This is a genomic window from Cronbergia sp. UHCC 0137 (assembly GCF_034932285.1).
In the GTDB taxonomy this organism is placed as follows: Bacteria; Cyanobacteriota; Cyanobacteriia; order Cyanobacteriales; family Nostocaceae; genus Cronbergia.
The window spans coordinates 12,324-127,666 of sequence record NZ_JAYGHC010000008.1; the positions used below are offsets into that span (position 1 = coordinate 12,324).

Here is a 115,343-nt window from a genome sequence, read left to right on the forward strand (position 1 = left end):
GATTACAGACTCCTGCTATATATTTTACTCAGCCACAGCGATAGAAACCTCCTCCAGTGATTGTGGTGCGCTGGGTAACTCTAGACAATATCCCGCACCATATACCGTTTTGATATAACGGGGATGTCGGGGGTCTGGTTCGAGTTTGGTTCGCAAGTGGCGAATATGCACACGAATTGTTTCAATGTCATCATCAGGATCGTAGCCCCAAACTTCTCTGAGGATTTCGCTGGGGGAAACTGTCTGACCGTGACGTTGAAGCAAACAATGAAGTAACTCAAATTCTAAGTGAGTAAGTTTCACAGTTTCGTTAAACCAAATGGCCTCAAATCTTTCTGGAACGAGGGTTAGAGGTCCATAGTTGAGAATTTCGCTGTGCTTTGCTGCTTGGGGAATGCGGTCTGTGCGCCGCAACAATGCCCGGACTCTGGCTAACAGTTCTTCAACCTCAAAAGGTTTGGTCAGGTAGTCATCAGCACCAGAATTGAACCCTTCTACCTTATCCTGAGTTTGGCTTAAAGCGGTCAACATTAATACGGGAATTTCGGCGGTGCGTTCATCCCGGCGTAAGCGTTGGCAAACTGTAAATCCATCTACTCTGGGTAACATGAGATCGAGCATGATTAAGTCTGGTTGTAGCTGGAGGGCCAGCGCCTGACCTTTAATACCGTCTTCGGCTTGACTGACATCGTAGCCAGCCATTTCTAAGTTGACAGCAACGAGTTCTGAAATCGCTGGGTCATCATCTATGACAAGAATCCTTGGCATTCTTAAAAAATTATGACTACTTATTTAATGATAAATTAAGAACCTTTGATATATGCAAATATTTTTTGATTGAGATAGAAAAGATTTGCAATCTAAAATTATGTCATTGTGAGATTTAGCCTAGTTTACACCAAATTTTATCTATGAACATTGATTTTGCCTACAATCCACCTGTTTTTTTGCGAAATGGTTTTGCTATGACGGCTTACACCGCTTTATGGGCAGGAAGGGATTGGGAGTTTAGTACCCTACATCCAGAACCAGAATATCACGAAGTTAGATTTAAGGGGGGGCAAGATGTACCAATTTTTGGTTTGGTGGCTATACCCCAAAATGCTCACAGCACAATTGTCGCTACCTATGGGATTACAGGGGATTTGACTCAACAATGGTTTTTGCGTTTGTTGGGACGGAAAGCTTACGCTCAAGGATATGCGGTGGTGTTATTTGATTGGCGGGGGCATGGAAAAACGGCGGAATTATCGCCAAATTTGACTTCTGATGGGTTGTATGAGGGGGAGGATTTTGTGAGAATTGCAGCGAGCGCTGTGGAAATGGGTTGTCCGAATAGATGTTGGTTTGTGGGGTATTCGTTGGGGGGACAGTTGGCGTTGTGGGGGCTGAAAGCGGCTGGGGATTTGGGTTTGAGGGATGTTGATGTGGCTGGGGGGGCGGTGATTTGTCCGAGTTTGGATTCATGGCGATCGCTCACTTATTTAGTTAAACATCCTTTTGGTCGATATGTCGAATCGCGCATTGCTGGGGAGTTGAAAAAACTAGCTTGGAAAATATATCATGCTCATCCTGGTTATCTTGATTCTGCTGCGATTGAACGCGCAAATAGTATTTGGGGTTTTGATCAAGAATTGGTGATTGGGAAGTTGGGTTTTGATTCTGTGGAGGCGTATTATCAAGCCAGTAATGGTTTAAATATATTACCTGAGCTATCTAAACCAACTTTCATTCTTTATGCAGCAGATGACCCTTTATTTGATCCAACAATTATTCCTGATTTAGTGGCGGCTAGTGCTAGTAATCCGGCGATAGATTTATTACTTACTCCCTACGGTGGTCATGTTGGCTATGTGAGTAGTAAAAAATGTCAGCGTCAAGCTGAAGATCCTGATGAGTGGTGGGCTTGGAATCGGATTTTACAATGGATTTCAGATATTAGGAGTAATTGAACGCGGATAAACGCTGATAAACACAGATAAGGATTTTTATGTGCGGTTTCAGATAAAATTGGTATAGGTTTATTAATTTTGAATTTTCTAGGTTAATTGTGTTTTATTATCCTTGGCTACCTGCACCCCAAAATTTAGTTTTATCATCAGATGATGTGCATATCTGGCGTATTAATTTAAATCAGTCTGAGTCCCAATTACAATTCTTTCGAGATACCTTATCAAGTGATGAAATTGCCCGTGCAGAAAGGTTTTATTTTCCTGAACACCGTCGGCGTTTTATTGTTGGGCGTGGTAGTTTGCGGACAATTTTAGGGCGTTATTTGGGTGTGGAGGCATCAGAAATAAAGTTTATATATCAAAAGCGTGGAAAGCCTTTATTAGCTAATAGTGGATTGTTTTTTAATTTGTCTCATTCTCAAGATTTGGCTTTATTGGGCGTAAGTTATAAAGGATTAATTGGTGTAGATTTAGAGTATATCCGTTTGATGTCGGATTTAGAAGGTCTGGCCAAGCGGTTCTTTTTACCAAAAGAATATGAGTTAATTAAATTGCTATCTTTTGAAGAACAGCAACAGGTATTTTTTCGCTATTGGACTTGTAAAGAGGCTTATTTAAAAGCTACTGGAGATGGTTTGGTTGAGTTGGAGCAGATTGAGGTATTTCTTAAAGTCAATGAACCTGCTAAATTGTTGGTATCAGGAGATTGGTGTTTGAGGGAGTTGATACCATCTGAAAATTTTGCATCTGCGGTTGTGGTTCAGGGGAATATTGAAAATTGGCAATGTTGGGAGTATTAAATAGGAAGAGGGAAAACTAATGAATACGCTTTACAATTCTGACTTTTATGCTTGGACAAAAGAACAAGTAAAATTACTTCAAGAAGAAAAATGGGAAAAGTGCGATCGCTTGTACCAATAAACGGTATACCAAATGAGGAAAAAATTTATGCACAACATTAACCATGAATCTAAGAATCTGATAGATGAAGATATGCTGCCAGAATACGATTTTATAGGTGGTGTTCGCGGTCAGCACTATCAAGATTATCGTCAAGGACATACTGTTAAAATTCATCAAGAAGATGGTACAACAATTGTCCAGCATTATGATTTAACAGAAGGTTCAATTATACTTGATCCAGATATTAGGGAGTATTTTCCTAATGCTGAATCTGTCAATCATGCCTTACGTACTTTGATCAATTTAGTTCCTAGAACAATACCTTCACCAAAATCCTGAAATTGCCCACCCTTACTATAATAATAACTGAAATTACTTATCTTCCTGCATATTTCTGACAAATTTCGTCACTAAACTTCTAGGAAAAAACTTCACGCTTTTGGCTAAAAGTCTATTTATCAAACCAGGAATAATAATGATTTTGCCTTGCATTAAGCCACGATAACCAAGCTGGGCTACGGTTTGGGCATCCATCATTTTCTCACGTTTAACGCGCTTAGAGTCTGATGTTCCAGTTCTTTCATGAAATGCGGATACCGTTGCACCTGGACAAAGGACTGTGACGGTTACACCTGTGCCTTGTAATTCGTTAGCGATCGCTTCCGAAAATGATAACACATAAGCCTTAGTTGCAAAATAAACCGCCATCAAAGGGCCTGGTTGAAAAGCTGCCGCAGAAGCAACATTTAAGATTTTTCCCCTACCTTGTTTTACCATTTCCTTGAGAAATAATTTGGTTAAATGGGTGAGACAAACCAAATTTACCTGCAACATTTCCAGTTCACTACTCAGACTGGTTTCGTTGAATAAGCCATAAGTCCCAAATCCGGCATTATTTACGAGTACATCAATTGTTATTTCAGCTTGTTGTACTTCTGCAAAAATTTCTTCAGGTGATGTTGATATGGATAAATCTTTGATAATCGTTTGAATGATAATTCCAAATTTTTCTTCAAACTCGATCTCAATTTCTGCCAGTTTTAATTGATTTCTATCTACCAACACAAGATTATAGTTTTCAGCAGCAAAAATACAGGCCAATTCGTAACCAATGCCACTAGCTGCTCCAGTAATAAGAGCAGTTTGTTTGGATTGCACCTGATTTTTGATATTCATGTTCAAGGGTTGGCAAGATTAGCCAAATTAAAAGTGCTGAAAATTTATAGGGAGACAATAATACTCTCCCCCTAAATTATATTGAATCAAACTGTTGGACGTAAGTTGCTAGTTAGATCAGGTAAGGTGCGTCAGAAACTTACAATTAGTTATTTTAGCCTAAGTTATTCTGTCTGACGCACCCTACAGACGACTGTCCCCCTAAATTATATTTATTAAATCAAACTATTGGGTAAGAGTCAAGAAACCAGTCTGAATCAAATAAGAAGTGTAAGTCATCAATAATTGGGAATCAATTGGTGGACAAACAATGGAACTACCAGCGAGGGCATCTAAGGTTTCTTCACAACTAATAATGGGTCTTCTGGCTTGCAAATACAAATCAGGAATTGTGATTTGTTCATCAGACCAACGCTCTAATAAAAATGGACGCAAAGTATATAATGGATTATCTTGTGATGTCACATTATTAATTAACTCTGCTTGCCATTCTTCATAGGGAATCATTTTTAAAGAGAACCCAAAGGAGCGTACCCATTCAACTAAAGATTTTAAAGAAGCAGGTTGGGGATGTTGTAAATGGAAAGCTTTACCAATAGATGTTTCTTGCCGTGATAGATACACAACTGCTTTGCTGACATAATCTACAGGAGACATATCCAACATATAATCTACATCAGGGAAAGCTCCCATTTGTAAACAGCCTTTAATCATTAAATTGATGAAATCATGGGTGTTACAAATACCTGTTTGGCTATCTCCAGAAATTAATGGTGGTCTGTAAATGGTTACAGGTAATCCCCGACTGGAAGCGAGTTTAACTAACTTTTCTGCTACCCATTTGGTTTGAGAATAGCCTAAGAAAATACCTTGCCAATCATTAAAATCTTGTTGTTCTGTAACTACCTGTCCAGCATAGGCAGTTGATTCAAAAACAGCAACGCTAGAAACGTAATGTACAGGTTTAACTTTGGTTTGACAAGCTAAACGCAAAACTTCTTGAGTTCCTAATACGTTGGCTGCTTTTAATGCTGAATAAGGATAAACATAATTCAGTAAAGCAGCACTGTGATAGATGACATCAATGTTGGTAGCTAAGTTTTGAAATTGTTCTGCACCAATTCCTAAAAGTGGTTGAGCTAAATCACCGACAATGGGGATAAGTCGGGAACTATATTGATCATCCCAAAGTGCATATTGTTCGAGATTTTTTTCTAATTTGCTCTTGGCTTCTACTAAATCATTAGCACGCACTAAGCAATAGATATTAGCTTTGGTTTCTTCTAGGAGTCCTTTGATAATAAAAGCTCCTAAATAACCTGTACCTCCAGTTAAAAAGATGTTTTTGGGGTCATTGACGGAAACTCCAGATACATCACCCAGTTGGATAGTTGGGTCAAGTACAACTTCAGCCGCTAAGTCTAAGAAAGGAGGAGCAAAAACTGTTGTATTTTGTGATTCTGATGGTGATTCTTCAGCTAACCGGGCAGAAAGTGAGGCAATGGTTGGGTAATGCCATAGCAAGACGGGAGCGGGTTTAAATCCTAGTAAATGCTCTAATTTACTAATAATAATCATGGCTTGAGCAGAGTCTAAACCATAATTTTCTAAGTTTTCTTCTACGTCAATTTCTTCTGGTGTGGTATTGATCACTTCAGCTAGGTTTGAAACTAGGAAGGCTTGAATATCTTCGGCAGAAAAAGACTGTTTTAAATTCATTTTTTACATCTCCAATTTAGGGAAGGTGGTAGTTTTATTTGGCTGGATATTTGTTGGGTTTCGCTTGCGCTCTACCCAACCTACAATCATGATTAGTTACAGCGAATCGGTTGATATTGACTATAAACATTAGCCATTTGCAAACCCTGAATTTTTAAACTTTGAATCCGGTATAAATAGGCTGTACCCTGCATAATTTGGTTGGCGACATCGACGACATGACGATTATTTGGTTCAGCTAGGTAAGAACCGCGTACCCAGTCGTTAAAGCTCCCCATTGCGGGTCCGCACCAAATTTGATAATCAACTTCTCGACCTTTTTCACCGGAAGTAGACCAGCGTGAAGATAATCCTAAATACCAACGGAAAATCAAGGCCATTTTCAGTTTAGGATTGTTAACCGCTTTGCCCAATTTTTCAGGATTCTTTTGGGATAAATAGGCGGCTGTTCCTTCCCAAACTTCGGCAATGGTTTTGCGGAAAACTTGTTTTTCTAATTTCTCTCTTTCTGCTAGGGGAATGCTTTCAATGGAGTCATAAGTGCGATACAATTCGTATAGTTTTTGCGCCCGCATGGGGAACATTGTCCCGCGTTTGAGAACTTGTAATTTGACTCCCATTTCAAACATATCGGCGGCTGGAGCCATGATCATATCTGCCATTTCTGCTTGAGCTAGGAGTTTTTTGGTATGTTCACAAGCTCCAGATTCTACGCAAGATTGATTGATTGAACCAGTCATTATGTAAGCAGCACCCATCATAAAACTAGCTAGGGCTGATTCTGGTGTGGCAATTCCTCCAGCTACTCCGATTCTAATGGGTGTTTGATAATTATATTGTGTTTGAATTTCGTCGCGTAAAGTAATAATTGAAGGTAACAAACATACTAGAGGACGATTATCTGTATGTCCCCCAGAATCGGCTTCGACGGTAATATCATCAGCCATGGGAACTTGGCTGGCTAAATTTGCTTGTAGTTCTGTAATTAGTCCTTGTTGAAGTAATTCTTGGAGGATTCTTGCGGGTGCAGGTTGTAAGAATTTGGTCGCAACTTCACGACGAGAAATTTTGGCAATGACTTTATTTTTGATTTCGATTTGATTGGCTGAATTTAAACTTAGCCCTGCTACACGATAATAAACGATGTTGGGGGTTAGGTCTAAAAATGCTGAGGCTTCTACGGCTTTTACTTCATATTTGAGGTATAAGTCTACTGCACGCCTTTCAATGGCAAGATCGTTAGGGCTGTGAATTAAATTAAAGGCGTAGGGTCCTTGAGGTAGGGCTTGTTGAATACGGTTAATGGCTATTTCTAAGCGTTCTGGTGTTAACCCACCTGCACCAAAGGAGCTTAAAATCTTCTCTTTTCCTAGCGCAATTACCATTTCTTCGGAAGCTATTGCTCCAGCCATTGCGCCGGTCATGTAGGCGTATTTTACACCATAGGTGGTGAGAAAGTTGGTGTCTCCCAATTGTTGCAAATGGACAGGTGGGGCTGTGATTAACAGTTCTGTTGTGCTGTTATCGGCTGGGGCTAAGTAACCGTCGTTGGTAACGCCAATTTGCCCGGATATTCTAATTATATGGCAGGGTTTATCTAATGATAAAAGTTTATTTTTGATCTCTTTTTGTTCAAATGCCACACAATCTAATGAACCTTTCCATACTTGGTTTTGATTGTTTGACCAGGTGGAAAGTTTTAGACCGTTATTAGGTTTATTTAGTACCGTATCTACGGTTTTCACGGCAGTTATTCCTTTAGTAAAAAGTTAAATTCAACAAATATGATTCCTTTGGTAGCCCTGGAAACTGCAAACCAGAAGTGGTTGATAAATATAGTCCTCTGATTTGCTCATTGGACTATATTTGTGAGTAAACCGTTATCCCACAATCGTTTGACCCCACCCCTAGCCCCTCCCCGCAAGCGAGGAGGGGGACAATTAGTAAATGTACCTACAATTTTCTTTTAGTTTTCGTTGAGGAGGTTTTGAGCGCAGGTTAGTTGTAGCTGGATGATTTCGCTCATTTGTTGGCTGAATTGTTGTCTGGCTTGTAAGAAATTGGTGTGGGTTTTGGTCAATTGTGAGTTGTTGGCACTCAGTTTTTGATATTGGGCAATTTTTAAATCATTCATGCTAATTCTGTTTCCAGATTTTTGAATGGTTGGGGTTTGAGTGTTAGTTAACTCAGAAAATTGTAGTTGTTCTCTGGGTTGGGAAAGGTGTTCAATGATCGTTTTTGGGGGTATTGTTGGATAAATTTCTTGGGGGGGAATTTGGTTATACTGGAGGGTGTTGATAATTTTATACTCTTGATTTTTGTTGATGGTTTGTTCCGGTTTTTGGGAAGTGTGTTCTGCAAAGATTTTCCGGTTTTCTTCACTCAAAATAGTGGCGGTTATGGACTCACTACCTAGAGTTATTTTTCTCAGGGCGGCTTTGTTTAATTGGGCGTTTTCTGAGGATAAATTGTAAAGTGGAGATAGGTCTAGTTTGACTCGATGACTGAGTAGTTTGGCTAGTCCTTTAACAAGGGATGTATGGTCGTCTATGCCGCGACGATTTAGGGATACTGTGATGTGTTCTTGGTTGCCGAGAATTTTATCAATCCAGCGAGAACAAACGCTACCAGCACCAGCTTCTATGAAGATTTTTGTTCCGTCTGCATAAACACGATTAACTAAGCGTGGAAAGTCTAATTGTTGAGTTAATCCTTTGGCAATATTATGAGCAATTTGTTGGCTATCTAGTGTGGTTGGTTCATATTCGGCTGCTGAATAAAATGTAATGTCGGGGATTTGTTGTGCTGGTATGGTGTAAAGTTTTTCTAACTCTGGTGCTTCTGATTGCATTGCTTGACAATGAATCACATGATCGAAAGGAGCAGGAAAGGCGTTACAACCAAGTTTTTTAATGATTCGTTCACAAGCTGCTGGTTCACCGGCAATTAATACTTCTTCTGGGGTATTTATTTGGGTGAGGTAAACGCGATTTTCTGTTTTTAAACATTCTCTGACTTGTTCGGGACTGGCCATGAGAACGTAATTACTCCAGAAATTATTGTCTGAAGTTGGGGAGGTTTTCGGTAGTCCCCAATACTCACGCACGGCATTTTTTGGCCCGGATAATCTGTCACCAAATAAAGCTGAAGAGTTGAAGGTGTTGCTTACTTGATAAAAATCACTCCATACTCCTTGAGCAACCATCATACTTGTTTCACCTAAGCTATAGCCAAAGATGTATTTGGGTTTAACTTGAAAGTCGTTGGTGATGATTGTACTAATGAGTCTGGTAAAAAGCACTTCTGCTTCAAACATTGCTAGGGAATCATCAAACAATTTCTTTTCTAAGGTTTCTAGTTGTCTGGTGGAAAATTTGCTCAAGTTTCTGGGGAATACGAGAAGTTCAACGTCAGCAGCACGTTTGTAAAGACTTTTGATGATTACGTCGTCGAAGGCTTTGGGGAAAAGTCGGAAGAGGTTACGACCGATACCAACATAGGAGTTGACTGCTGCGGGATATATGTAAGCGATCGCTCCTTCTTTTCCTAGTGGTTTTGGTGTAAAATAACTACCGATGGGAGTTTGCCAATCTGTACCTTTTTCAATGGCTAAATTCACTCCTTTGCGTGCAGAGTCAATTTCTTTGAGTAGTTCTTTTTTGTTCCTTCCAGTAATCGCTAAGGCATATTTGGCTTCTGGTTGTTGTTGAAATTTCTCAAAGGTCTGTGTAGCAGAATTTTTAAGTATGTCGGCATTTTCGATGGTCTGTTGGAGTTTATCCAGGGACTCGAATAGGGTTGAATGTTCATTAGCAGCAAGGGGAAACAGATAAAATGGTCTGTCTTGCAAATAGCGGCTACTCGGTTCTGGTTGATTGCTTTCTTCTGATAAGATGACATGGGCAAAGGAGCCGTCACAACCAATACTATTAATGGCGGAAATTCTGCATCTGCCTTCTTTGGGAGAAAACCACGGTCTTGATTCTGTGGAGACGTAGAAGGGGCTTCCCGACCAAGTTTGGGGATTTTTGACGCTAGACCAATTGGGGGTGGCAGGAATGTATTTGTGATACATTGCCAAGGCTGTTTTTATTAAGCTGGCAATTCCTGACGCGACGTAAGTATGTCCAATGTTGGCTTTAACGCTGCCGATGGCACAGTGTAAACCATCACCGACTGGGGGATAAGCTTGGAGGATACCGTTAATTTCTGCTTCGTCTTGTTGGGGAATACCACTAGCGCAGACTTCTAAATAGTTGACTTCTTGGGGTTGAATACCTGCTTGTTGGAAGGCTTGATTGCAGACTTCGGTAATGGTGGCTACATCTACGGCCATGGAAGATGATTGACCAATGCTGATACCATCAATTACCGCGTAAATACGTTGCTGACTTTCCACTGCGGTATCATGGCGTTTGAGGACTACTGCCCCTGCACCTTCCCCAACTATCCAACCGTCGGCTTTTTCGTCAAAACTGAGGGTGTTGATTCCTGTGTTGATTTTACCCCATTGATTACGAAGTAAGACGTTTTCTATACCACCAGCTAAATCAACCGCACCAACCACAACTGCGTCTACTTCTTTGGTAGCGAGGAGCATTTGGGCTAATTCTACAGCTTTGAAACTGGCTGTTTCTACTGCACTGAGGGTAAATGCGGGGCCTGAGAAGTTCCACAGAGAAGACACTCGACTGGCCATGATGTTGGCAACGTAGCTGAGGTATTCACCAATGTCTACTTGATGGTGAACACTATCTTTAACAATGGTTTCTAAGTGGGAAATTTTTTCTGGGGGTAAGGAAATCTCGGCGGCGTTTAAACCGTCTTTGATTTGCCAAGATGTGTTCCAGCGTTGTTGTAGTTGGTGTACGGAGAGTTCGGTATCACAGGCAATGATTACGGCGACGTTACTACCTGGATTAATTTTCGCATCTTTGAGAGCGCGATCGCACACTTTTAAAAGTAATAGTTGTTGGGGGTTGAGTTTTTCTACTTCATTGGGGGGGATTTTGTACCCTAAAGTATCAATTTCAAAATCCGTAATGTATGCCCCCTGTGGTGCTTTACCGGCAATTATTCCATACTCTCGCAGTAGGTTTTCTTGCGCGTCTATGCCATGCCATCTTTTCTCAGGTAAAGGAATAAAATGCTGTTTTCCATCGTAAATACTGCGCTCAAAAACATCTAAATCATCGCATTGACCAAAAAAGGCATCCATGCCGACAATCGCCATTTTATCTAAATTCATTTGCTTATTTCCCCTGTTCCAAAATTAAATGAGAGTTTGTTCCACCAAAACCAAAAGCACTTAAAGCTGCGTATTTATTTGTCGTATTGCTAGGCCAATTTGTGGGTGTTCTGACAATGTTTTTGGCAGAAATTACGTGATTTTCTGAACCCACAGGATCAGTTACATTAATAGTTGGAGGAATAACGCCATGAGACATACTTAAAACTGTCTTTGTTATTCCCACCATGCCAGCAGCAACAAGTAAATGGCCAACATTTGATTTGGTTGAACCCACTAAAGGCGTTGGTTGGTGTTGACCAAAAAAGCCTTCAATTGAGTTACATTCGGTGGTATCTCCTAAGAGTGTGCCTGTAGCGTGACACTCTAAATAATTGATTGTTTGGGGGGAAATTTGAGCTTCTTCATAAGCCCTTTGGTATGCGGTGGTTTGTCCTTGAGCGTTGGGACTGAGGAAATGTTTACCTTTACCATCATTAGATAAGCCATTACCACAGATAGTTGCTAATATTTTATCCCCATCTCTAACCGCATCACTGTGGCGTTTCAGCATTACCATGCCAATACCTTCGGAGGTAATTAGTCCTCTAGATAATTTATCTAAAGGGCGACTAATTCCGTTTTCTGGATACCCTTGAATACCAGAAAATAGCATTCTTACAAATAAAGGATCGGCACAACTAATTGCCCCAGCTAACATTAAATCGGCTTTACCTGACCAAAGATAATGGGATGCCATTTTTATGGCGTAAAATGAGGAGGAGCAAGCAGCATCTATACAGGAATGAATCCCAGAAAGTGCGAAGGCTTTGGCAATAATGGCAGCAGGTAAACCGGAAATCATCGCATTGTAGGGTGATGCTTTGATTTCGTTTTTTGCACCAGCTAAACGGAAGTTTTGATTTTCTAAAAGTTCGCCAATTGCTGGTTCAATTGTTTGTTGATAAATTGGGGCAAAGATTTGATTGGAGAATTTGGTGGGGAAGGCTAGGTTTCCTAGTATTACACCACATTTGGCAAGGGCTGTTTGATTTCCTAAATAGCCACTATTAATGATTGCTTGTTTGGCTGCATAAAGTGACCATTTAAAGGTGTTATCTAGGTTTTCTAGAAATTCTGCTGGTAGGTTGTATTCACTAGCCTCAAATTTGAAGTCGCGGATAAATCCACCTTTTAAAAAGTAGATTTTTTCCGGTTTCCCTTTTTGGGAATCGTAAAATATGGAGGGTTCTACTCCTAAGTCGGTACTGTTAATTGCAGAGGTTGAGTCTTTTTGTTCGCTGAGATTCTGCCAAAATTCTTCGGGGTTTTTGGCATCGGGAAAGAGGCAGGATATCCCGATTATGGCTATTTTTTCCACTTTTGAAATCCTCGTTGGGGCATGAGCTTTGGTTAGGATTTACGCTGTTCCCCCAATCGAGTTTTTTTGCACGCAGAGACGCAGAGGCGCAGAGAGAGAGAAGAGTTAGTTGTTTATTGCTTTCATTGGCCAAATTACTGCTTTTGCGGCGGTGATTCGGGAGTAGATTTGTCCTTGGCGGTTGTGAATGATGAAGTTGGCAGTTGCACCTGTGTCGGTTTTATTTTTGATTTCGCAGGAAACGTAAAATGGGATGTTGAATGGTACGGCTAAATATTGTTCGGAAAATGTTAGTTGTCCTGGTAAGCATACTTCTTGATGGAAGTGGTTTAGCCATAACCATAGGGTTTGGGTGCTAAGATCAATTATGTAGGGATTGTGCCATTTTACTGGGAATTGTCCTTGTTGTTGGGCTGATATTTCTTGCCAGCAACATTCGGCTGTGAGTTTTTCTGGGGTTGCATTTAAAACTTTGGTGAACCCTTGGAATGATACTCCATGAAATAGGCTTAATCCACCGTTTTGATAAAATTCTTTACCTGTTTTTGTGATGAGGTGATCTTCTGTGAGATCCATTTCTTGGTAAATGGGTGCTTCTGGCATTTGTCGTACCAGTCTAATTAAGGAACTGAAATGATAATGAGTTTTTCCTTGGGCGTTTTTACTCAAGATTTTGGTTTGAAATTCAACGAAGTCTCCATCACTTTTAGCAACTTCTTGGAGTTCGAGTATATGTTCTTGGGCTAGGGTTTCGTTAAAGGTTATTCCCTTTAATACTTTAAATTCTTTACAACTTAGATATCTATACCCTGGATAAATTTCTTCACAGCCGTTAACCATCCATGATTTAGCACAGGTGGCTGGTAATACTGGTGTCCCAGCAATGGTATGATCGTGCAGAAAGGGGTTTTCTACTAATGTCATCCGGCGACGAATCCGATAGCTGCGGAGTTCTGTACCTAAAGAACTAGCTGGTGGTTTCATGGGGCTACCAATTACCACTTGAGTATCATTTTTATAGGCTGGATGTAGTTCATTAACTAACATTTGTGCGCCAATTTCTACAGGAATTATGCCAATTCCTCTTTCTACAAATGCCTTTTTTAATTCTGTTGTCATCATGCCGCTATCCCAACCACCCCAGTTAATTGCCACTACATGACATTGAGGATGTTGTTGTTTAATTAGGTGGGCTGATTTGTTAAGAATTTCGTTAGCGATCGCATAATCGGTCTGTCCTATGTTACCATAAAATCCTGTTACAGAAGAGAACAATACTAGATGTTCCAATTGTTCCGGTTTAATGCAGGATAATAGGTTTTCTAATCCCTGTACTTTAGCGGTGTAAACTTTCTCAAAATCCTGTTCTGTTTTCTTTTCAATTAATTTATCAGCTAAGTTACCCGCACCGTGAATAATTCCGGTAACTGCACCTGTTTTTTGAATGACGTTGTTGAGTTTTTCTTTTAATTTTACTGTGTCTGTAACATCGACACTGATATATTCTGCTTTTGCTCCTGTGGCTTCAATTGCTGCTAGGGTGTTTTTAATTTCTCGGCTGGAGGTAATTTGATTAAATATCTTTTGTACCATCATGGGTGTAGGTTTTTCACCCTGAGAAATTAAGTTTTCCATAATGCGTTTTTTCAATGCTGCATCTTCCAAACAATCACGAGCAAATTCTGGTTCTGCTATTAATTCAGAGCGACCTAATAGAATAAATTTACAAGGTTGTTGTTGAGCCAATTTTATTGTACATTGAGCAGTGATTCCCTTAGCTCCACCACTGACAACAAAGACAGATGATGGATTAATTTGAACGGTTGCTGTCATAAATCCTCACTTAAAAAATTTAAACTTATTACTCTCTGCGTCTCTGCGTCTCTGCGTGAATTAAATTCCTATATCTCACGCAAAGGCGCAAAGAAAAAAGGTTATTCTGCTTGAGCTATAAGTGTGACTCGTCCTTGGGAACTATAGCCAACTTCCCCAATATATCTGTTAGAATCGTGCAATTCTGCAACAATATATTCTGCTGATTGATCAGGTTCTAAGTTTGGATTTAGGTCGATTGCTCTAGTGAATACCTTCGGCCATTCCCATCTTAAACTCTTAGTTAAACCGAATAATCCAGCGCCAATAACTGAGATGTTTTCTTTGTGTCCTAATCCAAATGCACCATCAAGATGTACTACTGTGCAGAAACTTACTTTTCCTTCTAAATTAGCAGCGTTATTCAAAGATATTTTGAGGTGTTTTGCTAGTAAGAAGATGTATTTAGTAATCGCTTTTTCTGTTTCTCTGTTTTCTCCAAGTTGTGGGTGTAAATGAATAAATGTCCCAATCTTCCCGCAGTGTGTACTAATTGCTTCTAGTTGTTGTTGTAAGTGTTCTTCGCTCATGTTGGCTAGGGTGACACGGGTAACACCTGCGGGTAAGGGTAATTGCTCAGGAATCACCGTTTGAGGAAAGCTCAAAACCACTACTTTCCAGCCTTGTTCAATTAGTCCGTGAGCTAGTTTGCTGGTAATCAATGAACCATCATCGGTAATTAAACCAATGTGTCCTTCCGGTAGTTTTGTTTCCCAAAAATCAGGTCTGGGTAGGATTTTGAGCTTAACTGGACGACGGGGAAGATTGGGATCTACTATAGGAGGGGGAGTTAAATCAACTACATTCTCCCGCTCAGACTGAGACTTTTTTTTTTCACCCCCAGCCAGCTTCTGGAGATAATCAACTATTTGGCCAATGGTACGAAGATCACCTAGTTCCTCTATGTTGGGTTTCGGTAAGTTGGGATATGTTTCTTGCATCGCACCCAGTATTTCTACTCGTTTAATGGAGTCAATCCCTAAATCGGCTTCCATGTCCATATCTAGTTCCAGCATTTCGACGGGATAACCTGTTTTTTCGCTGGTGATGTTTAACAGGGTTTGTCCTAAGTCTGCGTACTCGTTACTAGCTTCTGGTTCGGGAGTAAATGTGATTACTTCTTCAACTTTCGGCGCTACAATTTGCATTTGAGCGGCTTGTTGTACTTCGTTTATCGCAATTTCTACGGAAAGATTTCTCGCTGTATGTGATTGCAGATATTCGACAACTTGACCAATGGTGCGTTTTTCTGAAAGTTCTTCTAAGTTAGGTTTTGGTAAATTGGGGTACAATTCTTGCAATCCTCCCAGAATTTCTACCCGTTTAATTGAGTCAATTCCTAAATCAGCTTCCATATCCATATCAAATTCTAACATTTCGATAGGATAACCAGTTTTTTCGCTGGTGATAGCTAAGAGATTTTGACCTAAATCAGCTAAGTTAAGTTCGGTTTTTGCTTCGACGGTTTGGGGTACAGGAATTGGTGTTTCAATTACAGGTTCTGGAGTTTTTACAACTTGCTGAATTACGGGTTCGGGAACTTTTACAACTTGCTCAATTACAGGTTCGGGAACTTTTACAACTTGCTCAATTACAGGTTCGGGAACTTTTACAACTTGCTCAATTACAGGTTCAGGAATTTTTACAACTTGCTCAATTACAGATTCAGATTGAGTTTCAACAATTTTAACCGTGGGAGTAACAACTACTTCTGTGCTTAATTCCCGTAAAATTGTAGTTGGTGCTTCTGTAAATTGAGGTGGAACTATGGATGAAACTGTATCTTCACCTGTAATCAACAAAGAATATTCTTGTTGTATTAGTTCTAAGATGTGTTTGGTGTGTTCTATCTGCTCGCGTAAATATTGTTCATGAATGCGTAAAGTTTCACTTTGTTGGGCGTGAAATTGCATCATACTACGTTCTACACTTTCCATCACAACTTGTTTTAGTTGGGCGGATTCTTCAGGAGATTTATTAGTAAATAAGGTGTTTTGCTGTTGCATTAGTTGATAGAATGTTTTAGCGTACTCTATTTGATGATTGAGATATTGTGCGTGAACTTCTAAATTATCACTTTGGTTATTTTGAAATTGGCTTAGAAGTTGTTCTAAACTTTCTAAAACCTGTTGGAAGTTCACAAGTTGATTTGATGTTTCCATCTTCCCTGCAAATAATTCTGAGACTGATGGATCCAAAAGAGTTGCAGAAATCATTTCCGATGCTTGTGTTGTAGTAATTTCCGTTGCTTTTTTATGTCCGTTACTATTGATTGCATGAGATTCTTGAAGGACTTTGTTTTGTTCTTGCAAGATTGTATTTTGTTCTTGAAGGATTGTAATTTGTTCTTGAAGTGTTGAATCTTGATGCAATCCTATTGCTGATACTTGATGTCCATCTTGCAAAGCTTCAATAAAGCCATTTTTGGTTTTTTCGGAAACATAATTAACTCCTTTTAACTTAACGCTAAGAGTCTTTTTAGTTTCAATAGGTGGTAAAACCGCAGGTAATTGATAAGGATCAAGATGATTAAGATCCATTCCTATAACACGTAATTGCACTGCTGCTTCTTTGAGAGAGCGATCGCTATTTTTTTGTGTGCTAGGATTCAAAGATACGGTAAGATGAGGACGCTCGCCCAAAATCTCTTTCACCAAGTTAGATAAAATCCGTTTTGGTCCAAATTCTACAAAGCAGTAACCACCAGCAGCATAGATATTTTCAATCTCTTGCTTAAACAACACGGAACTAGAAAGATGACTTTCTAATACTTTTTGCATAGCAGAGGCTTCGTGAGGATAATGCTTACCAGTAACGTTACTAAAAACTGGAATTTTGGGAGAGTTGAAAGTTACCGACTTGGTAGCAATAGCAAAGGACTTTTGCGCGAAAGCAATTAAAGGAGTGTGGAACGCAGCAGAAACCGGTAACGGTACCGCACTGTAACCCAAATCTTGGAAAGATTGATGGATTTTGTTAATTTGGACAGTGGGACCAGCCAACACTACCTGATTAGGAGAATTATAGTTAGCGATCGCTACCTGGGGAAAGTGTCTCAACACCGCTTCCACCTTGGACATCTCTTCCTTCACCGCCAACATACTACCAGCATCATGATCTGGGTCTTTCGGTGCAGCCATCGCCTGTCCTCTAGCTTTCACTAAGAACAAATAATCCTCCTCATTCAACACTCCAGCCGCCCATAAAGCCGTCAATTCGCCAAAACTATGTCCGACGGCAAAATCTGACTTAAACCCAGCTTGTTGGAGAATAGAATACAAACCTGCACTGAACACCCCTATTGCCGGTTGTGCAAATTCGGTTCTTTGCAAAGTTTTAATTTGAGCGTTTTTCTCCTCTTCTTCAAATGCTGGATGAGGGAAAACAATATTAGAAATTGGTCGTAAATTATCCTTAATTAACAGACTATCCATCTGTCCATAAAGCCGTCGCAATTCTGGAAAATTCATTACCGCTTCTCTACCCATTTCCAGGTATTGAGAACCTTGTCCAGAGAAAAGTGCGACAACTTTTCCACCCAAATCTATCCCCGAAGAACGGTAATAAACACCTTGAGGATGTTCCCAAGCAATAGCAGATTGTTTATTTTTTAATAAATCAATCCCAACTCGCAATAACTTACAAGCCTCTAGCAAATTCTCAGCTACAAACCCAATTCTCGCCGCAGATTGAGGAATGGTTAAAGATTGACAATCTAGAATTAATTGAGAGTAGAATCTTTTTCCTTCCTCACCTTGCAAATTAGCTAAAGTTTCCTCTAACTTCGTGACCAATTCTTGGTGATTAGCACCAAATAACAGCACTTCACTCGTGGAATTATGTAAACGATAGGGGCGTTTTTGTTCCGCTTCGTATTCTTCCAAAACAACGTGATAATTAGTTCCACCAAAACCGAAAGAACTCACACCAGCACGTCTTGGTGCTTCACCTTCGGCTTTAATCCAAGGTCTAGTTTGAGTATTGAGATAAAAGGAGGAATTTTCAATATTTAACTTAGGATTTGGCTCAGTAATATTGATAGTTGGGGGTAAAACCTTATGGTGTAAAGCCAGAGCAGTTTTAATTAAACTAGCTGCACCTGCGGCTGCTTTAGTATGTCCAATTTGAGATTTAACACTACCTAAAGCAATGTGTTGTTTTTTGGTGTCATGGACATCAAAGAAATCTCTCAAAGAGCCGAATTCTGTAGGATCTCCAGCCATTGTCCCCGTACCATGTGCTTCCATTAAACCCACCGTAGCAGGAGAAAATCCAGCATCATCATAAGCACGTTCTAAAGCTTTCAGTTGTCCTTCTTTTCGAGGTGCATAAATACTCTTGTAGCGTCCATCACTAGAAGTACCAATACCCTTAATTACGGCATAGATTTTATCACCATCTCTTTCTGCATCTTCTAGCCGTTTGATGAGAATCATCCCAATACCTTCACCTAACATCATCCCATCTGATTTAGCATCAAAAGGTTTGACAGTTTCACTAGGAGTAACAGCCGGAGTTTTGCTAAAAGAAATGTAAGCCATAATGCTGTTATCGGTATCCACACCACCAGTCAACATCATATCGCTACGATGTTCAACTAACTCACTAATGGCCATTTTTAAAGCACCGAAGGAACTAGCACAAGCCGCGTCAACTACACAATTTGTTCCGCCAAAGTTGAGACGGTTAGCAATTCTTCCCGCGACAACATTAGCCAACATTCCAGGGAATGCATTTTCATCCCATTTAATATAGGCACTTTTGATTTTTTCAACAATCTTTTGTGTATCTTCGTCAGATAAACCACTGCTTTTAAGAACTTTTTCCCAAACAGGATATTCTAACCTGGCAGATAATGGTATTCCTAACTGTTTAGCCTGTGCTACACCTAAAATCACCCCTACATTTTCCCGACTAAATTCCCGGCTTTCACCATAACCAGCATCTTCCATTGCTTCTTTTGCAACGACTAAACTTAATAGTTGCGATACATCAGTTACTTCTAAAATGCTGGGAGGAATACCAAATTCCATCGGATTAAAATCAACTTCAGGAATAAACCCACCACGTTTACAATAAGTTTTATCTTCTGGTGTTCTGGGGTTAGGATCATAATAATCTTGAATACTCCAATGGCTTTCAGGAACATCAGTAATACAATCAATTTTATTAACGATATTCTGCCAATATTCCCGTAAATTTCTCGCTTGAGGAAGCAGAGAAGCCATACCAACTATCGCAATAGGATTTTGTTGTAATTGTCTGTTAATTTTGCTTGTGGATACAGATGTTTGTGGCTTCATTTTCTTTTCCTCAATAAACTTAATCAAATCCTTTTCACAACTGGTAATCTGAGCTTCTAACTCCGTCAAGGCATTATTAATTGAATAAAGAGGCATAGGACATAGACTAATTTTGTACTGTGAATAATCCAGCTAATATCGCTACATAATTCAAATTTCTGGAAAGGTAAATGCTTTGATTTAAATCAACACATATCAATACAGTTCAGTTAAAACCAACCGCAGAGGCACAGAGTTCACAGAGAAATGAGGGGTTGAGAGATATTTTCTGTAAGTTCTGTATTAATTGGACTGTATTGCAACACATATTGCCATTTTTGAAGATTAAATAATTGGCATTATTGAAGTTGTTAGGAGATTTAGAACTATTAGTAGCGTAAGTTGTTAGTTAGATGAAGTAAGGTGTGTCAGAAACTTAAAATTAGTGATTTTAGCCTAAATTATTCCGTCTGACGCACCCTACAAGAGACATTTTCCATGAGACTTGTTTAAGTCCTGAGATTTTAGACAAAGATGATCTAGTTTTATACAATCTTGTTCTAGTAATTTCTAGGGTACAGGATAATATATTTTAGGATATTTGAGCAGTAAAAGCTGCCAAATTCGTTACAGAAACCACATCATCTTTAATCCTAATTAATACAATCTGAGCAAATACTTAAATTATTTTGAAGTGATAATAAAGTAGCTCAATTTTAGTATTTTTTGCTTTTTGACTTTAATCAATCAATTAATTCCATCCCTAGTTTGAAACATTTAATTAATAAAAAGACTAGCATGGCTTAGAGAAACTGAATAGTTCATTTTAAGTAAATTTAGAAGAAAATAATTGTAATTAATTAGATTTTTAAATTCTAAATTTACTTATTGGTATAATCATTAACTACAATTTCATCAAAATACTTTTGTAATTACGGATTAGATATTAGGGTGGTTCTCAGTCCCCTGCTACTTTTGATATATTGTCTTTTTGGCTACAAATTAATAAAGATACATAGGGGCGATTTGGACAAACAGGGCTGGTTTTTCAGGAAAATATGATAATTAGACTGTCATTTTTGATGAATTTATAAGATAACGCGACTTTTGCTCCTAATTGGTTATTTATAAACCAAATCTCAATTTACTCAATGTTTTTTTATGAACAATAATATTTCACAACTTCCATAATAAATTAAATACCTGCGTCTTTTAATTGTGATGAAATACGAATATTTTACTATAGCTATTGTTCATTAAATCAAAATAACAAGTTATACTATAAGTCATACAATAAAAGACTTTTAAAACTTTTGACTGTATTTTATTCTTGGTGATTCGCTATAATATTTTTCACTATTTGCTAAGAAAAATACAGTTTTAGAATCTGTTTGATGAGTTCATAAGATAATAGAGTTTCAAAAATCGTAAGATTACATATATTCTTGCTTCGCGTCCTTTGCGGTTCATTTAATCCATATTCCTTTAGCGGGAAAGGAGTAGAATTTTAGCAATAGTAAAACCTTGTAGATGTGAGTAACAGTAAATGGATTTTTAACTACTGATTTACTTGGTTGACAAAATAAACCTATTTTGAAATAATCAAAAATAAGGTTACAAGTTTTCCAGGTCATTTATATAGTCGCTACATTGTAATTTAGAAACTTTAGTCCCTCTTACCGTATTTTACGCTACTCCATCAACTGACAGTTAATGATAAAAGTGAGAATAATTGGAAGTTTAAACCCTGTTAATTTTGCTGGTCAGTTTATTATTTATGTTTGCTTCCAATGTTGACAAAAATTCATCTATCAATAATTAGATAAATCCACCTTCTCTAAAAATTATAGTGGATAAATATCTGAATATCATCATTACAACTATCACTTGACAGAACATAATTGGAAGAAAAATATGTCAGTAAATAAAGAACGTCAGCTATTCAATAAAACTGCACTGAAATCGAAAATAATTTTAGCAGTTTCCATTACTTTAGCTACTGGGTTAGTATCTCTATATGCTTTGTATCAATTGGGTGTAAAACCAACTCCTCAGTCTCCTTCAGTTACTCCCACAAATTCCCCCAAAGCTACCCCTGTTAAGGTTGCTGTAACTGCTTTAGGACGCTTGCAACCACAAGGTAAAGTGACTTATTTATCTGCTCCCAATTCTATCAATGGTGTACGAGTAGAAAAATTATTGGTAGAAGAAGGAGAAGAAGTTAAAACAGGACAAGTATTAGCTTATTTAGAAAATTATTACCGTTCTAAAACAGCTTTACAACAAAGTTTGGATAAACTATTAATTGCCAAGGCTAAATTAGCACAGATAAAAGCCGGAGCTAAATCTGGTGATATTAATGCTCAAAAAGCGGCAATTACTCGTTTAGAATCTCAATTAAATGGAGAAGTAGCGGCTCAAACAGCGACAATTAACCGTTTACAAGCTGAAGTAGATAATGCGAAAACAGAGAGCGATCGCTATCAACAATTATATAAAGATGGTGCTATTTCTGCCTCCGTAGCAGATAGTAAAATTTTGCAACTAAAAACTACACAACAGCAGTTAACAGAAGCTAAAGCCACACTACAACGGACAGAAAACACTCTACGAGATCAAACAAAAGAAGCACAAGCTAAACTCAACAGTATTAAAGAAGTACGTCCTGTAGATATTGAAGTTGCACAAAGCGAAGTTAAAAGCGCGGAAACTGCCATTCAGCAAGCAAAAGCAGACTATGATTTAACTTACATTAAAGCTCCCATTGACGGCAGAATTTTAAAAATTCACGCTAAAAATGGTGAAGTTATTAGCACTTCTGGCTTTGCAGAAATTGGGAACACAACACAAATGAACGTGTTAGCTGAGGTCTATCAAACTGATATTAAAAATGTGCGTGTTGGACAAAAAGCAACTATTACTAGCACATCTTTTCCCAGCAAAATACAAGGTACTGTTACTGAAGTCGGTTGGCGAGTTGACAAACAAAGTGTCTTTAGTATTAACCCCAACTCAGATACAGACCGCAGAATAGTCGAAGTAAAAATATCCATTGATCATCCTGCTGACAGTAAAAAATTGGTTCGTTTAACCAACTTACAAGTAGACGTTTCTATTCACATTTAGGCATTAGTAACTGGAGTAAATCATTAATTCTCTATTACCAATTACCCATTACCCATTACCAATTTATGAATTTAAAAATTCCTTTAGCATGGCTACAATTAGCCCAGCAGAAAGTTCGTTTTGTCATAGCTATAGCCGGAATTGGTTTTATTGTACTCCTAATGTTCATTCAGTTAGGGTTTCAAGATGCCCTCTATTCTAGTGCTACAGCAGTCCATCAAAATCTTCGGGGTGATTTATTTTTAGTCAGTTCTCAATATAAGTCTTTAACAGCAATTCAAAGCTTTTCTAGAACTCGATTATATCAAACTTTAGGGTTTGATGGCGTTGAATCAGTTAGCCCAATGTATCTACAGTTTGCTAAATTAAAAAACCCTACAACTGGAGAAAAATATTCTATCTATGTTATTGGTTTTGATCCGGGTAAACCAGTAATGAATATTCCAGAAGTCGAAAATAATTTAGATAAGCTAAAAATTCCTGATGTGATGTTATTTGATCGAGATTCTCGACCAGAATTTGGAGCAATAGCAACACTATTTGAGCAGGGAAATACTGAACAAACAATTGAAATATTCCCCTTTGATGCTATTAAAGGTTATCGAGTAAGAGTAGGTGGTTTATTTAGTTTAGGACCCTCCTTTGGTGTAGATGGTAACTTAATTGTTAGCGATACAACTTTCTTGAGGATTAATCCTAATAGTCGTCCAGCAGAAAAGATAGATGTAGGAATCATCACCCTCAAACCTGGAGTTGATCCAAACAAAGTTTTAGAAGCACTAGAAGCTAGTTTACCAAATGATGTTAAAGCTTTTACTCGTCAAGGGTTTATTGATTTTGAGAAGAAATATTGGTCGGTGAGAACACCTATTGGTTTTATTCTGAACTTGATGCTAACAATGGCTTCTGTGGTTGGTGTGGTGATTGTTTATCAAATTCTCTATAGCAATATTGCCACCCAATTTATTGCCTACGCAACTTTAAAAGCAATTGGTTATGCCAATCTCTATTTATTAAATGTTGTATTTCAACAGGCATTAATATTAGCAATTCTAGGCTATATACCTGGATTTATCGTCTCTATAGGTTTATATGATTTTGCAATGGAAGCAACTCAATTACCAATAGTGATGACCTTTAATAATGCTGGACTGGTACTAATCTCTACAGTTCTAATTTGCATCACATCTGGTTCATTAGCTATCAATAAACTCCGTTCAGCAGACCCGGCTGATATTTTCTAAACTCACATCTTGCATCTTTCTAATAAAGGTAGCTGGGCATTCCCCACCATACAAAATCATCACTCTTTGCAATAATAACGTAAGTTGCTAGTTAGATAAAATAAGGTGCTTCAGAAACTTAAAATTAGTCATTTCAGCCTAAATTATTTCGTATGACGTGGTTGGTGAGCTTGCCGAACCACACCCTACAGACTACAAAATATCCGAAGAATTAATAACTAGCAACTTGAGTTAATATCATTGTGCAAGATATCCCAATTTCAGCAACTACTCAACAGATTTAATTTTATGAACCTCAACAATAAAACCATTCTTATCACCGGAATTGACGAATTTATTGGTTTACGTGCTGCGGAATTAGCCATAGCTCAAGGAATGAAAGTAAGGGGATTACAAACTTCTCCAGGACAGGATAAAAAAGCTCAAAATGTGGGTGCAGAAATTATTGTTGGTAGTATTACAGATCCGGCAATTGCTCACAAGGCTTGCCAAGGTGTAGATATTGTTTTACACACAACTCAAATAGCTGAAGAAGCTGGTGAAATAAAGCATTTTCGTGAAATAAATGTTGGTGGTACTCTCAATATTGCTAAGGTAGCCAAGCAAGTTGGGGTAAAAACTTTTGTGCATCTTTCTAGTGTTCTTGTTTATGGCTTTAATTATCCTGATCATGTCAAAGAATCTGATCCACTATCTGCTGATAATAATCCATATTGTCAGACAAAAATTGAAGCTGAAACAGAATTAATAAAATTAAATTCACCAGAATTTGGTATTATTATTCTCCGTCCTGGAGATGTCTATGGAGCAGGAAGTATCCCCTGGATAGTACGACCAGTTCAGATGATGCGGCAAAAACTATTTGCATATCCAAGTGATGGTAAAGGAATAATGAATCATTTGTATGTAGATAACTTAGTTGATGCCATATTTTTAGCAATAGAAAAAGAAACTTATGGTGAAACATTCAATATTACAGATGGGGAAGAAACTTCCTGGAAAGATTATTTTATGCACTTAGCTGCAATGGAAGGTTTACCTGCACCGATAAGTCTGCCTAAAGAAGAAATGAAATTATTTCTGCGTGTACGTCTTCAGGGACAAAAGTTATTTCGTCAAAAAGCTGATATTTTTCCAGAATCAGTTGATTTTATGAGTCGTCCTTATTCCTATTCTATTGCTAAAGCTACAAGTTTATTAAATTATAAACCCAAGGTTGATTTAGAAACGGGAATGCGACACACCCATGAATGGTTGAAAAAGACTGATATCCAAAAGTTACTCAAGTAGTTATTTACCTTTACTAATTAATGTATGAATAACCAGCAACCAAAATTAAGCATTGGATTACCTGTCTATAATGGTGAAAAGTATCTCCAGGAGTCGCTAGATTCACTATTAGCGCAAACCTTTGAAGATTTTGAACTAATTATTTCAGACAACGCATCTACAGATAAGACTGAGGAAATTTGTAGAACTTACGCTGCTCAAGATAAACGTATTCGTTACTATCGCAATGAAACTAATATTGGTTGTGCTGGTAACTTCAATCGTGTTGTGGAATTAGCTTCAAGTGAATACTTTAAATGGGCAGCTTATGATGATTTGCACGCTCCTGATATGGTTCAAAAATGTATAGATGTGTTGGAAAAAGATCCCACATACATTTTATGTCATTCCCAAACATCTTTTATTGACGAACAGGGCAATTTTTTTCAACATTATGGAATTAAACTTAACACTAATTTGGTTAAGCCTCATGAAAGATTTCATGAATTATTAACTAAACACCTGTGTTATCAAATGTATGGAGTAATTCGTCACAGTGCTTTGAAAAAAATACCTCCTATGGGTGGTTATGGCAATGCTGATGGAATTTTATTACTCAGGCTTGGTCTACTAGGAAGATTTTATGAAATTCCAGAATACCTATTTTTTGCCAGATGTCATCCTGGACAATCTTTGAGTATGTTTTTTCCTAATTACCTGTCATTTAATAACAATAATCCTCAATATTCATTGAATATGCTGCCTAATTTTTATGATTATGCAGTGTGGTTTGATTCTAGCAATAAAGGAAAATTATTGTTACCCCATTGGCGTATTTTGAAGGAGTATTGGTTTTCAATTAATCAGAGTGAACTTAATTGGTACGAGCGTTTATGTTGTCATTTTAGTATGGCTAAAAAGTTGTCAGGGACTGAATGGTTATTAATTAAGGATTTGTTGGTTGCTGCAAAAATACTTTTGTCGAATAAGCAGAAAGCTTTAATTAATTCGGACGGGCAAGATGCCCATCCCACAATTGTTTAATTTAATCCCAATATGTATTAGGGAGTTCTAAATAAACAACACCCAAAATTTATTGTGGTGCGGGCATCTTGCCCGCTAATCATCTACCCAATCACACCAACTCTTTTTGTGAGGTAAATATTAGTTTATGCTGAGAATATTTTCGTTGAATAGTTTGTTAATTGCTACTTTATTGACCGTTGGTTATGCTAAACCAGTTATGTCGGAATCAACAAATAATCTAACTGTAATAGTTGATGGTATCCGCAACCAAACAGGGGAAGTTTGTATGAGAATTTATTCTTCTGAAAAAGGATTTCCTTCCAGTAGTTCTAGTGAAGTTCAAAGTGGTTGTACTAAGATTACAGGAAATTCAATTAAGAAGGTTTTTTCTAACTTAAAACCTGGTAAATATGCTGTCGCTGTAGTGGATGATCAAAATGGCGATCGCCAACTGAATAAGGATTTTTTCGGTATTCCTACCGAGGGTTTTGGCATTTCTAGAAATCCAATTGTTTCTATGCAAACTGGATCACCAAAATTCCGTAATGCTAGTTTTTTGATGGACAAAAATACAACTATCAACATAGTTATTAAATATTCTCTTGACCCTTAATCAAAGAGATATCCGGTAGAGACGTTCCATAGAACCTCTCTACATTCATCAATAAAAGCTTTCAGAAAGAAACGTTATAAATTCATATTACTTGGAGATTCAATGCAAGATTTAATGATCTTTCTGTCTAAATCTTTAATCAGTTGGTTGGGTATTCAGATATGTTTAATCTTAGTATTTTTATGGTATCTGCGATCGCCTAAACAAAACTTATTATCTGATGAACAATTACCGAAAACGGCTGTAATACTGTGTTTGCGGGGTGCTGACCCATTTCTACCTAACTGTGTGCGATCGCTCTTACAACAAAACTACCCACAATATGATTTAAAAATCGTCATTGATAGTCAAGAAGACCCAGCTTTTAAAGTTGTCAAAGAAGCAATCAATGAATTAGGTGCAACTAATTTTCAAATTAGCACCTTAAACACATTTAACCATAATTGTAGTCTCAAATGTAATGCTTTAATTCAAACTATTTCTAACTTAGATAATTCTTATAAAATAGTCGCCCTAGTCGATGCAGATACAGTTGTTCATCCTAATTGGTTACGCGAATTAGTTACTCCTCTTCTTGATGCCACGGTGGGGGTAACAACAGGAAACCGTTGGTATCTCCCCACAGGAAACTATTGGGGTTCTATGGTACGTTATGTTGGTAATTTATCGACTGTCGTGCAAATGTTTTTGTTTCAAATTCCTTGGGGTGGGAGTTTAGCAATCAAAACAGAAATGCTACATCAAATAGAAATAATGGATCAGTGGGGAAAATCTCTAAATGATGATTTACTAATGCACAATCTGATCAAAAAACATAATTTAAAAATTAAATTTGTCCCCTCCGCCTTAATAATTAACCGAGAAGATTGCAATTTATTCACCTTACATGAATCTCTGAAACGATTACTACTTTCTTGTAGACTTTATCACCCTTATTGGTTGGCTATAGTCAGCGAATCAATTTCTAGCATCCTGTTTCCTACTCTAGTGGTGATCTTAATTTTCTGGTCACTATTAGAAGGACAATTATATCAGGCTTTTCTATTATTTGGTTGGTATAGCATCTACACAGTTGGTTTACTATTAATAATTCTGCTGATGGAAGTAGAGGTACAAAAGATAATTCATGCTCAAGGTCAAGCAATAACTAAATTGACAAACCGCACGATCATGAGAATTTTACTTGCTATTCCTCTCACACAATGGGTTTATGGTTTAGCAATTATCTCTTCTCTGCGAACCTCAACAATTACATGGCGTGGTATTACTTATAGACTCCAAGGAGCGTCCGATATTCGGTTAGTTGAATATCATCCTTATCAATGGTTAGATCAACCGACTGATGGTAAAGTTTCCCTATAATTTATAATTGCTGAAATGAACGAATTATCAATCTTATTTTCTAAAGTTTTGCTGTGTTGGCTGACTATTCAAGTATGCTTAGTTGTTGTATTTTTGTTAGGTTTACGTTCTAGCCAACAACCTTTATTATCAGATGGAGAATTACCCAAAACAGCCGTTATTCTTTGTTTACGTGGGGCTGATCCTTATTTAGGAGATTGTTTGCGATCGCTATTTAATCAAAACTACCCAAAATATGATTTAAAATTGATTATTGATCGTCAAGAAGACCCATCTTGGCAAATAGCAATTGATACTATCCAAGCAGCCGGAGCAACAAACGTTCAAATTGATTCTTTAAGAATAATTCGCCATAGTTGTAGTCTTAAATGCAGTTCTCTTTTACAAGTTATTTCAGATTTAGATAACTCTTATCAAGTAATTGCTCTCGTCGATGCTGATACGATAGTTCATGCCAATTGGTTGCGTGAATTAGTCAATCCTTTAGCCGATCCTCAAGTGGGTGCAACAACCGGAAACCGTTGGTACTTACCCACTGGTAATCATTGGGGGTCTTTAGTTCGTTACATTTGGAACGTCTCTACAGTTGTGCAAATGTCTTTGTATAGCATTCCTTGGGGTGGGAGTTTAGCAATCAAAACAGAAGTTCTACACCAAACAGAAATATTAGATAAATGGAGTAGAACTTTAGCTGAAGATACCATGATTCGCGGAGTTTTAAAAAAACATCACCTAAAAGTAAAATTCGTTCCTTCTCTAATTATGCTCAATAGAGAAGAATGCAAATTACCTAACTTAATCCCCTGGCTGAAACGTCAAATTCTTGCTTTTCGTCTTTACCATCCTTGGTGGGCTGGAATAGTTGTAGAAACTGTCTTAACTGTAGCCTTATCTACTGTTTTTCTTCTATTTTTAGTGTTAAATATATTCACTCAACAATGGAATACAGCAGTCTTTTCTCTTGGCTGTTACATCGGTTATATATTGGCATTACTGTTAATCACTTTTGTATTAGAAAGAGAAATTCAAAAAGTAATTTATCATCAACAACAACCGATGAATAAATTATCATTTACCCAAATTCTAAAAATGTTAATTGGGATTCCCCTAACACATTGGGTGTATGGATTAACAATGCTATCTTCTCTATGGATGTCAAAAGTGAAATGGCGTGGTATCACTTATCAAGTTAAAAGTCCTTGGAATATTCGCTTACTTGATTATCGCCCTTACCAATTGTTAGATCAACCTAACGGAAAAATTTCTCTTTAATCAGAAACTCGCTGCAATTATGAAACACCAACCACTTCGCATTGCCCTCTTCACAGGTTTATATTCTCCATTTTTAACAGGAGTTTCAGTTGCGGTACACCAACGCGCTCGGTGGCTACTTCAACAAGGACACGAAGTTTTTCTTGTTCACCCAGAAATCAATAATCAATATCCCAAACAAGTCGGAAATCGCCCCATGTCCGGCTTAGAAGAACTACAATGTTTCCCCAACTTTTCTTCTTACGCATTTCCTACACAACCACTAATTTTCTATAAATCTCTACCTCAACCATTAAATCATCGTCATTGGAGTGACACCAAATTACTAGAAAAATTTAAACCTGATATCATTGTTGTAGAAGAAGCAGCACAAATGAGAGGTTTATATTCAATATTCTTACAAGGATATGGTCGTTCTGTGGGAGTTGAATATGCAAAGCGCACAAAAACGCCCATTATTTCAGTTTTCCATACTGATATCGTTGCTTATATTCGATATTATTTAGGTGATATTGTCTTCAAGTTAGTAAGTCCCTTCCTTCCTGCTTTAATTAAGCAGTTTAGTAACACTTATAACGTCAATTTATTCCCATCAAAAGAACTACTGCGTAAATATGAAAGCTTAAAATGTCAGCGTAGCGAATACGTTCCCTATCAAGGAATAGATTGCGATAAATTTCATCCCAATAATATCTGTTATAACCCGATTCCTGAAGACAATCGACCAACTTTATTATTTGTTGGACGTATCACAGCAGAAAAAAATGTTACCCAACTTTTAGACGCATATCCAATCATTGCTGCTAAAATTCCTGATGTGCATTTAGTAATTATTGGTAGTGGTCCATTAGATACAGAAATTCGTCGTCGTGCCAAAAATTTCCCATCTGGTGTAACATTTTGGGGTGAATCTCATGGTCAAGAACTTTTAGGTTGGTTTGCTAGAGCAGATGTATTTGTTAATCCCTCAGTAACCGAAAATTTCTGCACAACTAACATGGAAGCTTTAGCACAGGGAACTCCTGTTGTCGCAGCTAATGCTGGAGGAAATCCAGAGCAGGTTTTATCTGGAATTAATGGTTTTGTATCCGAACCTAATAATCCTCAAGATTTAGCCCAAAAGGTAATTACAATTTTAGAAAATCCCGACCTAAAGGCAAAATTATCTGAGCAAGCCCGTCCTTCTATTCTTGAATTTGATTGGTCAGCTTGTATGGAAAAGTTTGAGGAGAAGCTTTATCAATTAGTTGAAATACCACAAAAGTCAAGTTAAGCAGGACTTACGCAACTGGCACATTGGTAAGGTGTGTCAGACTGCATAAACCTCGTAAATATATTCAAAATGGCTGAATTTTTTGTTTATAAAAATAGGGGTTTAGCAGTGCTAAACCCCTACAAATCGAAGGTTTTTCATAATCTTTAGGACTTACGCATAAGTCACTAAAAAACTAACCACAGAGGCACAGAGTTCACAGAGAAATGAGGTTTTGAAAGATATTTTGCGTAAGTCCTGATTTTGCAAATTTTTACATCCCAACTGACTAATTTATTCTCCCTCTTCACTAATAACTACTTTACCTCGAAAAACAAAGTAGTTATAGATGTTGTAAAACAACATAATTGGAATCAAAAACCCAATGAAGGTAATCATGAAAACCATTGAAGTTGCAGAAGATGCTGCTTGATAAATGGTAATGCTGGGGGGAATGATGTAAGGAAAGGCAATAAATCCTAAACCAATAAATGTCAGCAGAAAAATTAATGCTGTATAGACAAATGAGGCAATTTCTTGTTTACGGTTTAAGCTTTGTAGCAGCAACCAAATCAATAAGATACCCAACAAAGGAATCAGGGCAAAAATGTACACTTCTGGTTGATGGAATAGCCTTGCTCTAGCGTTTTCATAGACAATTGGCGTGGCAATGGTAATTAAAATTGCGCCTATAAAAGTTGTCCAGGCTGCTAATTTTGCTGTGCGAAAGTGAGTTTCTTGTAATGTACCTTCCGTTTTCAGAATTAGGTAAGTTGAACCAATTAATACATAACCTTGGACAAGGGTTAATGCGGTTAGTAATGATTGCCAACTTAACCAATCCCAGATCCCACCAGTAAAATGTCCGGCTGCATCAACTTTGATTCCTGCTAATACGCCACCCAAGGCAAATCCTTGAAATAGGGAAGCAATAAAACTACCGATTCCAAAAGCATAATTCCAGAAACTTTTATTATCAGAATGTTCTCGAAATTCAAAGGAAACTGCCCTAAGAATTAACCCTACAACCATTACCATTAAAGGCAGATAAAGGGCATGAAGAATTGTCCCATAAGCTAAGGGAAAAGCCCCAAATAATGCCCCTGCCATTAAGACTAACCAGGTTTCGTTAGCATCCCAAACGTTACCTAAACTGGTCATTAATAGACTACGGCGTTGTTCATTAGAGGAAGTTAGAGAGAGGATACCAACGCCTAAATCAAAGCCGTCTAAAAGCACATAAAGGAACAGAAATAAACCCAGAATTACAAACCAAACTTGTGGTAAAAAGTGCAACAAAGCTTCCATATAATTGTTCCTATTGTAGTGTTTCTAGAGGACGACTATCGGGAATGTGGCTTACTGCTTTAGTTGCGATTACTGTTTTTATTTGACTTCCTGGTATTGGTAAAGTTAAATCTGGTCCTTTGCGAATAATTCGGCTACCAAAATACATGGCTGACACAAACAACACGCTGTAGAGAAGGGTAATAACTGTCAGTGAAAATAATACTTCACCTGGTTCTAAATGAGAAGCCGCATCAACAGTCCGAATTTGCCCATAAACTGTCCAAGGTTGTCTGCCTACACAGCGAACAATCCAGCCTGATTCAATAGCCAGATAGCCTAATGGTGCTGATAAAACCCAAGCCTGTAATAACCATTTTTGTTGAGCTAAATTGTTATTACTCAGTTCACCTGTGAGCCATTTTATCATGCTCCACAGCATCAATGCTACTAAGAAAAAGCCGATTCCTATCATTAAGCGGAAGGAATAATAAATTAAAGGAATCATTGGTGGACGATCTTCTGGTTTCCATTCTTTGAGTCCTAAAACTGGTTGAGAAAGTTTGGGTTTGAGTTCTAGAATGTAACTTAAACCGTTAGGAACTGAAATTTCCCAATCATTTTTTTCGGCTGTTTTATTAGGAGATGCGATGATACTCCAATTGGCAGATTGTCCGGCGGGAATTGTTTCCCATTGGGCTTCCATTGCTGCTAGTTTTGTTGGTTGATAGTGATAAACCTGATCGCCACTAGCATGACCAATGTAGACTTGTAAGGGAGCAACAAAAAGAGCGATCGCTAAAACTATTTTAAATGATTTGCTGAAAAATTCTGTATGGCGATCGCTCAATATATACCAAGCACTAATTCCGCCAATTACAAATAAAGAAGTCTCCAAAGTTGCCAAGAACATATGGAGAACACTATTCAACATGAATGGATTTAAAATTGCTTGAAAATAGTCATGAACAATAAACTTTCCATTCACCATTTCCCCACCACTAGGAGTCTGAAACCATGAATTGGCAACTAAAATCCAGAATGTGGAAAGATTAGCCCCAAAAGCGACGAGAATAGTCGCTAAATAGTGAATTACCGGATTAACTCTCTCCCAACCAAAAATCATAATTCCCAGAAAAGAAGCCTCTAGCATAAATGCCATTGACCCTTCAAATCCAAGAATACTACCTAAGAAATCTCCCACTGCTTCTGATAGTGGAGCCCAGTTAGTACCAAACTGAAAACCCATTGGTAAACCCGATGCAACTCCTATTCCAAAGTTCAGTAAATACAACTTTGACCAAAAACGCGCATGATGATAATAAGCTGGATTTTTAGTTTTCAACCATAGTCCTTCAACAACAATTAGGTAGATAGACATACCTGTAGTTAGGACTGGCCAAATCATGTGGAATATTGCTGTCAGTGCAAATTGCAACCGCGACAAGGCCACGGTATTAGATAAAAGTTCCATACTGTTTGAGGCAGTTACGCAAAGGAGATAAATATGTATACAGAATATACACTAATATTTGTTTACACTGTTTTACTTCCAAAAGTTTTAAGCTTTGAACTGTTTGACAATAGGTCGTAGTATAACGTTCATAACTTCTGGCAATTTGGCTACCTATCTTAGATCAAATTTTATAGAATACCAGAATAATTAACCTGTGGGCTTTTAGGTTTCAAGTTTGAGTTATTAACACAACTTACCAATCTATGATCATGATTGTGATTGCCTACTTCTCATGATTTTAGTATTAGTATTGTTCTCAATCGTGCCTAAAAATATTCATACCCTAGAAGTAATCGCTTCTGGGGTTTTTATTATGTCAATATTTGATTTTTGCAGGAATACAAGCCCTAATTAAAGTAATTATGTCTAATTGATTTTTAATATTAGTATTGTTCTGTTGTTAAAACCTAAATTTCAAGACTTTGTTGGCTTCGATATTAAACAAGTTCATCAGCCGTAAACCTTTATAGAACCGAGAATCACTATATCAGCAACATTTCTATATTCCTATATAAAAGACAATTTTTTTCGGACATAACTCCTGTATTTATGTCTAAAACCTTGCGTTCAAAGACTTGAATTTTTAAATTAATAGAGCAACAATACAGATAAGTCTAACATCTTGTAGGCTCTCTTGGTGACAACTTAACCTTATCCAATGTCCACAGTCCGCGCCAGCGGACTTTTTTGTGTCTATTCTCAAATAAATTAGACACCCTGCTGAGTTTTTAGGCATCCGTTACATTGGATATCATCAGAATTTGCGATTTAGACTAATTTTATGGTTATGGCTGGATCACAGTTCAGCTTTTTCCCTTTGTAATGTACCAATGGAAAACGAAAATGAAAGCTGAAGATATCATGACCAGAGATGTCGTTACTATTCGTGGTTCAGCGACGGTTGCTGAAGCGGTTGGGTTGATGAGAGAAAAGGGATTGCGTGCTTTAGTCGTTGATCGTCGTTATGATGATGATGCTTATGGCATTGTAACCGAAACAGATATTGTTTATAAGGTAACAGCTTACAGCAAAAATCCCAGAGAAGTGCGGGTTTACGAGATTATGAGTAAGCCTTGTATTATTATCAATCCTGAATTGAGTGTGGAATATGTGGCACGGTTGTTTGCTAATACTGGTATTCGTCGCGCTCCAGTCATTCAGGGCAATTTGTTGGGTATTATTTCTATTACCGATATTATCACCAAAAGCGACTTTGTAGAAGCTCCAAAAACACTGGTATTACAAGAGAGAGTGGATAGAGCGATCGCTCTTGCTCGTGCAACCTGTACTGATCAAGGCGCTTATTCTAAAGCCTGTGCTAATGCTTGGGATGAAGTAGAAGAACTCCAAGCTGAAACTGCTCATCAAAAAGCTGAAAGTATGGTCTCCGCTAAACTTTCCTTTCAAGAAAATTCTCAACCACTTTCAGATCAAGAACTCAAGGAGAAGGTTTAACAAAGGATTTGGGATTTGGAATTTGGGATTTGGGATTTGGGATTTGGGATTTGGGATTTGGGAAAAGAATTATTCCTCCCCTTTTTTCCTAACTCCTAACTCCTGACTCCTGACTCCTGACTCCTAACTCCTAACTCCTGACTCCTACTTTTTAGCAACTTGTGTTAATAGAAGTAATCCTATTACCAAACCAAAAAGATTAGGCAACCAAGCTCCAATGAAAGGAGATAAAATACCTGCTTGTGCCAAAGCTCCAGAAATAGATAAAAGTAAATAATAACTAAAAATAACTATTACACTAATGCCGAAACTTGTCCCTCTTCCAGTACGTTGAGGAATAGTACCCATTACCGAACCAACTAAACCAAAAATTACACAAACAAAGGGAAAGGCTATTTTTTGCTGAATCCTCACTTCTAATTTACGAATTTTCTGTTGATCGCCGGTTAAACGTTCTAATTCCAGTTGATCTAAGGCTTGAGCAATATTCATTTCACCATAATCACGACTATTTTCAGCTACATCTAAAGGTGTGCGGGGCAGTTGCAGTTGTTGTTTTTCAAATCGTAAAATGTTACGATAGGAGCGATCTGGAGCTACCAAATAAATTGTACCGTTATAAAAATCCCAAACCTGTTTTCCACTATTCCATTCAGCAGATTCAGAAACAACTATTTGATTTAATCCTTCCCTGGAACGGTCGATAATTGTTAGCCCTTGCATTTTCTTTCCATCAAATTGGTCAGCATAAAATAGTCGTGAAAGTACCTTGATTTTACTCCCATCAGATTGTTTGATTTCTCGATATTCTGGATAATAAATATTTTGTTGTTTAAATGAGGGTTTATCTGATTTTAGGGCTTGCTGTAGGGTTAATGTCGCTTCATAATTTGCTGCTGGTGCAATCTGCTCATTAAAAACGTATGTCATTCCTGTGACTAAACTACTAAATAAAACCGCCGTTAATACCATGCGATAAACACTAACCCCACATCCTCGCAAAGCAATTAATTCACTTTCGCTAGATAATCTGCTATAGGTCATTAATGTTGCTAACAAGGTAGACATCGGGAAAGAATAAACCATTACATAGGGCAATTTTAATAAAAAAATCTTGAGAGCAATGTTTATTGGTAATCCAGATTCGACAACTTTCCGCAACAATTCAAATAAACTATCTATTGCCAAAACAACAGAAGTAAATGCCCCCACACCGAATAAAAATGGCGGAAGTAACTGCATGGATAAGTAGCGATCCATGATCGAAAAAGGTAAAAGTAAATTCAGGGTGTAGAACGGTTTAATATTTTTTAAAAGCATAGGAGTTTGTCTGAATCAGGATTTCCAGGATTTAAGGATGAAGTTTGGGATTTGATTACCAATTACCAATTACGAGTAGTCTGTCAAAAACTAATTAACAGGTAAATAAATCTTCTTTCTTCTTTCTTCGCGCTCTTTGCGTCCTTTGCGGTTCATTTCTTCTTTATCTGTCAAATACATTTTGACAGACTACTAGCCTCAATTAGATATGTAATTAGGACTTACGCAAGATTAACGTATTTTCGTCATTGCGACGTAAGGAAGCAATCTCAAAACCTGATGTTTCCTATCCCGTGCGTAAGTCCTGGCAATTCACGCCGTGAAATGATCACCTAAATAATATTGCCTAACAAGTGGATTATTATAGAGTTCTTCAGCAATACCAAAGGCGAGAATTTGTCCTTCTCGCATAATGTAAGCGCGATCTGTGATGGCGAGGGTTTCACGAACATTGTGATCTGTGATTAAAATACCCATACCGCGATCGCGCAACTGTCCGACTATTTGCTGAATTTCTGACACCGCAATGGGATCAACACCAGCAAATGGTTCATCTAAAAGTAAAAACTTTGGACCCTCTCTTCCTGCTGCTAAAGCCCTAGCTAATTCTGTTCGTCGGCGTTCACCCCCAGAAAGTTGAATCCCTTTGCTGAAACGCACCTTTTCTAAACGAAACTCCCTTAATAGTTGATGTAGTCTGGTTGACCATTCCCGTTTCGGTACGTGAGTTTGTTCTAAAACTAACAGAAGATTATCCTGAACTGAGAGTTGACGAAAAACACTTGCTTCTTGAGCTAAATAGCCAATTCCTAATCTAGCTCTTTTGTACATCGGTATTTGTGTAATATCTAAATTATCTAACCAAACTCTGCCCTGATTAGGTTTTTCTAACCCAGTGGCAATATAAAATGTTGTTGTTTTACCGGCACCGTTAGGGCCTAATAAACCAACAACTTCCCCCTGGGCAACAGAAAGGTTGACACGATTGACAATTACTCGTTTACCGTAGGATTTGTGAATATTTTCTAAAACAATTTTCACTATGGGCGTGTTTTGGGTGATCTATGCTAATTAGAACGCTTGAGAGGTGGTGTTTTGGGGGCAGGTTTAGCAGGGTTTTCACTTACTTGGGAATCTTCTACCATATAAATAGATTCTACCTGACGATTAGATTGAGGTAAGGCAATAAATCGCCCTTCGTCAATTAAGTATGTAACTTTTTCTGCCCGAATACTATTATTATTCTGTTGCAAAATATAAACGTTGCCACTAAAATCAATTCGACGTTCTTTGCTAAAGTATTGTGCTTGGGCAGCCGTGGCTTGAATTTGCCGTGAAGGATACAACATTTGCACGTTACCACGGGCAGTAATTACTTGAGTATTGGCATTATATTCTTGCACATCCGAGCGAATAGTCAGTGGGCGATTTCCCCCGGAGGATTGGGCGGTAGCAGTTTGTACTTGAGTTGGGAAAGCGATCGCTACTGGCAGCAGCAAGGCTAATCCACAGCGTCCTATCTTGGATATTGGTAATTGATAACCGAGCATCATAGTAATTGGGGGTTAAATATTTCAGCTTGTATTCTAACTATTGCAAGCACTTTCTCCAGAAATAAAATCTACTATTTGGACTAATTACTCATAGATCAGTAGGTGGACAAAATAAAACTAAACTGTGTAAAGGGGCCTATTGCCTGATCCCAACGACAGTTTTGAACCCGAACCTACTTAATTGGTGTGAACTTAGTTAGTGTGGACGCTTTTAGACAGTTTAAAGTTTCGATGTCGCAACAGTTTTATTGATTTTAACACTAGAAATCTGGTCAAAAAGTAAAAACCTTCCTGATGTAGATATTTTCGGTATAACCCGTCAATTAACAAGTTGCTATTACATCACACTAAAATCTTCTTCACATTGTCCCTCGCGGTAATAGAATAGGAACGATGCCTACAGCGATCGCCCTCTAAAGTCTACCAAAAACAGAAAGTGGCGATACAGTGAAATAAATTATACAGGGTTTCCAACTAAGCGCGAATATGAGTTTATTAAGGTGCTTGTTGAGGAAGCGATCGCTAAAGTAGTAAAACCTCTCACAGACACTTTAGAGGAGAGAGAAGGAAAACAGCGTCAATAATAATAACCTAAGTCGCACTAGGATTTCAATTGTTCTATAATTGTAAGTAAATCATAGAAAGATAACGATGGCATTTATGACCCGATTCAATAGGTAATTGTGCAATGGATACCATAGAGTTTTATCGGAATATAATTCAGTCTTTGTTGACAGATTATGCTGCTATCCCAATCGCCAATGGGTCGATTGATTGCTACACCGTTTTTGATACGAAACAAGACCATTATCAGGTAATGAATGTAGGTTGGGATGGTCATCGGCGGGTTTATGGTTGTGTTTTACATTTGGATATTAAGAACGGAAAGATTTGGATTGAGCAAAATATGACGGAAATGAGAATAGCCCAAGAACTGGTGGATCTGGGTGTGGCGAAGGAAGATATTGTGTTGGGGTTTCAAGCTCCTGAAATGCGGAAATATACCGACTATGCAGTTATATGATCGCTAAAGTAGTAAAACCTCTCACAGACACTTTAGAGGAGAGAGAAGGAGAACAGCGTCAAAGTAAGTAATAATCCAAGTTGTTATACTTCAACCTTTTAACAGTATTTTAAAGTTTAGTTGTCATAATTTGATATTTGGTTATTTGAAAACTTGATTGCTAATCTATTTATCAGATTTAGTATCTCTAATTCACTTTTTATTTGGTCTTTATATTCATTTTCATCTATATCAATTTCAGTATATTTTGTATTCGCAAATAAAGTTATATAATCGGTGTCATTTGGTAATAAATAGTTAATATAAATCCCTTCCCTATCCTTACTATTTGAAAAATTGCTAGAATAATAGTCATCTATGCGTTTTGGTAATGCTTTTTTCGTTAAAATTTTTTCAATAAGCAAAGTTGTTGATTCAGTATTTTCTTGATGACTATATTTTTTTGTTATTTCATTTATTTCATTTTCCCTGGAAACATAAGGATATAACTCAGCTTTATTATCATATTGAATTGGTAAAATAATAAAATCCTTGGAAGCTACCTCTGCTATTTTTTTAGATGGAATTTGTGAATTATATGGAGTCAATAAAATTCCTTGATATTTAATGTTTAGTTTAAGTTTACTAGGTAAATGATTGGAAATTTCAGTTTGTAAAATTTCTTTTAGTTTTAAAATTTGTTCAATTCCATTTTCTAAAGAGTTGTGATTCTTACCTTTCATTTCAATAATAGTGCAAATGAAAGATTTAGAATCAATATAAAGTGACATATAATCTGGACGCTTTAATGCTTGATTTTTGATAAGAGGATCATTTCTTCTATCTATTTTAAACAAAATACATATAGCCTGATTTTGAGAATCTAAACTTATCCGAAAATGTACCCCACTTTCTTTAGGAACACTTCTTTCTGGTACTGTACAAAATACTAGGAGATTTTCTAAAAAGTTGAAATTTTGCCAGTTTAGTTTATCTTTTTTACCCTGTAAAATTTGAGCAGTAGTATTATTCTTCTGCTTCATCTGCTTTTTCTTGTCCTGCTTCATAAATTTGAAAAAACTTTTGTTGAATATCTACGGAAACATCACTTAAAGTATCCCATCTTATACCATAATCTGGATCATTTAATGAGACTAATTTATTATCTTTCATTTCATACGCGCTAACTTTATCCATAGGTAAAAATGCTCTTTCATCTTGAAGATATAAAGATGAAGATTGACGTTTTAATATTTCAGGATTTTCATGATTACCATTAACTAAATTATTCAAATGTGCCATAATATAAGGACTATGGGTTGTGAGTAAAATTCTCACACCAAGATTAACAAGAATAGATAATGCTTCCAGCAGCTTTGCTTGTGATTCTGGGTGTAAGTTCATCTCTGGTTCGTCTATTACCAGAAAATCACCTTTATTTGCACGATATCTTAAATATAAAAGCAATGGTGCAAGTTGTTTAATAGAAGATGAAGCATTATATAAGTCAATTTCTAAACCTTTTTTAACTAAAACTTTTATTTCTTTTCCATGAAGCTTAGTAGGTTTTAAATTAGTTTTATTTTTGTTCTGTAGCTGTTTTTCAATTTCATCTGCTAACTTTTGAAATTCATTCTGTTCGTTTGAATTAATTTTCACTTCTTCTTGAAGTTCTATTTCAGTTAGAAAATCTAAAAAATCTTCTACTGGTTGTGGATAACTAATATTACCTTGTTCTTTTAATAATTCAATTTGTTTGTCTGGACTACTATTAATCAATAATTCTCTTTGAGTTTCTTTAAGAAGTCTATAACGCCTATTTGCTAATATTTTATAGGTATTTATAAAAGCATTTCGTTCGGCAGGGAAAGGGAACATTTTAGCAGAGAAAATTATCTGTTTAATAACATCAATAAAATATATTTCTGGCGTATTCGTTTGATGATAATCCTGGAAATACTCTATCAACATCCTATTTTCATTTATATTATTTTCTCCATTATTAGACTGAAGCCTGAATAATAACTTATTATTTTGACGACTAAGTTTTAGTTTTATAGGAATACCGTATTCCAAATATAAAATTTCCAAGTGAAAAGATTCTTGCTGAGTTAATATATTTATCGCATCTTCGACTTCTTGACGAGAAATTATAATTGAAAATAATGTTTTAGAGAAAAGTTTATGACTTGAATCCTGAAAGAATGATTCTAAAGAACTTCCTTGGAAACTTTTGGCCATTTCTTCAGCATCTCTGATAAAAAAATCAAGTAGATTATTATCTATTTGCAGTGACCAACCACCATAATCTTCCTCTTTAAAGTCTAATTGGCCTTTATAAATATTCAAAGTTCGTCTCACACGCTGCCATAAACCATAGGTAGAATAAGCAATATAAGTTTTACCTGAGTTATTCGGTCCAATAATTACTGTCAGAGGACGCAAATCTAACTCTGTTTCTTGAATAGATCCTAAGTTTGAGAATTTTATTTTCATTTTTCGCCTATATTACCAATAAAAAATACTATCACTTATTTGTTGTCTTACACTCTTATTGCATTACTTATTTTTTGTTGAAGAGAGGTAATAATTTCAGGAGTTAATTCTGCTTCTGGTTGTACCACTTCACGTTCAGCTAAAACTGATTTAATTTGACTTTCCGAAGCTTTTCCTAATCTTTGTAACAGTGTGTCAAAACTCTGTTCTTGCTCAATTATTTCTTTTTCTGGTGTTGCTTGAATAAACTCTGTGGATACGGCTTGACGAGTTAAAGCATAAACTATATATTGATTCAAAGAAACACCTTCAGTTTCAGCTAACTTAATTAAATGTTGGTGTAGTGTTTCTGGTAATCTCAGTGTTAATCTACTCATAGCTAAATTTCTCCAGAGGCTAATTTAATTACTAGCTGTGTAGGTGTCATAACTTGTAAACCTAAAGATTGTTTTGCATTTTGAAAGTCACGAATGTTAGATGTAATAACTGTTGCACCTGCATTCATAGCACAGTCAATTACGAGATCATCTCCTGCATCTGGTGAATTTGGTCGCCATGTGTAGTAAATTGTTGTGAAATGAGCATAACTGAGCAATTTCCCTAAAACGGGTTGCAGTTTGTACCAACGAGATTCTGAGAGTTTACGAGACAAAACATCTTCATATTCATAAGCTAAAGCATTAGAAACATGAACTACAAGTAAACCAGCTAACCATGTATCAACGACTAAACCAGCAGCGCATCCCTGTTTTGTTAAGCCCTCGAATACAACATTAGTATCTATAACAACGTGAAGCAATGGTGCGGTAGACATGACACTACTATAGCACCATTTACGGTTTCAGAAGGATAATAAATGAATTTTTTATCCTTAGCTTTGTGGATATACTTATCAAGGTTACAATTTGAGCTTTTGCTTAAAGGGTATATGTGGATGTAAAAACGCAAGTTATGGACTTCTCAAGTATAGATTAATACACCTTATGATCTCGGTTATTGTACTAATTTACTTAACATCTCATTTTGTCTTGTTTCTAGTATGGTTGTATTCCATTTCTGATAAGTTGCGAAAATCCTACCGCTTGGAAAAATATCCATTTTACCTTTCAAATATCGTTCTTTTTTTTCTTCAAAATCAAGGTTGCTTAAGGTTGAATTTTTTCGTGTGCTAATCAGAACAAGATTTGCTAACTTATTTATCCAGTTTTTTCTCTCATCATCTGTAAATACTGATTTCCATTCACTAGAATTTTTGGGATTTTGCGGTAAAATATGTTCTACACTTATAGTTTTATAACTTGAAAGATGAACTATATGATCCATATTCAAATATTCATATTTTAAGAGGATGTATTTTGCAAATTGTTTTCCGTAAATTTCTCCATTTAAAGTTTTATATAATTCAGTCTTATTTACATCAAAAATAGTTTTATTTGATAAAACATCCTGGGAATTGTTACTTTTTTCAATCTCTTTTAAAATTCTACTCATATTATCGCCACGTTGAGTAGGAGTGTATTGTAAAATCCAATCACTACTGAATTTATATTCTAATTTTTTCAAAAATTCTAATAAATTTGAGTTTCTAAACTTATAGTAAAATGCTAACAATGGTGCTATCCAATCACTAGAAGAAAAGCCAAAATTCATTATAGTAACAAGATTTTTATATTCGTTTCCTATATCTATTCCATCTATTAGTGTAATTATCTTGTCATAATTTTCCTTTGTAATAATAATATAATCAATTGTATCTTTGCCTTTTTTTAGTAGCTTTTTTTTATAAATATTCTCTTCAAATTCATCCAGTAAGCTTAACCGAGCTTTTTCTTTAACCAATATGGTTCTTATAAAAGAGAGAAAACGATCAAAGTCATTGCCAAAATCTCCTTCAATTTCTTCCCATTTTTTTGCATAGTAGTCACGGGTTCTTAAATCAGAAATTTCACCAATATTGATTGATTTCAAAATATCAGAATTTGTTAGTGGAGTTCCACGATTGTTTAATATAGTAAATAATCTAAAAGCATCCTCTTGATTTTCCGTAGACACATATATCAATACTGGTTTTAATCCAAGATAAGCCCCAAAATTTTCTATTTCATCTGATTCTTTTTCTGAAAAGAATTTTTGCATTGTTAAAATAGCATTTGCAATATGAGATATAGAAACATTTTTATTTTCACAATAATCTACAATTTTTTTGTCTTTAGTACCATCTTTTGTGGCAATATATTCATTAATGAATTTTTCTACATGATCTCGAATTTTGTAGATTATTCTTATTCTTTCTGGAACACCTTCAAATATATCTTTTTCTTGAATTATTCTATGATGACATGACTTTTTTAACTTTTCATTTTCTGTTATGTCGCGCAAAACTGCCATCAAAATTAGAAAAGTTGTAAGTCTTTGCTGACCATCCAAAACCTCATATTCCTTAAAATTTTGTTCATTTGTTTTTTTTAAAACCAGTGAACCCAAAAAATATTCATTCTCAGATTTTGTTTCAAAAGCAAACCAGAGATCATCGAGTAATTCATTTATATTATCACTTCCCCAGACATAAGACCTTTGATATTCAGGAATTATAAACCAGAAATCAGAATATATGAATTTAATTTCTTTCTTTTCTGCAACTATCTTTTGTGACATAAAAATTCAATTTCCTTATAAAATACAAAAGGTATACTTAGCTTACTATATAAATACGCTTTTGTATACAGGGTTATTAGCCACCCTATAACATCCCCCACAACACATTTTTTGCGCTACCGCTCATATTGTCCCTCGCGGTAATAGAATAGGAACGATCGCCCTGTAAAGCCTACCAAAAACAGAAGGTAGCAATAAAGTAGCAGATTTGACAGAAGTAGAACACCAAAACTCTGTATCCAGAAGAGATTACTGAAAAGCGAAGTAAAAATTTTTATGGTTTCCCAAATTCGGTTTTTAATGTGCGCTCCCGACCACTACGATGTAGATTATGTGATTAATCCGTGGATGGAAGGGAATATTCACAAATCCTCACGCGATCGCGCTGTGGAACAGTGGAACAAATTATACAATGTAATCAAAAATCACGCCATTGTCGATTTAGTTGCTCCAGAAAAAGGCTGGCCTGATATGGTATTCAGTGCCAATGCGGGTTTAGTCCTCGGAAAAAATGTCGTTCTCAGCCGCTTCTTACATAAAGAACGTCAAGGTGAAGAACCGTATTTTCAACAGTGGTTTCAAGAAAACGGTTATAATGTTTACGTCCTTCCCAAAGACCTACCCTTTGAAGGTGCTGGTGACGCACTCCTAGACAGAGAAGGACGCTGGTTATGGGCTGGGTACGGTTTTCGGTCTGAATTAGATTCTCACCCCTACCTGGCTAAATGGCTGGACATTGAGGTGATTTCCTTGCGGTTGATGGATGAACGTTTTTATCACCTTGATACCTGCTTTTGTCCTTTGGCAAATGGTTATTTGCTGTATTATCCCGGTGCCTTTGATTCCTACTCCAACCGCGTGATTGAAATGCGCGTCGCACCAGAAAAACGCATAGCCATTGAAGAAGCTGATGCTGTCAACTTCGCTTGTAATGCGGTGAATGTCGATAACATCGTGATTATGAATAAAGCCAGTGATAGTTTAAAATCACGTTTGGCTCAAGTTGGTTTTGAAGTTATTGAAACCCAGTTAACCGAATTTCTCAAAGCTGGTGGTGCGGCTAAATGCTTGACTTTGCGGGTAACTGAACCTGTACGGGAAGAATTACACGCTAATGTCTCCGTGGAAAGTCGGGTGATCCGCATGGAAGGACACTTGCTTGATGCTGGGTTGATTAACCGCGCCTTAGATATGATTGTCGATAGCGGGGGAAGTTTCCAAGTTTTAAATTTCAACTTGGGAGAACAGCGTCAAAGTACATCTGCGGCTGAGGTGAGGGTATCTGCACCATCCCATGAAGTGATGGAAGAAATCATCTCCCAGTTGATTGATTTGGGTGCGGTAGACTTACCCCAAGATGAGCGAGATTCTAAACTAGAACCTGTAATCCAGGCAGGGGTAGCACCGGATGATTTTTATGTTAGCACTATTTATCCGACGGAAGTGCGGGTGAATGGGGAATGGCTAAGGGTAGAAAATCAACGCATGGATGGGGCGATCGCTATTTCTCAAACCGCCAATGGTATAGTAGCCAAGTGTAAGCTATTGCGTGATTTAGAAATTGGCGACAAAGTAGTTGTTGATGTCTTCGGTATCCGCACTATCCGCAAAGCTGAATCACGAGAACAACGCAACTCCCAAGAATTTAGTTTTATGTCTTCCGGTGTTTCCAGTGAAAGACGGGTGGAATTAGTTGTGGAACAAGTCGCCTGGGAACTGCGTAAAATTAAGGATAGCGGCGGTAAGGTAGTTGTCACGGCTGGACCCGTTGTCATACATACGGGGGGCGGTGAGCATCTTTCTAGATTGATTCGGGAAGGCTACGTTCAAGGTCTTTTGGGCGGGAATGCGATCGCTGTCCACGACATGGAACAAAATCTGCTCGGAACATCTCTGGGTGTAGATATGAAGCGGGGTGTGGCTGTACGCGGTGGACACCGACATCACTTGAAGGTGATTAATATCGTTCGGCGTTTTGGTAGCATTGCTAAAGCCGTAGAAGCGGGAGTGGTGAAAAATGGGGTAATGTATGAGTGTGTGAAAAATAACATTCCCTTTTCCCTAGCTGGTTCAATCCGTGATGATGGACCCCTACCAGATACACAGATGAATTTGATTTTAGCACAGCAAGAATATTCTAAAATCATCCAAGGTGCGGATATGATTTTGATGTTATCTTCTATGCTGCATTCTATCGGTGTGGGGAATATGACTCCAGCCGGTGTGAAGATGGTCTGTGTGGATATTAACCCGGCGGTAGTGACAAAATTGAGCGATCGCGGTTCAATAGAATCTGTAGGTGTGGTGACAGATGTGGGTTTGTTCCTCAGTCTGTTAATTCAGCAATTGGATAAGTTGACGAGTCCTTATGTTGCTAGTGTAGGTTAAGAAATATCTCACGCAAAGGCGCAAAGACGCAAAGGATTTTTCTGTGCGTTTTTGTGTCTTGGTTTTTCACGCAGAGGCGCAGAGGCGCGGAGAGTTACAATATTAGCAGTACCATTTATTGCTGTACCTCGTTATTAAGGTTAACTAAATGCAAGCCCTAATTAGACTCAAAATTGAAAGATTTATTGAAGATGAACAAGAATATTTTGTAGCTACAAGTGATGATTTACAAGGTTTAGTTGCTGAGGGGAAAACAGTACAAGAGGCCATAGAAATTGCTGAAGATGTAGCTAAGGTATTATTGAAATTGGAGAAAGAAAAAAATCATAATTTTCATTTACAAGATTTACCTTCTCAATTTGAATATCCTTTAATTATGGAGGTATAATGGGGAAAATACAAATAATTGACTCTAATCAATCCTACACCTTTGCTGATTATTTTAAATTGAATTATGAACCAGAAGAAATTATAGAATATTTTGGCTATAAGTTTCAACCACAATCTTTAACCTTACCAACAACTAAACAAAACTTAGAAAGATTACCAGACCTAAAAAATCGAATTGAAGAAAGTTTACCCTATATAAGTTTAACCAGTGAAACCGCCAGGAGAGAATTTTTAATTGCCCCTGTAATTATGGAGCTAATTCACTATACTCATGCTAAAGTTAGGGTAGAATATGCGTTAAATATCAATAATCAATTAAAAGGAGTTGTTGATTATTATCTAAAATCTGACAATCAATTATTAGTTATTGAAGCTAAAAATGCAGATTTAGAAAGAGGAGTTGTCCAACTAGCTGTAGAATTAATTGCCTTTGATCATTGGTCTGTTATTGATAATCCTATCCTTTATGGTGCAGTTTCTATTGGTAATATTTGGCAATTTGTAATTTTACATCGTGAATCAAAACAAATTACTCAAGACTTAAACCTTTATCGTGTACCCAATGATTTAGAAACTTTAATGAAAATTTTAGTAGCTTTAATGAAAAATTTGTAATTATAAAGTAGGTTGGGTTGCAAAACCCAACCCCACAAATCATTAGTTCTGATGATCTTGTTGATTTAACCAAGTTACCAAATCAGCAACTTCAGAAATATTAAACAAGGCAGCACCTAAATTTTCTAACTGTTCAACAGGTAAACCTTGGACTTTTTCAACTATTAAAGAATCAATTTCCCCAAACCGTTGATTAAGTAAACGTAGACAAAATTTAACTGCTTCTTTCTGTTCTCCTTTTCCTTCACCCTTCTGCAAAATATCCTGATAAATGACTGATTCTTGCATAATATCCTCACTTAACAATTGACGAATAAAGTCTTTCTCAAACCGTAAACCTGCTAAAATCTCTGTGTAAGCTGCAATATTCTGTTTAGTCTCCCTATCTGCAATTTTAGCAACATTATTGGCAATCTGAGATAATAAGCCTTGAGGTGAATTTGTCTGTGTTAATGGTGCTAATGGTAATAATGCTAGATTATCGAGAAATAAAGCTGAATCTTGTTCCCACATTCTGATTACACGATAACGGTGTCTGGTTGTTTCATTAACATATTCTTCAGTAAAAACAATTGGATCATTTGTTTCTTGTAAGAAGATCACGACTTGAGTTACAGGAAATTGATATGTACGGATTAATCTCACCGAATAGTCTAACTCTCTAAAAGGAATCGGAGGTTTAGATTGTGGGTTGTTTTGAAATTCAATATTTCAGAGGGAACAGGGAACAGGAAAAACTCATGTTTAAAAACATGAGATTGAAATAATGACACTGTTTTTTTTCGTGCTACGCATCTTAAAAAACATCTTTTTTTTTGACTGAGCTTTAAACTCACCAACTTTAGTTTCTTATCTGTTCCCTATTCCCTGTTCCCTTCTTTTGTAACCATTTAGCAAAATCAAAGGGATATTTTTCTGCTAGTAGTTTACAAACGTTGTCAAAACTCATAGGGTTGTTAATATTGATGTGGTGATTAAGATTTACGACTTATCAAAAGTTGGCGAAAATAAATCACAATTACTCTCCAACGATATTTAAAATTTTGCGGTAAAGATCATCTGCAACTCTAAATTGTGCATTATTAATTAGATTATCAATTAGAGGCTTAACAGATAGAATAAATCCTTTTTGCTTGGCTTCAACTAAAACACCTAACAACCCAGTAATTCTTAATCCTAATCTATTTGCTTCTGCTCTACCCCGCCTCTCATCAATCAATAATAATTCAGCATTTAGTTCAATTGCTAATGTAATGGCTTCACATTCACCTATATCTAATTGTTTATCCAAAAGAGTTGTAACTAAACCCTGATTTTTGACCTGATATACTTCAAACCAAGTTAAAGTTTGTACCTCTAAAGAACCAGGTACTGTTATATCTATATCGGTTAATTCCTGATAAACAGCTTGGGGAATAAAAATTTTGTTGTATAGTTTTTGGAGTAAGTCTAATTGACCAATAGCGGCTAGATTGGTAATCACAGAAGTATCACTAATAATTATCACAATCTGCCTAACTCCCGTAAATTTTTCATATCGAGTTCAAAATCTTCAATATCATAAGAATAAAGAGGTATTTGACGTTCTTTAAGTAACTCACAAAAATGTATTTTATCCATTTGTGCTAACTTACTAGCTTGTCCTATGGCAAGTTTTCCCGACTGAAACAATAACAAAGCAATTTCTTGTTTAAACTCGGTTGGGTTCATTCCACAGGCATTTAAGGTTTCATCTGATATGGTAATGCTCATAGTAAATAAGATGGATTGTAGTTATTAATTTTATGACAATTATAGCTTATTTATTAAACTACTTCGTCATTTAAATCATTGTCAGAAATGGCTCTAGCTTGCGTGACGACTTAGGAGTCATACGCCACGCTACGCGAACAGCATATCCGGTTACTGAGCGAAGTCGAAGTACAGGATTAAAGGATTTACAGGATGTTTGTTTGAGTTGTGTTTTTAGGGTTTGAGGATTCTATACTTTTCGGTTAGATTCAAAAAACTGCAATGTGATCTGGATTAGTGCTTTTTTCTGCTTGATAGGGAATACTAGAATAAATACTCCTTGTCAGATAAAGGTGAGTTTTGACAAATGGACTGGACAACTATACTCAAAGCACAGCAGGACGATTTTATTGAAAGAATTAAATCTGATAATAATTATTAATCCAAAATAACATATTGTCCTTCGTTCGTTTTAAGATTCCAAGGCAGCTTTTTTATACATATAAAATGCTCTTTTGGAAGAAATTGATCAAATTGAGCAGTATAGTTGTTAAAGAAACCAATGGGTGCAAGGTCTTTAAATAAAGACGACGTATCTTCGTTTTCCCAAAAACGCATCATTCGTGGAGACATAAAATTAAGTATATCTTCTTTTAATTTATTATCTGAACCACTTTCCTCTATAAAACGATTGGACATTACCTTAACTGAGTCGTTGCTAATATTTTCTAAAATTACATTTTCGTGTCCAGTAAGATTTTCTCTCTTTGCGATATATTTATTCATGTCTTTCTTGTTACCATCTATCTCTACAAGCCTCATCTCTTTACCATCCCAGAATAAGAAGTCAATTTCATAAAATCCAACTTTATTTTTATTTTGTTGTACTTTAGTGTCATTATCTCCTTTTTCCCATTTGGCTATAAAATTTTCTTTACTTGTGTATCCAACTGCATTAAAACTATAATAACTATAGTTGTTATTAGGGTTATAGTTATTAAGCTTCGTTTGCAAATCTTTAGCAGCAACACTTAAACGTACGCTATTTAGAGGCAGGAAAACCTGAAACAATACTCTACCATCATTAAAAGGATAAGGCGTTAATTCCTGAATATCTATTATCTCTTGTTCTAGAAGGAATTGATAATTATTATAATCTTCATAATTATAAGAATTATCGTAACCGTAACCGGATTTTCCCAATTTTTGACGTGCAAGCTGTTCTATACCTGTTTTATAAAAATTATTTATATGATCTTTGAAAATTTTATAACAAATGTCAAAATAAAACTTTAAAAAAGTATCTTCATATGGTGATTTATTCGATTTCAATTTATTTTTTTAATATAAAAATCAATCAAATAATCATAATATTTTTTAGCAGAAATATATTTTGGATTTTGACGACTTATCAAAAAGTCAGGGTGTGTTATCGGTTCAACTTTCTTAGGAAATAAATTTGGCAGGTCAATTAATCTCAGACCAGACTGATTATCAAGATCAATCACAGCACAATTCTTATTAGTTTTCAAAAATACTCCTGTTAAAGAGCATTCACTAAACTCAACAGGACTTGGTTTTTCATCAACATAATTATAGCCAAACGGTACTATAAGCAACCGATCAAGAAAAAAATAAGATGAATCATCTGTATGAAAAAATTTGATATTCATAGGATTATTGCGTTTTCAATTTTGTGTAACTTACCTATATAGGCAAGCTGCTGATAATGGTATCATATACAGTTATTCTTAAACCAATAATTTCAAAAATCACAGTGTCTTTATTTCTATAATCTCATGCAAAATCCTGAAAATCCTTAAATCCTGGACATCCTGATTCTGACAAATTAAATATCAGGTTCTACACCCAGCGCCATCAAATGTTCTATCAATATTTCCTTTTGTCGTCTTTCCTGTTCTGTCAGAGTCAATATTCAAGGAAATTGATTTTTATTCTTCACGAGGATCTGATAGTGGTGGATGCCAACCCGCTTCTACCCAAAAATTTCGAGCAACTTGAATGGAAGGCTCATCACGTCGTTCATCATTGAAGTCAAAGCGATCGCTAGTAGCTCTTCCTGTAGGCGTTGTACCTACAATTTTTATACCATCTTTTGTCCAGATAAAATGCTCTGACCATTCTTGCTGACGAGGGTTAAATAAAGCAACTTGCTCTTGAGTTTTAGGATCAGTAGCTACTATAAAATTATAATGACGCTCATTACAGCGATGACAAGCCAAAGCTAAATTATCCAGTTCATCTGAACCCCCCAAAGACTGCGGCATAATATGGTCAATGGTAAAACGGTCGGGACTCAGGTATTCTGGAGAGTGGCAGTATTCACAGAGAAATTTAGATCGTTTTCTTACTACTCTTCTAATTTGTTCGGACACCATTTGCTTTTCGTCGCTATTTGAGCATTAATTAAGGTAAATATTCGCTGTAACTCCGAAATACCTACATATTCCGCTTCTTCTTCAGGAGTGAGTGTATCAGCTTTTTTCTTTGTTAATAGTTCTTCAAAACGAGATTGTAATTCATCGGTAAACTTAAATAAATAAATATCCCCAAATTCACTCATCTTTACACCAGAAGATATTAAAGATGAAGGTTGAACCATTAATTGAGTAGTCATTGTGTGTTCACAGTGTCTTTATTTCCATTATGCCAGAAAAAATCCTGTAAATCCTCAAATCCTGGACATCCTGATTCAGGCAATCACAACCCCCAAGATCCCCAACTTCTTAGATAATCGTTGTTACTTATTTCCTGATATAATATTAAATTAACAACTGCAATATTTTAAATAGTATGAGTGAAACCCTGGCTGATATTGCAATACCACCGCAGTTTCCAGATCATACTCAACTACCAGAGTCTGATGGTACTTTTGTGAAGAACTTTCAAGAACATCCCCAAAGTATAATTATCACAGATTCAATTATTCAAACTTTACAAAAGTTACATCCAGATGGACAATTTTGTATAGGTCAAGATTGCGGTATTTATTGGCGCGAAACAGAACCACCAGAAAAAGGTACAGTAGCACCAGATTGGTTTTATGTCCCTGATGTAGCACCAAGATTAGAAGGTAAAATTCGCCGTTCCTATGTTTTATGGCGGGAATATATACCCCCATTAATTGCGATAGAATTAGCCAGTGGTAATGGTGAAGAAGAACGAGATACCACACCTCTAGCGGGTTTACAAGAAGGTGCAAAACCTGGTAAATTTTGGGTATATGAACGCATTATTCGTATTCCCTATTATGCTATTTATGAAGTGAATAATGATAAATTAGAAGTTTATCATTTGGTAGATTTTTCTTACCAAAAAATGCAGCCTAACGAACGCGGACATTATCCCATTCCCCCTTTAGGTGTAGAATTAGGACTATGGCAAGGAAGTTATTTAAATCATCCTGAACAATTTTGGTTGCGTTGGTGGGATAGGGAAGGTAATTTATTATTGGTAGGTAAGGAAGAAGCCCAGTTAGAAAGATTCAGGGCTGAAAAAGCAGAAAATAAAGCTGCAAAATTAGCTGCAAAATTGCGAGAATTGGGTATAAATCCAGAGGATGATTTATAATCATTTTGGGCATTGAAGAAAACTAACCACAGAGGCACAGAGGACGCAGAGAAAAATGCAAAGAGTAGTTTTGTCAAGGGATTTACAAGTTAATTGGGTGAGTTTTTTTGCTGATTTCTTGTTAGCAGGAATGGTTTTTGGTCCCCCTCTTGCTCCTTTTTTGGCTGCGTCTGGTGTGTTTTTGCTTCCGGGTATTGCGAACATTATTTACTTTATGGGTAATCATGTATGTCCCCAACCTTACAAAATCAAATTATTAGGCCGTGTTGAGTATAGTTGACGAAAATCCGATTATTGTTAACGATAGGCAAGGCGTAGACTTTGAACTAAAATTACCAAAGAAGCTACAGCCATCAATCCACCCCAAAACCAATAAGGTAATAACAAATATTTCTGCATTTGTGCTGTATCAGAAAGTCCCAGGGGTCCAGCACTATAACTAAATAAATAATTAAGTTGATGATATGTACTTACACAAGCTTGTACACCCAAAAATTGAATTGCAAACCCTTGTACCCATCGGGAAGATTTGAAAGCAATTGCCAAAATAATTAAACCTAATAAGGGAACTGCTAATAAGCCAAACCAAGAACGTACCCAAACTAATGTAGAAAATAATAAAAAGCCGCCTAAAATTTTTAAACTCAGGGAAGCGGTTGTAAAACTACGGGAAGCGAGAATCAAAGCTGCACCGGCGATAGGTGGACCCATTGGCCCTGCTGCTGCTACCATTGCCGGTCCTATTGCCCCCAAATTTGAACGGAGAGCATAAGTTGCTACACCAGAACCATTACTAAAAATCTGTAATTGATAGAATTTTCCACCTAAAAGCATTGCCATTAAGCCGTGTCCCATTTCATGAAACCAAGTTGCTAGAATAGAAAATGGGTATAAAATATAATCGCCACCAGGAATTTGCCATAATAATACGGTGGCGATCGCTGCGATGATTAACCAATTTAACCCCATTTGTTCAAACTCAGGGGGTGCTTCTTGACTCAATAATGGTTCAAAATCTTGATTTGGTGCTGGCATGATTTATTTTGCTCCTGAATAATTCGTAATTCATAATCTCTAATTACTCATTATCAATTACGAGTTACGAATTATCAATTACGGATAACTAAGAGAGTTGAAACAAGAAAGTTACCAAGTCTCCCTTACCCAAAGTGATGCGATCGCCCGGACGCAAACGGTGTCTATTACCAGGTAACAAGGGCAAATTATTAATGTAAGTGCCGTTAGAACTACCCACGTCTTCTATATAGTAAGCATCTCCTTCAATCCGAATATCTGCATGAATCCGCGAAACAATTTCAGCATTTGGAAATCCAGCAACATCAATATCTGGAGGAATCCGATCATTGGGTTTACCAATATGAATCACAGAGAAATTTTGCGGTAATTCAATATCTTGGTTACTTTGAACATGAAATAGTCGTCCTGTAACCTGCTGTAATTGAGTTCTAGCTACAACTACTTGTGGTACAGGTACAGGTTCGGGTACAGCTACAGCTACAGGTTCGGGTTCAGGTACAGCTACAGCTACGGGTTCAGGTACAACTATAGGTTCAGGTACAGCTACAGATTCAGGTACAGCTACAGCTACAGGTTCGGGTTCAGGTGTGACTATAGTTGGTGGTAAGTTGGAACTAACAGGAGTAGAGATGCCAAAGGGATCTGGTTCTAAAAGTTCTAACATTGGATCAGGTATAACCAATGGTGGTACTTCTATTGGCAGATCGGCCGCAATAGTTGGTGCCACTGGTGTTGGTGGAACGACTGCCACATTAGAGTGCAAATTAAAGCCGCACTGACCGCAGAAAGCAGCATCTGCTTGTACACTTGCCCCACAACTGGGGCATTGAGTTGTTGCTGGTAACGGCGTGTAGCAAGCCTCACACTGAACAGCGCCGTCTGGGTTGGGATGATTGCAATTAGGACAGACGATCATGAATTTTAGCCTTTGTCGATGTCACAGTAAAAATAATACCTGTAAGCTGAGGAAAAACTCTAGCTTTTGATTGTAACAATTACCCCAAAGTGAAAAAAGTTAAAGTTTGAGTTCCAACCCGGCGGGGGTATCTAGCAGCCAATAAAGTTCTCCCTGGGGTTTAATTAAGCGGGATGGATAGGCAAAATCATCGGCTGAGGGGGCAAAAATTTGTCCTAGTGCAGGTCTTTTATTAGCGCCAGCAACCAAGAAAATAACGTTTCGAGCCGCGTTGATGAATGGGTATGTAAAAGTGATGCGAAGGTTGTTATCTTTATTACCCACAGTCACCAAGCGATCGCGCACTTTAAGAGCTTCTGTATGGGGAAATAAAGATGCAGTGTGGGCATCATCTCCCATACCAAGTAAAACTACATCCAAAGAGGGAAAAATTCCGGGTGCAACATGAAAAAATTCTTGTAGGTGCTGTTCATGTTTAGCTGCATCTACTACGGGATTAGCTGAGGAGGTAGGCATGGCATGAATATTAGCTGCTGGGATAGCTACTTTGTCTAACCAAGCACGACGAGCCATTAATTCATTGCTATCAGGGTGATCTGGTGCAACATAACGTTCATCTCCCCAGAATACATGAATTTTATCCCAAGGCAGTTTTTGGTTTGCTATTGCTTCATACAAGGGCTTGGGTGTGCTGCCACCAGATAAGGCTATAGTAAATTGCCCCCTTTGCTCAATGGCAGTCTCTAATTTGGATAAGATCAATTCAAGCGCTCGTTTTACCAATGCTGGTTGATCTGCTAAAATTTCAACGGTTTTGTTCATGACTTCATTATCGTTAGCCTGCTTCCAGCAATACAATACCTAACTTCTGACAGTTTCCCTTTTTAACTTTTGAAACTTTTAACATCATCTAGTTGGGTAAGGAATAATCAACCTAGAGGTTCTTTATCATTATTTATGGTCTGTTGTCAGTATTGAGTTGTACTAACTAGGGGAATCTGAGATCACCATTGTAGTAGAGACGTTCCATGGAACGTCTCTACAATAAAGTTACACCCTGATTTTCCTGTTGTTTGTTTACAACGTGTAAGTAAAATCATCTACCAACATACCGGGAACTAAACAACCACCTAGTTGACGGCTTTCGTAACTACCTACTTCGGGAATAAATTCTTGAAAGTTGGTTAAGTCAATGAGGTTTTGTTCACCCCAGAAGTGATATAGGCTTTCGTCAAAGCGTAGGTTTTCGATGGGGGCGATAATTTCGCCATTTTCTACCCAAAAACAGGCATAACGGGTCATTCCTGTAATTCTACCACTAGGGCGATCGCTCCAGTTTAAATAATGTAAATTCGATACATATAACCCTGTGCCTAAGCTGGGTAAAATCTGGTCAAAGGTCAAGTTACCTGCTGTTATTTCGGGCGATCGCAAAGTTTCGGAATCATTGGCACTGTTAGCGAGTTTATTATATTCTTTAGCAGTGCGAGAATTAACTAAAGAATTGATTAAAATTCCTTTTTCTACTAACATTAATTCTGATGCTGCCATTTCTCCCAATTCATTAAATCTGGGAACTAAACCCAGTTGGAAGTTTTCTTTTAAATTAAATTTAGGAGACAGTTGTTTTTCGTGACGTGATAAAGCAGCTAAGGCGCTATTTCCTTGTTGAATATCTGCTTCACCGATAGCACCCCAAGAGAGCATATTTAATAAATCAGCCACAGCAGCCGGAGCCAAATAGGTTTTATATTCTCCTTTGGGCAATTTTTTTACCGGACGAGACAGCATTTCTAGTTGCTTTTTTCCATCATTAATTTTAGCAATGTAGGCAGATTCATTCCAATTACTACCTGCAAAGTTTCCTTTTACAGCTTGACCAGATGCCATAAATAAGGAATAATCTAAAATAAAAGAATCTGTAGCAAACCAGTGTTTTTGTCCACTAGAATCACCATAAGCCCTAATTACAATTCCACTAATATAAATACCAGTAAAATCTAAATCTGTGACTAATTCTAAAATATTGGGAATAACCTCTTTCGTTGTTAATAAGTTACCTATATTAACTTCTCGACTTGCATTATTTCCTGATGGTAAAACTAGATAAGGATCAATTGGTAACAAAGGTAATTCATTCCGTAATTCTTCTAAAGCATGATAGGCTATTTGCCAATCTACTTCCCAATTACCAGTAAAAGGAAACTGACGAAAACTGCTGCGTTGATCTGCCATTAAAGTCAATTCTATCGAACCATCAGCCACAAAACCAGTTTGTCTGACTTTAGCGCAATTGAACCGGGTAAATTGACTTCTTTCGCTGTTAAGCCTAATAGTGAAATGCTCACCTTCAACTTTTTTAATTAATAGAGATTCCCAAAGTTGATTAAAGCTAATTTCCAAAGTAGATATTTCTTCGATTTTCATTTTTATAAATTAAATAATTTCTAAAAGAATAGGACTTAGACACCGTACAAATTAATCATTTTATGCTTTTACTAAAATAGCTTGTTTCAGACTTTGATTAATGATTATGTTGATATCGTCAATAGTTCGGTATTGTAGGGGTTTTCGATTATACATATTTATATTCTCCTGTCAATAAATAAGTCCTAAAAAACTAAGAGACTTCCAAATAAAAAATCTCTCAAACCCTCATTCCTCTGTGTTCTCTGTGCCTCTGTGGTTCGTTAAATCCATATTCTTCCGAGATTTTTCAACCCCCACCAAAAACTTCAACATCAGCAAACAAACAAACTGGAGAACCATGACCTACCCAAATAGCTTGATTAGGTTCACCTTTACCACAGTAGGGAGTACCATAAATTTGCCAATCAGCATTATTACCAACTTGAGTTAAACTGTGCCAAAATTGTGGTGTAGTAGCTCGATAATTGGGATTACAGAGAGTTTTAGTAAACTTTCCGTTTTCAATTAACTTAGCATATTCACAACCAAACTGAAACTTATAACGATGATCATCAATTGACCAAGAACGGTTAGATTCCATGTAAACACCATGTTCAATTCCTGAAATTATTTCTGCAAAAGAAGAGTTACCTGGTTCTAAATTCAAATTTGCCATGCGATCAATTGGAGGTCGATTCCAAGAAGTAGCACGCGCACAAGCAACACCTGGTAAACCTGCTCTAGCTTGACTTTCTAAACTTCCTAAACCTCTGAGTAAAATACCTTCCTTAATGACATATTCCCTCGTAGCAACTGCACCAATATCATCAAAACCATAACTAGCAAGTTCACCTTTTACTGTCGGGTCAAAGGTGATATTCATTAAAGACGAACCATATTTTAGTTTCCCAAAATCATCTTTTTTAACAAAACTACCTCCAGCGTAGTTGCGTTCATCTCCTAAAATCCGGTCAATTTCTAAAGGATGACCGATACTTTCGTGGATTTGCAACATCATTTGATCTGGGGCTAAAACTAAATTAGTGCGGGTATCTGGACATTGTTCTGCTGTCAATAATTCTAAAGCCTGTTCCCCTACTTTTTGTGCTTGATAGTTAATTTCGTCTTGTTTAAATACCTCCCAACCACCTTGATAATAGTTCGATTCAGAACCGTTGCTGGTGCGTTGCTGAACAGATGATCCTTCTTGAGCGATCGCCCCAAAATGAAGACCAAGTGAGCTAAACTGTTGATACACTTGGGAGCCGTTGCTGCTAACAAACCAAGTTTCTTTATTGTTGCTGTTAAATCTGGCGGAAGTTTGGACAATTTTGTCGTTAATTTTCATTTTTCGACAAATATTAATTAGTAGTTGGTTAACTTCTCCTGAATTTAAAGCATTTAATGGTTCTACTAACGGTGATTTGTATTCACCTACAACGTGAGGACGGATATTTTGCTCAAAGGGATATATCCACCATTCTTTGGCTGCTAGTGCTTGTTGATAAGCGATTTCGGCGGCGTTTTGTAGTGATGTTAATGTTAGGGAATTGGTGGCTGCATAACCTAAACAGCCATTTACCATCACCTCTAACATCGCTCCCATTGTTAAGGATGTACCGTTGTTTTGGGGTAATCCATCACGCACAACATGGGTGGTACTTGTGGCTTTAACAGCACGAATCCCAATCCAATCAGCAGGAATATTTAGTTGAGAAATCGTTCTTGTTAATTCAGAATACATAATATTAGGGGGAGTCAGGAGTCAGGAGTCAGGAGGCAGGAGGCAGGAGGCAGGAGGCAGAAGGCAGGAGTCAGAAAGAGAGAAATAATACTTGTTCCCTGTTCCCTGTTCCCTGTTCCCTGTTCCCTTAAAAAATTAATTTCTATGCCAGCGTGTACCTTCTTTGCTATCAATTAAAGTAATTCCTTTGATTAATAGTTCATCACGAATGCGATCGCTTTCTGCAAAATTCTTGGCTTTTCTTGCTGTTTGGCGTTGTTGAATCAATTCCTCAATTTCACCATCGCTTAAACCATCTGTTGTCAGTTCTTGGGCTGCTGCTGTAGCAGTTAAACCGAAAACATCCGTTAATTTTACCAGAGTTTGCCACTGTTTTAGTAAATCCTCTGATGGTGTATCAGTTTTTCCCTGATGTACAATAATATTACCTTCTCGGCGTAGTTCTTTAGCCAATTCAAAAATCACAGCTAACCCACCAGGAAAATTAAAGTCATCATTTACCGCTTCTGTAAATCTGTCAATGTAGGAATTACTGAGATTTTCCGGTTTTGCATCCCAACCCAGTTGTTTCCCGTACTGTTCACCAAAAAGTAAACCTTCTTGTAAAGTATGCCAGCCGTTGGTTGCTGCTAAAATAGCTTCATCGGTGAAATCTATTGGTTTGCGATATTGTGCCATTAAGACAAACAACCGTACCGCCATCGGGTCTACACCACGATCTAATAGTTCCCGAATTGTGATAAAATTACCCAAAGATTTGGACATTTTTTCACCTTCAACCTTTACCATGCCATTGTGCAACCAATAACTCGCTAAAGGTTGACCTGTCACAGCTTCTGATTGAGCAATTTCGTTTTCGTGGTGAGGGAAAATTAGATCAGCGCCACCAGCGTGAATATCTATCGTATCACCCAAGCGATCGCGCACCATAGCCGAGCATTCAATATGCCATCCTGGACGGCCTTTTCCCCAAGGTGACTCCCAAGCTGGTTCTCCAGGTTTAGCGGCTTTCCACAGCGCAAAATCAAAGGGATCTTTCTTCTTTTGATATTCTGCGTCTTCAACATTCACCCTTTCACTCGCACCGGCTTGTAGTTCTTCCAGTTTGCGGCCTGATAGTTTACCATAATCAGAGAAATTTCGCACAGAATAATAAACATCCCCATTTGCTGGATAAGCAAAACCCTTGTGTTCTAAATCGTGAATTAATCGCTGAATCCCGTTCATGGTGTGGGTAGCGCGGGGATATTCATCAGCTTCTTTAATTCCCAAGCGGGACATATCCTCAAAATATGCTTGAATATAGCGATCGCTAATCGCTTCCATAGTTGAGTTTTCTTGTCGTGCGCGGTTGAGAATTTTGTCATCAATATCAGTAAAATTCTGGATATATCGGACTTGATAGCCGATAAACTGCAAATAGCGCCGAACTACATCCCAGACAATACAAGTTCTAGCATGACCCAAATGACAGTAATCATATACCGTCACACCGCAGCAATACATTGTCACTTTTCCTGGTTCGACGGTTGTGAAGGGTTCTTGACGACGGGTGAGTGTATTGTAAAGGGTTAGGGTCATGATTGAGTAATTTCGGAATCTGCCAATAAACAATGATAACGCAACTTGTTAGTTAGGCAATAGGCGAAATTAAAATCAAATAGAAAAGTAATTAAACGCAGATTAACGCAGATGAATGAATTACAGATTATGAGAGATGGGTTTAATCCAGTCGAACAAGGGTTTTACCTTACATTGACACGAATAGATGGAACTATAACAACCTCCGCGCTCTCTGCGTCTGGAGTGGTATGCACTACGCGAACGTTATGCTCAGGAATTACATAATGGTTAAAAAAATTATTTTGAATTAATAACTTGTACGTCCAGTAAACAAACCCCACAGGAAAATAGCAATAATCGCTCCAAAGATAGCAACAATTATACCAGGTATGCTCAGATTTGCCGCAGTAAATTGCAGTGTTCCTGTTTCTAAAAGGGTAACTAAAGTCCCTCCAATTAACGCCCCGATTATACCTAAAACCATCGTGGCTAAAATTCCGCCACCTTGACGACCGGGATAAATAGCTTTAGCGATCGCACCTGCAATTAATCCCAAAATTATCCAAGCAATAATATTCATACTTTAATCCATTTAAAATTCTATAAATAGATTAGAAATTTTATTTACTTATGGCTTCTATCAAAAGGGATAGTTAAAAGATGATCTACTCATTTATTTAAAGCGAGGAAATTTGTTTCACCATCAGAGCTAATGCAACTGTAATCATCATAGCTAATGTAATTTTACCACCGGGTATTAGTGATTGATAGATACCATTTGTTAATTTTTGCTTTTCCCGTTGTTGCCAACTCATCATGGCTGGCACAATGCCACCTAAAATTGAAATACTGAAAATCCCAGTATAGTCTAGAGCCGTGAAAAATATTGTCGGGTTTATTGTTCCTAAACTCATCGGAGGAAAGAGAACAAGTGAATAAAGAGGTAAGCGAGAAATTTCACCTTTAGTAATTCGGAAAATATCTTTAAAAAAATCAACTAATCCATACACAAAGCCAATAAATGATGTGATAATTGCAAACTCTGAAAAAACAGTTAATACTAATCCTAATAATTCCCCCGCTCCACCTGCTCGCAAAATTTGTAGTGGATCAAAAACACTACCACTTTCTAAATTATTCTGTAGCATATCAGGACTAACACTGCCCAAAATTAGAGCATTCCAAGCCAAGAACATAATTAAGGGAATAGCAGAACCAATAATAATAGATTGACGAATTTTGGCAATATCTCCTTCTAGTTGCGTCACTACTACCGGCACAACATTATGATAGAACAACGCCACACATATTACTGAAACTGCACTACCCAACGCATTCCAGTTTTGAAAGAGAAAATGGGTACTGTTAACCTGCCCTGATCCTAAAAATAATAAACCTAAAAAGGATATAATTACAATAGCCACAAAAGCACTATTTAACTTCTGAATCAAGGTTTCTCGGCCTAAATACATGATTCCCCCAAATAACAGGGTAAAAACAGTTGTTCCTAACCAGTGCGGCAAAGAATGTTCTAGACCCCAAAATTTAGCTAGTGTAGATAGTAAAATATCTCCACCCTGAGTAATGTATGCTACTAATAGAGCGTAGTGCATAAATAGATATGTGCCGCCGGCAATTCGCGCTCCCCCTTTACCAAGAGTCTTTTCCACAATTGCCAACAAACCCAAACTAGGACAACCTTCCTCTCGGATAGTGTTTAAGGTGACTTCAGCAATTAATAACCCAGAAACCAAAGTGTATAGCCAAATAAGAATTAGTAAGGCTGTGGATGGTACAATACCTGAAGGTAGAGTAACGGAGGGGAGGGCAAGAATACCAGCCCCAACAGTAGTTCCCGCAATCAAGGCTGTACTACCTAACACACTACCTGGTTGATGATTTAATTGATTACCATCAAATTCCAGGTGAGAAAATAATCGTGTGACTTGCTCTGGATAGGATTTGAGAACAGTCTTCATAAGGTTGATACTAAGATACGCGCCCAAGTGGGGACACAATATGAATTATGCACCCGATTATAGCAAAAATCTTTGATTTACTACTAAATACTAATGAATAGCAGCTTTGAAGTGCGTTAAGATAGGCTATTTTAGAGGATATTTAGTTAAATCTTCAAGGTATTCAAAAACCCTCTAACTCCCTGCCCCCTGCGCTTAAAGTTTCCTGGTATATATGCTACAGCTTTTAACTACTGTATTTGTAATTATTTTAGGTTCAGCACTTTGTTCTAGTATAGAAACGGCACTTTTTTCTGTTTCAACGCTGAGAGTTCGACAATTAGCACAATTAAAAAACCCTTCGGCAGTTGCGCTGTTAGCGATTCGTGAAAACATGAATCGACCTATTGCCACGATTGTTATCCTCAACAATATTTTCAATATCATTGGTAGTATTCTTACAGGTAGTATTGCTACTCAAGTATTAGGAGATCAGTGGCTTGGTGTATTTTCAGGGATATTAACATTCCTAATTATTATCTTTGGAGAAATTATCCCCAAAACCATTGGAGAGCGTTATTGTGAACAGATTGCCATACTTGCAGCTATACCGATTACTGGGATTTCTATTGTTTTTATTCCCTTGGTTTGGATTTTAGAAAATGTGACTGCACCCTTTTCTAGAGGCAGAAAACGACCAACTACAAATGAGGCTGAAATCAAACTTTTAGCAAATATTGGTCAACAGGAAGGGATTATTGAAAGAGAAGAAGCGGAGATGATCCAGCGAGTGTTTAGATTAAATGATGTGACAGCGGCCGATTTAATGACACCCCAGATTATGATGACATATTTACGGGGCGATCGCACTCTTGCTGAAGCTAAATCTGACATTTTTGCCTCTCAACATACCCGAATCATTGTAATTGATGAATCTATTGACCAAGTAACCGGATTTGCCCTCAAAGAAACTTTATTAACAGCAATGATTGAGGGAAGTCATGAAGAAAAAATTGCTAATTTAAGTCGCAAAGTTCGCTTTGTCCCAGAAATAATTAGAGCAGATAAACTACTTAAAACTTTTATAGAAGTTCGTGAACATCTAGCAGTAGTCGTAGACGAATATGGGAGTGTTGCTGGTGTGATTACCTTAGAAGATGTTCTGGAGGTAATCACTGGTGAAATTGTCGATGAAACTGATAGAACTGTTGATTTACAAGAAATTGCTCGCAAAAAACGCGAAAGAATGTTGCAGTCTATGAATATGATCAATCAATCATAAACTTTCGTTAGGGCTAGGAGTCAGGAGTCAGGAGTCAGGAGTCAGGAGTCAGGAGTCAGGAGTCAGGAGGAAGAATTAGAAGAAGAGAAGAATAGACTTCTTGTAAAAGTCTTAATTTTCAAATTCTTCTTTGCGTCTTTGCGCCTTTGCGTGAGCTTTTCAAGAATATTCTTGGCAACACCAAAGTATTTATGCAAGAGGTCTAATATAGTTGAATTTGGTGAAGTGATTCCCGGTATATGACACCCCCAGATCCCCCTAAATCCCCCTTAGAAAGGGGGACTCCATGGAAAATCTCTAGATTCTTTTAAGGTACATCAATGGGAATCAGCGAATTTTCTGGCAAATAGCTAGAAAAACACCCTTCATTGGCAAAAGCTAAAATCAGCCGCAGAGAATAATCTGGAGAAACTTGTAAATCAGCCCAAGGGATTGCTACCTCCAAACAAGTATTTAAACCGACTTGAGCGCGACTACAACGGGGTAGCCATTGATAACTGTCTCCAGCTTCTCGGAACTGAATTGATTGGGTGGCTAAATTAATTTCTAAATGATGGTGATAGAGATAATTAAGTGGGGCGTGGTCTGGAACTTCTGCTAAAGGAATTGGACTATTAACCATCGTTTTGTCTGGATAATACCAAAGTAAATTCAACTCTGTTGGTAAATCCTGTTCTATAACAATACCAGATTTAAAATCCACCCGCAGATAAAAATTAAGGTGATCTACCCCATACCAAAGACGCTGGATTAAACTGCTATTGTGCATTGTCCCCCGTGCGCCACCAATTTCTATCCGTCCAGCCTTATCCCAGTCTTGCTCATCACCCTTACCATCAATAATAGGATGAATAAACCCTTCTGGACGATGATCTGAGCGTGCGGCATGGATTTCTAGGGGATTTCTCAAATATGCAGGGATGGGTTCATTTAAGGCTTTATAGATGCCATACAGATGTTCTCGAAATAATTGGTCAAAAATGGCATCTTGATTAGAAGAATGTCCTTCACCAAACCACCAAAACCAATCAGAACCTTCAGCCGCATATAAAGCTTCCCAAGCGGCGGGGTTATTTTCTTCGGTTGCTTCAGGATGACTAGCTAAAACTTCTCTGGCTTTTGTTAGGTAGTCCCAAGCCCGATTTTTAACAGGATCACCGATCCAAGTGGTAAAACTACCATCTACCCAGGAACCGCTATGTAGTTGTTCTGCGGGGATAGTGGCTGTGGCGGGAAATTTATCTAGGAACTCGGAGACGGTGACAAGTTGGAGATGGGGTTCGTGACTGAGACTTTGATATAAGGCTTCTAGGAAAGGTTTACCGTCTTGGGGATAAAATTCCCAGCAATTCTCGCCATCTAAGGCAATTGTAACTAACCAAGGTTCTTCACTGGGGTGTTCTCTTTGCATTTTAGCGATCGCTTGCAAATGTCCCACTAAATCTGCTGCTGCTTGTTTAGGCTGCATGGACCCATAAGTAAAGCCGATTAAATCTGATAATCTATGGTCACGGAAGACAATGGCCAAATCACCAGCCGGCGTTTCTAAACGATAGGGACGATATAAAAGCTGTGGTTCTTCCACATTCCCGGCCCCATCTCGATGAAAAAAGTGTTTCAGTGTCCAACCTAATACCGCTTCATCTGAGCAAATCCAATTAAACCCTTGTTTAACAATATAGGGCAAAATTTCTGGACTCACGGACTGTTCGGAAGGCCACAAACCACGGGGATCTTGATCAAAACGGTCTTTATATAAATCCCAAGATTTCTGTAAATGACGGGGAATATCTTCCGACCATTGAAAGCGATACTTAGGCAGTGTCATTTGGGGAACTGCTACCCGGCCAGCATTGGTATCTGCTAACAGTGGTAAAATCGGGTGAGTGTAGGGGGTGGTGGTGACTTCTAGCTGTCCCGTCTTTTGCATTTTCCGGTGTTGGGGGATAATGCGACCGAGAATTTCGCGCTGTTTAGAGTATATCCGTTGGCGATCGCTTAAAGTAAAATTCCGTCCCTGTTTTAACCAAGTGGCAATTTCTGGATCATCCCAAAATAGCGGATCAATCCAGGCTAAATTATGCCAAGCTAGTAAATCACCATAATCTGATAATTGCCAATTTTCTAAACACCAAGCCTCCCCTTGCTCCTGTTTTTGGTAGTACAACTCCGCATAGCGGGGATGGGGATCAATTAGCGTATGGTGATTAGCATCAAAAAAATGTTGAATAATAAATTCTTGTTGTTCCTGAGTTAGCTTTTCTGTAGGTGTCAAGGTGGCTGTCAGGTATGGATCAAAAGCGGTACCCGCAATATAATCTTCTAGTTGCAAGATCAACGATGGGACTAGATTTACGGTTTGGTGCAACTTGGGATATTTTTCCAACAGCAAGATTAAATCCAGATAATCTTTAGTACCATGTAACCGTACCCAAGGCAAGCGATACTGCTGGCTGAGGGAAGAAGAAATCCCACTACCAGGAGACTTGTACAAAGGTTGGTGTTGATGCCAAATAAAGGCCACGTAGAGAGGATGAGGCATAGGTGATGAGGAATTGGTGATTTAGAATATTGAATCATGAATGATCACAATTCAATTCTGGCATTGAGTATAGAGTAATCACTTTTGCCAATTCTAGTTATCTAGGGGTGGAGTTTACCCACCCCCGCTTAATTTCTACACAACTTGTTCGATTTCGGCTATTTCAGGAATCATTTCCTTCAAACGACGTTCAATCCCCATTCTTAATGTCATCGCTGAACTGGGACAAGAACCACAAGCACCTTGTAACCGCAACTTGACAATAGGACCATCTAGTTCTACAAGTTCTACGTTACCGCCATCCGACATCAAATAAGGACGCATTTCGTCTAATACAGTTTCAACGTTGTCAATTGTCAGTTCCATAGTTTTAGACCTGCTAAGTTAAAGAAGTTTGTGAAAATTAGGAGTCTTATCCAAAAATAGCTAAAATTTGGTTTTATTGCTTGCTTAATTTAACCTTACCGATACCAAACTGCTGAAAATGCACTTTAAATTCCCGATTTCTTTCACAGATACTAGAAATAGTATAGCAGTTGACTATTGCCCGTTGTCCCTTCCCAGTTACCTGTTGCATATAAGCAAAATTTTATGAATACCAACGGAAAATATCTCTTATCTTTTATACTAGCGATCGCCTTCTTTGCCAGTCTTACCAGTTGTGCTTCTAATGATACATCTGACAATGTTGTTACTGAAACACCAACTCCCACAGTAACTAACAATCCACCAACTCCAACTCCTAGCCAAAACCCTACCATTGCTCAACTAAGGGCTAAGTCTGCTAATACAGATTCCCCTGATGATCAGACTGTAGCTGCTATTTCTGGCAAAAAAATAGATGTCACCCTATACACAAGTGATGATCAATGTCAAGAATTAATCCCTGAAAAAGTTTCAGTTTCTTCTGAGCAACCGATGACAGAAGCAATCAGTAAAATTGTTGAACAACAAAATACAACTGATTTAAGCCTATCTGGTTATCGTATCAACGTTAATAATACTGTTGCTACAGTAGATTTACGAATCGCTCCTGAATCAAAGCGGCAAGTAGCATCTCTGTCTAGTTGTGAACAATTTGCTCTATTTGGTAGCCTTCGCAAAACCCTGATTAGTAACGCCGAATGGAAAATTAAAGAGGTGCGTTTTACTGATCGCGGTAAAGAAATTGCCTTTTGATCGAATACACAGTATATAAATTTACGTCGGACAAAATTAAGCTAAAAGAACTTTAAAAAATCAAAAAATAAGGTATCATATTCAACAGGCAAAATCTTTTTATTGCCCTATTAGCGAAACAAAAGTCATGAAAACAAAAATCCTTGGTTTGGCTCTGATGTTAAGTTTGGCGGCTGTTCTCGGAGCTTGTGATGGTGGTGGCGGCGCTCCTGCTGATACCACTGCGACTCCTGCTACAACACCCGCTGGTGAACCTGCTGATACAGGTGCTACCCCTGCAACAACTCCATAACTAGAGAGAGAACGGCGCTCCTCACTAGATCGTTCTCTCTTTATTCAATTGGTTTCAATCTGTGGTAACGGTACTCTCTCAGTGAGAGTGCTAAAATTTATTAAGTAGTCGGAGAAAATTAAATTCATTCGTTGAGAGAGGGAACAGGAAGGATCAGGGAACAGGAAAATCAGTTGTGTAATTAATTCTGTCTCATTACTTATCAAGGTAGCTTTATGTTGCTACGGCAATTTAGTACATCTCATTATTGTCGTAAAGCTCGGTTAGCACTGGGTTATAAACAAATTAACTATCGGTGCGAAAATTTGACTCCTGGATTGCATATTCTCAAAGTTAAGCCACTAACTGGATTGACAACCTTGCCTGTTTTGTTACCCCAAATGGAGGGACAACCGGAGGCCATCGCTGACTCAACGGAAATCATCAAATTTTTGGAAGCCTATCAACCAGAGCCAAAGTTGTTTTTGTCGAACCACGAACAGCAAACCCACGCCTGGATGTTAGAAGACTGGTTAGACGAAAGCATAGGTACAGCCACAAGATTTGTATATTATCAGTTTCGTGCTGGTGAAGGCAAGGAAATCGACCCCTCACTATTGAGTCAAGTTGTCATTGGAGTAGTGAGAAAACAGTACAACATCAACAATGCTACCGTCAAATTAGCTACCAATCGGTTAGCCAATGCTTTGGTAGAATTATCTATAAGCTGGCAAAAAAGCCAGTATTTAGTAGGCGATCGTTTAAGTGTAGCTGATATTACGGCCGCCGCCTTACTCAGTCCTCTAGCACTGATTCCCCATTATCATCAAGAATATCCTTGGCTGTTTGAAAGAATTGTGGAAATCCATCAAATATGCGGCGAAGAATTACCACCCGGACTTGAATCACGGATTTAATGGATTACACTGATGACACGGATTTGAAGATGATCCAATCACCAATCACCAATCACCAATCACCAATTACCAATTACCAATCCCCAATCCCCAATCCCCTGTTACCCATGAAATATTTAAGATATTTAGTTTTGAGTATTAGTGTTAGTATTTTAGTAGCTTTAACTGGCAACGGAGGGAAAGCAGTTGGGGCATTACCGCCACCAGAAGATATACCAGAAGAAATATTGCGAACACAGATTATCACAGAAGCGCGATCGCCCATAGATGGCAAACGTGTAACTGCTGCCCAATATGCCCAACTACAAGCACAACTACAAACAAGTCCACCACCAACCCTCAGTTCACCCATCAGAGAACAAGTGTTCCTCCTGCGGATACGGAGATTTTTGCTACAATTTTTACCATTTTTAGATATATGAGCATCCAGCGAAACTTTAACCATAAAATTATTAGTTATTCTAATTATTCAGTCTCAAGCCCAAAATTCCTACCTAGTCTAACTCTGAAGATAATCAACACTCATTCTGAAGTAATATGACATAGGCGACAAAAGTGCAAATAAATGTAAAGAATATATATAGATAAAAAAGTAGATTTAGTTAATCACCATATTTCGCGTAGGTAGCTTCATGTCCATGACCACGATCGCGCCTGAACAGGTTAATCGCATCATCGGGAATCAACATCACGATCCCTTTGAAGTGCTGGGTTCACATCTCATCGAACAAAATGGTAAAACTGTCTGGGCTGTGCGAGCCTACCTACCAAATGCTAGTGCAGCATGGGTAGTAGTTCCCGAAGAACGGAAAGAATATCCAATGGAAACAGTGCATCATCCCCACTTTTTTGAATGCACAATCGAAACAGCCGAACTAAAAAACTACCAGCTACGAATCAAAGAAGGGGAACACGAACTGGTCATTTACGACCCTTACGCCTTCCGTTCCCCCAACTTGACCGATTTTGACCTGCATTTATTTTCCGAAGGCAATCATCACCGCATTTACGAAAAACTAGGAGCCCACGCCACAGAAATAGAAGGCGTGAAAGGCGTTTATTTTGCTGTTTGGGCTCCCAACGCCCGTAACGTTTCCCTGTTAGGAGACTTCAACCTCTGGGATGGACGCAAACACCAGATGCGGAAAGGACACACCGGAGTTTGGGAATTATTTATCCCAGAAATCGGCGTAGGAGAGCATTATAAATATGAAATCAAAAATTTTGAAGGACACATTTACGAAAAGTCCGATCCCTTTGGTTTCCAGCAAGAACCACGCCCCAAAACAGCATCCATTGTCACCGACTTAAATACCTACAAATGGACCGACGAAGACTGGATGGAAAAACGGCGACACAGTGACCCCCTCGCCCAACCAGTTTCCGTCTATGAAGTCCATTTAGGCTCTTGGTTACACGCTTCCAGTTCCGAACCAGCCAAACTACCCAACGGAGAAACAGAAGCCGTAGTTATCGTCTCAGAGTTAAATCCTGGCGCACGATTTCTTACCTATCGAGAATTAGCAGACAGACTCATTCCCTATGTCAAAGGGTTAGGCTATACCCATCTGGAATTGCTACCTATTGCAGAACATCCCTTTGATGGTTCATGGGGTTATCAAGTCACTGGTTACTATGCCCCCACCTCCCGTTTTGGCACACCAGACGACTTCATGTATTTTGTTGACCAATGCCACAAAAACGAAATTGGTGTAATCGTCGATTGGGTTCCCGGTCACTTTCCCAAGGATGGCCATGGTTTAGCCTTTTTTGATGGTAGTCACCTATACGAACACGCAGACCCGCGCAAAGGGGAACACAAAGAATGGGGTACCTTAGTATTTAACTACAATCGCCACGAAGTCAGGAACTTTTTGGTAGCTAACGCCCTATTTTGGTTTGATAAATACCATATTGACGGAATCCGCGTTGATGCTGTGGCTTCCATGCTTTACCTCGATTATTGTCGCAAACCAGGGGAATGGTTGCCCAATCAACACGGTGGTAGAGAAAATTTAGAGGCTGCGGATTTTTTACGTCAAGTAAATCACATCATTTTCAGCTATTTTCCTGGTATTCTTTCTATTGCGGAAGAATCTACTTCTTGGCCAATGGTATCTTGGCCTACTTACACAGGTGGACTCGGCTTTAACTTGAAGTGGAATATGGGCTGGATGCACGATATGCTGGATTACTTCAGCATGGATCCCTGGTTCCGTCAGTTCCACCAGAATAATATTACCTTTAGTATGTGGTATAACCACAGCGAAAACTTCATGTTGGCACTGTCCCATGATGAAGTGGTGCATGGCAAGAGTAACATAATTGGCAAAATGCCTGGGGATAGATGGCAGAAACTCGCTAATATTCGTTGTTTGTTTGCCTATATGTTTGCACATCCCGGCAAGAAAACCATGTTTATGAGCATGGAGTTTGGTCAATGGAGTGAGTGGAACGTCTGGGCTGATTTGGAATGGCATTTATTCCAGCACGAACCCCACCAGCAATTAAAAGATTTTTTCCAAGCTCTTAATTATCTTTACCGTTCTGAACCTGCTTTATACACCCAAGATTTTGCGCGGGAAGGGTTTGATTGGATTGATTGTAGCGATAACCGTCATAGTGTGGTTTCTTTTATCCGTCGGGAGAAGGATTCAGAGAATTTTGTGGTTGTAGTTTGTAATTTCACACCTCAACCCCATTCTCACTACCGCATTGGTGTTCCTGAAGCGGGTTTTTATACCGAAATGTTCAATAGTGATGCTCGTCAGTATGGCGGTAGCAATATGGGCAATTTAGGCGGTAAATGGACTGATGACTGGTCTTTACACAATCGTCCTTATTCCCTAGATTTATGTCTTCCACCTTTGGGTGTGTTGATTCTCAAGTTGGACAAGAATAAGACAACAGCCGTGATTGAATAATAGTTTAGGGTGGGCAATGCTCACCCTTGAAACTGGGTATTAAGGTTATTTTTTACAGTTTGATAGAAATTCTAGCAGTTTTACTCAAGAATGTAGCGATCGCTTCCAGGTTGGCAATAGTTATGTAATGGGTAAATAATGAAGATTTGCGGGAGTTTATCCGCTATATTATTTTCAACAGTTTAGTTATAATTGAATTAGGTGATTGAATTACCCAAAAACCTGAAACTGCACAGGGAAATCACTCAAAATTATAAGATAATCAAGGTGAAAAATATGGTTAATGTAATCCGAGGTGATGTAAATAATAAACCAGTTGCATCTAGAAGACTTGCTAATTACTTTGAAAGCAAACGCGATATTACTGGCAGTTTATATCTAGGATATCCAATCATAGGTACTTCTCAAGGAGGTTATCCAATTGATGCGCTTTTAGTATCGAAAGAGTATGGGGTAGTGATTTTTAATATTATTGAAGGCTCCCAAACAGATATAAATATAATACAACAAGCACAGGATGAAAGTTTCAATAAGCTTGAATCTAAACTCAAAGGAAATACACATCTGACCAAAGGAAGGAAACTAATGGTGGATATAGGTGTAGTCACATTTGCACCTGCTTTGAAGCTAAATGATATTTCAGAAGATTATATAGTAGTAACTAATGAACATGATCTAGAAGAAAATTTAAATTCTCTACATTGGGAATCTAGTGAATATTTTGAACATCTTAACTCAGTTATACAAGCTATAACTACTATTAGAAAGAGAAACCAGCGTAATTATGTTAAACGAGAAGATTCAAGAGGGGCAAAACTCAAGAAACTTGAAGATTCTATTGCTAATTTAGATCATGATCAAAGTGCGGCTGTTATTGAAACTGTTGAAGGTGTCCAGAGGATTAGAGGTCTTGCTGGTTCAGGTAAAACTATAGTGTTGGCTCTTAAAGTTGCATATTTACACGCAAAACATCCTGATTGGAATATTGCTGTTACCTTTAATACTCGTTCATTAAAAAATCAATTTAAGCACTTTATAAACACTTTTGCTATTGAGCAAATAGGTGAAGAACCCAATTGGGAAAAAGTTAAAATCATTCATGCTTGGGGAAGTCCTTCAATGGAAGGAATTTATTACGAAATATGTAAAAAGCATAATATTGAATTTAGAGACCTAGATGCAGCTAAAAGAATAAAAATTGCTAATATATATGGTCAAGAATTTGATACAGTTTGTGAAGAAGCACTTAATAAAATTAACATCTTTGAGCAGTATTATGATGCAATATTGATTGATGAAGCCCAAGATTTTTCCAAATACTTTCTACAACTTTGTTATAACATCTTAAAGCAACCTAAAAGATTAATTTATGCTTATGATGAATTACAAAGTCTTAACAATAAAACAATGGAGTCACCAACAGAAATTTTTGGAAATGATACTTATGGTAATCCCTATGTTAAGCTTAAAAACAGATCTGGAGAACCAAAACAGGATATTATTTTAGAGAAATGTTATAGAAATTCTCGTCCACTTCTAACATCTGCCCACGCATTGGGCTTCGGAATATATAGGAAAGAGGGATTAATCCAGATGTTTGATAATGCAGCATTATGGAGAGATATTGGTTATCAAAGTGAAGAAGGAATTTTAGAAGATGGAAAACCTGTAAAACTTGCTAGAAATGAAAATACTAGTCCGAAATTTCTAGAAGCTCACTCACATATTGATGACTTAATTATATTTAAATCCTTTAATAATAACCACGAGCAAATGGAATGGCTCGTAAAGGAAATAGAGAAAAATATTAAAGAAGATGAATTAAAGTACAATGATATAATGATTATTCACTGTACCCCTCGTACGACTCGTAGTGCTGTTGGAATTCCTAGAGCTTTATTGCAAAACAGAGGAATTAACTCTAAACTGGCTGGAGTAGCAAGTTCACCAGATGATTTCTTTAGTGATGAAGAAGTCACTTTCACAGGAATCTATAGAGCAAAGGGAAATGAAGCTGCAATGGTATATGTTATAAATGCTCATGAATGCTTCTCTGGGTCAGAACTTGCCAGAAAGAGAAATATTTTATTTACTGCTATCACAAGAAGCAAAGCCTGGATCAGAGTATTAGGTTACGGTGAAGATATGACAGGTTTAGTAGAAGAATTTAAAGAAGTTAAAGATAGAAACTTTGTTCTCCAATTCACCTATCCCACAGAAGATGAACGAATAAAAATGAATATTATCAATAGAGATAGAAGTCCTCAAGAACGTGAACGTATAGAGATGATGAATGTGAAAGACTTACTTCAAGATGTTGAAAATGGTAGAATACGCAAAGAAGATTTACCACAAGAATTAATACAAAAATTCAAAAGATTATCTACTTAAAAATGGCCAGTCATCAAATAATTTTTAAAGAAATTCAGATAATTACTCAAAAATTAATAGAAAAGAGTTTGTGTGATCAACAAAATTTTCCTTCTTTTACAACTGTTGGTAAAGATAGTTACGAAATTGCATATTCCGGTATGCAGGATCTTTCAATAGCATTAAAGAATATTGAGTATAAGCAAATATATCAGGAATTAGATAAGGGTAAAAACTACAATTTCAAAATGATTGATGGTGCATTAATACAACTTTTGTACACTTATAAAAATTCTGAATTGATTTCACATAGACTTGCTTTTTTACCATCACCATTTTTAGAAGATTTTCAAAATAATCCTGAAATTTATGAAACAGAGGAAATATATGGAGATATAATAGCAAAAAATATATTACCAGTACCAATTAGATTTGATTATGATCCAGGAAACCATAAGGAATTAGATCACCCAAAATGCCATTTAACTCTAGGACAATTTGAAAACTGTAGAATACCTGTCTGTTCTCCAATTTCACCGAGTAATTTTATCTCCTTTATTCTTCGTAGTTTCTACAATACTGCGTTTAAAAAGTTCACAGATGATCTTGTTTTTTCTAGCAACCTTTTTGAGGAAACTATCACTTCTAAAGAAAAGAAAATATTACACGTAGCTATTTATTGATAATTAGTCATTATTAGATTGAGATTCAGAAGCTTTAGAAAGATTGATAGGAGAAATATCACATTTATTCAGCTATTTGCATAAGATAAGTGATTTGGGGCAAAATTTCATGTAAAAAACTTATTCCATAATCTCTATTCCCTATTCAATCTTGTAATTCAGCAAAACTTACATAGGACTATATTCAGGAATGCCGACTATGGAATAAATTTTAGTTTTCACTTGCCAATCTTTACTCAAACGGGAATTTGAATAGTTTAAGTTAATAATTGGTTGCTAATTCTTGCTCTAATTTTAGCAATGCAGACACACGTGCGTCAGTTGCAGGGTGAGTAGAGAATAAGTTACCTAAAAATTGGCCAGAAATTGGATGAATAATTAACAATGGTTCAAACGCTGGATTAGCATTTAAAGGCATTTGCTTGGCTGTGGCTTCTAATCTTTGCAATGCCTTAGCTAAAGCGCGGGGATTTCGTGTTAATTTAGCAGCGCCAGCGTCAGCAGAAAATTCTCTAGTCCGAGAAATTGCTAGTTGAATAATTGTCGCCGCTATGGGTGCAAGGATAACAGTTAATAATACTCCCAAAGGATTTCCACCTCTTTCATTATCCCGTGAACCACCACCAAACCAGAGACTATAACTCAACATTTGGGCGAGAAAAGAAATCGCACCGGCAACTGTGGCTGCAACAGCTTGTGTTAAGGTATCACGATTAATAATGTGGGTAAGTTCGTGGGCAATTACGCCTTCTAGTTCGTCTTCTGGTAGAATGTTTAAAATACCCTCAGTTACCGCAACCGCAGCGTGTTCTGGATCTCTTCCCGTGGCGAAAGCGTTGGCAGCTTGACCTGGAACAATATAAACTCCTGGCATGGGAATATTAGCACGGGCAGATAATCTTTGCACCATGCGATAAAGTCCCGGTGCTTGGGTTTCGCTAACTGGTTGGGCTTGATAAACTGCTAAGGCAATTTTATCTGACTGATACCAAGAAAATAAGTTAGTGACTGCCGCTAACCCAATCCCTATCATTAAACCACCAGTTCCACCAATTACCCAGTAACTAATTGCAATCAATAAGCCACTGAGTGCAGCGAGTAATGCAGTAGTTTTCAGTTGATTACCCATAATTTCCATCTCCTACTAACAATATATTAATTTTTGTAACATTTGGTAGACAATGGCGTTAATTTAGCAATGCTTTGATTGTATCGAGTTCGACTTTGAGTTACAGTGCTGAAAACCTGTTGAAGAAGTACGGTTTTCCTGCTGGTAATTGGGAAAAATGATATAGTTTAGCTATTAATGGCGATGGGACTCGCCAAAACCGCCTTTTGATAGGCTGATAGTTCCTACTTTTCCGACTGACTGCGGGAGAGTAGGGCTTTGGTAAAAGTATCACCTAACTCCCCTGTAGAAAGTATCTATCGACAAATTGCACTTCCAGGAGTTAGGAATGTTATTCAGTATAATTTGGATGTTACTGATGGGCTTTTTCGCTGGTCAAATTGCTCGTCGTTTAGGCGCACCCCCGTTAATTGGGATGATTTTAGTGGGGATTGTATTTGGCTCGCAAATGGGGAATATCATTAGTGCAGATGTGTTAAATGCTGCCGATGAATTGAGAACTGTGGCGGTGATGATTATTTTGATGAAGGCCGGACTGGGCTTAGATAGAGAAAAACTAGCTCAACAGGGGACTGTGGCATTAAGGTTAGGATTTTTACCAGCAACTACGGAAGCGATCGCGATCGCTCTTTCTGCTATGGTAATCTTTCATTTAAACTTCCCTACCGGACTACTTTTAGGTTGTGTAATTGGTGCAGAATCTCCAGCAGTAATTGTCCCCGCTATGCTGAGACTCAAAAGTTTAGGCTGGGGTGTGAACAAAGGCATTCCTGATGCAATTTTAACTGGTAGTGCTTTATCTGATGTTCTCCTATTATTAGTTTTTAGTTTATTATTGAGTTTCTTAAAAACAGGAGGTTTTGCATTTACCGCACTGCAATTATTACCATTACAAATTATCTTGCAAATAAGTCTGGGAATATTATTTGGCTATTTAACTGCTAAATTATTGGTTTCACTATTAACTGAACAAAATTGGACTCAAAATGCAGTTCAAGATACAATTATATCGGCAAGTGTAGCCTTATTTTTGGTAATTTCTGCCCAGATTCTACCATATTTTTCTGGTTATTTGGCAACAATGGCTATGGGATTTTTCTTGATAGAATTAGATGCTCCCTTAGCTAGAAGATTGCGGGGGGGATTTGATAGTTTATGGGTGGTAGCTGAGATTTTTTTGTTTGTGTTATTGGGGGCAAATATTCAACTTCAAGTATTAGAAAAAGTTCTATTACCGGGGATCTTAATTCTAGCTATTGGTTTATTTATGGGTCGAACAGTGGGCTGGTATCTTGCCACTTTGGGTAGCAATTGGAATTGGCGCGAAAAACTGTTTTTATTACCAGGAAACTCCGCTAAAGCCACAGTACAAGCGGCTATTGGGGGGATTCCCTTGGCGCAAGGGATACCGGGAGGAGATATAATATTAGCGATCGCTGCCCTCTCAATTTTAATCACCGCACCTTTAGGCGCGTGGGCTACGGTCACTTTTGCCCCTAAATTATTAGAAAGAGGAGAAGTTGACCCCACAAAGGTGACGGTTATTACTAATACATTACTCCTAGCTGCTGTAGATACCTCTAATTTAGCTACAGAGGTGTTGACAAAAGTGGCAGATTTAGCTAGAAGAAATAATGGAGAAGTAATTGTTATGCACGTAGTTAATACTAACGAAAACCATGGTGAAGCCAAACTTCGAGAACAAGCCAAACAGTTATTATCAGATATTAGATATGAATTTTTGACCACAACAGGGGTGATTCCAGAAGAGATCATCCGCATTGCACAGGAATATGACGTGAGTGCGATCGTTATGGGAAAACGCGGACATCAACCTTGGGACAAAGTATTAATTGGTTCAGTTTCACAAGCAGTTTTGGAAGCTAGTTCTATTCCCGTAATTTTGCTAGAAAATCGTCAAAACAATACTTAATCAACTACCCTAACTCGTTGTTACTGGCCAAACCAGATTCCCATACACTTGATTATGATTGAGAATTGCTATATTGTACTGGATACTTTCAATCACAGCATAAAATAAAATAATGGGTTTTGATTATTTTAGATACAACGAAAACACTTCCAACAATAATAACCGTCAAAACTTACTCACTACTGGTTGGCGACCATTTAATCGAGACTTTGATTGGAACTATTTTCAGCAAATTCTATTAAATGATACTCAGGAACTAACTCAAAAAAGTATTAATTTAGCGAGTTATTATGCTGATGCCTTAGCCAGAAAAGATTATGCTTGGTGGGCAAATGTTTTAAATTTAGCATCAGATTATACTCGTGGTGAATTACAGAAATTCTGGAATTACATTACGCCCGATCTAAACACACCAGATAATCGCTACAAAGAAATTTTGAGTACAGAAATTCCTATTGTCCAACTTGTCAGTCGCAACAGCATTCCCATTGATTATGTTTTAAACCTGTTGCAAGAAATGACCGTCTTGCGAGTTTTAAAAATATTAGAAACCCCTGACATTATTACTCAATATTACTTAGAAAGAGATTTCTATTTTCCAGTAGAGAAATTTATTAGCTGGGAACGATTAGATGTGATCAATACTGTTTATGCTTACTGGGCTAAACATGACATTTGGTTACAAATTGATGCCTACGAACGCAGTCGGCGACAATACACTTTAATGGCACAAAATCTTAACCCCTTAATTAATAAAGCCACTTATGATTTAGCCGTAATGTTGAGTGGATATCAGAGTCGTGTCGGTAAGGTTCATAGTCAGTTTTCGCTGCGGACATTTCCCCCAAATATTCAAGACTTTACTGATACAGTTCAGCAAGTCATTCTTAATCAACATCAATTAGCAGTGGTGGTACATGGAGAACCAGGTACAGGTAAAACCGCATGGACGCAAGCAGTAGCTAAGGAAATACTTGTTCCTTTGGGTTATGTAATTTTTATTCTAGATCATGATGCGATTACTAACTTTGTTCCTCCTAATTATTTAGAACGAATTTGCATTATTATCAACGAAGCTGATAACTTAGCCCAAGATCGAGCGTCAGAAGTAGCACAATATAATAATAAAACAGAACATATTTTGGGTTTATTAGATGGCACTTTGTACCAGAGTGTAATTGATGAATCGGGAATGCAGATTAAACAGCGTTTAGTTGTGTTGATGACGTGCAATACTACAGAAAGATTAGATCCGGCTATGTTGCGTAAGGGACGGGTAGATTTAATTTGTGAGTTTACACAGCGATTTGTTTAGCGGAATGTTTGATTTACCTTCCCTGTTTTCTGTTGTCAGTATCTTAGTAGAAAGTATGGAAAAAGCCTATTCTGATGCTCATAAGATTGCAATTAGGAAACACGGAATAGGGTAAAGAGACAATATTTTGTAAAAAGGGGGGAGCTTACTTTAATCCCCCTTTTTTGTGAACAAAACTGGCGTTGCATAATTTAGGTATGAATTTAGAGACGTTCCATGAAAAGTCTCTACAAGGGTTTTGACATTACACAAAATCATTTTCATAGATGAATCAGCAACGCCGCAAAACTATGATTTTAAACTTGAACTGCTAGTTTTGCTTCCTTGGCTGTTAGTTTCTCATAAGCAGCACGCATTTTTAAACCTGTCAGCACTTGGAATAAACCAGTTCCATTGTTAGAACCTGGATATTCACGGTGTTGAAGTAATAAATGAGTCATTTCACCTTGGTATGTGGTAGATGTATTGCTCAAATGGGTTTCGATGTAAATTACCTCTTCGAGATTGTCAAATTGACCATCTACTTCTAATACGGAAACGTAACGTCCGTAGTAAACATCAGAACCGTAGTACAATTGCATTCCAGGGTAAGAACAGGTGAGTTTACGTCCGCAGGGAGTCCATTGAATTGTTGACCCTTGATCAAACAGGTAGGTTGGCTCAAAGCCTTCTTTACCTTCCCGTTGCAGCATCCGCACTCGTAAAACTTTGCGTTCTGTATCGTTTTTTATCAAGTTTGTGGGTAATACTTGGAGAACTACATCCGCAAATTCTCTTTGAGGTTCTATAAACTTTTCAAAATCAGGTTTACGAGAATTTATTTGTGCTAAAACGTCTTCGTAGCGATGACCTCTTTCGGCCATGTCGCGTTGAATTTTCCAGGCAATTTTAACTTCATCGCTGATGTCAAAGTAAACGCTGAAATCAATTAGCGATCGCACTCGTTCATCATATAACGGATGTAATCCTTCAACCACTACAATGTGATTCGGTTCAATCCGTTCTGCTGGATCGATCATGCCGGTTTCGTGGTTATAAATCGGCTTATCAATTGCTTGACCTTCTTTGAGTGCCTTAATTTGCTCATACATCAAGTCAAAATTATTTGCTCTGGGGTCAAGCGCAGTGATTCCCGTTTCTTTTCTTTGTTTGCGATCTAGGCAATGATAGTCATCCAAACAGATCACTGTCATTAGGTCTTCGCCAAATAAATCAATTAACCGACGCAAAAATGTAGATTTACCACATCCAGAGTCTCCTGCTACTCCAATTAATACCACGCGTTCCGGCTTAGTCATAGTTTTCCTCTAAATACTCAAGATGACTCATCAATAAATTTTTCACACGGCAGATTCTTGAAGCTAGGAGTTTCCTTCTTTGGTTTTTCCCGCATTCTTTCTATCCAGCAGAAAACAGCATATTAGATTTTTGAAATAACAAGTGATACTTGTTACTCCTGAGACTAGCTGAAAATCCTGTGCTGGTAAGTATTTAATCTTAGTGGTACAATTGATTTTAACAGAAAGAGGTATTTTGTAACAAGATTTGCTGTTTATAATAATCTTTTGGTGTACTCAATAAGAGGGGACAGGTAATGGGTAATGGGTAATGGGTAATGGGTAATAAATTAATTATTCCTCCCCTGCGTCCCCTGCGTCCCCCCTGCCTCCTGACTCCTTCTGTGTATACAGTATTTAAAAAAAAGATTAAATTGATTCACTATTAACATTCTGCCAAAGACTTATCCTCTAAGTTAGAAGGTGAACAGGTGTGTTCTTTTCGCAATACCTATACTTCCTTGGCGAGTGTACCTAGCAAGGTATGATAGATCATAATGCCGTTTTCCCCAAACGGTCAGTTTTATGCAACGAAAATCCGGTAAACTAAAGCTGACATGGGATGGGAATTAATTTTTGAACGGTTAAGTAAATATCGGAGTGGTAGAGCGAATGAACAATCAAGGTGCTGTTGAGGGTGCTGCCAACATAGAATTAGGTAGCCGTATCTTCGTTTACGAAGTGGTGGGTCTGCGTCAGAGCGAAGAAACTGACCTAACGGACTATCCAATTCGTAAAAGTGGCAGTGTATTCATCAGAGTGCCTTACAACCGCATGAATCAAGAAATGCGACGGATCACTCGTCTAGGCGGCAAAATTGTCAGTATTCAACCTGTTTCGACTTTACAACCAGTAAATGGTAAGGTTGAAGGGAAGAATGCTAACAGCGATCGCGAAGCATCCACAATGGAAGTTAGCGAAGTAGTTGTACCTACTCAGGTGAGTGCTGACAGTGAGGGAAATGGTAAAGCCACACCTGTAAAAACGAATAGTGAAGCCCAAGGCTTTGCTAAACCACCGGCTGACGAACAGCTTAAAAAGAAGGATAAAAAGGGCAACACCATGTCTCAAGCCAAAGCCAAGCACGCTGATGTTCCTGTGAATACTTACCGTCCTAACGCGCCGTTCATGGGTAAGTGTATCTCTAATGAATCTTTAGTACAAGAAGGCGGAATTGGTATTGTTCAACACCTGAAATTTGATCTTTCTGGTGGAGACTTGAAGTATATAGAAGGCCAAAGTATCGGCATTATTCCCCCAGGTTTGGATAAAAACGGTAAACCTGAAAAACTCAGACTGTATTCAATTGCTTCAACTCGTCACGGTGATGATGTAGATGATAAAACCATCTCTCTTTGCGTCCGTCAGTTGGAGTATAAGCACCCAGAAAGCGGTGAAACAGTCTACGGTGTTTGCTCAACTTATTTGACTCAACTCCATGCTGGTGATGAAGTCAAAATCACTGGGCCTGTGGGTAAGGAAATGTTATTACCTGAAGATCCTACAGCTAATGTAATCATGTTAGCAACAGGTACAGGTATTGCACCAATGCGGGCTTACCTATGGCGGATGTTTAAGGATAATGAAAGAGCAGCTAATCCAGATTATCAGTTTAAAGGATTTGCTTGGTTGTTGTTTGGTGTACCAACCACTCCCAACATTCTTTACAAGCAAGAACTGGAAGAAATGACACAAAAGTATCCAGATAATTTCCGTCTCACCTATGCTATTAGCCGGGAACAACAAAATGCCCAAGGTGGCAGAATGTACATCCAAGACCGAGTGGCAGAAAACGCTGATGAATTGTGGTCATTGATTAAAGATGAAAAAACCCACACTTATATTTGCGGTTTGCGTGGAATGGAAGATGGCATTGATGCGGCTTTGAGTGGTGCTGCTGCTAAGGAAGGTGTAACTTGGAGTGCTTATCAGAAGGATCTGAAAAAAGCAGGCCGTTGGCACGTTGAAACATACTAATTAAGTCTAGGTGGAAGTCAAAAGCTTGCACTAAGAGCGGTGAAGGTGTCAAGAGTCAAAAAGCAGAAAATATCAGCTTGGCGATGATGGGCAATCATGCTTCCAGGGCTGATGAATTTCTACAATTGTGCCTACGAAAATTCAAAATTCAATACTTTTGTAGGCGGTTTTCTCTGGGGAAGGCCGCCTACACAGTTTTTTATGGGCGATTATATTAGAAGATATCTGCCAAAAAGTAAAATTTAACTCAGGAGACATGAGTGATGGAAGAGTTATTTCAACTGAAGGAATTTTTGTTAAATGGCAATATCCATGAAGCTTTGCTGCTAGTAGAGGAAATGACGGAAATGAGCAAGGATGATAAGCTAAATAAAATTTTTAGTTTTGCTAAAATCTTGCTGTTACATCTGATCAAACAAAAAGCAGAAAATCGCACAACCAGATCATGGAATCTTTCCATCAAGAATGCTATCAAAGAAATTCAGCGCACTAATCAACGACGTAAAGCTCAAGGATACTATTGTCAACCATCGGAATTGCGAGAAACCTTAGAAGATGCTTATGGTATCGCTTTAGATGCTGCTGCCAAAGAGGCCTTTGAAGGAAAATACGAATCGGAAAATTTAGGAACAATGGTTGATCGCAAGGCAATTATAGATCAGGCAATGGGTTTAATTTTGGATAATACTCAGGAGGGATGAATAATGGAAGAATTATTAGAACTGAAACAATTATTACTTGGTGGCAATATTCAATCAGCTTTGCTTTTGGTGGAGGAAATGACGGAAATGAGCAAGGATGATAAACTGAATAAAATCTCTAGTTTTGCCAAAATTCTCTTATTGCATTTAATCAAACGTCAAGCAGAAAAAAAAACAACCAGATCATGGGATGTTTCCATTGAAAATGCTGTGTATGAAATTCAAAAAACAAATCGTCGGCGTAAAGCAGGAGGTAATTATTTGCTAATGGAAGAATTACATGAGGCAATTAGTGATGCCTATCAAGTGGCTTTATCAAGTGCATCGGCTGAGGCTTTTGGTGGTTGTTATACAATGGAACAAATAGGAAATATGGTCGATCGCACGGCAATTATAGATCAGGCTATGAGTTTAATTTTGGGTAATAATCAGGAGGGATGAATAATGGAAGAATTATTAGAACTGAAACAATTATTGCTTGGTGGTAATATTCAATCAGCTTTGCTTTTGGTGGAGGAAATGACGGAAATGAGCAAAGATGACAAGCTGAACAAGATTTTTAGTTTTAGTGTTATTTTATTGGTGCATTTGATTAAACAGCACGCTGAAAAACGATCAACGAAATCTTGGGATACAACAATTAGGAATGTTGTGCGACAAATTAAACGCTCAAATAAACGGCGCAAAGCAAGTGGTAATTATCTCTCATCGGCGGAGTTATTAGAAACATTAGCAGATGCCTATAAATCCGCACTGGATGCGGCTGCACTAGAAGCTTTTGAAGGTCAATATGATGCAGAAAAATTGGGATCAATGGTCGATCGCACTGCAATTATAGATCAGGCTATGAGTTTAATTTTGGGTAATGTTGAATGAGCTAATAAAATACCAGTATTTTCAAATTTAACAACTTTAACCCTAATGTCCACTTACCCATAAAAAAAGCGGGCTAACCGCTTACTAGCTAGTTAACCCGTCGAGCTTTGGGAACGCACAGAGAAATTGTTATTGCAATACCAACTTAACGTTAGCGTTTTGCAGACCGCGCTGTTTTACTTCAGTCAAGGTCTTGTTAACAGCATATTTTTGGTTGATGGAGTTGATCAACTCGGTCTGATTGTGCTTCTTAGCAACGCCCCAGAGGTCAGCAATTAGGTCAAAAGAACCGTCACTGTTGCGAGACCAACCTAAATCGTATTCGCCTTCCAATACGGCAACGATGTCGGAACGAAGACGCTGACCATTGTAACCACGGACATCAGCTTCAGTCTTTACAGTGATACCCAGGTCGCGCAAAGAAGCCTTGAGGATTTCGGCATCGGTGATCTTGGTACGCAGTGTGCTAAAGTGAGACATTTGGGTTTCCTCCAGTGAGAAGTTTTATGAAGAATGACAACGGTTTGTTTGGTGGGAAGCCGCGTTAAATGGGAACGGCTTTTTTTCGTAACTGTTAGCTTTGTAGCTAACCTTTCCCCCTGCTTAACAGAGGAAAGCTTTTAAAACTCCAGCCGATGATATTCGGCAACGGAGGCTGCGGCAGGTCTAGCGCGTTGTCTGGCCCAGTCTCTTAAAGCTGTGACCTGTTCTTGCATCGTTCTTGACAACGGCATTGTCGCCTTGAGTGCAGCTATAATATCTAATTGGGTGAACTCCCGATCTTGGGCAAAGGCTTCATACATCGCTGCCACGATCGCTTGTTCAATTTCTGCTCCAGAAAAGCCGTCGGACATCTTGGCTAGTTGTTCTAGATCAAATCTACCAATGTCTTCCCGGCGTTTGCTGAGGTGGATATTAAAGATATCTTGCCTTTCTTCTGGTGTTGGCAAATCCACAAAGAATATTTCGTCAAATCGACCTTTCCTTAAAAACTCCCCAGGTAGGCGCTCAACGCGGTTAGCTGTCGCCATCACGAACACTGGAGATTTTTTCTCTTGCATCCATGTCAGGAAAGATCCGAAAATTCTGCTTGATGTTCCCCCGTCGGAATCGCCAGAACCGGCACTACCCGCAAAGGATTTATCCAACTCGTCGATAAACAGAATCGTGGGGGAAATGGATTCTGCTGTTTTTAGGGCGTTCCGCAGATTTGCTTCACTCCGACCCACCATTGAGCCGTCGTATACTCGCCCCATATCTAATCGCAAGATTGGTAAACCCCATAATCGGGAGGTAGTTTTGGCAATCAGTGACTTTCCACAACCGGGTACACCGAGAATTAACATCCCTTTTGGTTGCGGTAAACCGTACTCTCTAGCTCTTTCTGTAAAGGCGTTTGAGCGTTGTTTGAGCCACTTTTTCAACTCTTCTAAGCCGCCGATCGCATCTATGGTTTCATCTTCTTCGATGTACTCTAAGATGCCATTGCGCCGAATTAGTTGCTTTTTCTCGGATAAGACTATATCTACTTCATCTTCCGTTAACCGCCCCGTAGTTACTTGCGCCTTACGGTATACTTTCTCCGATTCATCTTTAGTTAGACCTAAAGCTGCTCTGAGTAGTTTTTCTCTGGCTTCGGTTGTGAGCCGTCGTCCACGGTTTTGCTCTTGATGGTGGGTTAAAACTTTATTTAACTCTACCATATCTGGCAATTGGAAGTCTAGGACAACAACCTCTTTTTCTAGTTCTATGGGAACTTGCTGCATCGGTGACATCAAAATGATGTTCTTTTGCATTCCTTTGAAACTAGCGATCGCGTCCCGTAACGATCTGGTTGTTGCCGGCGCATCAATAAATGGATGTAAGTCTTTAAGAATAAATATACCGGGTTCTTTCTGGCGAATTATCCAATCAATGGCCGCTTCTGGTGAAACGGTATTGTGTTGGTTCGCAGTTCTGGGCTGACCATACTCGACGATACCGTGAGTTACTGTCCAAACATATAATTTTCGTTGGGGCTTTAACTCAGTAGTAGCGACTTTAAAAATAGCTTGCTCTGCCCGCTCTTCCTCGGAGGTCACAAGGTAGATTAAAGGGTATTGAGCTTGAATTAGAATATTGAGCTCTTCTTTCATACAATCAACCTACTTGAGACCTTTTAGAGACAGTACAATCATCGCTGTTGGCAAAATCTAAGAAATTACAAGTTATCTACTTATAATTACTAACTAGCAGGGAACCAATTCTTCCTCACCCTTGGGATGGGTTTCATTTTGTTCTCTTTGATCAATGGATAGATGTTCGCTTCCTATGACTCCTGGTTGATTACCCAAGGAAACTAATTCCCCATCTCGTAAGACCAGTGAAGTTTCGCAGGTTGGACATGAATAAAGTTTGTGTGTTCGCCCGTAGGAAGACGCTTCTATTTCTTCTACTAACTCTGAATTTGTTAGATAGAAATTCAGTGCCTGTTCTGCAAGTTCTGACATTGGTTCAGAATCGACGGCTGAACGAATCTTCAATTTTCTGTGCAGTTCTGGCGATAGATACAAAGTAACCTTTTGCTTAGTTTGCATATAACTATTTAACGGTCTTACCCGGGTATGTATTCAAGTTATCGGTTCTTTCATTGCTTGTCAAGATGGTTAGACGTTTTAACGGCTATTTCGTTACATTTGTTTACAAATCAAAAAAAGGGGGAGATAATCCCTGTAGCAATGGGGTTAATTTGTGAAAGAATAGCTCAGTAAAGAGTGTAAATTGTAAATAGTGGTGAAAAGCTATAGCCTGGGGCGGGTAATGTGTACGATTGCCTCTGTAAGCACAGCTATGATTTTGTGGGGTTGTAGTGGTAATGGGTTTGAGTCATCTAATCAGACATGGAAGACTTACAGAAATTCCCGTTATGGTTTTGAATTTCCTTATCCTGGTAATTGGGATGCCTTAGCAAATCCAGACAATAGTGATGGAATTGTTTTAGTTTCACCACAAGATAAAACTGTAGAAATTCGGTCTTGGGCTGGTAAGGAGTTGCCAAAATCAGGTAATTTAGAGGAAGAAATGGCAAAAAAGACTAACCACAACTTTCAAACAGCGCAAGGAGTTTCTGGTATACTTGTTGTTAAGGTGGATCAACAGGTAAGTTCTGTAAGATTAACAATCACTCGAAATCAAGTGGAATATTACTGGCAAGGACAAAGCAATAGCCAAAAATTTGAAACCTACTACCGATTGTTTTACTACATTGCTCGTGAGTATAGGATTTAAATCTATGGGATTTCATCAGGATTAATACCCAAGGTTTTCAGGTATGCGGATAGTTTTTCCTTTTGTTGACGTTCTTGAAGAGCTAAAGCCTCAGCTTGTTCTTTTGCCGCACGTTCTTGATCAGCCCGTTGCTGTTCTTGATTAGCCCGTTGTTGTTCTTGATCAGCCCGTTGTTGTTCTTGATTAGCCCGTTGTTGTTCTTGATCAGCCCGTTGTTGTTCTTGATCAGCCCGTTGTTGTTCTTGATCAGCCCGCTCATTGCCAGATAATAACATCTCACCGTCTGCATTCCACCACCGCAACCAAGGTATTTCTGTATCTTGTTGGATACCTAACTCTACCCCCATTGGTGGAATTGGATAATGCCCTCGTTCATTTGCCGGCACTTGTTCATACTTACCATCTACAAGATGATAAACCTCTACTGATGCTTTCTTGACTTCATAAATTGCATAAAAAGGAATGCGGATTGCCTGTTCATAAACCCAAAACTTGCCAGCTTTCTTTGTTTCCCCTGTTTTTTCATCAATATCATTTAATGATGTTGTATCTCTTTCTTCTGACCCATCCCCAGAAACAAATTCTATGGCAATTAATGGAGCGACAATTTCTTTCCACATCACATAAGAACGACGATATTCTCCTGCTAATAATGGGGTGACATGGGGAACATAAAACCAATCTGGTGCTTCTGCTCCTTTTGTTGGTGGTTCTGTGATTCGCCAATAAATCCCGCTATCTTGTCCGATACAATAATTTCCATCGGGATGGAGTTTTTGTAAAATTGGTTCTATAGAAGTTGTGAGAATTATACTTTGGGGTAGTTCTTGAAAATTTTTCACAAATGTTCCATCTGAATCTGGCAGTTGTGTGTGATCTGGGAGTAGGATTTGAGCATTTTCAGATGTAGTTGGTGGTGTAATGATTGGTTTTGTTAATACCATAGCAACTTCATCACCTTAATTTATTTTTCCTACTTTAACATATTTTATACGGTGGGTGTTTTCTTAGTAAAGACTACGGTAGATTACTTCTCTTACGCTGTTGGCATGGTATCAAATATAGCACAGTATAGTCAATTTGAGCGATCGCCCTACCACTACCGAAAAAATTAAAGTAGTCTGTAGGATGGGTCATTAAGATTCTGACGCACCTTATTTCTAAAAAACCATCAATGAAGAAATTAAAGTAAATGTCAACTTTGATGGATAATAATAATGAAAGCTTTGTCAGATAAATTGGATTTAAATAAACATGGAAGCAGCACTATTTTTAGCAAAATTGCCTGAAGCTTACCAAATCTTCGACCCATTGGTAAATGTACTCCCAGTAATTCCTGTTTTCTTCTTATTGCTTGCATTTGTTTGGCAAGCTGCTGTAGGCTTCAGGTAAATCAATCCATCCCTAGTTTTTGGGCAGGTATTATACACCTGTCCTATTTTTTCTTTACCTTATCTTAGCTTAAATAGATATTTATTAATATTTTGTAATAAAATCAGATAATTAAGTAAGATCAAGCCAAAAGCCACACAAATACCAAGGAATCAGTTATGGGTAACATCAAATTTGTCAAAGAGAATAAAGAAGTAGTGGCAGCCAATGGTGCAAATCTCCGACTCAAAGCTATAGAAAACGGCATTGATATTTATAAATTTTTGGGGAAAATGACCAACTGCGGTGGTGCAGGTCAATGTACTACCTGCATTGTTGAAATAGCCGAAGGACTAGAAAACCTCTCACCGCGTACCGAAGTAGAAACTCGAAAATTCAAAAACAAACCAGATAACTACCGTCTAGCTTGTCAAACCTTAGTTAACGGGGCAGTTAGTGTCATCACCAAACCTTAGAGTTATCCCAATACTTTTCAGTTAAGGAGTAGAGACGTTCCATGGAACGTCTCTACAAGGGTTTTCAGTTAGGAACGTAAATTAATATTTGTAGTGTGAGTTCCGCAGTACAGCCTTAATTGGGAATTTTTGTAACTCGTGTGATAATTCGTAATTTGCAATAGCAGACAATTTAGACTAACTCTGTCAAAGATGGTGCTATTCTAAAATTGTTAACTGGAAATCAAAGAGAGGCTATCTTGCCATGCAAGTTAATGAACTGGGGTTCGTAGCGAGCATTTTGTTCGTATTAGTCCCCGCCGTGTTTTTAATAATTCTTTACATCCAAACTGCCAGCCGTGAAGGTGGAAAAGATAGTTAATACCTTACCAATAAAATAAAAAACCCCCGCACAAATCATGTAGGGGTTCTGATTGATCACAGGAAATGGGGACTGAGGATAAATCAACCTTTCCCCTTTTCCCTATTTACTCAGCAACAGTTCTTGCTAACAACACCGGACAAACGGCATTAACGCGAACATAGTCAGACAGAGAGGCACCAATGAGTCTGTCTAAATCTACGAAACTCTTAGCAATAGATGGACGACGATCTGGAGAACCAAGCAATAACAAATCTATATTCAATTCCTCAGCTAGTCGGCAGATTTCTTGACCAGGATTACCAGTGCTGGTTACACAACGGGTTTGTACACCTTGTCTTTCTGCTTCTGCGACTGCTGAACCTAAAGGAGAATTTTTGTCTGGTTTAATTTCCGTAACTCCCGAAGACTTACCAGCTACATCAGTATTGATATTAGCTAGAACCAATTGGCCACCGGAAACACCTTGGACTAGAAAAAGACCTAATTTAAAGCAATTTAGCGCAGTTGGGGAGTTATCCATTGCCACCATCACACGCTTGATTCTTTTTACATAAATGTCATCTTTGACCAATAACATCGGTCGAGAAGACAATTGAAAAACATACTGGCTGACGGAGTTGGCTAAAATGGACTGTAAACGCTTGAGTCCCCGTGAACCCATAATAATTAAATCAGCGTCCATTTCTTCAGCCACTTGACAAACCACATCTTTGGCATCCCCTTCGCGTAAAATAGAGGAAACCTGAGTAGGGTCTAAGTTTAAAGACTGAATGGCATTAGCTAATATCTTACCACCTTCTTCCCATTTAGCTGTCATTGCAGCAGTGGTACTTTGTCCGGCTACAACGTGCAGAACTGTAACTTTTGCATTTTGGATTGATGGCATCTCTTTGAGCATCTTGAGCATTTCTTCTGCGTGTCCCAATCCAGAGACAGCCAGCAAAATTTTTTCTATCATTTTACGTTAATGGTTGTTAAGGTTTCTTAGGTTTCCCTACTAGCATTAAGCTTCAGGATGGGGTGATTCGATTTTTGCTGATCAACCTAATCAGTAAATAGCTATAAATAAATCCTGACTATTAGTATTTACTACTCAATTTCGATGATTAAGAGTAAAAGACTAATAAAATGTTAAGTTTATTTACGCCTAATTACTTAAAGTTGCAACTAGGTTGTCTATAGATTAAGCATACTCTTAATTTTGCCTGAAAAAGGTGATTAAAAATGATATTAGATATCTTTTTTAATCTATGTTAATCTTTTTTAATTAGATTTAAATTAAGTATTGCAAAGAAAAGTTTAAAATTGCTATTTCATAGGATTTACGCACTGTACAAAATGCAGATGATATAGGCAGGAGGCAGGAGCCAGGAGCCAGGAGCCAGGAGCCAGGAGCCAGGAGCCAGGAGCCAGGAGGGAAGGGGGTTTTAGCCTCGTTAATTTTTATTCACATAGTTATGTTTATTTGCACCCACCTACTTAGTTTCAGGCTTTTGTTATCCCATATTAGTGCGGTGCGTCAGATAGAGAAAATCTGTTGTGTATTAAATTATCGGGTCTGACGCACCCTACAAGAGATAAAATCCATATTTACTGACTTTTGTGGGTTTGTGGTGTATCTTAACCGAACAGTATTGAGTGAATAATTAATTTTGTCGAGGTAGTTAAAAAAGACTTTCTCAATAAAACTGAGGTTATTCTCAAGATTATTGAGAATTTTATCAATAACTCAACGAATTTTGGTCGTTTCAGCTAGGGGGTTGACAAGATTTATTTTTCTGCTATGTTTTTAATTATAATTGAACGGTATTGATCTGTTTTAAAATAAGCTTCAATCTCAGTGACGGCCTCCCTGGGTTTCAAACCCTTGATTTTTTATTAGTCCACGCAGATAGACTTTGCTTGTGTAGTAGCGTATCCTTTACGGAAGTCGTAGGCATCTTTTTAATCACTTTTTAAATATCATCTTAGATACCAAGATATTAACAATTTTATCTAAATATCTACTTTAAGGTAGATGCTATGGTTACTCAACCGACTGTTAGAGTAGTTAACGTGAGTCAGAATTTTAAAATTAGTGACTTTAGCCTAGATTATTCTTTTTGACGCACCCTACAGACTACAAAATAGGTTAATTAACGTAGTAATAGGAGAAATTATATAACTTTATGTTGTAGTAATAATAAGATGGAAATTACTGATTTTACTAATTGCGATCGCGAACCTATTCATATACCTGGTTCAATTCAGCCTCATGGAATTTTATTTGTTTTACAAGAACCAGATTTAACCATTTTACAAGTTAGTAATAATACCTTTAACTTAATTAACTGTCATCCTGAAAATTTAGTTAATAAACCATTAACAACCTTACTCAATTCCAAGCAAATAAAAGCCATCAAAGATTGTTCATTAGAAGATTTTAAAAAAATTAATCCTTTAAAGATAGTAATTAAAAATAAAAGAAAATTAGAAGCTTTTGATGGTATTCTTCATCGTTATGGGGGCTTATTGATTTTTGAATTGGAGTCTAGTCATTCTAAGAAAAGTCCTAGTTTTTTCGATTTTTATCATTTAGTTAATGGTTCAATCACTAAATTGCAAAAGGCAAGCACTGTAATTGAAATGTGTGCAGCAGCAGTCAAAGAAATACGGCGAATAACGGGTTTTGATCGCGTGATGATTTATCAATTTGATCTAGAAGGATCAGGAAAAGTCATTGCCGAAGAAAAGTTAGAAACATTGACTCCTTACTTAAATCTACATTATCCTGCTTCAGATATTCCCCAGCAAGCTAGACAGCTTTATACACTCAACAATTTGCGGTTAATTCCCGATGTTAATTATCAACCTGTAGAAATAACTCCAGTGGTGAATCCATTAACTAATAAACAGGTAGATTTAAGCTTTTCTGTTCTCAGAAGTGTATCTCCAATACATATTGAATATCTCAAAAATATGGGAATAGAGGCTTCTATGTCAATCTCGTTAATCCGAGATCAAAAATTATGGGGATTAATTGCTTGCCATCATTGTTCACCAAAATATTTAAATTATGGAGTGCGAACTGTTTGTGAATTTTTAGGTAAGATTATATCTTTGGAATTGGCGAGTAAGGAAGAAAATGAAGATTTAGATTACCAAATGAAATTAAGATCAATTCAATCTAGATTTATTGAATCAATGTCTAAATCGAAAAACTTTTGGCTCAATAATTTGGTTGAATCGGAAAATGATTTACTAGATCTTGTCAATGCTAAAGGAGCGGTGATATTTTTAGGAGAGGAATTAAATCTGATAGGTAACACTCCTTCAGAAGAAGATATACAAGAGTTGCTACTGTGGATAGAAACGAAATTAGAAAATAATATTTTTTATACTAATGAATTATCTAACATTTATCCAGCAGCAGAAAAATTCAAAGCCGTTGCTAGTGGATTATTTGCTTTAGTAATTTCTAAAGTTAATAGGAATTATATTCTGTGGTTTCGTCCAGAAGTAATTCAAGTTGTCAATTGGGGGGGTAATCCTAATAAGCCGATAGAAGTACAAGCAAATGGAAGGTTGCGTCTATCTCCGCGAAAATCTTTTGAATTATGGCAAGAAGCTGTTCGAGGTAAGTCTTTACCCTGGAAGCATTGCGAAATAAATGCCGTTGCTGAACTCAGGAGTGCGATAGTAGGGATTGTGTTACGTCAGGCGGATGAATTAGCGAAAATAAATATTGAGTTGGAACATAGTAATACAGAATTAGATGCTTTTGCTTACATTGCTTCCCATGACTTGAAAGAACCACTGAGAGGCATTCATAACTATTCGAGTATTTTGCTTAAAGAGTATAACAATGTAATAGATGAAGCAGGGGTTTCTAAATTACAAACTCTGGTACGTCTAACTCAGCGCATGGAAGACTTAATTAATTCTCTGCTGCATTTTTCTCGATTGGGACGTGTAGAGTTGTTGATAAACCGGACAGATATGAATGAGAGAGTGCAGAATGTAATTGAGATGTTAAAAATAAATTTGAAAGATACAGAGGTTGATTTTCGTATTCCTCGACCTTTACCGATTATTAATTGCGATCGCTCACAAATAAACGAGCTATTCACTAATTTAATTACCAATGCTATTAAATACAATGATAACATTCATAAATTGGTGGAAATCGGTTTTCTAGATTCTCCAACACAGGATACGCTAGTTTTTTATGTCAAAGATAACGGTATTGGTATTCGTGAGCAACACCAGGAGATCATTTTTCGGATCTTCAAGCGTCTGAATGAACAATCTCGATACGGGGGAGGAACGGGTGCTGGCTTAACGATTGTTAAGAAAATTATTGAGCGTCATGGAGGGAAAATTTGGGTAGAATCTATATATGGTGAAGGCAGCACATTTTATTTTACGTTGCCAGGTTAAAAGTAACAGATGACTGAAAGAAGGGATCAATATTTACTACTAATTGAGGACAGTGATGAAGATTTTGAAACGTTAAAATGGGTAATGGGTAAATTAAGTATTAACATTTATGTTTGTCGTTATACTAATGGTGATGAAGCTTTAAATTATCTCCATGCTTGTACAAATGAGGGTAACAACTTCAAAGAAAAATTACCAAAAGTGATTCTACTCGACCTAAATTTACCAGGAACTGATGGACGGGATGTGTTGAGGCATCTAAAGCAAGACACTATTTTAAAAAATATTCCCGTTGTTGTGTTTACTACTTCTTCTAACCCCAAAGATATTGAAATGTGTTATCAAGACGGAGTAAATGGATATATGATTAAACCAATTGATATTGAACAATTAATTAAAACTATTCAAGTTTTTTTTGATTACTGGTTTAAAGTTAGTGCCTTGCCTAATTCATTCAAGAGATAATTATGTCTCAGCAGGAAAGAACGATTTTGATTGTGGATGATTGTCTTGAAGATCGGGAAGTTTATCGCTGGTGTTTGCTTCAAGATTCTGAGTATAAATATACTGTTTTAGAAGCAAGTTCAGGTGAGGCAGGGCTGAAACTGTGTCAGGAAGTTAAACTTGATGGGGTTTTACTTGATTACCTGCTACCAGACCTTGATGGATTGGAATTTCTCACCCGTTTGAGAGAGCAATCAAGTCTGATTAAATTGCCTATAATTATGTTAACTGGACAGGGAAATGAATCTATTGCTGTGCAAGCAATGAAAGCGGGAGTGGAAGACTATCTAATTAAGGGACAACTAACTTTAGAAAATCTCCAGTGGGTTGTAAATTCTGCCTTAGAAAAGGCTAAACTACGCCTCCAATTGCAGGAAGCTGAAGTTGAAAGGTTAGATTTATTGAAGAGGGAACGAGCCGCACGGTTAGAAGCAGAGTCATCTAACCGCATCAAAGATGAATTTCTCGCTGTTCTCTCCCATGAGTTACGTTCTCCTCTCAATCCGATTTTAGGCTGGACACAACTTTTACAAACTCGTCAATTTAATGAAGCTCAAATTAAGCAAGGATTGGAAGTTATTGAGCGTAATGTCAAATTGCAAACTAGAATTATTGATGATTTATTAGATGTGGCTCGACTCCTACGTGGTAAGTTGGCTTTGCGAGTTATTCCTGTTAATTTAGTCTCGGTGATTAATGCGGCTTTAGAAACAGTAGAAACGGCCTCTGTTGCTAAGTCTATTACAGTAGAAACAGAGTTAGCCAATGTAGGAGAAGTTCAGGGAGATTCGGAGCGATTACAGCAGGTGATTTGGAATTTGCTCTCTAATGCTATTAAGTTTACTGCTGATGGAGGACGTGTTAAAATATCTTTAGAAAAGTGGAATGATCACCGCGCCAAAATAACGGTTAGTGATACAGGTAAAGGCATTAGTGCGGAGTTTCTTCCCCATGTTTTTGATGATTTCCGTCAAGCGGATGCTTCTACTAGCCGGACGGATGGGGGATTGGGGTTAGGATTATCAATTGTGCGCCGTTTAGTGGAAATGCACGGGGGTGTTGTGTCGGTTTTTAGTCCTGGATTGGGACAAGGTGCAACTTTTAGTGTGATGCTACCTCTGCAAGGGAATAATCTCAAGTTACAGCCGAAAAAAGAGTTTGTTGATCAAGTAAATTTGGCAGGGGTAAAAATTTTGTATGTTGATGATGAGCTTGATGGCTGTGAGTTATTTACTTGTTTAATGCAGGATACTGGGGCTACGGTGATGACTGCTATTTCAGCAGCAGAAGGATTTGCAGCTATGGGAGAGTTTCAACCTGATCTGTTGATTAGCGATATAGGTATGTCGATTGAAGATGGTTATACCTTTCTCAAACGAGTACGTTCTTTGTCCCCAGAAAAGGGAGGAAAAGTTCCAGCGATCGCTCTTACCGCTTATGCTAGACCAGAGGATGAACAAAGGGCGATCGCAGCAGGTTTTCAACAACATCTTTCTAAGCCTGTGGAATTGAAGGTTTTAATTGACTCTATTGTTAGGTTATTAAAATCTTAATAATTAGAATGAACCGCAAAGACGCAAAGAACGCAAAGGAAGAAAGAGGAAGGAAGTTTTTACTACCACCTTGGAATTTACAAGGTTTTGCGATACAAACAGTTCATTTGGTTAATGTTGAGGGAGTTGCGGGGTTAATTCCCTCTCCTTTAAAGATTGTTTCTGTCTACCCTGGTAAAACTCTCGCTAGTGTTTATCTATCTCAATACCAATCTGGTTCGGTTCTGGAGTACAGCGAGTTAATTGTTGTTCCGGCTTTGGTTCGTTATGGTGCTAAAGTTGGGGGTTGGATTTCTCATATTTATGTAGATCATCCTGATTCGGTGGTTGGTGGTAGAGAAATTTGGGGATTACCAAAAGAATTGGCTGAGTTTAGTTGGGAAGCAAATAAAAGGGTAACTGTTTGTTTAGGAAATCAACAATTTTGTAGTCTTAATTATCAACAGCAAAATTTAGCTTGGAGACAAAAATTCAAGGTGTTTGCTTTCAGTAAAATGGAGGGTAATTTGTTGATATTTCCGGCTAAGTTTAATTCTTTGCTCGGTTTTATTAGTTCCCAGTTAGAAATACCCTCCGAAAGTCCTTTTTTGGAAATTGGTTTAAATCAACCCTTTCTAACAGTCCGTTGTGAACAGTTAAATTTATCAGTTGACGCACCGATGGTTTTGCAATAGACATCTCCGAAAATTAAGTATGCGTGACCTAAAACCCCTGTAGAGCCGAGAATCCCTACCCATGGAACGTCTCTACAATCTTTACCGGAGATGTCTAATCTTTAAGTTCCTAACATTTGTAAGTTGTGTAAAGTCGCATAAAATCCACCCTGTTGTAGTAATTGTTGATGGCTTCCCTGTTCAATTAATTCACCCCGTTTTAAAACAAAAATTCGGTCTACATTGCGAATGGTAGATAGACGGTGAGCAATAATAATGGCGGTACGTTTTACTAACAACTGATTTAATGCTTCTTGAACTAAAGCTTCTGTTCCTACATCTAAACTTGCTGTGGCTTCATCTAATACCAACACTTGGGGATTACGAATAGCAGCACGCGCAAAGGCTAAAAGTTGTTTTTGACCACTAGAAATATTTGTCCCTCGTTCGCGTAATTGAGTATCATAACCTTGGGGTAATTGATTAACAAATTCGTCAATGTTGGTTTTTTTGGCTGCTTGTTGAATCTGTTCAAAGGTGTATTCGTCACCTAAACTAATATTGCTTTTCACATCTCCCGCAAACAAAAAAGCTTCTTGCAAAATCACCGTCATATAACGACGTAGTTCTGCTTGGGGAATTTGACGAATATCTATTCCATCTATCAGAATGCGTCCTTGGGTGGGTTCGTAAAGACGACACAAAAGCCGGATAATGGAACTTTTACCTGCGCCGGTGGGTCCAACTAGGGCTATTTTTTCTCCAGGATTGATGATGAAATCTAAGTCTTTAATTACATAATCATCGTCTTTGTAAGCAAACCAGACGTGTTCAAAACGAATTTCTCCCAGTTCGGCTGTAGGGGTGAAGTTTTGGGATTCTAATTTGGCTACTGTCTGATGAATATAGCTGGGTTGAAAGTCGAAATTTGATGGATAATCGCGGATTTCTATTGGTTCATCAAGTATGTCGCTAACTCGTTCAACGGCGGTAAATCCAGCTTGAATGACTGTGAATTTTTCGGCAAAATTTCGCAGAGGATCGAATAATTGTTGGGCGTATAAAATAAATGCTGATAATATCCCAAAAGTCAGATTTTGTTTCAACAATAATAAACTACCTACCCATAATACTCCAGCGATCGCTATTAAACTCACCCATTCCAAAGTCGCTGACACAGCCGAATCATACCAAATAGTTGTATCTAATTCCTTAACATAGCGGTTGTTGCTGGCTCGAAATAATTCACTATTAAATTTCTCTCGGCGAAACAACTGCACTACATTAATTCCCACAATATTTTCTTGTAATTGGGAATTTAAACTAGAAAGTTCTTCTCGTGTTTTGTAATTAGCTTGGCGGTACTGTTGCTGAAAGTAGATAATTAACCAGGTTATTGGTATTAACATTAATAGCAGCAAAGACGCAATCTGCCACTGAATAGAAAACATCAAACCGACAATTACCAACATTGATAATAAATCGGAAATTATCCCAATTGCACCGGTAGAAAACACATCTCCTAAACTTTCTACATCACTGGTGAGTCTGGTAATTAGTTTACCTACTGCTGTCCGGTCAAAAAATCGCACTGCTAGGGATGTGACATGGTGAAATAAATCTTCCCGAATGGCGGCGGTGATTTGTTGTCCTAGTCTTTGTACTAAGTAACCTTGAATACCAGTTAATGTGAGACGAATAGCGATCGCTCCGAGTAGCATGACTTGGAGAATATTTAATCCTTCCCACAACGGGCGATTTTTCAGAAATTCGTAGGTGCTTGGTTCTTGACGAATTAGAGAAATAGCCTGTCCCACCAACATCGGTTGGATAGCATTAGCTATAGCGATGGGAATTAGTAAGGACATGGATAATGCTAACAGTTTCCCATTGCGTTTTCCATAGGGTACTAAACGTAAAAATAACCGCCAGTCATTTTCACGCCGACGGTATTTTTGATCAGGTTTTTCTTGTGTTTGGTAGACGACCATAAAACTTTTTTTTCATGCAGAGGCGCAGAGGCGCGGAGAGGTTTAGTAATATTGAAGTTCACGATTACATAATTTCTTCAGCCAAAAGTTGACCCTTAACCCGTTCATATTCATCCTCAAGAAGCCACTCTTGCGCTGCTTGATAGTTGGAGTGAGTGACTACGAGTTTATAGTCTGATGCTGGGTTAAAAATACTACAACTACCGTCTGGATCACCAACTAGCATGAGAATTTTGGGTGGGAAAAGAACTGGATCAACCCAGAGTTCTAGAAATTTCCAGGTTTTAGCTTGTTCTGCGAAGGCTGTTTTGATACTAGCCATAAAATTATACCTTATTTGAGTATCAAAAGTTGATAATATTAGGAGGCAGGAGTCAGTAGTAATTGGTGATCAAATCCCAGACTTCATCCTGTTCATCCTTAAATCCTGGAAATCCTGATTCAGACAGGAACTACAAATTTTTCGCTACCAGCTAATTCAAAGGCTTGGTGAATGACTTGTAAGGCTTTAACTCCTTCTTCTTGAGCGACAACACAACTAATTTTGATTTCTGAGGTAGCAATCATTTGAATGTTAATTTGGTTTTTAGCTAGTGCTTCAAACATTTTGGCGGCGATGCCGGGCTGTCCTACCATTCCAGAACCAACTACACTGACTTTAGCGATCGCTCTATCTAAAACAACTTCCCCCCATCCTAACTCACTCGCTGCGTGGGACAATTTTTGTTGCGTGTTTTCTGCATCTATTCTCGCTACAGTAAAGGCAATATCTCTTCGGGGTATACCTTCCACTATCCGACAGCGTTGTGATTGTATAATCATGTCTACGCTAATATTATACTCCGCCAACAGTCCAAACAGTTTGGCCGCCATCCCTGGACGATTGGGGACTTGACGAATGGCTAACCGGGCTTGATTCATGTCTAAGGCTACACCACGCACGGGGGGTAATTTTTGGCCGCTGGTGGCTTTGATGGCAGGGGAAGCGTTGATTTCAAAGGCTGTACAAAGGGCAGTGATAGCGCGATCGCAATCTACCACATCAATCACACAACTAACTTTTACTTCACTGGTAGAAATCATTTGAATATTCACCCCAGCCTCCGCTAAAGTGGCAAACATCTTTGCTGCTACCCCCGGACGACCAATCATCCCTGCCCCAGCAATACTCACTTTAGCGGTATTTTGTTCAACTATCACCTCCGCTTCGTCGGAATTTGGTTGATTTCTCAGAGATGGAGCGATCGCTAATGTGACTGCTTCTGCTCGTTTTAATATTGGTGTTGCTACGGTATAGGCAATGTCGTTAGTATTTCCTTCGTGAATTGACTGAATAATTAAATCAACATCCACATTTTGACGGGAAATTTCCCCAAACAACCTTCCTGCTACCCCTGGTTTATCTGGTACACGCAACAGGGACACCCTCGCCTGACTGATATCAAATTCTACCATATCCACAGCCCTAGCCAGTTCTAAATTGACGAGCGATCGCTCTGGGTTTTGCGGTGTTGTCACCCAAGTCCCCGGCTCATCTGTCCAACTAGAACGCACTACCAAAGGAACACCGTAATTTTTGGCAATTTCCACCGCCCTGGGATGTAACACCTTTGCCCCCAAACTCGCCAATTCTAACATTTCATCACAGGTAATTTCCCTCATCAATTGGGCATCGGACACAAGGCGCGGATCTGTAGTTAAAATACCTGGTACATCCGTATAAATTTCACAAAAATCAGCCCCCAAAGCCGCCGCCAAAGCCACAGCCGAAGTATCAGAACCACCACGCCCCAAGGTGGTAATTTCCCAATCTTGTCTGCTAGATATACCTTGAAAACCAGCCACCACCACCACTTTCCCGGCTTGGATGTGTCTTAACACCCGTTCGGTTTCAATGTGTAAAATCCGGGCGCGGCTGTGTTCAGCTTCCGTGACAATTCCTACCTGAGCGCCAGTCATGGAAATAGCAGGTTGTCCGATTTCCTGTAAAGCCATACTGAGAAGAGCGATCGTCACCTGCTCACCAGTAGAAAGCAGCATATCCATTTCCCTACTGTTAGGGTTTCCAGATATATCATTGGCTAATTTAACCAACCCATCAGTAGTTTTCCCCATGGCAGAAACCACTACCACCACCGAGTTTCCGGCTTCTACGGTTTTCTGAACCCGTAATGCCACAGCTTGAATCCGTTCCACCGAACCAACAGATGTACCACCGTATTTCTGAACTATCAGCGCCATAACTTTTATTTTCAGAGCTTTAACAGCAAATTAATCTATCACACAACATTCCTTAACCAAATTTTACTACTTATTTAGTTATCCTACTTAGGGTTGAGCATTATTGGCTAAAAATCAATGCTAATCCGTTCAAACATGGTCAGAATAAACGATATATTCCTAGCAGGAAATATAGTTTTATCGTCCTGCTGGGTTTATTTTTTATCCTAGACCAACACTTGATAGTCGAAAAATTACAGGTTTAAACACAGTTTAAACTTTTCTTTAACTTACATTAATTTTCTTTTAATGAAAAACAACGAATGTTATTGAACATCAATGCCATAAGCGAAAACCAAGCTAATAGGCATAAATGACGAAGAAACCCCTTCCCTCCGGGACAGTATCCGTAGTACAACCTAGCCTACGGCATAGCTGATGTTAATAAAATAATCAAATCCGAGGTATTATGACCTTTCTAGCCACAATTTTCAATCGCTTCGTTACTACCTCAGTAGTAGCAGCGACAGTTGCATTTAGCCCAGTTTTAACCACAGTTGCCCAAGCTCAAACCCTCAATGGAGCAGGAGCAACATTCCCCGCTCCCCTTTACGAACGTTATGCTCGTGAAGTCAGAAAAAAATACCCCAACATGAGAATTAACTATCAAGCAATTGGTAGTGGTGGTGGTATTCGTCAAACTATCGCCGGAACCGTTGATTTTGGTGGTAGTGATGCAGCCATGACAGATAGTGACATGGCTAAAGTCAAAAATGGTGTGATATTAGTACCAACAGCAGGTGGCGCAGTTTCAGTTGTTTATAATCTGCCTGGTGTTAATAGACTCAGATTATCTCGCACTACATTACCAGCAATTTTTTCCGGTCAAATTACCAACTGGAATGACCCCAAAATTAAAGCTGATAACCCAGGAGTTAACCTACCCAGTCAGCCAATTAGATTTGTAGTTCGCGCTGACGGTAGCGGTACAACCTTTATTTTCACCAATCATTTAAGTACGATTAATGGTTATTTCCGGGGCAGAATCGGTACTGGTACTGCACCCAAATGGAACTTACCTAACGTTCTCAGAGGTAGAGGCAATCCAGGGGTAGCAGCTTTAGTATCCCGTACTCCTGGAGCGATTGGTTATGTTGAATATGACTATGCTACTAAAAACAAACTAAGATCTGCTGAATTGCAAAATAGAAAAGGAGAATTTGTTGCTCCTTCCTTACAAGCTTCCAACGCAGCTTTATCAGCAGTGCAATTTCCAGACAACTACCGCGTATTTGTGGGAGATCCAGCACAGGGTTATCCTATCGTTGGTTTAACTTGGATGATGGTTTACAAGAAGTATGCTGACCCTGCAAAAGCTGATGCAGTTAGAAAGTGGATTAATTGGGTACTCACAGACGGTCAACAATTTAATGATGACCTCAACTACACCAAAATTCCTAGTGAAGTTGTAAAGCGTGTACTAGAGACAGTAAATAGTACCGTTAAGTAGTTACTCCCAAGACTTTTCTGTTTAGCAATGTAGAGATGTTCCATGGAACGTCTCTACTGATGATTAATGATGACCAAATTTGGGGTTTGATTTTGATTCTACTTAGATAACAATATTCTACTGATTGAGATTTTATGGTCAATTCCTTTGATGCAAATGATAGTAATTCATCACCTAATTTAGATGGTGAAAATATAGATTTAAAAGCGACTGGTGGTCTAAATTTTCGATTAGATCAAGGGTTTACCTGGTTGGTTTATTTATTTGCCGCCACCACCGTAGCAACACTATTTCTGATGTGTTTGGTAATTTATCATGAAGCCGAACCAGCAGTAACTAAATTTGGAATTGGCTTTTTGTGGGGGCAAGATTGGGATACAGGTAATGAAAATTTTGGGGCATTACCTTACATTTACGGTACAGTCGTAAGTAGTGCGATCGCTCTTATTCTCACTGTACCCGTCGGTCTATCAATCGCCTTAGTCACAAGTGAAGACTTCTTACCATCTTATGTTAAAGCTCCCATAGCCTTTGTCATTGAAACCATCTCCGCTATCCCCAGCGTCATCATTGGTTTGTGGGGAATATTTGTATTCATTCCTGTCCTAGAACCAATGCAACAATGGATAGGCAGCACCTTGAAATTCATCCCCATATTCAGCACAGAATATCCTGCCGGCAACAATATGTTGACCGCTGGTATTGTTCTCTCGATTATGGTTATACCAACAATGGCAGCAATTTCTCGTGATGTATTGTTAGTCATTCCCAAAGAATTGCGTAGCGCATCAATGGCTTTAGGCGGAACTCGTTGGGAAACAATATTTCGCGTTTTGCTACCAGCCGGATTTTCTGGTATGGTAAGTGCGGCTATGCTGGCTTTAGGACGCGCCCTTGGTGAAACAATGGCCGTGGTAATGGTAATTGGTAACTCTGCTCAAATTAGTGTATCCTTACTAGATCCAGCTTACACAATTCCTGCTGTTTTAGCCAACGAATTTGCCGAAGCAGAAAGAGGATTACATATTGGTGCATTAAGCTATTTGGGTCTGATTTTGTTTGTCATAACCCTGATTATTAATATCGGTGCAGGATTATTAGTACAATGGGTGGGCAAAAAAAATAAATAACTTTGTGTAGTGTTGAAAATTCCAAATCTAAACTCCAAAATCCAAAATTGATATGAGTGGTTTTCTCAATTCAGAACTAGATGAATCTCTAGTCAAAGAACTTTGCACCCCTTTACCATCAGCCAGAAAAGTATTCACTTATCTAATGAATGGACTCTCCTTCGCGTTGAGTTTATTGGCATTTTTTCCTTTAGCATCAATTTTCTGGCAAATTATTGTTAAAGGATCATCTAGCTTTAAACTAGAGATGTTATACCAGCCATTAATCGACAATGGATTTGCCAATGCGATTCTTGGTACAATCCTCATGGTCTGTATTGGTGGGCTTTTAAGCATCCCTATAGGCATCATGACTGGCATCTTTTTAGCAGAATTTGCCAAAGCTAGCCAAGCAGCTAATTTTGTCCGCTTTATTACCTCAATTCTCACAGGTGTACCTTCAATTGTGGTAGGAATGTTCGCTTATGGTGTAGTTGTTTTAACAACAAAAGAATTTAGTGCCTTAGCTGGAGGCTTTGCATTAAGCGTCCTCATGTTACCTGTAATTGCACTGACAACAGAAGAAGCATTGAAACTTATTCCTAGTGATCAACGCCTAGCTTCTGCTGCTTTAGGTGGAACTCGCTTACAAACAATACTTAGGGTTGTAATCACTGCTGCTGTCCCAGCAATTACAACGGGTATTTCCTTAGCAGTAGCCCGTGCTGCTGGTGAAACAGCACCCCTAATTTTTACAGCATTGTTCAGTCAAAACTGGTCAGATAATTTATTAAGTCCTACAGCATCTTTACCAGTATTAATTTTCAACCTTTACAACAATCCCGACCCAGAAATAGGTCAATTAGTTTGGACAGCCTCATTAATTTTATTGAGTTTAGCTTTGTTTTTTAGCTTATTTTCTCGTCTGATTACGAAGAAAGGACAAAAGCGGGTTAAATTAAAGAAAATTGTTTCTCAAACTGAATATGAACATGAGTAACTTAACTACAGCAATCAAAGTCAAAAATCTCAGCTTTTACTACACCACGTCCAAAGTTATTGAAGGGATATCATTAGATGTCTATAAAAATCAAGTAACTGCAATTATTGGCCCTAGTGGTTGTGGAAAATCTACTTTCATTAAAACCCTAAATCGGATTAGTGAATTAGAAGGAAAAGTGAAAGTTGAAGGGAGCATAGAATTGTTTGGTCAAAACATTCATGATCCTCGCGTTAACATCAACCGTCTGCGTCGAGAAATCGGCATGGTGTTTCAAAAACCTAATCCTTTCCCCATGACCATTTACGAAAACGTAGCTTATGGGATTAGAATATCTGGCAAATGTCCAAAAGCAGAGTTAGATGAAACTGTAGAATATGCCCTCAAAGGCGCTGCACTTTGGGATGAAGTTAAAGATAAACTCAATACATCTGCTTTAGGTCTATCTGGTGGACAACAACAGCGTTTGTGCATAGCCAGGGCTTTAGCAGTTAAACCAAAAGTTTTGCTAATGGATGAACCATGTTCTGCTCTAGATCCTATTGCCACAATGAAAGTTGAGGAACTAATCCACAGCTTACGCGCTGACCTCACCATTGCGATTGTTACCCACAATATGCAGCAAGCAACCCGTGTTTCTGATTTCACTGCCTTTTTTAGCACTGATGAAAGTCGCATTGGTCAAATGATCGAATTTGGGGCTACAGGTCAAATCTTTCGTAACCCCCTGGACAAACGCACCTATGACTATGTTTCTGGGCGTTTCGGTTAAGGTCAGAAATACAGTATTCTTATTATTAGCCCCTCAGATTAGTCTGGGGGGTTTTTAGTTGATTTTTTAGATTGAAAATTTTGTGATCATGACCCATTCTACAGATATTGTCACCTTAGCCCGGTGGATGGCCGCTGATTTTAGTAATCAAGCCCAAGTCTTTGAAAATCCAGCCTTTTTTGCCCATATTCGTGTATGTATGCGTCCCTTACCTTGGGAATTTTTGTCTGGGGTGAGTTTGTTTGTAGAACAGGCTTATGATTATATGTTGAATGACCCTTATCGGTTGCGGGTGTTGAATTTGACGACAGTGGAAGGAAAGATCCACATTGAAAACTACACTGTCAAAGACGAAAAAGACTTTTATGGTGCGTCCCGTGATTTGCAAAGGTTAAGGAAATTAAAGAGCGATCGCCTAGAAAAACTCTCTGGCTGTAACATGATTGTAGAGTGGGCTGGTACTCACTTCAAAGGCACAGTCGAACCAGGAAAAGGCTGCATTGTCATCCGTAACGGGCAAACAACCTATTTAGATAGTGATTTTGAAATTGATGCCGAAAAATTCATCAGTCGTGATAGAGGACGCAACCCCGAAACCGACGAGCATATTTGGGGTTCTGTGGCGGGTCCCTTTTACTTTGTACGCTGGGGTAACTTTGCCGATGAGGTAGAAATCAAGTCCTGAGCGGCTTTGGGCAGGAATCGTTCCTGTCCAAAATATTTTTTGCCCAGGGGATGCCATTTGGGTTAGAATATTGGTAAGATAGATTATTGTGAGTAGGGCGACATAGCCAAGTGGTAAGGCAGAGGTCTGCAAAACCTCCATCCCCCGGTTCAAATCCGGGTGTCGCCTTTGATAAAATTAGCTAAAACTAAGCAATTCAAGGTTTTAGGCAATTATCTAAGGGACGGGTTTAATACTCGTCCCAAATTTTTTGGGGTAATTTTGGGGTAACTATTGGGGTAAAAGTAAAGCAAAGGTGTCTTGCTTCCCCCCTACTCTATTAAGAGACTTCCAAGAAATAAATTATCCAAATAAACGAACCACAGAGGCACAGAGGACACAGAGTTATGAAACTTTGAGTGTTTTTTATTTGGAAGTCCCTAAACAGTGGAAGCAAGAAGCCTTTTATAAAGTATTGCTAGTGAAATTTTTTGCTTTTCAAATATGCAGGTAATGTTGTATATTTGATCTTGCATAGCCTAATTAACAGCATAAATATGTCAGAAAAACAATTAGTTGAGTTTACTTTAGAAGATGGAACTACTTTTTTAGTAGAAGTAGACAAACAACCAACCCAACCAGGAGCGCCGAAACCCGTATCACGGGGAAATGGAGTTTCTGTCACTGCTGCTAGTAAAAAGTTTGATCAAGCATTAGATGAAATTAAACCTGTTATTACTACTGTTGTTTCTAAACTCAAGGATATTACCCCCAATGAAACAGAAATAAAATTCGGTGTTAAACTAACTGCTAATGCTGGGATTGTATTCAGTTCTTTGGGAAGTGAGCTAACTTTTGAAATCACCGTGAAATGGAATAACAAAACAGCATAGTTAGTTTATGGTAGATGCTAAAACAAGAGAATTATATAAAAAGCATATTGCCAGAATTTACACTCATGATTATGAGGTAAAAGGTTCAGGTTTATTAATATATGAGCGATATATTATTACCTGCGCTCATGTAGTTGCAGATGCTTTATATATTTCACACTCTACTTCAGAAAAACCTTCAGACTTAGTAAAAGTTGATTTTCTCTTTCCTGCGGGAGAAAATAAGCCAAAGTTGGCAGCGAAAGTCTTATTATGGAAACCTCGATCTGATTGTGGTTATTCCTATGGAGAAGATATTGCTGTTCTGGAATTACAAAATAACTTCCCAACAAGTTATATATCTTTTCCTTTGATTTTGGCAGATACTACACATCATAAATTCTCTGTTTTAGGATTTCCTATAGGACATGATGAAGGGGTAACTACAGAAGGAAAACTTGTAGATACCAATGGTTATGGTTTGGTACAGATGGATGTAGAACTTCAATCTAAATTTTATATTGAACCAGGTTTTAGTGGTGCGCCTGTGTGGGATGAAATATTTGCTAGTTTTGTGGGAATAGTTGTTTCTTCGGAACTTGATACTTTTGTGGAACTACGCCAAAACGTTAAAGTTGGATACATGATTCCTGCAAAAATCCTAGTTGAGAATTGGAGTTTTTTAAGTCTCCTTCAAATCTTAGCTGCTAATACTGATACAACTATGACTTCAGTTATTCAAACAGCTTATAAAGCTTGTCATCCATTGGAAAATCCACCACCCACAGTAGCAACTATTGTTCAAGACTTATATAATTTGGATAAACATAATTTAGATAGTCAATTAAAATTTAAGCCTAATAATCATACAGCAGAGTTTCTGAAATATTTAATCAATGATAATAATATTCCTGATTATATATCAAAAAAATTAAAAACCTGGGGTCAACAGTATATAGAAAATTTTGATTCAACACTTGCACGTAATGACAGAAATAATCAAAATATTAAATTAGAATCATATATTTTTATTAAGATAGAACCGTTAACAACAAAATCAAGATTAAAAAATCCAAAATTTAAAATTAGTGGTTGGTTGATTCCCAATATTCAAGAATATATAGACAAAAAACAAAAAACAGGCTTTCATAAAATTGACTTCGCAAATTCTCCTGATGACAGCTTTACACTACAGCAAATAGAAAAAGATTTTCTTACATTTTTTACAACAAAAATTAATAAGAAGTTGGAAAGCAAAATCACAATAGTATTTTTTCTAAGTCCAAAATATCTTGATTATCCTGTTGAAAAATGGAAAATTGATGATTTTGGAGTTACCTGTTCTATCAGCGAAAAGTATCAAGTTATTGTTCGTGATGTCGAACGTTTAAAACAAAATTATCTCAATGTTAAAGGAAATGCCTGGATTGAAAAATGGAATAAACTACAAAGCATTACTTGTAATGATTTCCTCAAATTACATAAATATGATGCCGAAATATTTTCTGTTTTGATGAATCAATCAGTAGGTGTTGTACTAAATATATTTGATGAAAATATAAAAAGTTGCCATGAAAATATTTTCCAATCATTAACTAGCAATGTTATTCCTATGACTATTTGCCACAGAAAACAAATTTCACAAACAGATTATCAAAATCGAGCCAGTTATGACCTAGACTATTGTATTAGTGAAATAGCTGAAAATATTAGACAAAAATGTCTGGAATCTTTTCTAAATACTACTAAGGATCATCTATTAGCACAGGATGTTTTTCTCATTTCTGAAAATCCCCATATCTTAACACCTGACTCTGAACCCATCATTACTAATAATTAGGTAATAACTATGACTAACGACTGGCAAATATTTCAAGGAAATCATCAAGTAAATGAAAACTGGAATCTCCCAGCAGCACCAAGTTGGCGAGATTTTAGCAATAGTGAGAGCGACCCCAAAAAAAGACGTGCTGAGACATTTCAATCCCGTCCTGAAGAAGTAGCATTAGTGAATGCTGCTTTATATTTACGACGACCTTTATTAGTCACTGGTAAGCCAGGAACAGGTAAAACTTCTTTAGCTTATGCTGTAGCCTATGAATTAGGATTAGGAGAAGTATTACATTGGCCAATTACTACACGCACCACATTAAAAGATGGACTTTATAACTATGATGCCATAGGAAGGTTACAGGATGCAAAAGATAAAGAACAAAAACAAAATAATCTAGAAGATATTGGTAAATATATTAATTTGGGTTCACTAGGAACTGCATTATTACCATCTGATAAACCCAGAGTGTTATTAATTGATGAAATTGATAAAAGCGATATTGATTTACCTAACGATTTATTACATATATTTGAAGAAGGTGAGTTTGAAATACCTGAACTAAGACGAATAGTTGATAAAATAAAGGAAGTGGAAGTACAGACAGCAGATAAAGATAAAAAAGCCAAAATTGAAAAAGGTAGAGTTCGCTGTAAGTCTTTTCCTTTTGTGATTTTAACAAGTAATGGTGAACGAGATTTTCCTCCTCCATTTTTAAGACGGTGCATTAGATTAGATATCAAAGAACCTGATGATAAAGAATTAGAAAAAATAGTTAAGGCACATATAAATTTAGATAATGAACTATCTCCAGTAGTGGATGATTTAATCAAAGAATTTTACGAAAAACGTCAAAATGGAGAATTAGCAACAGACCAACTTCTCAATGCTATCTATTTAGTTACTAATGAAAAATTCCCCACAGGTGAAACTAAAGAAAATTTAATTAGGGAAATATTAAAATATTTAGATAGCTAGTTAGCTTAGAGGACTCATGATTAACAAGTTGATTCAACTTTTAGAACAGTTAGAACTAGACATGAGTGCAGAAGATATTGCTGATGCTCTCTGGTTAGCAAGTAATATAAAATTACCAATAGCAAGGGAAATTGTTGATGAAGTTACGCAACTAAATCAGAGTTCTCAAATTACTGATATATTACCTAATCAAACAAAATCTTCAATATCTCCAACATCTGAAAATTCAGGTTATTCTACAGCAGAAAAAAACCAAGAACCCACAGCTAAAGCTTATACTAAAGATGATATAGATTCTAACTTATCATCTAATTCTACTGAAAAATCACCATCTCCATCATCGGGAGTACCTTTTAAAGCTCCTGCTGTTGCTGCTTTACCTAATGCTTTAGAAATTGGTAGGTCATTGCGTCCATTAATGCGAAAAGTACCATCTCGCATAAAGTTTGTTTTAGATGAAGAAAATACTGTTCAACAAATAGCAGAAAATGATGTCTGGATTCCAGTTTTAAAACCTGCACGAGAACGCTGGTTAGATTTAGTTATAGTGATTGAAGAAACTCGTGCTACTGTTGTTTGGCAAGAAACTATAAATGAATTTCGTAAATTAATGGAACGACATGGCGCTTTTCGCAATGTCTATACTTGGAGTTTATGCACCAGTGACAATGGTAAACCTCTATTTTTTAAGCGGCAAGGTAAAACGACAAAAAAACAAAATTCTCGCAGTCCTAAAGAGTTGTTAGAACCTAATGGTAGACGGTTAATATTATTAATTAGTGACTGTGTTTCGTCTTTATGGTGGCATGGAGAAATACATAAATTATTAGAATTATGGTCTAAACATTTTCCGGTGGCGGTTCTGCAATTATTACCGGAACAATTATGGGAACGCACTGTTTTAGACTTGGGAATTTTAATTTCATTGAGTGCGATTGAACCAGGTTTACTTAATTCTAAATTAACTATTCATGATTTTCCTCTCTGGATAGAAGAAAAACCCACGAAAGCGTTAAGATTTCCTGTTGTGATTTTAGAAGCTGAATCTTTAAAATATTGGGCAAAGGTGATTGCTGGTACAGGTAATATTGACACGGTGGGTATTTTATTTATGCCTAACTGGAGAGAATTAATTTCTACACATATTTATGATCAACCAATAAAAGAGCCAGAATTATTAGTTAATAATTTTTATAATAGTGCTTCTCCTCTGGCAAGAAAATTGGCTATTTTCATGGCATCTGCACCTGTAAGTATGCCTGTGATTCATTTGATTCAGGAGAAAATGTTGCCCCAACCAAGAAAGCCAATTATTTTGGCAGAAATTTTTATGAGTGGGTTGTTAGAATTAAAGTTAGTGAGCAAAGAAAATCAGCCAGAAAAATGGCGATATGAATTTGTGGAAGGAGTACGGAAGGTTTTACTTGGTTCTATTAGAGCTACAGAAGTAGATGCTGTTTTTGCGGCTGTTTCTCAATATATAGCTAATAAAGCGGGAATCCAAACCAAGAATTTTCTAGCCTTATTATTTTCTAACTCTGATTGGGATGAAAATATAAAAGCTGAAATTCTTCCCTTTGCCGAGATAACTAAGGAAGTATTGAAAAATTTAGGGGGAGATTATGCTCGTTTAGCATCTAGTTTAGATTTACCAGAAATCAAAACCTTTGAGTTTGAATTTGCTATTATCACGGTTGAAGATGATATCTCTATTAAATTAGAACCGTTTAATTTTGAAGTTGCACTTATAGAAATTAATCAATCTAATAAATTAAATAGTAATAATCTGATTGAAGTTGTTGATGAAGAAGTATTTAATAAAACTAAAAATCACTTGAATGAAATTCAGAAAATTATCTTAGAAGGAACATTAAAGAGTATAAGTTATGAACAAATTGCAGCTTTGGAAATTTATAATTATGGTGAAAAAAAAATAAAGTCAACTGCTTCCAAGCTATGGAAACTGTTAACAGAAGTATTTGGGAAGAAAGTCACAAAAACAAACTTTAAAACTGTAATTAATCAATGGGCTACTTCTTCTCACCTAATTATTAATCGTTATTCTCGGCAAGCACAGCATTTTATAGAAGACTTAGGTAATGGCATTCAACTAGAAATGGTAGCAATCCCTGGAGGAACTTTTGTGATGGGTTCACCGGAAGAGGAATTAGAAAGTCACAGCACCGAAAGACCTCAACACCAAGTAAGTATCAAGCCTTTTTCTATGGGGAAATATCCCATTACCCAGGCACAATGGCAAGCAGTAGCGGCTTTACCCCAAGTGAAGCAAGAACTAAAACCAGACCCATCGAAGTTTAAAGGAGCAAAACGCCCTGTGGAAAAGGTTTCTTGGGATGATGCAGTGGAATTTTGTGCTAGATTAGCAAATCATACTCAAAGACCCTATAGGCTGCCCAGTGAAGCGGAATGGGAATATGCCTGTCGTGCCGGAACTACCACACCATTTCATTTTGGGGAGACAATTACAACTGATTTAGCAAATTATGATGGCAACTCTACCTATGGTAATGGAGTTAAAGGAATTTATAGAAAAGAAACAACAGAAGTAGGAAGTTTTAAAATAGCCAATGAATTTGGATTATATGATATGCACGGAAATGTGTGGGAGTGGTGTCAAGACGATTGGCATGATAGTTATGAAGGTGCGCCTACGGATGGTAGCCCGTGGTTAAGCGATGAAGCGAGTCGTGACAAGGTGCTGCGCGGCGTTTCTTGGGACTATAATCCTGGGGATTGCCGTTCGGCTTCTCGTCTCTATCTTGATGCGGGCTTCGACAGCTTCCTCGACGGTTTTCGTGTTGTGTGTGGTGCTGCGTGGACTCTGTAGCCCTTTATACTTTTGCTCTTTTGTCCTTTACCCTTGCATTTGTCTGAATCAGGATGTCCAGGATTTAAGGATTTACAGGATGGTTTGATCGTTTTGTTGATAGGTTTTCTGATCCTGATTGTCATTGATTGTTTGATTGAGCTATGACTAAAAATATAAAAACGACAAACTAGAAACAGAATTATTTCTGCACGTCTAGCAACGAAAACCGAAAGGAGATTATATGAACAATAATGAAGAACTGAAATTACAACTGCGTCCCCGTGCCACAAAGGTTGTTTCTCTCAAAATACCTACAGATACTTTAGCATCTTTAGAAGAAGTGGCTGCTGACAAAGATATTTCTATAGAAGCCTTGTTAAAGTTTTATATTGGGCAAGGTTTACGAGAAGACATAGCCAAGTTATTTAATGAAAGGTTATTAAATACGACTGCACAGGTTTTATCACGTCATCTGCAATCAGAAGAAGCAGTTTCTCAAATTATGCAAGAGATTAAAACAAAAACGATTAAATAAAACCTCGCTGCTAACCTTTTTTATAAAAGGAGAAAGACCATTAATCATGCTTACAAATATAGTCAGTTATCCTGCTAATCCTTTAATTGTTTGAATCAGGATGTCCAGGATTTAGGGATTTACAGGATGGTTTGATCGTTTTGTTGATAGCTTTTCTGATCCTGATTTTCATTGATTGTTTGATTGAGCCATGACTAAAAAAAGTATGTTAATCTTCCCTAAATTCTAATCTTAATGTAATATCCTGTTAATCCTTTAATCCTGGATATTATCTCGACTTCGCTCGATAACCACCTGATTCAGATAAAAAATTATGGCTAAAACTATTATTAAACGTTATAAAAAAACGGCTCAATACTTTACCGAAGACTTAGGAAGTGGCATTGAATTAGAAATGGTGTTAATTCCTGGAGGAACTTTTATGATGGGTTCACCGGAAGAGGAACTAAAAAGTAGCAGCGACGAAAGACCTCAACATGAAGTAAGTATCAAGCCCTTTTCTATGGGGAAATATCCCATCACCCAGGCACAATGGCAAGTAGTAGCGGCTTTACCCCAAGTGAAGCAAGAACTAAAACCAGACCCATCTGGTTTTAAAGGAGCAAAACGTCCTGTAGAGATGGTTTCTTGGCATGATGCAGTGGAATTTTGTGCTAGATTAGCAAATCGTACTCAAAGACCCTATAGGCTGCCCAGTGAAGCAGAATGGGAATATGCTTGTCGTGCCGGAACTACTACACCATTTCATTTTGGGGAGACAATTACAACAGATTTGGCGAATTATCGAGGTACAGATAACAAAGAATATAATTGGTCAGGTTCTTATGGTGATGGAGTTAAAGGAATTTCTAGAAAAGAAACAACAGAAGTAGGAAGTTTTAAAATAGCCAATGAATTTGGATTATATGATATGCACGGAAATGTGTGGGAGTGGTGTCAAGACGATTGGCATAGTAGTTATGAAACTGCGCCTACGGATGGTAGCGCGTATTTAAACGATAAAGCGAGTAGTAACAGGTTGCTGCGCGGTGGTTCTTGGTTCGTCGGTCTTGCTAATTGCCGTTCCGCTTTTCGTGCTTATGATGATGCCGGCTTCGTCTTCAACTCCTACGGTTTTCGTGTTGCGTGTGGTGCCGCGTGGACTCTGTAGCCCTTTTTACTCTTGTCCTTTTGCCCTTTACCCTTCTTTCCTTTACTCTTGCAATTGTCTGAATCAGGATGTCCAGGATTTTAGGATTTACAGGATTGTTTGATCGTTTTGTTGATGGGTTTTCTGATACTGATTTTTATTGATTTTTTCATTGAACTATAATTAGGACTTACGCACTCTACAAAATGCAGATGATATGTCAATACTGTAGCCAAAATAAGAGCCTTGATAATTTTTGGCAAAAACGGCAAAACTAAGCATACATAAGCGTTTCGATAAAAAGGTAGTTTGTCATCTGAAACCCTTATCCTGCCGTCAATACGTTAAAAAACCCTTGTGGGAAACCTGCAAGGAATTTTTAGGACTGATTGTTTTTGCCAAGCCGAGCGAGAAATGGGAGCTAATGGTTAAAGCATCATCATCTCACCCTCGTAAATTGGCTATAGTATTGCTATAGAAACCCTTATTTTCCTGTTCTTCTTGGCGAATTTGCAGAAAAGAAAAGAGGAATATAGCGATCGCCACTCTCGCTGTAAATTTGATACCATTAAAATAGAAAACAACCGTGTGAAAAACCGGAATCTAGATTTTATCAGGGAATTGGTGAAAATTATTCTCTCCTTTTTCTCTCACTCATTTCACCAATTTCCACTTAAATGCTTGTAAACTGGGAATCGGGAGATTAACTCACACCCCTAAATTAAACAAGGACAACTTAAATTATTAGTTATGGTATCGACTCACCCCATCGCGGTTCAACCTTCTGGTAGTCAATATTTACCTCAACAGCGTAGCAATGACGCTGAAATTTCACCTAACCAACAACTCTTGCCATTGACAGCTAGAGTTAATCAGCATGACTTTCTGGAAATTGGTGGGTGTGATGTCCAAACCCTAGTTCAGCAGTTTGGTTCACCATTATACATTGTAGATGAAAAAACCTTGCGTACAGCCTGTAGGCAATATAGAGATACATTTAAAGAATACTATCAAGGTGAATCTCAAGTATTGTACGCTTCTAAGGCATGGAATTGTTTAGCAATTTGTGCGATCGCTGCCTCTGAAGGACTGGGTATAGATGTAGTCTCAGGTGGTGAACTTTACACAGCCTTAACTGCTGGTGTTAGTCCAGACAAACTCTATTTACATGGGAATAATAAATCTCTAGAAGAGTTACTTTTCGCCATTGAATCCGCTTGCACAATTGTCGTAGACAACTGGCACGAATTGCGTACCCTGGTAAGCATAGCAGAAAATTCTGCCCTGGGGACAATTCGGATCATGTTACGACTAACCCCCGGAATTGAATGTCATACCCATGAATATATTCGCACAGGACATTTAGATAGTAAATTTGGTTTTGATCCCAATGACTTAGCAGAAGTTTTTGCCTTTGTCAGCCAACAACCGAGTTTAAACTGCGTCGGGTTGCACGCTCATATTGGTTCTCAAATTTTTGAACGCCAACCCCATAGAGATTTAGCTAATGTCATGGTACAGTGGTTGCGGGATGCGGCAAAATATGGTATTGAGG

Annotated in this window: 96 protein-coding genes, 1 tRNA gene, 2 pseudogenes and 1 riboswitch (1 of these 100 only partly in view); of the genes and pseudogenes, 54 read left to right on the top strand and 45 right to left on the bottom strand. The window is 37.8% G+C overall.

All coding sequences use genetic code 11. The features are described from left to right. Positions 1-24: 24 nt before the first annotated feature. Positions 25-768, bottom strand: a complete 744-nt coding sequence (locus VB711_RS05530; RefSeq protein ID WP_323284758.1) for a response regulator transcription factor — start codon at positions 766-768, stop codon at positions 25-27. A 143-nt stretch (positions 769-911) separates the two neighbouring features. On the opposite strand from VB711_RS05530, the gene VB711_RS05535 reads away from it, so the two are divergent. From VB711_RS05535 to VB711_RS05550, 4 genes are all read left to right on the top strand, one after another. Beyond that, positions 912-1,952, top strand: a complete 1,041-nt coding sequence (locus VB711_RS05535) for a YheT family hydrolase (protein ID WP_323284759.1) — start codon at positions 912-914, stop codon at positions 1,950-1,952. A 98-nt stretch (positions 1,953-2,050) separates the two neighbouring features. Then, positions 2,051-2,752 (top strand): 4'-phosphopantetheinyl transferase HetI, encoded by a 702-nt coding sequence (gene hetI, locus VB711_RS05540; protein WP_323284760.1) that lies wholly within the window; start codon positions 2,051-2,053, stop codon positions 2,750-2,752. Positions 2,753-2,771: 19 nt separating this feature from the next. Continuing rightward, complete coding sequence (locus tag VB711_RS05545) at positions 2,772-2,873, top strand: DUF29 family protein (protein WP_323284761.1); 102 nt, start codon at positions 2,772-2,774, stop codon at positions 2,871-2,873. 27 nt (positions 2,874-2,900) lie between these two features. Next, the gene (locus VB711_RS05550; RefSeq protein WP_323284762.1) at positions 2,901-3,194 is read left to right on the top strand and encodes a hypothetical protein; all 294 of its coding nucleotides are present in this window, start codon (positions 2,901-2,903) and stop codon (positions 3,192-3,194) included. Positions 3,195-3,227: 33 nt separating this feature from the next. On the opposite strand, the gene VB711_RS05555 is transcribed toward VB711_RS05550, so the two are convergent. The 7 genes from VB711_RS05555 to VB711_RS05585 form a co-directional block, all read right to left on the bottom strand. Next, entirely contained in the window at positions 3,228-4,031 is an 804-nt protein-coding gene (locus VB711_RS05555; protein WP_323284764.1) for an SDR family oxidoreductase, read from the bottom strand. A gap of 225 nt (positions 4,032-4,256) precedes the next feature. After that, entirely contained in the window at positions 4,257-5,750 is a 1,494-nt protein-coding gene (locus VB711_RS05560) for a thioester reductase domain-containing protein (RefSeq protein WP_323284765.1), read from the bottom strand. A 92-nt stretch (positions 5,751-5,842) separates the two neighbouring features. Beyond that, on the bottom strand, positions 5,843-7,495 hold the full coding sequence (locus VB711_RS05565) for a PfaD family polyunsaturated fatty acid/polyketide biosynthesis protein (RefSeq protein ID WP_323284767.1): 1,653 nt from the start codon (positions 7,493-7,495) through the stop codon (positions 5,843-5,845). Between the two features lie 221 nt (positions 7,496-7,716). Next, on the bottom strand, positions 7,717-10,998 hold the full coding sequence (locus tag VB711_RS05570; protein ID WP_323284768.1) for a type I polyketide synthase: 3,282 nt from the start codon (positions 10,996-10,998) through the stop codon (positions 7,717-7,719). Positions 10,999-11,002: 4 nt separating this feature from the next. Beyond that, complete coding sequence (locus tag VB711_RS05575) at positions 11,003-12,358, bottom strand: polyketide synthase (protein ID WP_323284769.1); 1,356 nt, start codon at positions 12,356-12,358, stop codon at positions 11,003-11,005. A gap of 105 nt (positions 12,359-12,463) precedes the next feature. Further along, entirely contained in the window at positions 12,464-14,191 is a 1,728-nt protein-coding gene (locus VB711_RS05580) for an SDR family NAD(P)-dependent oxidoreductase (RefSeq protein ID WP_323284770.1), read from the bottom strand. Between the two features lie 101 nt (positions 14,192-14,292). Further along, entirely contained in the window at positions 14,293-19,629 is a 5,337-nt protein-coding gene (locus VB711_RS05585) for a polyketide synthase (protein ID WP_323284771.1), read from the bottom strand. Positions 19,630-21,426: 1,797 nt separating this feature from the next. Between VB711_RS05585 and VB711_RS05590 the strand changes: the two genes are divergently transcribed. From VB711_RS05590 to VB711_RS05625, 8 genes are all read left to right on the top strand, one after another. Continuing rightward, on the top strand, positions 21,427-22,638 hold the full coding sequence (locus tag VB711_RS05590; RefSeq protein ID WP_323284773.1) for an ABC exporter membrane fusion protein: 1,212 nt from the start codon (positions 21,427-21,429) through the stop codon (positions 22,636-22,638). A 65-nt stretch (positions 22,639-22,703) separates the two neighbouring features. Beyond that, positions 22,704-23,882: an ABC transporter permease DevC gene (devC, locus tag VB711_RS05595; protein WP_323284774.1), complete on the top strand. Its 1,179-nt coding sequence runs from the start codon at positions 22,704-22,706 to the stop codon at positions 23,880-23,882. 288 nt (positions 23,883-24,170) lie between these two features. After that, on the top strand, positions 24,171-25,172 hold the full coding sequence (locus VB711_RS05600) for an NAD-dependent epimerase/dehydratase family protein (RefSeq protein ID WP_323284775.1): 1,002 nt from the start codon (positions 24,171-24,173) through the stop codon (positions 25,170-25,172). Between the two features lie 24 nt (positions 25,173-25,196). Further along, positions 25,197-26,195, top strand: coding sequence for a glycosyltransferase family 2 protein (locus tag VB711_RS05605; protein ID WP_323284776.1), 999 nt, complete (start codon positions 25,197-25,199; stop codon positions 26,193-26,195). A gap of 127 nt (positions 26,196-26,322) precedes the next feature. Continuing rightward, positions 26,323-26,790, top strand: coding sequence for a DUF2141 domain-containing protein (locus tag VB711_RS05610; RefSeq protein ID WP_323284777.1), 468 nt, complete (start codon positions 26,323-26,325; stop codon positions 26,788-26,790). A 102-nt stretch (positions 26,791-26,892) separates the two neighbouring features. Then, a complete protein-coding gene (locus VB711_RS05615; protein ID WP_323284778.1) occupies positions 26,893-28,152 on the top strand; it encodes a glycosyltransferase family 2 protein in 1,260 nt (419 codons plus the stop codon). Positions 28,153-28,167: 15 nt separating this feature from the next. Further along, the gene (locus tag VB711_RS05620) at positions 28,168-29,424 is read left to right on the top strand and encodes a glycosyltransferase family 2 protein (protein WP_323284779.1); all 1,257 of its coding nucleotides are present in this window, start codon (positions 28,168-28,170) and stop codon (positions 29,422-29,424) included. A gap of 19 nt (positions 29,425-29,443) precedes the next feature. After that, positions 29,444-30,697: a glycosyltransferase family 4 protein gene (locus tag VB711_RS05625; protein WP_323284780.1), complete on the top strand. Its 1,254-nt coding sequence runs from the start codon at positions 29,444-29,446 to the stop codon at positions 30,695-30,697. 273 nt (positions 30,698-30,970) lie between these two features. Here VB711_RS05625 and cydB read toward each other — a convergent pair whose 3' ends face one another. Together cydB and VB711_RS05635 are read right to left on the bottom strand one after the other, a co-directional pair. Continuing rightward, positions 30,971-31,984, bottom strand: a complete 1,014-nt coding sequence (gene cydB, locus VB711_RS05630) for a cytochrome d ubiquinol oxidase subunit II (protein ID WP_323284781.1) — start codon at positions 31,982-31,984, stop codon at positions 30,971-30,973. Positions 31,985-31,994: 10 nt separating this feature from the next. Next, entirely contained in the window at positions 31,995-33,437 is a 1,443-nt protein-coding gene (locus VB711_RS05635; RefSeq protein ID WP_323284782.1) for a cytochrome ubiquinol oxidase subunit I, read from the bottom strand. An 885-nt stretch (positions 33,438-34,322) separates the two neighbouring features. Here VB711_RS05635 and VB711_RS05640 point away from each other — a divergent pair. Continuing rightward, a complete protein-coding gene (locus VB711_RS05640; protein ID WP_323284783.1) occupies positions 34,323-34,934 on the top strand; it encodes a CBS domain-containing protein in 612 nt (203 codons plus the stop codon). Positions 34,935-35,078: 144 nt separating this feature from the next. Here the strand turns inward: VB711_RS05640 and VB711_RS05645 are convergent, their stop codons facing one another. From VB711_RS05645 to VB711_RS05655, 3 genes are all read right to left on the bottom strand, one after another. Then, complete coding sequence (locus VB711_RS05645; protein ID WP_323284882.1) at positions 35,079-36,194, bottom strand: LptF/LptG family permease; 1,116 nt, start codon at positions 36,192-36,194, stop codon at positions 35,079-35,081. A 372-nt stretch (positions 36,195-36,566) separates the two neighbouring features. Continuing rightward, positions 36,567-37,295 carry an LPS export ABC transporter ATP-binding protein gene (gene lptB, locus VB711_RS05650; RefSeq protein WP_323284784.1) on the bottom strand — a complete coding sequence of 243 codons (729 nt, stop codon included), beginning with the start codon at positions 37,293-37,295 and terminating at the stop codon, positions 36,567-36,569. A gap of 26 nt (positions 37,296-37,321) precedes the next feature. Beyond that, positions 37,322-37,807, bottom strand: a complete 486-nt coding sequence (locus VB711_RS05655; RefSeq protein WP_323284785.1) for an LptA/OstA family protein — start codon at positions 37,805-37,807, stop codon at positions 37,322-37,324. Positions 37,808-38,495: 688 nt separating this feature from the next. Here VB711_RS05655 and VB711_RS05660 point away from each other — a divergent pair. Continuing rightward, positions 38,496-38,831 (top strand): XisI protein, encoded by a 336-nt coding sequence (locus VB711_RS05660; protein WP_323284787.1) that lies wholly within the window; start codon positions 38,496-38,498, stop codon positions 38,829-38,831. Positions 38,832-38,947: 116 nt separating this feature from the next. On the opposite strand, the gene VB711_RS05665 is transcribed toward VB711_RS05660, so the two are convergent. From VB711_RS05665 to VB711_RS05685, 5 genes are all read right to left on the bottom strand, one after another. Further along, positions 38,948-39,853, bottom strand: coding sequence for a hypothetical protein (locus VB711_RS05665; RefSeq protein ID WP_323284789.1), 906 nt, complete (start codon positions 39,851-39,853; stop codon positions 38,948-38,950). Continuing rightward, positions 39,837-41,306, bottom strand: a complete 1,470-nt coding sequence (locus VB711_RS05670) for an AAA family ATPase (RefSeq protein WP_323284791.1) — start codon at positions 41,304-41,306, stop codon at positions 39,837-39,839. Before VB711_RS05670 ends, VB711_RS05665 begins: the two co-directional genes overlap by 17 nt. 47 nt (positions 41,307-41,353) lie before the next feature. After that, positions 41,354-41,683 (bottom strand): toxin-antitoxin system HicB family antitoxin, encoded by a 330-nt coding sequence (locus VB711_RS05675; protein WP_323284792.1) that lies wholly within the window; start codon positions 41,681-41,683, stop codon positions 41,354-41,356. Between the two features lie 2 nt (positions 41,684-41,685). Then, complete coding sequence (locus VB711_RS05680) at positions 41,686-42,120, bottom strand: PIN domain-containing protein (protein ID WP_323284793.1); 435 nt, start codon at positions 42,118-42,120, stop codon at positions 41,686-41,688. Positions 42,121-42,299: 179 nt separating this feature from the next. Further along, positions 42,300-43,961: a DUF262 domain-containing HNH endonuclease family protein gene (locus VB711_RS05685; protein ID WP_323284794.1), complete on the bottom strand. Its 1,662-nt coding sequence runs from the start codon at positions 43,959-43,961 to the stop codon at positions 42,300-42,302. 276 nt (positions 43,962-44,237) lie between these two features. Between VB711_RS05685 and VB711_RS05690 the strand changes: the two genes are divergently transcribed. From VB711_RS05690 to VB711_RS05700, 3 genes are all read left to right on the top strand, one after another. Further along, complete coding sequence (locus tag VB711_RS05690; protein WP_323284795.1) at positions 44,238-46,349, top strand: TIGR00300 family protein; 2,112 nt, start codon at positions 44,238-44,240, stop codon at positions 46,347-46,349. Positions 46,350-46,497: 148 nt separating this feature from the next. Beyond that, complete coding sequence (locus VB711_RS05695; RefSeq protein WP_323284796.1) at positions 46,498-46,737, top strand: type II toxin-antitoxin system HicB family antitoxin; 240 nt, start codon at positions 46,498-46,500, stop codon at positions 46,735-46,737. Beyond that, positions 46,737-47,354 (top strand): hypothetical protein, encoded by a 618-nt coding sequence (locus VB711_RS05700; protein WP_323284797.1) that lies wholly within the window; start codon positions 46,737-46,739, stop codon positions 47,352-47,354. Before VB711_RS05695 ends, VB711_RS05700 begins: the two co-directional genes overlap by 1 nt. Positions 47,355-47,396: 42 nt before the next feature. On the opposite strand, the pseudogene VB711_RS05705 reads toward VB711_RS05700, so the two are convergent. The 7 genes and pseudogenes from VB711_RS05705 to VB711_RS05735 form a co-directional block, all read right to left on the bottom strand. After that, positions 47,397-48,303 (bottom strand): annotated as a pseudogene (locus VB711_RS05705) (Rpn family recombination-promoting nuclease/putative transposase). A 69-nt stretch (positions 48,304-48,372) separates the two neighbouring features. Continuing rightward, entirely contained in the window at positions 48,373-48,861 is a 489-nt protein-coding gene (locus VB711_RS05710; protein ID WP_323284799.1) for a DUF3368 domain-containing protein, read from the bottom strand. Continuing rightward, positions 48,858-49,106: a UPF0175 family protein gene (locus VB711_RS05715; RefSeq protein WP_323284801.1), complete on the bottom strand. Its 249-nt coding sequence runs from the start codon at positions 49,104-49,106 to the stop codon at positions 48,858-48,860. Before VB711_RS05715 ends, VB711_RS05710 begins: the two co-directional genes overlap by 4 nt. Before the next feature lie 417 nt (positions 49,107-49,523). Further along, positions 49,524-50,417 (bottom strand): hypothetical protein, encoded by an 894-nt coding sequence (locus VB711_RS05720; RefSeq protein WP_323284802.1) that lies wholly within the window; start codon positions 50,415-50,417, stop codon positions 49,524-49,526. Continuing rightward, positions 50,414-50,758, bottom strand: coding sequence for a hypothetical protein (locus VB711_RS05725; protein ID WP_323284803.1), 345 nt, complete (start codon positions 50,756-50,758; stop codon positions 50,414-50,416). The genes VB711_RS05720 and VB711_RS05725 overlap by 4 nt, the downstream gene beginning before the upstream one ends. A gap of 279 nt (positions 50,759-51,037) precedes the next feature. Further along, positions 51,038-51,484, bottom strand: a complete 447-nt coding sequence (locus tag VB711_RS05730) for an HNH endonuclease signature motif containing protein (protein ID WP_323284804.1) — start codon at positions 51,482-51,484, stop codon at positions 51,038-51,040. Further along, entirely contained in the window at positions 51,457-51,723 is a 267-nt protein-coding gene (locus tag VB711_RS05735) for a hypothetical protein (protein WP_323284805.1), read from the bottom strand. Before VB711_RS05735 ends, VB711_RS05730 begins: the two co-directional genes overlap by 28 nt. Before the next feature lie 176 nt (positions 51,724-51,899). On the opposite strand from VB711_RS05735, the gene VB711_RS05740 reads away from it, so the two are divergent. Further along, complete coding sequence (locus VB711_RS05740) at positions 51,900-52,676, top strand: Uma2 family endonuclease (RefSeq protein ID WP_323284806.1); 777 nt, start codon at positions 51,900-51,902, stop codon at positions 52,674-52,676. A 55-nt stretch (positions 52,677-52,731) separates the two neighbouring features. Beyond that, positions 52,732-52,917: pseudogene (locus tag VB711_RS05745) on the top strand (DUF2085 domain-containing protein); the annotation flags it as partial. Positions 52,918-52,973: 56 nt separating this feature from the next. Here VB711_RS05745 and VB711_RS05750 read toward each other — a convergent pair. From VB711_RS05750 to VB711_RS05785, 8 genes are all read right to left on the bottom strand, one after another. After that, positions 52,974-53,711 carry a M50 family metallopeptidase gene (locus VB711_RS05750; protein ID WP_323284808.1) on the bottom strand — a complete coding sequence of 246 codons (738 nt, stop codon included), beginning with the start codon at positions 53,709-53,711 and terminating at the stop codon, positions 52,974-52,976. 88 nt (positions 53,712-53,799) lie between these two features. Then, complete coding sequence (locus VB711_RS05755; protein ID WP_323284809.1) at positions 53,800-54,630, bottom strand: FHA domain-containing protein; 831 nt, start codon at positions 54,628-54,630, stop codon at positions 53,800-53,802. A gap of 99 nt (positions 54,631-54,729) precedes the next feature. Then, positions 54,730-55,452, bottom strand: a complete 723-nt coding sequence (gene pgl, locus VB711_RS05760; RefSeq protein ID WP_323284811.1) for a 6-phosphogluconolactonase — start codon at positions 55,450-55,452, stop codon at positions 54,730-54,732. Between the two features lie 255 nt (positions 55,453-55,707). Continuing rightward, positions 55,708-57,057, bottom strand: a complete 1,350-nt coding sequence (locus tag VB711_RS05765; RefSeq protein ID WP_323284812.1) for a TldD/PmbA family protein — start codon at positions 57,055-57,057, stop codon at positions 55,708-55,710. Positions 57,058-57,346: 289 nt separating this feature from the next. After that, positions 57,347-58,783, bottom strand: coding sequence for a TldD/PmbA family protein (locus VB711_RS05770; protein WP_323284813.1), 1,437 nt, complete (start codon positions 58,781-58,783; stop codon positions 57,347-57,349). Positions 58,784-58,918: 135 nt separating this feature from the next. Then, positions 58,919-60,364, bottom strand: a complete 1,446-nt coding sequence (cysS, locus tag VB711_RS05775) for a cysteine--tRNA ligase (protein WP_323284816.1) — start codon at positions 60,362-60,364, stop codon at positions 58,919-58,921. A 289-nt stretch (positions 60,365-60,653) separates the two neighbouring features. Next, positions 60,654-60,926, bottom strand: coding sequence for a GlsB/YeaQ/YmgE family stress response membrane protein (locus tag VB711_RS05780; protein WP_323284818.1), 273 nt, complete (start codon positions 60,924-60,926; stop codon positions 60,654-60,656). A 97-nt stretch (positions 60,927-61,023) separates the two neighbouring features. Further along, a complete protein-coding gene (locus VB711_RS05785; protein ID WP_323284819.1) occupies positions 61,024-62,325 on the bottom strand; it encodes an amino acid permease in 1,302 nt (433 codons plus the stop codon). Between the two features lie 214 nt (positions 62,326-62,539). Here VB711_RS05785 and VB711_RS05790 point away from each other — a divergent pair, with 214 nt between their 5' ends. Continuing rightward, the gene (locus VB711_RS05790; protein WP_323284821.1) at positions 62,540-63,586 is read left to right on the top strand and encodes a hemolysin family protein; all 1,047 of its coding nucleotides are present in this window, start codon (positions 62,540-62,542) and stop codon (positions 63,584-63,586) included. A 307-nt stretch (positions 63,587-63,893) separates the two neighbouring features. On the opposite strand, the gene VB711_RS05795 is transcribed toward VB711_RS05790, so the two are convergent. Then, on the bottom strand, positions 63,894-66,128 hold the full coding sequence (locus VB711_RS05795) for a glycoside hydrolase (protein WP_323284822.1): 2,235 nt from the start codon (positions 66,126-66,128) through the stop codon (positions 63,894-63,896). Between the two features lie 135 nt (positions 66,129-66,263). Further along, positions 66,264-66,494, bottom strand: a complete 231-nt coding sequence (locus VB711_RS05800; protein ID WP_069069965.1) for a NifU family protein — start codon at positions 66,492-66,494, stop codon at positions 66,264-66,266. A gap of 225 nt (positions 66,495-66,719) precedes the next feature. On the opposite strand from VB711_RS05800, the gene VB711_RS05805 reads away from it, so the two are divergent. The 7 genes from VB711_RS05805 (at position 66,720) to VB711_RS05835 (ending at position 74,472) form a co-directional block, all read left to right on the top strand. After that, positions 66,720-67,307: a sporulation/spore germination protein gene (locus VB711_RS05805; protein ID WP_323284823.1), complete on the top strand. Its 588-nt coding sequence runs from the start codon at positions 66,720-66,722 to the stop codon at positions 67,305-67,307. Between the two features lie 127 nt (positions 67,308-67,434). Further along, entirely contained in the window at positions 67,435-67,599 is a 165-nt protein-coding gene (locus VB711_RS05810; protein ID WP_323284824.1) for a hypothetical protein, read from the top strand. 215 nt (positions 67,600-67,814) lie between these two features. After that, the gene (locus VB711_RS05815; RefSeq protein WP_323284825.1) at positions 67,815-68,495 is read left to right on the top strand and encodes a glutathione S-transferase family protein; all 681 of its coding nucleotides are present in this window, start codon (positions 67,815-67,817) and stop codon (positions 68,493-68,495) included. A 107-nt stretch (positions 68,496-68,602) separates the two neighbouring features. Next, positions 68,603-68,917, top strand: coding sequence for a hypothetical protein (locus VB711_RS05820; RefSeq protein ID WP_323284883.1), 315 nt, complete (start codon positions 68,603-68,605; stop codon positions 68,915-68,917). 210 nt (positions 68,918-69,127) lie between these two features. After that, positions 69,128-71,419, top strand: coding sequence for a 1,4-alpha-glucan branching enzyme (gene glgB, locus VB711_RS05825; protein WP_323284826.1), 2,292 nt, complete (start codon positions 69,128-69,130; stop codon positions 71,417-71,419). 276 nt (positions 71,420-71,695) lie between these two features. Further along, positions 71,696-73,810, top strand: coding sequence for a DEAD/DEAH box helicase (locus VB711_RS05830; RefSeq protein WP_323284884.1), 2,115 nt, complete (start codon positions 71,696-71,698; stop codon positions 73,808-73,810). Positions 73,811-73,812: 2 nt separating this feature from the next. Next, positions 73,813-74,472 carry a DUF2290 domain-containing protein gene (locus tag VB711_RS05835; protein WP_323284827.1) on the top strand — a complete coding sequence of 220 codons (660 nt, stop codon included), beginning with the start codon at positions 73,813-73,815 and terminating at the stop codon, positions 74,470-74,472. Between the two features lie 262 nt (positions 74,473-74,734). Here the strand turns inward: VB711_RS05835 and VB711_RS05840 are convergent, their stop codons facing one another. Further along, positions 74,735-75,601, bottom strand: a complete 867-nt coding sequence (locus VB711_RS05840; RefSeq protein WP_323284828.1) for a zinc metalloprotease HtpX — start codon at positions 75,599-75,601, stop codon at positions 74,735-74,737. A gap of 170 nt (positions 75,602-75,771) precedes the next feature. Then, positions 75,772-75,835: riboswitch (Fluoride riboswitch) on the top strand. Between the two features lie 94 nt (positions 75,836-75,929). Between VB711_RS05840 and VB711_RS05845 the strand changes: the two genes are divergently transcribed. Both VB711_RS05845 and VB711_RS05850 read left to right on the top strand, forming a co-directional pair. Further along, on the top strand, positions 75,930-77,534 hold the full coding sequence (locus VB711_RS05845) for a cation:proton antiporter (RefSeq protein ID WP_323284830.1): 1,605 nt from the start codon (positions 75,930-75,932) through the stop codon (positions 77,532-77,534). Positions 77,535-77,646: 112 nt separating this feature from the next. Then, positions 77,647-78,849, top strand: a complete 1,203-nt coding sequence (locus tag VB711_RS05850; RefSeq protein ID WP_323284831.1) for an AAA family ATPase — start codon at positions 77,647-77,649, stop codon at positions 78,847-78,849. Positions 78,850-79,145: 296 nt separating this feature from the next. On the opposite strand, the gene VB711_RS05855 is transcribed toward VB711_RS05850, so the two are convergent. After that, a complete protein-coding gene (locus VB711_RS05855) occupies positions 79,146-80,147 on the bottom strand; it encodes a phosphoribulokinase (protein WP_323284832.1) in 1,002 nt (333 codons plus the stop codon). Between the two features lie 651 nt (positions 80,148-80,798). On the opposite strand from VB711_RS05855, the gene petH reads away from it, so the two are divergent. The 4 genes from petH to VB711_RS05875 all read left to right on the top strand — a co-directional run bounded on the left by petH (position 80,799) and on the right by VB711_RS05875 (position 83,740). Continuing rightward, entirely contained in the window at positions 80,799-82,163 is a 1,365-nt protein-coding gene (gene petH, locus VB711_RS05860; protein ID WP_323284833.1) for a ferredoxin--NADP reductase, read from the top strand. 263 nt (positions 82,164-82,426) lie between these two features. Beyond that, positions 82,427-82,864, top strand: coding sequence for a DUF29 family protein (locus tag VB711_RS05865; RefSeq protein WP_323284834.1), 438 nt, complete (start codon positions 82,427-82,429; stop codon positions 82,862-82,864). 3 nt (positions 82,865-82,867) lie between these two features. Continuing rightward, positions 82,868-83,305: a DUF29 family protein gene (locus tag VB711_RS05870; RefSeq protein ID WP_323284835.1), complete on the top strand. Its 438-nt coding sequence runs from the start codon at positions 82,868-82,870 to the stop codon at positions 83,303-83,305. Between the two features lie 3 nt (positions 83,306-83,308). Next, positions 83,309-83,740, top strand: coding sequence for a DUF29 family protein (locus tag VB711_RS05875; RefSeq protein ID WP_323284836.1), 432 nt, complete (start codon positions 83,309-83,311; stop codon positions 83,738-83,740). A gap of 129 nt (positions 83,741-83,869) precedes the next feature. Here the strand turns inward: VB711_RS05875 and VB711_RS05880 are convergent, their stop codons facing one another. From VB711_RS05880 to VB711_RS05890, 3 genes are all read right to left on the bottom strand, one after another. Then, complete coding sequence (locus tag VB711_RS05880) at positions 83,870-84,220, bottom strand: DUF1257 domain-containing protein (protein ID WP_323284838.1); 351 nt, start codon at positions 84,218-84,220, stop codon at positions 83,870-83,872. Between the two features lie 140 nt (positions 84,221-84,360). Then, on the bottom strand, positions 84,361-85,875 hold the full coding sequence (locus VB711_RS05885; protein ID WP_323284840.1) for an AAA family ATPase: 1,515 nt from the start codon (positions 85,873-85,875) through the stop codon (positions 84,361-84,363). 93 nt (positions 85,876-85,968) lie between these two features. After that, positions 85,969-86,316: a hypothetical protein gene (locus tag VB711_RS05890; RefSeq protein WP_323284841.1), complete on the bottom strand. Its 348-nt coding sequence runs from the start codon at positions 86,314-86,316 to the stop codon at positions 85,969-85,971. 223 nt (positions 86,317-86,539) lie between these two features. Between VB711_RS05890 and VB711_RS05895 the strand changes: the two genes are divergently transcribed. Next, positions 86,540-87,007, top strand: a complete 468-nt coding sequence (locus VB711_RS05895) for a hypothetical protein (protein WP_323284842.1) — start codon at positions 86,540-86,542, stop codon at positions 87,005-87,007. A gap of 2 nt (positions 87,008-87,009) precedes the next feature. Here VB711_RS05895 and VB711_RS05900 read toward each other — a convergent pair whose 3' ends face one another. Next, complete coding sequence (locus VB711_RS05900; RefSeq protein WP_323284843.1) at positions 87,010-87,951, bottom strand: Uma2 family endonuclease; 942 nt, start codon at positions 87,949-87,951, stop codon at positions 87,010-87,012. Between the two features lie 310 nt (positions 87,952-88,261). Between VB711_RS05900 and VB711_RS05905 the strand changes: the two genes are divergently transcribed. From VB711_RS05905 to psbM, 3 genes are all read left to right on the top strand, one after another. After that, complete coding sequence (locus tag VB711_RS05905) at positions 88,262-88,399, top strand: photosystem II reaction center protein K (protein ID WP_323284844.1); 138 nt, start codon at positions 88,262-88,264, stop codon at positions 88,397-88,399. Positions 88,400-88,557: 158 nt separating this feature from the next. Beyond that, positions 88,558-88,854: a 2Fe-2S iron-sulfur cluster-binding protein gene (locus tag VB711_RS05910; protein WP_323284845.1), complete on the top strand. Its 297-nt coding sequence runs from the start codon at positions 88,558-88,560 to the stop codon at positions 88,852-88,854. A gap of 244 nt (positions 88,855-89,098) precedes the next feature. Next, positions 89,099-89,215: a photosystem II reaction center protein PsbM gene (psbM, locus tag VB711_RS05915; protein WP_083389570.1), complete on the top strand. Its 117-nt coding sequence runs from the start codon at positions 89,099-89,101 to the stop codon at positions 89,213-89,215. 106 nt (positions 89,216-89,321) lie between these two features. Here the strand turns inward: psbM and VB711_RS05920 are convergent, their stop codons facing one another. After that, positions 89,322-90,176, bottom strand: a complete 855-nt coding sequence (locus VB711_RS05920) for a universal stress protein (RefSeq protein ID WP_323284846.1) — start codon at positions 90,174-90,176, stop codon at positions 89,322-89,324. Positions 90,177-91,405: 1,229 nt separating this feature from the next. On the opposite strand from VB711_RS05920, the gene VB711_RS05925 reads away from it, so the two are divergent. Genes VB711_RS05925 through VB711_RS05940 form a run of 4 tightly spaced genes read left to right on the top strand, consistent with a single transcriptional unit; the run spans position 91,406 to position 96,368 of the window. Beyond that, on the top strand, positions 91,406-93,637 hold the full coding sequence (locus tag VB711_RS05925) for an ATP-binding protein (protein WP_323284847.1): 2,232 nt from the start codon (positions 91,406-91,408) through the stop codon (positions 93,635-93,637). A 9-nt stretch (positions 93,638-93,646) separates the two neighbouring features. Further along, positions 93,647-94,102, top strand: a complete 456-nt coding sequence (locus tag VB711_RS05930; protein WP_323284848.1) for a response regulator — start codon at positions 93,647-93,649, stop codon at positions 94,100-94,102. 2 nt (positions 94,103-94,104) lie between these two features. Then, positions 94,105-95,694, top strand: a complete 1,590-nt coding sequence (locus VB711_RS05935; protein ID WP_323284849.1) for a response regulator — start codon at positions 94,105-94,107, stop codon at positions 95,692-95,694. Positions 95,695-95,702: 8 nt separating this feature from the next. Next, a complete protein-coding gene (locus VB711_RS05940; RefSeq protein ID WP_323284850.1) occupies positions 95,703-96,368 on the top strand; it encodes an acetoacetate decarboxylase family protein in 666 nt (221 codons plus the stop codon). Positions 96,369-96,469: 101 nt separating this feature from the next. Here VB711_RS05940 and VB711_RS05945 read toward each other — a convergent pair whose 3' ends face one another. The 3 genes from VB711_RS05945 to VB711_RS05955 form a co-directional block, all read right to left on the bottom strand. Then, the gene (locus tag VB711_RS05945) at positions 96,470-98,338 is read right to left on the bottom strand and encodes an ABC transporter ATP-binding protein (protein WP_323284851.1); all 1,869 of its coding nucleotides are present in this window, start codon (positions 98,336-98,338) and stop codon (positions 96,470-96,472) included. Positions 98,339-98,402: 64 nt separating this feature from the next. Beyond that, on the bottom strand, positions 98,403-98,660 hold the full coding sequence (locus VB711_RS05950; RefSeq protein WP_323284852.1) for a hypothetical protein: 258 nt from the start codon (positions 98,658-98,660) through the stop codon (positions 98,403-98,405). 119 nt (positions 98,661-98,779) lie between these two features. Continuing rightward, positions 98,780-100,579, bottom strand: a complete 1,800-nt coding sequence (locus tag VB711_RS05955) for an aspartate kinase (RefSeq protein WP_323284853.1) — start codon at positions 100,577-100,579, stop codon at positions 98,780-98,782. Between the two features lie 448 nt (positions 100,580-101,027). Here VB711_RS05955 and pstS point away from each other — a divergent pair, with 448 nt between their 5' ends. From pstS to lysA, 13 genes are all read left to right on the top strand, one after another. Then, the gene (pstS, locus tag VB711_RS05960; RefSeq protein ID WP_323284855.1) at positions 101,028-102,068 is read left to right on the top strand and encodes a phosphate ABC transporter substrate-binding protein PstS; all 1,041 of its coding nucleotides are present in this window, start codon (positions 101,028-101,030) and stop codon (positions 102,066-102,068) included. A 134-nt stretch (positions 102,069-102,202) separates the two neighbouring features. Continuing rightward, the gene (pstC, locus tag VB711_RS05965) at positions 102,203-103,198 is read left to right on the top strand and encodes a phosphate ABC transporter permease subunit PstC (protein WP_323284857.1); all 996 of its coding nucleotides are present in this window, start codon (positions 102,203-102,205) and stop codon (positions 103,196-103,198) included. 52 nt (positions 103,199-103,250) lie between these two features. Continuing rightward, on the top strand, positions 103,251-104,177 hold the full coding sequence (gene pstA / locus VB711_RS05970) for a phosphate ABC transporter permease PstA (RefSeq protein WP_323284858.1): 927 nt from the start codon (positions 103,251-103,253) through the stop codon (positions 104,175-104,177). Then, on the top strand, positions 104,170-104,949 hold the full coding sequence (pstB, locus tag VB711_RS05975; protein ID WP_323284859.1) for a phosphate ABC transporter ATP-binding protein PstB: 780 nt from the start codon (positions 104,170-104,172) through the stop codon (positions 104,947-104,949). Before pstA ends, pstB begins: the two co-directional genes overlap by 8 nt. An 88-nt stretch (positions 104,950-105,037) precedes the next feature. Continuing rightward, the gene (locus VB711_RS05980; protein ID WP_323284860.1) at positions 105,038-105,634 is read left to right on the top strand and encodes a chromophore lyase CpcT/CpeT; all 597 of its coding nucleotides are present in this window, start codon (positions 105,038-105,040) and stop codon (positions 105,632-105,634) included. Between the two features lie 96 nt (positions 105,635-105,730). After that, positions 105,731-105,802: transfer RNA gene (locus VB711_RS05985), tRNA-Cys, on the top strand. 368 nt (positions 105,803-106,170) lie between these two features. Beyond that, positions 106,171-106,506, top strand: coding sequence for a CU044_2847 family protein (locus tag VB711_RS05990; protein WP_323284861.1), 336 nt, complete (start codon positions 106,171-106,173; stop codon positions 106,504-106,506). Positions 106,507-106,513: 7 nt separating this feature from the next. Continuing rightward, positions 106,514-108,325 carry a trypsin-like peptidase domain-containing protein gene (locus VB711_RS05995; RefSeq protein WP_323284862.1) on the top strand — a complete coding sequence of 604 codons (1,812 nt, stop codon included), beginning with the start codon at positions 106,514-106,516 and terminating at the stop codon, positions 108,323-108,325. Between the two features lie 9 nt (positions 108,326-108,334). Continuing rightward, on the top strand, positions 108,335-109,294 hold the full coding sequence (locus VB711_RS06000) for a MoxR family ATPase (RefSeq protein WP_323284863.1): 960 nt from the start codon (positions 108,335-108,337) through the stop codon (positions 109,292-109,294). 16 nt (positions 109,295-109,310) lie between these two features. Then, complete coding sequence (locus VB711_RS06005) at positions 109,311-112,142, top strand: formylglycine-generating enzyme family protein (RefSeq protein WP_323284864.1); 2,832 nt, start codon at positions 109,311-109,313, stop codon at positions 112,140-112,142. Between the two features lie 223 nt (positions 112,143-112,365). Then, on the top strand, positions 112,366-112,659 hold the full coding sequence (locus VB711_RS06010) for a hypothetical protein (RefSeq protein ID WP_323284865.1): 294 nt from the start codon (positions 112,366-112,368) through the stop codon (positions 112,657-112,659). 313 nt (positions 112,660-112,972) lie between these two features. Continuing rightward, the gene (locus VB711_RS06015; protein WP_323284867.1) at positions 112,973-113,809 is read left to right on the top strand and encodes a formylglycine-generating enzyme family protein; all 837 of its coding nucleotides are present in this window, start codon (positions 112,973-112,975) and stop codon (positions 113,807-113,809) included. A gap of 729 nt (positions 113,810-114,538) precedes the next feature. Further along, positions 114,539-115,343: the 5' portion of a diaminopimelate decarboxylase gene (gene lysA, locus VB711_RS06020; protein ID WP_323284868.1), read on the top strand. Its footprint extends 605 nt past the window's final position; only the first 805 of its 1,410 coding nucleotides appear in the window; it begins with the start codon at positions 114,539-114,541; its stop codon lies beyond the right edge, outside the window.

What these genes read in the sequence shown, in the direction of transcription:
- VB711_RS05905 (WP_323284844.1), top strand. Translation starts at nt 88,262, where the DNA reads ATGGAAGCAGCACTATTTTTAGCAAAATTGCCTGAAGCTTACCAAATC.
- VB711_RS05785 (WP_323284819.1), bottom strand. Translation starts at nt 62,325, where the DNA reads ATGAAGACTGTTCTCAAATCCTATCCAGAGCAAGTCACACGATTATTT.
- cydB (WP_323284781.1), bottom strand. Translation starts at nt 31,984, where the DNA reads ATGGAAGCTTTGTTGCACTTTTTACCACAAGTTTGGTTTGTAATTCTG.
- pstA (WP_323284858.1), top strand. Translation starts at nt 103,251, where the DNA reads ATGAGTGGTTTTCTCAATTCAGAACTAGATGAATCTCTAGTCAAAGAA.
- VB711_RS05700 (WP_323284797.1), top strand. Translation starts at nt 46,737, where the DNA reads ATGGGGAAAATACAAATAATTGACTCTAATCAATCCTACACCTTTGCT.
- VB711_RS05780 (WP_323284818.1), bottom strand. Translation starts at nt 60,926, where the DNA reads ATGAATATTATTGCTTGGATAATTTTGGGATTAATTGCAGGTGCGATC.
- VB711_RS05645 (WP_323284882.1), bottom strand. Translation starts at nt 36,194, where the DNA reads ATGGATCGCTACTTATCCATGCAGTTACTTCCGCCATTTTTATTCGGT.
- VB711_RS05820 (WP_323284883.1), top strand. Translation starts at nt 68,603, where the DNA reads ATGAAATATTTAAGATATTTAGTTTTGAGTATTAGTGTTAGTATTTTA.
- VB711_RS05735 (WP_323284805.1), bottom strand. Translation starts at nt 51,723, where the DNA reads ATGACTACTCAATTAATGGTTCAACCTTCATCTTTAATATCTTCTGGT.
- VB711_RS05695 (WP_323284796.1), top strand. Translation starts at nt 46,498, where the DNA reads ATGCAAGCCCTAATTAGACTCAAAATTGAAAGATTTATTGAAGATGAA.
- VB711_RS05895 (WP_323284842.1), top strand. Translation starts at nt 86,540, where the DNA reads ATGTGTACGATTGCCTCTGTAAGCACAGCTATGATTTTGTGGGGTTGT.
- VB711_RS05920 (WP_323284846.1), bottom strand. Translation starts at nt 90,176, where the DNA reads ATGATAGAAAAAATTTTGCTGGCTGTCTCTGGATTGGGACACGCAGAA.
- VB711_RS05560 (WP_323284765.1), bottom strand. Translation starts at nt 5,750, where the DNA reads ATGAATTTAAAACAGTCTTTTTCTGCCGAAGATATTCAAGCCTTCCTA.
- VB711_RS05685 (WP_323284794.1), bottom strand. Translation starts at nt 43,961, where the DNA reads ATGTCACAAAAGATAGTTGCAGAAAAGAAAGAAATTAAATTCATATAT.
- VB711_RS05815 (WP_323284825.1), top strand. Translation starts at nt 67,815, where the DNA reads ATGTTGCTACGGCAATTTAGTACATCTCATTATTGTCGTAAAGCTCGG.
- VB711_RS05620 (WP_323284779.1), top strand. Translation starts at nt 28,168, where the DNA reads ATGAACGAATTATCAATCTTATTTTCTAAAGTTTTGCTGTGTTGGCTG.
- pstS (WP_323284855.1), top strand. Translation starts at nt 101,028, where the DNA reads ATGACCTTTCTAGCCACAATTTTCAATCGCTTCGTTACTACCTCAGTA.
- VB711_RS05605 (WP_323284776.1), top strand. Translation starts at nt 25,197, where the DNA reads ATGAATAACCAGCAACCAAAATTAAGCATTGGATTACCTGTCTATAAT.
- VB711_RS05770 (WP_323284813.1), bottom strand. Translation starts at nt 58,783, where the DNA reads ATGTATTCTGAATTAACAAGAACGATTTCTCAACTAAATATTCCTGCT.
- VB711_RS05680 (WP_323284793.1), bottom strand. Translation starts at nt 42,120, where the DNA reads ATGTCTACCGCACCATTGCTTCACGTTGTTATAGATACTAATGTTGTA.
- VB711_RS06010 (WP_323284865.1), top strand. Translation starts at nt 112,366, where the DNA reads ATGAACAATAATGAAGAACTGAAATTACAACTGCGTCCCCGTGCCACA.
- VB711_RS05995 (WP_323284862.1), top strand. Translation starts at nt 106,514, where the DNA reads ATGGTAGATGCTAAAACAAGAGAATTATATAAAAAGCATATTGCCAGA.
- VB711_RS06005 (WP_323284864.1), top strand. Translation starts at nt 109,311, where the DNA reads ATGATTAACAAGTTGATTCAACTTTTAGAACAGTTAGAACTAGACATG.
- VB711_RS05880 (WP_323284838.1), bottom strand. Translation starts at nt 84,220, where the DNA reads ATGTCTCACTTTAGCACACTGCGTACCAAGATCACCGATGCCGAAATC.
- VB711_RS05940 (WP_323284850.1), top strand. Translation starts at nt 95,703, where the DNA reads ATGAACCGCAAAGACGCAAAGAACGCAAAGGAAGAAAGAGGAAGGAAG.
- VB711_RS05635 (WP_323284782.1), bottom strand. Translation starts at nt 33,437, where the DNA reads ATGGAACTTTTATCTAATACCGTGGCCTTGTCGCGGTTGCAATTTGCA.
- VB711_RS05610 (WP_323284777.1), top strand. Translation starts at nt 26,323, where the DNA reads ATGCTGAGAATATTTTCGTTGAATAGTTTGTTAATTGCTACTTTATTG.
- VB711_RS05550 (WP_323284762.1), top strand. Translation starts at nt 2,901, where the DNA reads ATGCACAACATTAACCATGAATCTAAGAATCTGATAGATGAAGATATG.
- VB711_RS05690 (WP_323284795.1), top strand. Translation starts at nt 44,238, where the DNA reads ATGGTTTCCCAAATTCGGTTTTTAATGTGCGCTCCCGACCACTACGAT.
- VB711_RS05980 (WP_323284860.1), top strand. Translation starts at nt 105,038, where the DNA reads ATGACCCATTCTACAGATATTGTCACCTTAGCCCGGTGGATGGCCGCT.
- VB711_RS05740 (WP_323284806.1), top strand. Translation starts at nt 51,900, where the DNA reads ATGAGTGAAACCCTGGCTGATATTGCAATACCACCGCAGTTTCCAGAT.
- petH (WP_323284833.1), top strand. Translation starts at nt 80,799, where the DNA reads ATGAACAATCAAGGTGCTGTTGAGGGTGCTGCCAACATAGAATTAGGT.
- VB711_RS05755 (WP_323284809.1), bottom strand. Translation starts at nt 54,630, where the DNA reads ATGATCGTCTGTCCTAATTGCAATCATCCCAACCCAGACGGCGCTGTT.
- VB711_RS05585 (WP_323284771.1), bottom strand. Translation starts at nt 19,629, where the DNA reads ATGCCTCTTTATTCAATTAATAATGCCTTGACGGAGTTAGAAGCTCAG.
- VB711_RS05590 (WP_323284773.1), top strand. Translation starts at nt 21,427, where the DNA reads ATGTCAGTAAATAAAGAACGTCAGCTATTCAATAAAACTGCACTGAAA.
- VB711_RS05890 (WP_323284841.1), bottom strand. Translation starts at nt 86,316, where the DNA reads ATGCAAACTAAGCAAAAGGTTACTTTGTATCTATCGCCAGAACTGCAC.
- VB711_RS05830 (WP_323284884.1), top strand. Translation starts at nt 71,696, where the DNA reads ATGGTTAATGTAATCCGAGGTGATGTAAATAATAAACCAGTTGCATCT.
- VB711_RS05530 (WP_323284758.1), bottom strand. Translation starts at nt 768, where the DNA reads ATGCCAAGGATTCTTGTCATAGATGATGACCCAGCGATTTCAGAACTC.
- VB711_RS05950 (WP_323284852.1), bottom strand. Translation starts at nt 98,660, where the DNA reads ATGGCTAGTATCAAAACAGCCTTCGCAGAACAAGCTAAAACCTGGAAA.
- VB711_RS05725 (WP_323284803.1), bottom strand. Translation starts at nt 50,758, where the DNA reads ATGAATATCAAATTTTTTCATACAGATGATTCATCTTATTTTTTTCTT.
- VB711_RS05600 (WP_323284775.1), top strand. Translation starts at nt 24,171, where the DNA reads ATGAACCTCAACAATAAAACCATTCTTATCACCGGAATTGACGAATTT.
- VB711_RS06015 (WP_323284867.1), top strand. Translation starts at nt 112,973, where the DNA reads ATGGCTAAAACTATTATTAAACGTTATAAAAAAACGGCTCAATACTTT.
- VB711_RS05810 (WP_323284824.1), top strand. Translation starts at nt 67,435, where the DNA reads ATGAAAACAAAAATCCTTGGTTTGGCTCTGATGTTAAGTTTGGCGGCT.
- VB711_RS05730 (WP_323284804.1), bottom strand. Translation starts at nt 51,484, where the DNA reads ATGGTGTCCGAACAAATTAGAAGAGTAGTAAGAAAACGATCTAAATTT.
- VB711_RS05990 (WP_323284861.1), top strand. Translation starts at nt 106,171, where the DNA reads ATGTCAGAAAAACAATTAGTTGAGTTTACTTTAGAAGATGGAACTACT.
- VB711_RS05805 (WP_323284823.1), top strand. Translation starts at nt 66,720, where the DNA reads ATGAATACCAACGGAAAATATCTCTTATCTTTTATACTAGCGATCGCC.
- pgl (WP_323284811.1), bottom strand. Translation starts at nt 55,452, where the DNA reads ATGAACAAAACCGTTGAAATTTTAGCAGATCAACCAGCATTGGTAAAA.
- VB711_RS05910 (WP_323284845.1), top strand. Translation starts at nt 88,558, where the DNA reads ATGGGTAACATCAAATTTGTCAAAGAGAATAAAGAAGTAGTGGCAGCC.
- VB711_RS05675 (WP_323284792.1), bottom strand. Translation starts at nt 41,683, where the DNA reads ATGAGTAGATTAACACTGAGATTACCAGAAACACTACACCAACATTTA.
- VB711_RS05765 (WP_323284812.1), bottom strand. Translation starts at nt 57,057, where the DNA reads ATGAAAATCGAAGAAATATCTACTTTGGAAATTAGCTTTAATCAACTT.
- VB711_RS05545 (WP_323284761.1), top strand. Translation starts at nt 2,772, where the DNA reads ATGAATACGCTTTACAATTCTGACTTTTATGCTTGGACAAAAGAACAA.
- VB711_RS05570 (WP_323284768.1), bottom strand. Translation starts at nt 10,998, where the DNA reads ATGAATTTAGATAAAATGGCGATTGTCGGCATGGATGCCTTTTTTGGT.
- VB711_RS05870 (WP_323284835.1), top strand. Translation starts at nt 82,868, where the DNA reads ATGGAAGAATTATTAGAACTGAAACAATTATTACTTGGTGGCAATATT.
- VB711_RS05655 (WP_323284785.1), bottom strand. Translation starts at nt 37,807, where the DNA reads ATGATGCTCGGTTATCAATTACCAATATCCAAGATAGGACGCTGTGGA.
- VB711_RS05580 (WP_323284770.1), bottom strand. Translation starts at nt 14,191, where the DNA reads ATGACAGCAACCGTTCAAATTAATCCATCATCTGTCTTTGTTGTCAGT.
- cysS (WP_323284816.1), bottom strand. Translation starts at nt 60,364, where the DNA reads ATGACCCTAACCCTTTACAATACACTCACCCGTCGTCAAGAACCCTTC.
- VB711_RS05930 (WP_323284848.1), top strand. Translation starts at nt 93,647, where the DNA reads ATGACTGAAAGAAGGGATCAATATTTACTACTAATTGAGGACAGTGAT.
- VB711_RS05885 (WP_323284840.1), bottom strand. Translation starts at nt 85,875, where the DNA reads ATGAAAGAAGAGCTCAATATTCTAATTCAAGCTCAATACCCTTTAATC.
- VB711_RS05955 (WP_323284853.1), bottom strand. Translation starts at nt 100,579, where the DNA reads ATGGCGCTGATAGTTCAGAAATACGGTGGTACATCTGTTGGTTCGGTG.
- VB711_RS05875 (WP_323284836.1), top strand. Translation starts at nt 83,309, where the DNA reads ATGGAAGAATTATTAGAACTGAAACAATTATTGCTTGGTGGTAATATT.
- glgB (WP_323284826.1), top strand. Translation starts at nt 69,128, where the DNA reads ATGTCCATGACCACGATCGCGCCTGAACAGGTTAATCGCATCATCGGG.
- VB711_RS05945 (WP_323284851.1), bottom strand. Translation starts at nt 98,338, where the DNA reads ATGGTCGTCTACCAAACACAAGAAAAACCTGATCAAAAATACCGTCGG.
- VB711_RS05835 (WP_323284827.1), top strand. Translation starts at nt 73,813, where the DNA reads ATGGCCAGTCATCAAATAATTTTTAAAGAAATTCAGATAATTACTCAA.
- devC (WP_323284774.1), top strand. Translation starts at nt 22,704, where the DNA reads ATGAATTTAAAAATTCCTTTAGCATGGCTACAATTAGCCCAGCAGAAA.
- VB711_RS05625 (WP_323284780.1), top strand. Translation starts at nt 29,444, where the DNA reads ATGAAACACCAACCACTTCGCATTGCCCTCTTCACAGGTTTATATTCT.
- VB711_RS05535 (WP_323284759.1), top strand. Translation starts at nt 912, where the DNA reads ATGAACATTGATTTTGCCTACAATCCACCTGTTTTTTTGCGAAATGGT.
- VB711_RS05850 (WP_323284831.1), top strand. Translation starts at nt 77,647, where the DNA reads ATGGGTTTTGATTATTTTAGATACAACGAAAACACTTCCAACAATAAT.
- VB711_RS05925 (WP_323284847.1), top strand. Translation starts at nt 91,406, where the DNA reads ATGGAAATTACTGATTTTACTAATTGCGATCGCGAACCTATTCATATA.
- VB711_RS05750 (WP_323284808.1), bottom strand. Translation starts at nt 53,711, where the DNA reads ATGCCAGCACCAAATCAAGATTTTGAACCATTATTGAGTCAAGAAGCA.
- VB711_RS05555 (WP_323284764.1), bottom strand. Translation starts at nt 4,031, where the DNA reads ATGAATATCAAAAATCAGGTGCAATCCAAACAAACTGCTCTTATTACT.
- VB711_RS05845 (WP_323284830.1), top strand. Translation starts at nt 75,930, where the DNA reads ATGTTATTCAGTATAATTTGGATGTTACTGATGGGCTTTTTCGCTGGT.
- VB711_RS05640 (WP_323284783.1), top strand. Translation starts at nt 34,323, where the DNA reads ATGAAAGCTGAAGATATCATGACCAGAGATGTCGTTACTATTCGTGGT.
- VB711_RS05665 (WP_323284789.1), bottom strand. Translation starts at nt 39,853, where the DNA reads ATGAAGCAGAAGAATAATACTACTGCTCAAATTTTACAGGGTAAAAAA.
- VB711_RS05660 (WP_323284787.1), top strand. Translation starts at nt 38,496, where the DNA reads ATGGATACCATAGAGTTTTATCGGAATATAATTCAGTCTTTGTTGACA.
- pstB (WP_323284859.1), top strand. Translation starts at nt 104,170, where the DNA reads ATGAGTAACTTAACTACAGCAATCAAAGTCAAAAATCTCAGCTTTTAC.
- VB711_RS05615 (WP_323284778.1), top strand. Translation starts at nt 26,893, where the DNA reads ATGCAAGATTTAATGATCTTTCTGTCTAAATCTTTAATCAGTTGGTTG.
- VB711_RS05900 (WP_323284843.1), bottom strand. Translation starts at nt 87,951, where the DNA reads ATGGTATTAACAAAACCAATCATTACACCACCAACTACATCTGAAAAT.
- VB711_RS05840 (WP_323284828.1), bottom strand. Translation starts at nt 75,601, where the DNA reads ATGGGTAATCAACTGAAAACTACTGCATTACTCGCTGCACTCAGTGGC.
- VB711_RS05790 (WP_323284821.1), top strand. Translation starts at nt 62,540, where the DNA reads ATGCTACAGCTTTTAACTACTGTATTTGTAATTATTTTAGGTTCAGCA.
- VB711_RS05670 (WP_323284791.1), bottom strand. Translation starts at nt 41,306, where the DNA reads ATGAAAATAAAATTCTCAAACTTAGGATCTATTCAAGAAACAGAGTTA.
- pstC (WP_323284857.1), top strand. Translation starts at nt 102,203, where the DNA reads ATGGTCAATTCCTTTGATGCAAATGATAGTAATTCATCACCTAATTTA.
- VB711_RS05855 (WP_323284832.1), bottom strand. Translation starts at nt 80,147, where the DNA reads ATGACTAAGCCGGAACGCGTGGTATTAATTGGAGTAGCAGGAGACTCT.
- VB711_RS05935 (WP_323284849.1), top strand. Translation starts at nt 94,105, where the DNA reads ATGTCTCAGCAGGAAAGAACGATTTTGATTGTGGATGATTGTCTTGAA.
- VB711_RS05715 (WP_323284801.1), bottom strand. Translation starts at nt 49,106, where the DNA reads ATGAGCATTACCATATCAGATGAAACCTTAAATGCCTGTGGAATGAAC.
- psbM (WP_083389570.1), top strand. Translation starts at nt 89,099, where the DNA reads ATGCAAGTTAATGAACTGGGGTTCGTAGCGAGCATTTTGTTCGTATTA.
- VB711_RS06000 (WP_323284863.1), top strand. Translation starts at nt 108,335, where the DNA reads ATGACTAACGACTGGCAAATATTTCAAGGAAATCATCAAGTAAATGAA.
- VB711_RS05800 (WP_069069965.1), bottom strand. Translation starts at nt 66,494, where the DNA reads ATGGAACTGACAATTGACAACGTTGAAACTGTATTAGACGAAATGCGT.
- VB711_RS05795 (WP_323284822.1), bottom strand. Translation starts at nt 66,128, where the DNA reads ATGCCTCATCCTCTCTACGTGGCCTTTATTTGGCATCAACACCAACCT.
- VB711_RS05865 (WP_323284834.1), top strand. Translation starts at nt 82,427, where the DNA reads ATGGAAGAGTTATTTCAACTGAAGGAATTTTTGTTAAATGGCAATATC.